This is a genomic window from Chelatococcus albus (genome assembly GCF_030067675.1).
Lineage (GTDB): Bacteria > Pseudomonadota > Alphaproteobacteria > Rhizobiales > Beijerinckiaceae > Chelatococcus_A > Chelatococcus_A albus.
This window is the reverse complement of record NZ_JASJEV010000002.1, coordinates 112,041-222,726: the sequence shown is the minus strand read 5'-3', so window position 1 is coordinate 222,726 and position 110,686 is coordinate 112,041. Positions and strand designations below refer to the sequence as shown.

At 70.3% G+C, this 110,686-nt stretch carries 110 protein-coding genes and 2 pseudogenes (2 of these 112 only partly in view); 64 read left to right on the top strand and 48 right to left on the bottom strand.

The genetic code is table 11. The features are described from left to right. On the top strand, positions 1–236 hold the final stretch of the coding sequence (locus QNA08_RS04660) for a TetR/AcrR family transcriptional regulator (RefSeq protein WP_283739517.1). The gene continues 481 nt to the left of window position 1, outside the view; the window shows 236 of its 717 coding nt (coding positions 482–717); its start codon lies beyond the left edge, outside the window; the stop codon is at positions 234–236. Between the two features lie 280 nt (positions 237–516). On the opposite strand, the gene QNA08_RS04655 is transcribed toward QNA08_RS04660, so the two are convergent. Both QNA08_RS04655 and QNA08_RS04650 read right to left on the bottom strand, forming a co-directional pair. After that, entirely contained in the window at positions 517–834 is a 318-nt protein-coding gene (locus QNA08_RS04655) for a hypothetical protein (protein ID WP_283739516.1), read from the bottom strand. Continuing rightward, positions 824–1,105, bottom strand: coding sequence for a hypothetical protein (locus QNA08_RS04650; RefSeq protein ID WP_283739515.1), 282 nt, complete (start codon positions 1,103–1,105; stop codon positions 824–826). Before QNA08_RS04650 ends, QNA08_RS04655 begins: the two co-directional genes overlap by 11 nt. Before the next feature lie 418 nt (positions 1,106–1,523). On the opposite strand from QNA08_RS04650, the gene nirK reads away from it, so the two are divergent. Next, entirely contained in the window at positions 1,524–2,693 is a 1,170-nt protein-coding gene (gene nirK, locus QNA08_RS04645; RefSeq protein WP_283739514.1) for a copper-containing nitrite reductase, read from the top strand. Positions 2,694–2,743: 50 nt separating this feature from the next. Then, a complete protein-coding gene (locus QNA08_RS04640; RefSeq protein WP_283739513.1) occupies positions 2,744–3,622 on the top strand; it encodes an SUMF1/EgtB/PvdO family nonheme iron enzyme in 879 nt (292 codons plus the stop codon). A gap of 64 nt (positions 3,623–3,686) precedes the next feature. Here the strand turns inward: QNA08_RS04640 and QNA08_RS04635 are convergent, their stop codons facing one another. From QNA08_RS04635 to QNA08_RS04610, 6 genes are all read right to left on the bottom strand, one after another. Then, the gene (locus QNA08_RS04635) at positions 3,687–5,615 is read right to left on the bottom strand and encodes a nitric oxide reductase activation protein NorD (protein ID WP_283739512.1); all 1,929 of its coding nucleotides are present in this window, start codon (positions 5,613–5,615) and stop codon (positions 3,687–3,689) included. Between the two features lie 14 nt (positions 5,616–5,629). Then, entirely contained in the window at positions 5,630–6,442 is an 813-nt protein-coding gene (locus tag QNA08_RS04630; RefSeq protein ID WP_283739511.1) for a CbbQ/NirQ/NorQ/GpvN family protein, read from the bottom strand. A 163-nt stretch (positions 6,443–6,605) separates the two neighbouring features. Continuing rightward, on the bottom strand, positions 6,606–7,952 hold the full coding sequence (locus QNA08_RS04625) for a cbb3-type cytochrome c oxidase subunit I (protein ID WP_283739510.1): 1,347 nt from the start codon (positions 7,950–7,952) through the stop codon (positions 6,606–6,608). Positions 7,953–7,998: 46 nt separating this feature from the next. After that, the gene (locus QNA08_RS04620) at positions 7,999–8,451 is read right to left on the bottom strand and encodes a c-type cytochrome (protein ID WP_283739509.1); all 453 of its coding nucleotides are present in this window, start codon (positions 8,449–8,451) and stop codon (positions 7,999–8,001) included. A gap of 119 nt (positions 8,452–8,570) precedes the next feature. Continuing rightward, positions 8,571–8,846 carry a cytochrome C oxidase subunit IV family protein gene (locus QNA08_RS04615; RefSeq protein WP_283739508.1) on the bottom strand — a complete coding sequence of 92 codons (276 nt, stop codon included), beginning with the start codon at positions 8,844–8,846 and terminating at the stop codon, positions 8,571–8,573. Between the two features lie 4 nt (positions 8,847–8,850). Next, positions 8,851–9,429, bottom strand: coding sequence for a cytochrome c oxidase subunit 3 (locus tag QNA08_RS04610; RefSeq protein WP_283739507.1), 579 nt, complete (start codon positions 9,427–9,429; stop codon positions 8,851–8,853). A gap of 206 nt (positions 9,430–9,635) precedes the next feature. Here QNA08_RS04610 and QNA08_RS04605 point away from each other — a divergent pair, with 206 nt between their 5' ends. After that, positions 9,636–9,791 carry a hypothetical protein gene (locus tag QNA08_RS04605; protein WP_283739506.1) on the top strand — a complete coding sequence of 52 codons (156 nt, stop codon included), beginning with the start codon at positions 9,636–9,638 and terminating at the stop codon, positions 9,789–9,791. Positions 9,792–9,897: 106 nt separating this feature from the next. Here QNA08_RS04605 and QNA08_RS04600 read toward each other — a convergent pair whose 3' ends face one another. The 6 genes from QNA08_RS04600 to QNA08_RS04575 all read right to left on the bottom strand — a co-directional run bounded on the left by QNA08_RS04600 (position 9,898) and on the right by QNA08_RS04575 (position 16,708). Next, complete coding sequence (locus QNA08_RS04600; RefSeq protein ID WP_283739505.1) at positions 9,898–10,590, bottom strand: NnrU family protein; 693 nt, start codon at positions 10,588–10,590, stop codon at positions 9,898–9,900. Positions 10,591–10,809: 219 nt separating this feature from the next. Next, entirely contained in the window at positions 10,810–11,601 is a 792-nt protein-coding gene (locus tag QNA08_RS04595; protein WP_283739504.1) for a hypothetical protein, read from the bottom strand. 212 nt (positions 11,602–11,813) lie between these two features. Further along, the gene (corA, locus tag QNA08_RS04590; RefSeq protein WP_283739703.1) at positions 11,814–12,827 is read right to left on the bottom strand and encodes a magnesium/cobalt transporter CorA; all 1,014 of its coding nucleotides are present in this window, start codon (positions 12,825–12,827) and stop codon (positions 11,814–11,816) included. Positions 12,828–12,847: 20 nt separating this feature from the next. Beyond that, the gene (locus tag QNA08_RS04585) at positions 12,848–14,629 is read right to left on the bottom strand and encodes a Rieske (2Fe-2S) protein (RefSeq protein ID WP_283739503.1); all 1,782 of its coding nucleotides are present in this window, start codon (positions 14,627–14,629) and stop codon (positions 12,848–12,850) included. Positions 14,630–14,707: 78 nt separating this feature from the next. Beyond that, complete coding sequence (locus QNA08_RS04580; RefSeq protein WP_283739502.1) at positions 14,708–15,445, bottom strand: acetoacetate decarboxylase; 738 nt, start codon at positions 15,443–15,445, stop codon at positions 14,708–14,710. An 87-nt stretch (positions 15,446–15,532) separates the two neighbouring features. Next, on the bottom strand, positions 15,533–16,708 hold the full coding sequence (locus QNA08_RS04575; RefSeq protein ID WP_283739501.1) for a patatin-like phospholipase family protein: 1,176 nt from the start codon (positions 16,706–16,708) through the stop codon (positions 15,533–15,535). Between the two features lie 195 nt (positions 16,709–16,903). Between QNA08_RS04575 and QNA08_RS04570 the strand changes: the two genes are divergently transcribed. From QNA08_RS04570 to QNA08_RS04550, 5 genes are all read left to right on the top strand, one after another. Further along, complete coding sequence (locus QNA08_RS04570; protein WP_283739500.1) at positions 16,904–17,674, top strand: IclR family transcriptional regulator domain-containing protein; 771 nt, start codon at positions 16,904–16,906, stop codon at positions 17,672–17,674. 278 nt (positions 17,675–17,952) lie between these two features. Continuing rightward, the gene (locus tag QNA08_RS04565; protein ID WP_283739499.1) at positions 17,953–18,879 is read left to right on the top strand and encodes a branched-chain amino acid ABC transporter permease; all 927 of its coding nucleotides are present in this window, start codon (positions 17,953–17,955) and stop codon (positions 18,877–18,879) included. Beyond that, positions 18,876–19,865, top strand: a complete 990-nt coding sequence (locus tag QNA08_RS04560) for a branched-chain amino acid ABC transporter permease (protein WP_283739498.1) — start codon at positions 18,876–18,878, stop codon at positions 19,863–19,865. Before QNA08_RS04565 ends, QNA08_RS04560 begins: the two co-directional genes overlap by 4 nt. Beyond that, positions 19,858–20,610, top strand: coding sequence for an ABC transporter ATP-binding protein (locus QNA08_RS04555; RefSeq protein ID WP_283739497.1), 753 nt, complete (start codon positions 19,858–19,860; stop codon positions 20,608–20,610). Before QNA08_RS04560 ends, QNA08_RS04555 begins: the two co-directional genes overlap by 8 nt. Then, a complete protein-coding gene (locus tag QNA08_RS04550) occupies positions 20,610–21,308 on the top strand; it encodes an ABC transporter ATP-binding protein (RefSeq protein WP_283739496.1) in 699 nt (232 codons plus the stop codon). The genes QNA08_RS04555 and QNA08_RS04550 overlap by 1 nt, the downstream gene beginning before the upstream one ends. Before the next feature lie 22 nt (positions 21,309–21,330). Here QNA08_RS04550 and QNA08_RS04545 read toward each other — a convergent pair whose 3' ends face one another. Continuing rightward, on the bottom strand, positions 21,331–21,603 hold the full coding sequence (locus tag QNA08_RS04545; RefSeq protein ID WP_283739495.1) for a DUF2798 domain-containing protein: 273 nt from the start codon (positions 21,601–21,603) through the stop codon (positions 21,331–21,333). A 195-nt stretch (positions 21,604–21,798) separates the two neighbouring features. Beyond that, positions 21,799–24,150, bottom strand: a complete 2,352-nt coding sequence (locus tag QNA08_RS04540; RefSeq protein ID WP_283739494.1) for a bifunctional salicylyl-CoA 5-hydroxylase/oxidoreductase — start codon at positions 24,148–24,150, stop codon at positions 21,799–21,801. Positions 24,151–24,352: 202 nt separating this feature from the next. On the opposite strand from QNA08_RS04540, the gene QNA08_RS04535 reads away from it, so the two are divergent. Genes QNA08_RS04535 through QNA08_RS04505 form a run of 7 tightly spaced genes read left to right on the top strand, consistent with a single transcriptional unit; the run spans position 24,353 to position 30,147 of the window. Next, the gene (locus QNA08_RS04535) at positions 24,353–25,111 is read left to right on the top strand and encodes an SDR family NAD(P)-dependent oxidoreductase (protein WP_283739493.1); all 759 of its coding nucleotides are present in this window, start codon (positions 24,353–24,355) and stop codon (positions 25,109–25,111) included. A gap of 2 nt (positions 25,112–25,113) precedes the next feature. Next, on the top strand, positions 25,114–25,623 hold the full coding sequence (locus QNA08_RS04530) for a MarR family winged helix-turn-helix transcriptional regulator (RefSeq protein ID WP_283739492.1): 510 nt from the start codon (positions 25,114–25,116) through the stop codon (positions 25,621–25,623). Positions 25,624–25,636: 13 nt separating this feature from the next. After that, the gene (locus QNA08_RS04525; RefSeq protein WP_283739491.1) at positions 25,637–26,473 is read left to right on the top strand and encodes an enoyl-CoA hydratase family protein; all 837 of its coding nucleotides are present in this window, start codon (positions 25,637–25,639) and stop codon (positions 26,471–26,473) included. Between the two features lie 35 nt (positions 26,474–26,508). Further along, positions 26,509–27,708, top strand: a complete 1,200-nt coding sequence (locus tag QNA08_RS04520) for an acyl-CoA dehydrogenase family protein (protein WP_283739490.1) — start codon at positions 26,509–26,511, stop codon at positions 27,706–27,708. Positions 27,709–27,761: 53 nt separating this feature from the next. After that, positions 27,762–29,414, top strand: a complete 1,653-nt coding sequence (locus QNA08_RS04515; RefSeq protein WP_283739489.1) for a benzoate-CoA ligase family protein — start codon at positions 27,762–27,764, stop codon at positions 29,412–29,414. Positions 29,415–29,425: 11 nt separating this feature from the next. Beyond that, positions 29,426–29,878 carry a RidA family protein gene (locus QNA08_RS04510; protein ID WP_283739488.1) on the top strand — a complete coding sequence of 151 codons (453 nt, stop codon included), beginning with the start codon at positions 29,426–29,428 and terminating at the stop codon, positions 29,876–29,878. Between the two features lie 32 nt (positions 29,879–29,910). After that, a complete protein-coding gene (locus QNA08_RS04505) occupies positions 29,911–30,147 on the top strand; it encodes an Lrp/AsnC ligand binding domain-containing protein (RefSeq protein WP_283739487.1) in 237 nt (78 codons plus the stop codon). A 106-nt stretch (positions 30,148–30,253) separates the two neighbouring features. On the opposite strand, the gene QNA08_RS04500 is transcribed toward QNA08_RS04505, so the two are convergent. The 3 genes from QNA08_RS04500 to QNA08_RS04490 form a co-directional block, all read right to left on the bottom strand. Then, positions 30,254–30,685, bottom strand: a complete 432-nt coding sequence (locus tag QNA08_RS04500; RefSeq protein WP_283739486.1) for a hypothetical protein — start codon at positions 30,683–30,685, stop codon at positions 30,254–30,256. A 185-nt stretch (positions 30,686–30,870) separates the two neighbouring features. Beyond that, positions 30,871–31,542, bottom strand: coding sequence for a GntR family transcriptional regulator (locus QNA08_RS04495; RefSeq protein ID WP_283739485.1), 672 nt, complete (start codon positions 31,540–31,542; stop codon positions 30,871–30,873). A gap of 19 nt (positions 31,543–31,561) precedes the next feature. Beyond that, positions 31,562–32,455 (bottom strand): dihydrodipicolinate synthase family protein, encoded by an 894-nt coding sequence (locus tag QNA08_RS04490; RefSeq protein ID WP_283739484.1) that lies wholly within the window; start codon positions 32,453–32,455, stop codon positions 31,562–31,564. Positions 32,456–32,684: 229 nt separating this feature from the next. Between QNA08_RS04490 and QNA08_RS04485 the strand changes: the two genes are divergently transcribed. From QNA08_RS04485 to QNA08_RS04450, 8 genes are all read left to right on the top strand, one after another. After that, positions 32,685–34,013, top strand: a complete 1,329-nt coding sequence (locus tag QNA08_RS04485; RefSeq protein ID WP_283739483.1) for an ABC transporter substrate-binding protein — start codon at positions 32,685–32,687, stop codon at positions 34,011–34,013. Positions 34,014–34,023: 10 nt separating this feature from the next. Continuing rightward, a complete protein-coding gene (locus tag QNA08_RS04480) occupies positions 34,024–34,968 on the top strand; it encodes a carbohydrate ABC transporter permease (protein ID WP_283739482.1) in 945 nt (314 codons plus the stop codon). Between the two features lie 13 nt (positions 34,969–34,981). Next, positions 34,982–35,806: a carbohydrate ABC transporter permease gene (locus tag QNA08_RS04475; protein ID WP_283739481.1), complete on the top strand. Its 825-nt coding sequence runs from the start codon at positions 34,982–34,984 to the stop codon at positions 35,804–35,806. A 2-nt stretch (positions 35,807–35,808) separates the two neighbouring features. Continuing rightward, positions 35,809–36,870, top strand: a complete 1,062-nt coding sequence (locus tag QNA08_RS04470) for an aldo/keto reductase (protein WP_283739480.1) — start codon at positions 35,809–35,811, stop codon at positions 36,868–36,870. An 11-nt stretch (positions 36,871–36,881) separates the two neighbouring features. Beyond that, positions 36,882–37,739, top strand: a complete 858-nt coding sequence (locus QNA08_RS04465; protein WP_283739479.1) for an amidohydrolase family protein — start codon at positions 36,882–36,884, stop codon at positions 37,737–37,739. Beyond that, positions 37,733–38,182 (top strand): RbsD/FucU family protein, encoded by a 450-nt coding sequence (locus QNA08_RS04460; RefSeq protein WP_283739478.1) that lies wholly within the window; start codon positions 37,733–37,735, stop codon positions 38,180–38,182. Before QNA08_RS04465 ends, QNA08_RS04460 begins: the two co-directional genes overlap by 7 nt. A 124-nt stretch (positions 38,183–38,306) precedes the next feature. Continuing rightward, on the top strand, positions 38,307–39,833 hold the full coding sequence (locus tag QNA08_RS04455) for a UxaA family hydrolase (RefSeq protein WP_283739477.1): 1,527 nt from the start codon (positions 38,307–38,309) through the stop codon (positions 39,831–39,833). Positions 39,834–39,895: 62 nt separating this feature from the next. Further along, entirely contained in the window at positions 39,896–40,564 is a 669-nt protein-coding gene (locus QNA08_RS04450; protein WP_283739476.1) for a class I SAM-dependent methyltransferase, read from the top strand. Here QNA08_RS04450 and QNA08_RS04445 read toward each other — a convergent pair. The 3 genes from QNA08_RS04445 to QNA08_RS04435 are packed head-to-tail and all read right to left on the bottom strand — an operon-like array spanning position 40,527 to position 42,939. Beyond that, a complete protein-coding gene (locus tag QNA08_RS04445; RefSeq protein ID WP_422679857.1) occupies positions 40,527–41,093 on the bottom strand; it encodes an O-acetyl-ADP-ribose deacetylase in 567 nt (188 codons plus the stop codon). The two genes, QNA08_RS04450 and QNA08_RS04445, sit on opposite strands and share 38 nt — an antisense overlap. Then, the gene (locus tag QNA08_RS04440; RefSeq protein ID WP_283739475.1) at positions 41,090–42,157 is read right to left on the bottom strand and encodes a patatin-like phospholipase family protein; all 1,068 of its coding nucleotides are present in this window, start codon (positions 42,155–42,157) and stop codon (positions 41,090–41,092) included. Before QNA08_RS04440 ends, QNA08_RS04445 begins: the two co-directional genes overlap by 4 nt. Beyond that, complete coding sequence (locus QNA08_RS04435; RefSeq protein ID WP_283739474.1) at positions 42,154–42,939, bottom strand: 3-hydroxybutyrate dehydrogenase; 786 nt, start codon at positions 42,937–42,939, stop codon at positions 42,154–42,156. The genes QNA08_RS04440 and QNA08_RS04435 overlap by 4 nt, the downstream gene beginning before the upstream one ends. Before the next feature lie 219 nt (positions 42,940–43,158). On the opposite strand from QNA08_RS04435, the gene QNA08_RS04430 reads away from it, so the two are divergent. From QNA08_RS04430 to QNA08_RS04405, 7 genes and pseudogenes are all read left to right on the top strand, one after another. Next, positions 43,159–43,752, top strand: coding sequence for a Fur family transcriptional regulator (locus QNA08_RS04430; protein ID WP_283739473.1), 594 nt, complete (start codon positions 43,159–43,161; stop codon positions 43,750–43,752). Positions 43,753–43,760: 8 nt separating this feature from the next. Beyond that, positions 43,761–45,032, top strand: coding sequence for a flavodoxin-dependent (E)-4-hydroxy-3-methylbut-2-enyl-diphosphate synthase (gene ispG / locus QNA08_RS04425; protein WP_283739472.1), 1,272 nt, complete (start codon positions 43,761–43,763; stop codon positions 45,030–45,032). 56 nt (positions 45,033–45,088) lie between these two features. Next, positions 45,089–45,427: pseudogene (locus QNA08_RS04420) on the top strand (ArsR/SmtB family transcription factor); the annotation flags it as partial. Positions 45,428–45,474: 47 nt separating this feature from the next. Then, on the top strand, positions 45,475–46,047 hold the full coding sequence (locus QNA08_RS04415; RefSeq protein ID WP_283739471.1) for an arsenate reductase ArsC: 573 nt from the start codon (positions 45,475–45,477) through the stop codon (positions 46,045–46,047). After that, positions 46,044–46,268 (top strand): annotated as a pseudogene (locus tag QNA08_RS18970) (aquaporin); the annotation flags it as partial. The gene QNA08_RS04415 and the pseudogene QNA08_RS18970, both read left to right, overlap by 4 nt. A gap of 68 nt (positions 46,269–46,336) precedes the next feature. Beyond that, positions 46,337–46,729 (top strand): aquaporin, encoded by a 393-nt coding sequence (locus tag QNA08_RS18965; protein WP_340321665.1) that lies wholly within the window; start codon positions 46,337–46,339, stop codon positions 46,727–46,729. A gap of 291 nt (positions 46,730–47,020) precedes the next feature. Beyond that, a complete protein-coding gene (locus QNA08_RS04405) occupies positions 47,021–48,934 on the top strand; it encodes a potassium transporter Kup (RefSeq protein ID WP_283739470.1) in 1,914 nt (637 codons plus the stop codon). 3 nt (positions 48,935–48,937) lie between these two features. Here QNA08_RS04405 and QNA08_RS04400 read toward each other — a convergent pair whose 3' ends face one another. Further along, a complete protein-coding gene (locus tag QNA08_RS04400; RefSeq protein WP_283739469.1) occupies positions 48,938–49,864 on the bottom strand; it encodes a polyprenyl synthetase family protein in 927 nt (308 codons plus the stop codon). A 78-nt stretch (positions 49,865–49,942) separates the two neighbouring features. Between QNA08_RS04400 and mtgA the strand changes: the two genes are divergently transcribed. Next, entirely contained in the window at positions 49,943–50,653 is a 711-nt protein-coding gene (gene mtgA / locus QNA08_RS04395) for a monofunctional biosynthetic peptidoglycan transglycosylase (RefSeq protein WP_283739468.1), read from the top strand. Between the two features lie 153 nt (positions 50,654–50,806). Further along, the gene (gene rpmF, locus QNA08_RS04390; RefSeq protein ID WP_213332377.1) at positions 50,807–50,992 is read left to right on the top strand and encodes a 50S ribosomal protein L32; all 186 of its coding nucleotides are present in this window, start codon (positions 50,807–50,809) and stop codon (positions 50,990–50,992) included. A 171-nt stretch (positions 50,993–51,163) separates the two neighbouring features. Here rpmF and QNA08_RS04385 read toward each other — a convergent pair whose 3' ends face one another. Next, positions 51,164–51,436: a hypothetical protein gene (locus tag QNA08_RS04385; protein WP_283739467.1), complete on the bottom strand. Its 273-nt coding sequence runs from the start codon at positions 51,434–51,436 to the stop codon at positions 51,164–51,166. 211 nt (positions 51,437–51,647) lie between these two features. Here QNA08_RS04385 and QNA08_RS04380 point away from each other — a divergent pair, with 211 nt between their 5' ends. After that, a complete protein-coding gene (locus tag QNA08_RS04380) occupies positions 51,648–53,378 on the top strand; it encodes a GGDEF domain-containing phosphodiesterase (protein WP_283739466.1) in 1,731 nt (576 codons plus the stop codon). A 98-nt stretch (positions 53,379–53,476) separates the two neighbouring features. On the opposite strand, the gene phaR is transcribed toward QNA08_RS04380, so the two are convergent. Beyond that, the gene (gene phaR / locus QNA08_RS04375) at positions 53,477–54,091 is read right to left on the bottom strand and encodes a polyhydroxyalkanoate synthesis repressor PhaR (protein ID WP_283739465.1); all 615 of its coding nucleotides are present in this window, start codon (positions 54,089–54,091) and stop codon (positions 53,477–53,479) included. Positions 54,092–54,382: 291 nt separating this feature from the next. Here phaR and QNA08_RS04370 point away from each other — a divergent pair, with 291 nt between their 5' ends. From QNA08_RS04370 to yddG, 3 genes are all read left to right on the top strand, one after another. Then, entirely contained in the window at positions 54,383–55,561 is a 1,179-nt protein-coding gene (locus QNA08_RS04370) for an acetyl-CoA C-acetyltransferase (protein WP_283739464.1), read from the top strand. A gap of 180 nt (positions 55,562–55,741) precedes the next feature. Continuing rightward, positions 55,742–56,470, top strand: coding sequence for an acetoacetyl-CoA reductase (gene phbB, locus QNA08_RS04365; RefSeq protein WP_283739463.1), 729 nt, complete (start codon positions 55,742–55,744; stop codon positions 56,468–56,470). 360 nt (positions 56,471–56,830) lie between these two features. Beyond that, positions 56,831–57,703 (top strand): aromatic amino acid exporter YddG, encoded by an 873-nt coding sequence (gene yddG, locus QNA08_RS04360; protein ID WP_283739462.1) that lies wholly within the window; start codon positions 56,831–56,833, stop codon positions 57,701–57,703. 4 nt (positions 57,704–57,707) lie between these two features. Here the strand turns inward: yddG and QNA08_RS04355 are convergent, their stop codons facing one another. From QNA08_RS04355 to gloB, 3 genes are read right to left on the bottom strand one after another with little or no spacing between them, the layout of a single operon-like run. Continuing rightward, positions 57,708–58,445, bottom strand: coding sequence for a GNAT family N-acetyltransferase (locus QNA08_RS04355; protein WP_422679856.1), 738 nt, complete (start codon positions 58,443–58,445; stop codon positions 57,708–57,710). Continuing rightward, complete coding sequence (locus QNA08_RS04350; RefSeq protein ID WP_283739460.1) at positions 58,442–58,897, bottom strand: cupin domain-containing protein; 456 nt, start codon at positions 58,895–58,897, stop codon at positions 58,442–58,444. Before QNA08_RS04350 ends, QNA08_RS04355 begins: the two co-directional genes overlap by 4 nt. Positions 58,898–58,939: 42 nt before the next feature. Further along, positions 58,940–59,710 carry a hydroxyacylglutathione hydrolase gene (gene gloB, locus QNA08_RS04345; RefSeq protein ID WP_283739459.1) on the bottom strand — a complete coding sequence of 257 codons (771 nt, stop codon included), beginning with the start codon at positions 59,708–59,710 and terminating at the stop codon, positions 58,940–58,942. Positions 59,711–59,844: 134 nt separating this feature from the next. Here gloB and QNA08_RS04340 point away from each other — a divergent pair, with 134 nt between their 5' ends. From QNA08_RS04340 to QNA08_RS04325, 4 genes are all read left to right on the top strand, one after another. Continuing rightward, entirely contained in the window at positions 59,845–60,621 is a 777-nt protein-coding gene (locus QNA08_RS04340) for a class I SAM-dependent methyltransferase (protein WP_283739458.1), read from the top strand. Positions 60,622–60,894: 273 nt separating this feature from the next. Further along, positions 60,895–61,848: an acetyl-CoA carboxylase carboxyltransferase subunit alpha gene (locus tag QNA08_RS04335; RefSeq protein WP_283739457.1), complete on the top strand. Its 954-nt coding sequence runs from the start codon at positions 60,895–60,897 to the stop codon at positions 61,846–61,848. Between the two features lie 123 nt (positions 61,849–61,971). After that, positions 61,972–63,324: a L,D-transpeptidase family protein gene (locus QNA08_RS04330; protein WP_283739456.1), complete on the top strand. Its 1,353-nt coding sequence runs from the start codon at positions 61,972–61,974 to the stop codon at positions 63,322–63,324. A 221-nt stretch (positions 63,325–63,545) separates the two neighbouring features. Continuing rightward, positions 63,546–64,193, top strand: coding sequence for a lytic transglycosylase domain-containing protein (locus tag QNA08_RS04325; RefSeq protein ID WP_283739455.1), 648 nt, complete (start codon positions 63,546–63,548; stop codon positions 64,191–64,193). Positions 64,194–64,207: 14 nt separating this feature from the next. Here the strand turns inward: QNA08_RS04325 and secA are convergent, their stop codons facing one another. Continuing rightward, positions 64,208–66,991 carry a preprotein translocase subunit SecA gene (gene secA, locus QNA08_RS04320; protein ID WP_283739454.1) on the bottom strand — a complete coding sequence of 928 codons (2,784 nt, stop codon included), beginning with the start codon at positions 66,989–66,991 and terminating at the stop codon, positions 64,208–64,210. Between the two features lie 360 nt (positions 66,992–67,351). Between secA and QNA08_RS04315 the strand changes: the two genes are divergently transcribed. The 3 genes from QNA08_RS04315 to QNA08_RS04305 all read left to right on the top strand — a co-directional run bounded on the left by QNA08_RS04315 (position 67,352) and on the right by QNA08_RS04305 (position 70,072). After that, the gene (locus QNA08_RS04315; protein ID WP_283739453.1) at positions 67,352–68,287 is read left to right on the top strand and encodes a peptidylprolyl isomerase; all 936 of its coding nucleotides are present in this window, start codon (positions 67,352–67,354) and stop codon (positions 68,285–68,287) included. A gap of 124 nt (positions 68,288–68,411) precedes the next feature. After that, positions 68,412–69,659 (top strand): bifunctional glutamate N-acetyltransferase/amino-acid acetyltransferase ArgJ, encoded by a 1,248-nt coding sequence (gene argJ / locus QNA08_RS04310; protein WP_283739452.1) that lies wholly within the window; start codon positions 68,412–68,414, stop codon positions 69,657–69,659. Next, a complete protein-coding gene (locus QNA08_RS04305; protein WP_283739451.1) occupies positions 69,656–70,072 on the top strand; it encodes a (deoxy)nucleoside triphosphate pyrophosphohydrolase in 417 nt (138 codons plus the stop codon). Before argJ ends, QNA08_RS04305 begins: the two co-directional genes overlap by 4 nt. Positions 70,073–70,122: 50 nt before the next feature. Here QNA08_RS04305 and QNA08_RS04300 read toward each other — a convergent pair whose 3' ends face one another. The 3 genes from QNA08_RS04300 to QNA08_RS04290 all read right to left on the bottom strand — a co-directional run bounded on the left by QNA08_RS04300 (position 70,123) and on the right by QNA08_RS04290 (position 73,197). Next, the gene (locus QNA08_RS04300; RefSeq protein WP_283739450.1) at positions 70,123–70,560 is read right to left on the bottom strand and encodes an acyl-CoA thioesterase; all 438 of its coding nucleotides are present in this window, start codon (positions 70,558–70,560) and stop codon (positions 70,123–70,125) included. Between the two features lie 450 nt (positions 70,561–71,010). Next, on the bottom strand, positions 71,011–72,168 hold the full coding sequence (locus QNA08_RS04295; RefSeq protein WP_283739449.1) for an iron-containing alcohol dehydrogenase: 1,158 nt from the start codon (positions 72,166–72,168) through the stop codon (positions 71,011–71,013). A 141-nt stretch (positions 72,169–72,309) separates the two neighbouring features. Continuing rightward, the gene (locus tag QNA08_RS04290; RefSeq protein WP_283739448.1) at positions 72,310–73,197 is read right to left on the bottom strand and encodes a methyltransferase domain-containing protein; all 888 of its coding nucleotides are present in this window, start codon (positions 73,195–73,197) and stop codon (positions 72,310–72,312) included. A gap of 101 nt (positions 73,198–73,298) precedes the next feature. Here QNA08_RS04290 and QNA08_RS04285 point away from each other — a divergent pair, with 101 nt between their 5' ends. Genes QNA08_RS04285 through QNA08_RS04270 form a run of 4 tightly spaced genes read left to right on the top strand, consistent with a single transcriptional unit; the run spans position 73,299 to position 75,813 of the window. Beyond that, on the top strand, positions 73,299–74,099 hold the full coding sequence (locus QNA08_RS04285; protein ID WP_283739447.1) for a ComF family protein: 801 nt from the start codon (positions 73,299–73,301) through the stop codon (positions 74,097–74,099). Positions 74,100–74,151: 52 nt separating this feature from the next. After that, on the top strand, positions 74,152–74,412 hold the full coding sequence (grxC, locus tag QNA08_RS04280; protein WP_283739446.1) for a glutaredoxin 3: 261 nt from the start codon (positions 74,152–74,154) through the stop codon (positions 74,410–74,412). 12 nt (positions 74,413–74,424) lie between these two features. Further along, positions 74,425–75,294 carry a carbon-nitrogen hydrolase family protein gene (locus QNA08_RS04275; protein WP_283739445.1) on the top strand — a complete coding sequence of 290 codons (870 nt, stop codon included), beginning with the start codon at positions 74,425–74,427 and terminating at the stop codon, positions 75,292–75,294. Between the two features lie 54 nt (positions 75,295–75,348). Continuing rightward, complete coding sequence (locus tag QNA08_RS04270; RefSeq protein ID WP_283739444.1) at positions 75,349–75,813, top strand: DUF1178 family protein; 465 nt, start codon at positions 75,349–75,351, stop codon at positions 75,811–75,813. 35 nt (positions 75,814–75,848) lie between these two features. Here QNA08_RS04270 and ubiG read toward each other — a convergent pair whose 3' ends face one another. After that, positions 75,849–76,622: a bifunctional 2-polyprenyl-6-hydroxyphenol methylase/3-demethylubiquinol 3-O-methyltransferase UbiG gene (gene ubiG / locus QNA08_RS04265; RefSeq protein ID WP_283739701.1), complete on the bottom strand. Its 774-nt coding sequence runs from the start codon at positions 76,620–76,622 to the stop codon at positions 75,849–75,851. A gap of 167 nt (positions 76,623–76,789) precedes the next feature. Here ubiG and QNA08_RS04260 point away from each other — a divergent pair, with 167 nt between their 5' ends. The 3 genes from QNA08_RS04260 (at position 76,790) to prfA (ending at position 81,750) form a co-directional block, all read left to right on the top strand. After that, entirely contained in the window at positions 76,790–78,031 is a 1,242-nt protein-coding gene (locus QNA08_RS04260; protein ID WP_283739443.1) for an aspartate kinase, read from the top strand. 202 nt (positions 78,032–78,233) lie between these two features. Beyond that, positions 78,234–80,501 carry a phosphoenolpyruvate--protein phosphotransferase gene (gene ptsP, locus QNA08_RS04255; RefSeq protein ID WP_283739442.1) on the top strand — a complete coding sequence of 756 codons (2,268 nt, stop codon included), beginning with the start codon at positions 78,234–78,236 and terminating at the stop codon, positions 80,499–80,501. 163 nt (positions 80,502–80,664) lie between these two features. Next, positions 80,665–81,750 (top strand): peptide chain release factor 1, encoded by a 1,086-nt coding sequence (gene prfA, locus QNA08_RS04250; protein ID WP_283739700.1) that lies wholly within the window; start codon positions 80,665–80,667, stop codon positions 81,748–81,750. Positions 81,751–81,987: 237 nt separating this feature from the next. On the opposite strand, the gene clpB is transcribed toward prfA, so the two are convergent. From clpB to metX, 5 genes are all read right to left on the bottom strand, one after another. Beyond that, entirely contained in the window at positions 81,988–84,609 is a 2,622-nt protein-coding gene (clpB, locus tag QNA08_RS04245; protein WP_283739441.1) for an ATP-dependent chaperone ClpB, read from the bottom strand. Positions 84,610–84,912: 303 nt separating this feature from the next. After that, positions 84,913–85,797: a DUF4167 domain-containing protein gene (locus QNA08_RS04240; RefSeq protein WP_283739440.1), complete on the bottom strand. Its 885-nt coding sequence runs from the start codon at positions 85,795–85,797 to the stop codon at positions 84,913–84,915. A gap of 473 nt (positions 85,798–86,270) precedes the next feature. Further along, entirely contained in the window at positions 86,271–87,128 is an 858-nt protein-coding gene (gene prmC, locus QNA08_RS04235) for a peptide chain release factor N(5)-glutamine methyltransferase (RefSeq protein WP_283739439.1), read from the bottom strand. 85 nt (positions 87,129–87,213) lie between these two features. Then, entirely contained in the window at positions 87,214–87,864 is a 651-nt protein-coding gene (gene metW, locus QNA08_RS04230) for a methionine biosynthesis protein MetW (protein ID WP_283739438.1), read from the bottom strand. 8 nt (positions 87,865–87,872) lie between these two features. Further along, positions 87,873–89,042, bottom strand: a complete 1,170-nt coding sequence (gene metX, locus QNA08_RS04225) for a homoserine O-acetyltransferase MetX (protein WP_283739437.1) — start codon at positions 89,040–89,042, stop codon at positions 87,873–87,875. A gap of 299 nt (positions 89,043–89,341) precedes the next feature. On the opposite strand from metX, the gene QNA08_RS04220 reads away from it, so the two are divergent. The 3 genes from QNA08_RS04220 to QNA08_RS04210 are packed head-to-tail and all read left to right on the top strand — an operon-like array spanning position 89,342 to position 92,308. After that, positions 89,342–90,220, top strand: a complete 879-nt coding sequence (locus QNA08_RS04220) for a chorismate mutase (RefSeq protein WP_283739436.1) — start codon at positions 89,342–89,344, stop codon at positions 90,218–90,220. A gap of 20 nt (positions 90,221–90,240) precedes the next feature. Next, entirely contained in the window at positions 90,241–91,368 is a 1,128-nt protein-coding gene (hisC, locus tag QNA08_RS04215; protein WP_283739435.1) for a histidinol-phosphate transaminase, read from the top strand. Then, positions 91,361–92,308 (top strand): prephenate/arogenate dehydrogenase family protein, encoded by a 948-nt coding sequence (locus QNA08_RS04210; RefSeq protein ID WP_283739434.1) that lies wholly within the window; start codon positions 91,361–91,363, stop codon positions 92,306–92,308. The genes hisC and QNA08_RS04210 overlap by 8 nt, the downstream gene beginning before the upstream one ends. Positions 92,309–92,335: 27 nt before the next feature. Here QNA08_RS04210 and QNA08_RS04205 read toward each other — a convergent pair whose 3' ends face one another. Further along, entirely contained in the window at positions 92,336–93,433 is a 1,098-nt protein-coding gene (locus tag QNA08_RS04205; protein WP_283739433.1) for a DUF2125 domain-containing protein, read from the bottom strand. Between the two features lie 92 nt (positions 93,434–93,525). Here QNA08_RS04205 and QNA08_RS04200 point away from each other — a divergent pair, with 92 nt between their 5' ends. Beyond that, the gene (locus QNA08_RS04200; protein ID WP_283739432.1) at positions 93,526–94,071 is read left to right on the top strand and encodes a gamma-glutamylcyclotransferase; all 546 of its coding nucleotides are present in this window, start codon (positions 93,526–93,528) and stop codon (positions 94,069–94,071) included. A gap of 212 nt (positions 94,072–94,283) precedes the next feature. Continuing rightward, on the top strand, positions 94,284–94,739 hold the full coding sequence (locus QNA08_RS04195; RefSeq protein WP_283739431.1) for a host attachment family protein: 456 nt from the start codon (positions 94,284–94,286) through the stop codon (positions 94,737–94,739). 65 nt (positions 94,740–94,804) lie between these two features. On the opposite strand, the gene QNA08_RS04190 is transcribed toward QNA08_RS04195, so the two are convergent. The 4 genes from QNA08_RS04190 to QNA08_RS04175 form a co-directional block, all read right to left on the bottom strand. Beyond that, on the bottom strand, positions 94,805–95,965 hold the full coding sequence (locus tag QNA08_RS04190) for a trans-sulfuration enzyme family protein (RefSeq protein ID WP_283739430.1): 1,161 nt from the start codon (positions 95,963–95,965) through the stop codon (positions 94,805–94,807). A 74-nt stretch (positions 95,966–96,039) separates the two neighbouring features. After that, complete coding sequence (locus QNA08_RS04185; protein WP_283739429.1) at positions 96,040–96,402, bottom strand: response regulator; 363 nt, start codon at positions 96,400–96,402, stop codon at positions 96,040–96,042. Between the two features lie 4 nt (positions 96,403–96,406). Then, positions 96,407–96,970: a hypoxanthine phosphoribosyltransferase gene (gene hpt, locus QNA08_RS04180; protein WP_283739428.1), complete on the bottom strand. Its 564-nt coding sequence runs from the start codon at positions 96,968–96,970 to the stop codon at positions 96,407–96,409. Between the two features lie 59 nt (positions 96,971–97,029). Then, on the bottom strand, positions 97,030–97,752 hold the full coding sequence (locus tag QNA08_RS04175) for a zinc-ribbon domain-containing protein (protein ID WP_283739427.1): 723 nt from the start codon (positions 97,750–97,752) through the stop codon (positions 97,030–97,032). A gap of 343 nt (positions 97,753–98,095) precedes the next feature. Between QNA08_RS04175 and ftsE the strand changes: the two genes are divergently transcribed. The 5 genes from ftsE to QNA08_RS04150 all read left to right on the top strand — a co-directional run bounded on the left by ftsE (position 98,096) and on the right by QNA08_RS04150 (position 102,036). Beyond that, positions 98,096–98,719: a cell division ATP-binding protein FtsE gene (gene ftsE, locus QNA08_RS04170; protein WP_283739699.1), complete on the top strand. Its 624-nt coding sequence runs from the start codon at positions 98,096–98,098 to the stop codon at positions 98,717–98,719. A 7-nt stretch (positions 98,720–98,726) separates the two neighbouring features. Beyond that, on the top strand, positions 98,727–99,716 hold the full coding sequence (locus QNA08_RS04165; RefSeq protein ID WP_422679855.1) for a cell division protein FtsX: 990 nt from the start codon (positions 98,727–98,729) through the stop codon (positions 99,714–99,716). Positions 99,717–99,800: 84 nt separating this feature from the next. Further along, positions 99,801–100,544 carry a YdcF family protein gene (locus tag QNA08_RS04160; RefSeq protein ID WP_283739426.1) on the top strand — a complete coding sequence of 248 codons (744 nt, stop codon included), beginning with the start codon at positions 99,801–99,803 and terminating at the stop codon, positions 100,542–100,544. 188 nt (positions 100,545–100,732) lie between these two features. Beyond that, entirely contained in the window at positions 100,733–101,503 is a 771-nt protein-coding gene (locus tag QNA08_RS04155; RefSeq protein WP_283739697.1) for a lysophospholipid acyltransferase family protein, read from the top strand. A gap of 104 nt (positions 101,504–101,607) precedes the next feature. Further along, positions 101,608–102,036 (top strand): hypothetical protein, encoded by a 429-nt coding sequence (locus QNA08_RS04150; protein ID WP_283739425.1) that lies wholly within the window; start codon positions 101,608–101,610, stop codon positions 102,034–102,036. Positions 102,037–102,078: 42 nt separating this feature from the next. On the opposite strand, the gene QNA08_RS04145 is transcribed toward QNA08_RS04150, so the two are convergent. Next, complete coding sequence (locus QNA08_RS04145) at positions 102,079–103,761, bottom strand: acyl-CoA dehydrogenase family protein (protein WP_283739424.1); 1,683 nt, start codon at positions 103,759–103,761, stop codon at positions 102,079–102,081. 151 nt (positions 103,762–103,912) lie between these two features. Between QNA08_RS04145 and QNA08_RS04140 the strand changes: the two genes are divergently transcribed. Next, the gene (locus tag QNA08_RS04140) at positions 103,913–104,614 is read left to right on the top strand and encodes a DUF1868 domain-containing protein (RefSeq protein WP_283739423.1); all 702 of its coding nucleotides are present in this window, start codon (positions 103,913–103,915) and stop codon (positions 104,612–104,614) included. Between the two features lie 7 nt (positions 104,615–104,621). Here the strand turns inward: QNA08_RS04140 and QNA08_RS04135 are convergent, their stop codons facing one another. Beyond that, a complete protein-coding gene (locus tag QNA08_RS04135) occupies positions 104,622–105,500 on the bottom strand; it encodes a DMT family transporter (protein WP_283739422.1) in 879 nt (292 codons plus the stop codon). A 137-nt stretch (positions 105,501–105,637) separates the two neighbouring features. Between QNA08_RS04135 and QNA08_RS04130 the strand changes: the two genes are divergently transcribed. After that, positions 105,638–106,483, top strand: coding sequence for a YihY/virulence factor BrkB family protein (locus QNA08_RS04130; RefSeq protein WP_340321548.1), 846 nt, complete (start codon positions 105,638–105,640; stop codon positions 106,481–106,483). On the opposite strand, the gene ccrA is transcribed toward QNA08_RS04130, so the two are convergent. Beyond that, complete coding sequence (ccrA, locus tag QNA08_RS04125) at positions 106,475–107,749, bottom strand: crotonyl-CoA carboxylase/reductase (RefSeq protein WP_283739421.1); 1,275 nt, start codon at positions 107,747–107,749, stop codon at positions 106,475–106,477. The genes QNA08_RS04130 and ccrA overlap by 9 nt on opposite strands. A 256-nt stretch (positions 107,750–108,005) precedes the next feature. On the opposite strand from ccrA, the gene QNA08_RS04120 reads away from it, so the two are divergent. Continuing rightward, the gene (locus tag QNA08_RS04120) at positions 108,006–110,021 is read left to right on the top strand and encodes a protein meaA (RefSeq protein WP_422679854.1); all 2,016 of its coding nucleotides are present in this window, start codon (positions 108,006–108,008) and stop codon (positions 110,019–110,021) included. 19 nt (positions 110,022–110,040) lie between these two features. Here the strand turns inward: QNA08_RS04120 and QNA08_RS04115 are convergent, their stop codons facing one another. Both QNA08_RS04115 and xerD read right to left on the bottom strand, forming a co-directional pair. Next, positions 110,041–110,499 carry a GNAT family N-acetyltransferase gene (locus QNA08_RS04115; RefSeq protein WP_422679853.1) on the bottom strand — a complete coding sequence of 153 codons (459 nt, stop codon included), beginning with the start codon at positions 110,497–110,499 and terminating at the stop codon, positions 110,041–110,043. 94 nt (positions 110,500–110,593) lie between these two features. After that, positions 110,594–110,686 carry the 3' end of a site-specific tyrosine recombinase XerD gene (xerD, locus tag QNA08_RS04110; protein ID WP_283739694.1) on the bottom strand. The gene runs 864 nt beyond the window's last position, so 93 of the gene's 957 nt are visible here — the last part of the coding sequence; its start codon lies off the right edge, out of view; it ends in the stop codon at positions 110,594–110,596.

The window sequence follows — 110,686 nt, the reverse complement described above, 5'->3', positions numbered from 1 at the left end:
TCTACGATCCGCTGGCACTCGCCTTCGTCGACGCCATGGCCGAGGCGCTGCCCGGCTGCCCGCGCGCCCGCATCCTGTGGGGCTACGAATATGCCCTCGGCTCCCTGCTCATGTATGTGGCGGACAAGCGGGTGGAGCGCCTTTCGGGCGGAGAACTCGCCTCGGCCGACCCAGCGCTCTGCGACGATTTCGTGCGCTTCGTGGGCGCCGGCTTCCGCGCCTTCTGCTCCGCCTAGGGCGGGCGGCGCGAGCCGCCCGCTGCGGACTCAGGTCCCGCGGGCCGTGAGCGGCCGGCCCAGGTCGACAAACGCCTCGTCGGCGGCGCTACCGTCGCGCCCCATGAGGACGGCGAAGGCGGTGGCGCGGTCGAGGCCGACCATCGGATGGCGCCGGGTCCCGGCGCGGGAGGTTATGCCTGTCCCGCTCGGCACGCCGCCGGTCATTTCGCCTGCTGCATTCGCGTCCAGCTCCCGCGTGCGGACAGCCGCCGTGCGGACGCTCCGGCGGCCCGGGCGCTCACGCACGGCCTGCAGCATGGGCGAGGCGGAGGTCGAAGGCGGGCGGCGACTGCGCCGTCATCGCCAGCGCCGCCTGCAGCAGCTCCACATCCGCTTCGGGGCTCGGCCGCCAGCCGCAGGGACAGGCGTGGTCGGACCGATGCGCGTCTGCCACCTCCCTGTAGATCGACCCGACCGCCTCGGCGGCGAGGCTCATCACCGTCATGGGAGGCAATTGGCTTCCGTGCAGCGCGCTGCAGAAGGCCGCCATGATCGCCTGCCGCAGTTCGGCGCGCGCTGCGTCGGTACGCTCGTCCCCGGTCGGTTCAAGCGGCATGGTGTCCGGCCTCCGGCGGATTGGTTCGGCCCGCGGCGTTGCCGGGGGGCGCGAACCCCGCCGACGCGACGGTCAGGAGATCGACGAGGCGCTTCATGCGACCCGGAAGCCGGCCGTAGGCCTCGGCGCCCGCGTGCGCCGCCCCCCTTGTGAAGGCGAGCGCCAACCGCAGTTCCCGACGGCTGGCCTTGGTGCGCACCGCCTCCCGGATGATCAGCTCGTCCGCCTCGCCGACGGCCGCGATCACGTCGCGTTCGCAGATCATGTCCATCACGCCCTCTCGAACCGGTTGCCCTGATCCGCGGACGACCGTTAGCACTCACCCGAACGACAGACAAGTCATTGTTTTTGCTGAATAAATGCAACAATTCAAAACTGCTGCGCTGCCCTTTGCCCCTTGCACGCGCCCCGCAGATTCCCCTTCGGCAGCGCCGGGATGCGTGACCGGCCCCGCTCCGCCTGTCGCATGGGGTGAGGCCCCGCTGCCGGCGCCGGCCCGCAAGTCGGATGAGCCGGACCGGGATACGGGAAGGTCAGCCGCACCATTTGATCAAGATCAAATCTGCTGCCACAGAGGTAAGATTGGGCGTGTTACGGTCGAATATTTTGACGCGCCGCAAAGATCGCACCCTGCGCAAGGTACAGGCTCGCATCCATCGAGCAGAGAGATCGATGTCACGGAGGTTAGAATGTTCAACCGGCGCTCCCTCATGAAGGTCGTCGGGCTGACAGCCGTCGCGGCCGCCGCTCCGGCAGCAGCCGCCCAGGCCACCAGCCCGGCCGCTGCCCCGGCGCAGGCGCTGGACGTCTCGAGGCTCCCGCGCGAGCAGGTCGAGCTGGTCGCGCCGCCCTTCATCCACCCCCACGAGCAGGCCACGAAGGCCGGCCCGAAGGTCGTCGAATTCCGGATGGTGATCGAGGAGAAGGAACTCGTCATCGACAGCCACGGCACCAAGGTCCAGGCCATGACCTTCAACGGCTCGGTGCCGGGCCCGATGATGGTGGTCCACGAGGGGGACTACGTGGAGCTCACCCTCGTCAACCCCGCCACCAACAGCATGGCCCACAACATCGACTTCCACTCGGCCACCGGTGCCCTCGGCGGCGGCGAGCTGACGCTGATCAACCCGGGCGAGCAGGTGGTGCTGCGCTGGAAGGCGGACCGCACCGGCGTTTTCGTCTATCACTGCGCCCCGGGCGGGCCGATGGTCCCCTGGCATGTGGTGTCGGGCATGAGCGGCGCCGTGATGGTCCTGCCGCGCGACGGCCTGAAGGACGAGAAGGGCCAGCCGCTGAAGTACGACAGGGCCTATTACATCGGGGAGAACGACTTCTACGTGCCGCGCGATGCCAAGGGCAAGTTCAAGACCTATGACAGCCCGGGCGATTCCTATGCCGACACCGTCGAGGTGATGCGCAAGCTCACCCCCACGCACGTCGTCTTCAACGGCCGCGAGGGCGCGCTGACGGGCAAGAACGCCATGACGGCGAAGGTCGGCGAGCGCGTGCTCATCGTGCATGCCCAGGCCAACCGGGATACGCGGCCGCATCTCATCGGCGGCCACGGCGACTATGTGTGGGAGGCCGGCAAGTTCGCCAACCCGCCGCAGCGCGACCTCGAGACCTGGTTCATCCGCGGCGGATCGGCGGGGGCTGCCCTGTACACCTTCAAGCAGCCCGGCATCTACGCCTACGTCAACCACAACCTCATCGAGGCCTTCGAGCTCGGCGCCACCGCCCACTTCAAGGTGGACGGCACCTGGAACGACGACCTGATGAAGCAGGTGAGCCCGCCGGGGCCGATCGGCCCGACGAAGACCGGCGCGGTGAGCCCCCTGAAGCCGACCGGCAAGCACTGACCGCACGGGGCCCGCTTCCCGGCGGGCCCTCTCTCTCCGGGGAGCGGATCATGCCTTCCTATGCCGTCACAGTCACAGTCGCGGCCGCAGGAGCGGCCGCGATGCTCTTCACGGCAATCGCAGCCGCCCGCCCGCCAGACATCCCGCCCGCCCCCGACCTGCTCGTCTCCCTGCCGCCGGGCACGTTCCAGTATCGCGTCGCGGGCGACTTCAACCGTGAGGGGCGGCCGGTCAACGCGCCCCTTCGCACGGTGCGCATCGAAGCGGGCCTATCGATCATGAAGACCGAGGTCAGCGCCGCCGACTACGACCGCTGCGTCGCCGCCGGAGCCTGCGCGCCGCGCGCAGACGGCGAGCCGGGCCGGGCCGACCTGCCCGTCGTGGGCGTGAGCTGGCAGGACGCCACCGCCTACGCCGCGTGGTTCTCGGCCCGCACCGGTGAGCGCTGGCGGCTGCCGACCGACGCCGAATGGGCCTATGCGGCCGGCTCCCACTTCAAGGACGACGCCATCGCCCGCGACGACGGCGCCGGCGCCGTGAGCGAGCGCTGGCTCGCCCGCTACGACCAGGAATGGGAGCAGCAGGGCTTCGACCGGCGCGTCCGGCCGCACGGCGCCTTCGGGGCGAACGAGCGCGGCATCATCGATCTCACCGGCAACGTATGGGAGTGGACCAACACCTGCTTCCTGCGCCAGGGCCTCGATGCGACCGGCGAGGCCGCTGGACCGCGCACCGTCAACTGCGGCGTCCGCGTCGTGGCCGGCGAGCATCGCAGCTACGTCACCGACTTCATCCGCGACGTGCGCGCCGGCGGCTGCTCCGTCGGCGTGCCGCCCGCCAATCTCGGCTTCCGCCTCGTGCGCGAGGAGGGCGGCTTCTTGGCCGGCCTCGCCACCCGCCTGCGCCGGATCCTCGGCCGCAACGCCTGAAACGCCACAGCCACGGACGACCGCAGGGCGCTCCCTTGGCGGATACGGCCCGCCTTCCGGCACCCTACCGCACGAGCTGCCGGTAGATTGCCGGAAGGGCGGCCGGCAGGCGGCCGATGGCGCCGACGATCGCATAGCCGCCGCGACCGAAGAGGGTCGGGAAGTAGGACTGCGCGCCCGCGTCCACCGTCACGCCAAACACCGCAAGGCCCATCCGCCGCGCCTCCTGCACGGCCATTCGGCTGTCCTCGATGCCGAAGCGGCCCTCGTAATGGTCGACGTCGTTGGGCTTGCCGTCGGTGAGGAGGAGGAGGAGCTTGCGGCGGTTCGGCCGCCGCGCGAGTTCCCGGGTGGCATGGCGGACGGCTGCGCCGATGCGCGTGTAGTAGCCCGGCTTCAGGGCCCCGATGCGCCGCTCGATCGCGCCGCCCATGGCCTCGCCGAAGTCCTTCACCGTCTCCACCCTGACCCAGGAGCGCCGGCGCGAGGTGAAGGTGAGGATGCTGTGGTCGTCGCCGCAGGCGGCGAGCCCGTGGGCGAGCGTCAGCAGCGCCTCCTTCTCCACGTCAAGGACGCGGCGGTCGTCGATCCAGGCGTCCGTCGACAGGGACACGTCGACGAGCAGCGTGACGGCGAGGTCGTGCCCCTGCGCCCGCGTGGCCTGATGCACCCGGTCCGTGCCGCCGTTGCCGGCAGCGACGTCGCAGCGGGCGCGCACGAGGGCGTCGAGGTCGAGTTCGGCCCCGTCGACCTGCGCGCGCAGCACCTCGTGCCGGGGTCGCAGCGCCTCGAACTGCCGCCGCACCCGCGCGATGCGCCGCCGCGCCGCCGCGTCGGGGGCCCAGTCGGGCCCCTGTGACGCGCCCACCTCCGCCGCCGGGGCGACGAGCACGCGACAGTGGTCGGACAGATAGGCGCGCCGGTTGTAGTCCCACTCCGGATAGGTGAGCTCCGCCGTCAGGCGGCTCGCGTCCACCGCCTCCGGCGGCAGGTCGAGGTCGAACCTCAGGCGGCTCGCAGGCCGGCCCGCGCGGCGGCCCACGGCGAGCTCCTCGAGCTCGTCGGCGGCCTTCTGCGCATCCTCGTCCTCGCCCTCGTCCGACGGCCGATCGACGTTCACCATCTCGGCCATGGCGAGGATCTTCTCGAACCGGTTGAGCGCGAAGGGGGCGCGCCCGTCGCGCCGGTCCGCGTTGCGCTCGCGCACGGCGAAGCGCCGGCGCGTCTCCGCGGCAGACGTTGCGGAGGTGCCGGCGGGCTCGTCCGCCTCGGGCAGCGAGGGGCTCGCCGCGCGCGTCCAGGCGTCGCCCCACAGCGGGCAGGGCAGGATCGGCTGATAGCCCACGGGCGCCCTGCCCGGCAGCGTCCCGCCCTCCGCGACCGCCGCCCAGAGCGCCCCCTCCGGCGGGTCGCCGGCGCCGAGGAGCGCGAGCACGATGCGCTCCACCTGCCGTTCGAGGGCCGGCATCGGCCTGAACGGCCGCGCCGCAGCGGTCGCAGAGCAGAGGAGAACGTAAGTGTCGGCAAGCCCGGGAAAGGCCGCGAGGACCGCCGTTGCCGTTTCGCGCGCGCGGCGCAGGGTCAGGATGTCCCGCCGCAGCGGATCGGCCTCCGCCACCGGGGCGACGGGAACCGTCGCGAACCAGGCGGCGAGCCAGTGGTAGAGCGCACGATTGAGCCCCTCCTCCGGGAAGAGCGCGATTTCCTCCGGCAGGAACAGGGTCTGGGCATCGCGGCCCGCCTGCACGAGCCGCTCATCCCCAACGCCGATGCGCTGGCGCCAGCCGAGCCGATGCCCGAAGCGGCGCGCACCGGCACCGGCGAGCTGCACGGCGGCCTCGCCCCCGAAGGCGCGGAACATCACGGCGAGCGGCCCACGCATCTCGGCGAGCGTCGCGGCATGGTCAGGGTATCGCGGATAGGTGGCGGCACCGCCCACGAGCCGGTGCCAGGCACGGCCGACCGTCTCTTCGAGTTCGAGGAAATCGAGCATCGGCGCCCCGCCGGTCAGACGACGACCGCCCCGGCCACTTCGACGAGCGCAGCCTTCACCTCCGGCTCGTCGGTGAGCGGTTCGATCATGGTTGAGAGCACCGCCTCGCGCACCGGCATGCCGGCGGCGATGAGGCTCGCGCAATAGACGACGAGGCGCGTCGACACGCCCTCCTCGAGGTCCTGCCCCTTGAGGGCGCGCAGCCGGCCGGCGAGCGTGACGAGCGGAGCTACGCGCCCCGCGGGGAGGCCGCTCTCCGCCGCCACCACGGCGATCTCCTGCTCGGGCGGCAGGAAGCCGAACTCGAGGGCCACGAAGCGCTGCCGCGTGCTCGGCTTCAGGGTCTTGAGGAGGCTCTGGTAGCCGGGATTGTAGGAGACGACGAGCATGAAGCCGTCCGGCGCCTCCAGGAGTTCGCCCGTGCGCTCAAGCGGCAGGACGCGGCGATCGTCGGTGAGGGGATGCAGCACCACGGCCACGTCCTTGCGCGCCTCCACGACCTCGTCGAGGTAGCAGATGCCCCCCTCGCGCACGGCGCGCGTCAGCGGCCCGTCGGTCCACACCGTGTCGCCGCCCTTGAGGAGGTAGCGGCCGGTGAGGTCGGCGGCGGTAAGGTCGTCGTGGCAGGAGACAGTGTGGAGCGGCAGGCCGAGACGCGCCGCCATGTGGGCGACGAAGCGGGTCTTGCCGCAGCCCGTCGGCCCCTTGAGGAGGAGCGGCAGCTTGCGCCGCCAGGCGAGCTCGAAGAGCGCGCATTCGTTGCGGGCGGGCGTGTAGAAGGGCACGTCGCGCAGGGGCGTGGCGAGCACGGGCCGGGCGGTCGTCATGAGGCTGGTCTCCGTCGGGGAGGGACGTGCTGCGGGAAGGCCCGCGGTCGCTGGAGCGGGAGGACAAGCGGAAACCGCTCTCGCATCTCGTCCCGCACCAGCCCGTCAGGACCGATCGCAATGCTCCCGGCGCGAGGCGATCGGGAGCATCGCGATCCCGGCATCATTCCGCGGGCTGCAGGGCACCCGTCATGGTCGGCCGCCGCTCGCGGCCGGGCACCAGCACGGCCCAGATGAACATGAGCGCGGAGACGAGCACGACGACGCCGGAGCCGAGGCGGATCCAGTAGAAGAGGGCGAGCTGGTCCTGCACCTCCATGTAGCCCTGCCCGAGCACGCGCTGCAGGTGCACCTGGACGACGCCGGCGAAGGTGAGCGCGAAGGTCATCACCGTCATCGCCGTGCACATGATCCAGAAGCTCGCGATGCTGAGCCACTGGTTGTAGGGCGCGCGGCCGCGCATCTGCGGCATGGCATAGGCGATCATGGCGAGGTTGAGCATCACATAGGCGCCGAAGAAGGCGAGATGCCCGTGCGCGGCGGTGACCTGCGTGCCGTGGGTGTAGTAGTTCACCGAGGAGAGCGTGTGCAGGAAGCCCCACACGCCCGCCCCGAGGAAGGCCATCACCGAACAGCCGACCGACCACAGGAGCGCGGCGCGGTTCGGGTGATGGCGGCCCGCCTTCCAGGTCATCTGCACCGTGAACAGGATCATGGCGAAGAAGGGGGCCACCTCGAGCGTCGAGAACAGCGAGCCGATCCACTGCCAGTATCCGGGCGCGCCGATCCAGTAGTAGTGGTGGCCCGTGCCGAGGATGCCGGAGAACAGCGCCAGGCCGATGATGACGTAGAGCCACTTCTCGACCACCTCGCGGTCGATGCCGTTGAGCTTGATCATCAGGAAGGCGAGCACGGAGGCCATGACGAGCTCCCACACGCCTTCCACCCACAGATGCACGACGTACCACCAGTACATCTTGTCGAGGGCGAGGTTGATCGGGTTGTAGAAGGCGAAGAGGAAGAAGATCGCCACGCCCCACAGCCCGAAGAGCAGGATGTTGGTGACCGTCGTCTTGCGGCCCTTCAGCACCGTCATGGTGATGTTGAACAGGAACATCAGCGCCACGACGACGATCGCGACCTTGATGGCGAAGGGCTGCTCCAGGAACTCGCGCCCCTCGTGATAGTGGAAGAGGTAGCCGACGACCGCGACGGCCGCGGCGACGAAGAACAACCAGAACTGCAGCCTGGCGATGAAGGGGCTGTAGAGCTTTGTCTCCGCTTCCTCGGGCACGAGGTAGTAGGTCGAGCCCATGAAGCCCATGAGCAGCCACACGATCAGCGCGTTCGTGTGGATCATGCGCACGATGTTGAACGGCAGGAGCTCGGACAGCGTGTTCGGCAGCACGTAGATGGTGCCTGCCACCACGCCGAACAGCACCTGGGCCACGAACAGGGCGAGCGCCCCGTAGAAATACGGCAGCGCAACCTTCTGGGTTTCGTATTGCATGACGGCGTCTCGTCTCGATCGATCTCGGGAAGGGGCCGGCGCGGACTCAGCCGGACTTGCTGGGCGGCCAGTTCTGCGTCTTGATGCGGCTCGTCCACTCGAGGAAGTCGGCGAGGTCGTCGAGCTCCTGCTCCGTCAGGTTGAACTGCGGCATCTGCCGCCGGCCCGGCGTGCCGGAGGGCTGCGAGCGCATCCACGCCTTCAGGATCTCGCGGGCTGCGGCCGGATCCTCCTGGCCGCCCCAGCGCTGCCACACGTTGCCGACCTCGGGCGCGAAATAGGCCCCCTCGCCGAGCAGCGTGTGGCAGTTGATGCAGGAGTTCTTCTCCCAGACGTGCTTGCCGCGCGCGACGCCGTCCGTCAGCGTCTGCTTGTCCGTCGATGTATTGACCATGTAGAAGTGGCTGTGGGCCGTCAGACCCAGGAAGATGGCGAAGAAGAATGCCGATCCGCCGTAGAAGACGTTTCTCGCCGCCGACTTGGTGAGGCGCTCAGCCATCGCTATTTTTCCTTTCGAGCTGGCCGAAGGCGATCAGGCGTGGTGACCCACGGTTCGCCACCAAGCTAACGGCGCGGCCGGTGGGGTCTTTGTGCGTGCGCAAGCTTCGCGGCGAAGGCTCACACGGGCCGCAGCGCGGCCGCGAGCGAGGCGAGCCAGGCGACGGCGACGACCGCGACGATCCACGCTCCCAGGAGGCCGCGCCACGGCCCGGCCACGTCTCTGAGCCCCAGGAAGTCGAGGGCGAGCCATCGCCCCTTGGCAGCCGCCGCCAGGAGGAGGAGACCGTTCGTCGCAGGCCCGGCCGGCAGCACGGCGGCGACAGCGATGCTGCACAGGGTGAGGGCGGCGATTGCCGCCCAGGCGAGATCGACGCGGGCGCGCAGGCGGTCCATCCACTCACCGCAGGAGATAGATGAGCGGATAGACGACGAGCCAGACGAGATCGACCATGTGCCAGAAGGCCGTTCCCGTCTCCACCGCCGCGGCCTCGGCACGCCAAGCCGTCACGGCGAGGATGACCATGCCGAGGAGCACGTGCAGCGCGTGAAAGCCCGTGAGGAGATAGTAGAGGGTGAAGAAGGTGCTCGTCTCGAGCCCATTCCCCGCCGCGGTCTCGGCGGCATATTCCACGCCCTTGAGCGCGAGGAACAAAGCCCCGAGCGCGATGGCCCCGGCGAGCCAGAGCCGGGCGCCCCGGCGCCGGCCGGCCCGCGCCGCGATGCTGCCGCGCGCGGCGAACCAGCCGCTCGTCACGAGGGCGAGCGTGTTGAAGCCGGCGAGCCGGGCATCGAGCTGGGCCGCGCCCGCCGCGAACACGGCAGGCTGCACCGCCCGCGCGACCGAAAGGGCGGCGAGCATGAGGCCGAAGGCGGCGAGTTCGCTGCCGATCAGCACCCACATCATGGGATGGCCGGGCAGGCCGTCGAGCACGCCCCAGCCCTCCTCCCGCGACGCGGTGTCGCCGACGTCGGCCATTCTTCGCCGCCCTCCCGTCACCCCGTCCCGACGGGGCCCCTGACAGATAGGCCGGACGGCCCGGCGTTTCGTTGCGCCAGCACAAGGGCGGCGCGTCCCGCCTGCGTTCCTGTTTGAGGCGGCGCAATCTCGCGACCGGCTCGCCGATGTAGGCTGCTTGCGCCGCGAGCCGGCCCCCCGACCGACATCCCGCGGGAGATGGAGCCATGACCGACGCCCAGATGGGCCTCATCGTCGCCACGCCGCTCATCATCGGCTTCGCCGTGGCGCTGCGCCGCATCGGCGCCCTGCGCACGACCGGCGCAGTCACGGCGGTGCTCCTCTCTGCCGCGATCGCGGCCGTCCTCTATCTGACGCAGTAGGCAGCTGGAGCACTTCCCGATTCAATTGAATCGGGAAGTGCGTCTATCTGTTTGAGAACAGAGCATTTTCTTCGCCGAACCGGCGACCTCCTCGGCGGAAAATGCTCTAGCGGAAGGCGGGAAGACCCGCGAGCGGGTCGGGCCCGATGAGCAGGGCGTGGCCCTGCGCCACGAACCAGACGACGAGCACGAGCGCCACAGCCGCCGCCCGGGCGAGGGGCGCGAGCGCCGGGCGGCGCGCACGGCCCGCCAGCAGCGCGGCGAAGGGCACGACCGACGTGCGGCGGCTCAATGCCGCCCATCGCTCGGCGCCGAGCCGCGCCCGCGCCCTGCGGTCGACGAGCAGGAAGCCCACGCAGGACAGGAGTGCCATGGTGCCGAAGAGAATGACGGGCACGAGCCTTCCGTTCGGCGGGATGTGGGCGCAGGCCCAGATCAGGAAGCCCCAGAGCACCGGATGGCGCGTGATCGCCGTGACCGGCCCGGGCTCGCTGCCGCTGCGCAGGCTGACGGACAGCGGGTTCGGCTCGGCAAGGCCCGCAACGAGGAGGAAGGCCGCAAGGGGCATGGCGGCGAAGGGCACCACCCATTGCCACGGGGCCGGATCCCACAGCATGACCGTCTCGGCGCGCCGGGCAGCCACGATCACCCAGGCAAGAAGGCCGAGGGAGAGGAGGGAATAGGCGGCGAGATAGCCGCCCCGCCCCAGGGCGGCGACGAGCCGGCCGCGCACGGCGGGCATCGCCGGCACCAGATGGGCGACGAGAAACGCCGTCAATGCTGAGAGGAAGCCGACCATGCGTCCTTGTCGCCGCCGCTGCGGCGGCGGTCTTTGTCCCGGCGCAATTCCCTACCGCCTGTGGTCGCGGCCGCCAAGAGCACGTACCGGGAGAACGTACCAGGAGGACGCACCAAGGGGACGTCGGAAGGACGCGCCGGAAGACGACGTATCGCCCACTGCGCGGAACGGCGGGGCCGCGCACAAGCGGCCCGCCGGAAGGACGACCGGATCGTGCGATCAGCGCCGCGCGTCGAGAAGCGCGTTGACGCGATCGATCTGCTCCGGCGTCAGGGCTCTGTCGAAGCTTGCGGCGAGCTTCGCCTCGGCATCGCGCAGGGCCGCCTCCCGCTGCAGCGGATCGGTGAGGGCGAGCGCATTCACGCGGGCCCGATCGTAGGTCGCGATCTTGCCCACCGCCGAGTTCGGCGCCGCCCGCTCGCGCGCCCGGGCCGAGGCGTGGGCGGCATTCAGCGGCCCGAGGTCCCGCGCCTTGACGGGATCGACGACGGCGACCGCCTCCCGCAGCGTGCGTTCGCGGGCAAGGCGCGCGTCCCGCTGCTCCGGACCGACGGCTGCGGTCCTGGTGGCCGGGGCGCCGTGCGCCCGGGTCGCAAGCCCGCGTTCGGAGCGGGGCGTCGCCGCGCGCGCCGAGGGCAGATTGCCGGACCAGCGGGCCAGCGTCTCCGCGACACCGTTCGGAATGGCGTCGATCGATCGGGCCGCGCTCGCGCGCCCCGGGCCCGTGCCCCCGGCCTGATGCCCGCGGCCGCGGTGGCCACTGCGAATGTCGGTGCCATCGCGCACCGCCGCTGCACTGTCGGAGCGGCCGCCGTGGCCGCCGCCGTGGCCATTGCCATGTCCGCCGCCGTTGCCGCCACCGTTCCCGCCGCCATTGCCCCCACCGTTGCCGCCATCCTTGGCGAAGGCCGTGCCGGAGGTGTCGAGGCCAAACGTAGTCGGCAGGCTCGGAACGGCCGCGACAAGCCCTGTGCAGGTCGCAACGAACAGCCAATGGCGCAAGCGTGTCATTTGCCCTCCTCCGAGCGGTAGCATTCTCCCCTGCCCAGCAGTGATCCTATCGGGCACCGTCATTGCGGCAGCGGTATGACCGTATACGACCAGAGGAAGCCAACAATCTTCTCGCGTGAGAAGGTATCATAGTAACCCGCACTCAGAATTGTGCATATGACAGACGCGCCGTTACTATGATGATGCGCGTCGCCGCCGGCCGTCAGGGGGCGTCACAGCCAACCGGCACGGCGGAAGCGCCAGTAGAGGATTCCGCAGGCGGCCGCGAGCACGGCGAGAACGATGAAATAGCCGTAGGCCCAGTGCAACTCGGGCATGACCTCGAAGTTCATGCCGTAGATGCCCGCGACCGCCGTCGGCACGGCGAGAATCGCCGCCCAGGAGGCGAGCTTGCGCGCGATCTCCGTCTGTTGCGCCTGGCTCGTCATGAGGCTCGCCTCGAAGGCGAAGGCGAGCATCTCGCGCAAGGCGTCGATCTCCTCCTGCACGCGGCGCACGTGGTCCGTCACGTCGCGAAAGAGCGGGTGCAATTCCCCGTCGATGGCCGGCAGATCCGCATGTTCGAGGCGGCTGCACACTTCGACGAGCGGTCCGACGGCGCTGCGCAGGCGCAGGAGATCGCGGCGAAGCTGGTAGAGCCGCTCGACGTCGCTCTGCTTCAGGGTCGTCGCGAGCACGCCGTCCTCGATCGCCTCCGCCTCGGCCCGCACCGCCTCGATGACCGGCATGTAGTTGTCGACGATGAAATCGAGGATGGCGTAGAGGATGTAGTCCTCCCCATGCGCCAGCATTGCCGGGCAGGCCTCGCAGCGCTCACGCACGGTCGCATAGGTCACCGAGGCGCCGTGGCGCACCGAAACCACGTAGCCCCGGCCCACGAAGAGATGCGTCTCGCCGAAGGCGATGCGCCCCTCGACCATCTGCGCCGTGCGCGCGACGACGAAAAGGGCGTCGCCGTACTGCTCGAGCTTCGGGCGCTGATGAGCCTTCTCCGCATCCTCGATGGCGAGGTCGTGCAGGCCGAACTGCACCTGCACCTGCCGCAGGAGCTCCGCGTCCGGCTCGTGCAGGCCGATCCAGACGACATGCCCCGGCCGGCGCACCCAGTCGCCTGCGTCCTCGATGGCGACGTCGGCCACGCGGCGCCCCCCGACATAGGCGCTCGCACCCACCACACCCGGCCGGCGTGACGGCGCGGCGGCCGGGGATGCGGCAACCCGGGCCATGGGGCGCAACCGCGAGCGGCTCACGTCTCCGCCTCCTCGTGGACCTGGCCGCCGCGCATGAGCCGGCGGGCGATGTCGGCCGTCTGCAGTGCGGCACGCTCGGTGGGCGCATGGGCGGCGAGATAGCGCGCGACGGCGATCAGGATGTGCCGGCCCTCGGGGCCGCCGCCCCATTCGCCGAACTGGCGCACACCCGCTTCCAGCATCTGATAGGCGTGGAAGCCCCCATCCTCGCGCAGGAGCGCTTGCGCGAGCGTGCCGATCAGCGCCTCGGACGGGTAGCCGAGCGTCAGATGGCGCGCGACGAGGCGCCCCGCCGCATCGACCTGCCGCTGCCGGTCGAAGGCATCGAGGAGGGCCGTGCGGATCTCCCCCGCCTCGCGCGGCAGGTCGTCGAGCCCGTCGCCGTCCTCGCCCGGCAGGCGCGCCGGCGGCACGTTGAGATAACGCGCGAGATAGAGCGCCATCGCCCCGTGCAGAACGCCCCGGACAGCCGCGTCGCAGGCCCGCGGCGTGCCGCCGGTGGCGATGCGCGCGAGCGCCCGATGGACGGCATTGGCGTAGGTGAAGACGTGATGGGTCGTCTCCCAATCGGCATGCTCGTTCGCCGTGCCGAAACGGGCGACCCTGAGCGCCGCGGCATAGGCGAGCGCACGGCCGAGATCCTCGGGCGAGGCCCCTGCCCGCGCCGCCGCCCCGATCGCCTCCATGATCGCGGCCGCATCGTCGCCGAGCATGGCATGGGCAAGCGCCGCGTGGCCGGACCACGCGCCCCGCCCGGCGCCGGCCGCCAACAGGCCCGGCAGTTCGGCCGCCGCCGAACGGCACAGCGCCACGAGATCGACCGGCTGGCGCCAGGCCGTCTCCTCCTCCGCGCCGCGCGCCGCCACCATCTGGCCGACCACGGTGGGAAGCACCGCGGCGGCATGCTCCCAGCCGATCAGGTCGAGGCATTCGAAGGCCTTGTTGACGAAGTCGAGCGAATGCCCGCCGTCGGCGAAGACGCGGTCGGTCTCGGCCGTGAAGAGAAGCTCGGCGAGCGCCGCCGCCGGCGCCCCCGCCGCGATCGCTGTGAGCACGGTGCGCTCCGCCGCCTCGCGATGCCGAACCGTCGACCAGCGGCGCAGCCAGCCCCTGAGGACCGCGGGCTCGGGCCGGCTCGCGAGCGGCGCCCGCTCCCGCCGCGGCGCCTCCCCGTCGCAATCGGCGGCGACCCGGCGCGCCCCGTGGAACAGGGCGAGCGCCACCTCCCCATCGGACAGCACGGGCAGGAGGTTGCCGAGGGCGGTGAGGATCGTCAGGCCGATGCCCCAGCCGTCGCGGTTCCTGGCGCCGAAGAGCGCCGCCTGCCGCACGACGTCGCGCGACGCAATGCCGGCGGCGAGCGCCCCGATGACGGCCTTGGCGATGACGAGACCGAGGTTGTGGGCGAGCCCGTCGTCGAGGCGGCGGCGCCAGTGCCCCGCCGGGTCCGCATGGCCGAAGACAGGCTTCACCCAGATCTCGCCGTCGCGCAGTTCCACCGGGCAGATCGGCACGTCGTCCGCCCACGGATCGAAGGTGCAGCCGCTGGCGAGGTCGAAGCGCGCATGGTGCCAGTGGCAGGTGAGGATGCCGTCTTCAACGCTGCCGCGGTCGAGCGGAAAGCCCATGTGCGGGCAGCGGTTGTCGAGGGCGAAGACAGCGCCCTTGTCCCGCATGACGAGGATCGGCGGATGCGGGCCGCGCACGACGAGCCGGCCCTTCGCCTCGAGGTCGGCAAGCGTACCGGCATAGACATAGCCCGACGCGGACCGTTCCATGGGCGGCTCCCTCCAGCGGCGGCGCGGCACCCGGCGCAATCATAGCACCACGCGCTCCTGGCGTCGGCAGCGCCCGCCTCAGGCGAGATAGTCGTGCACCACCCTGCCGAGGCCGAGCGTCAGGTCCGCCCTGATGTGGAGCGCCGAGACCACGTCGAGGACGGGCAGGTCCGCCACGGGCGCGAGCGCGTGGGGGCTCAGCGACAGGGAGGCCGGCCCGGTCCAGGCGCCCTTGAGCACGATGTCCTCGAGGTAATATTCCACGATCTCGCAGATGCGCGGGCTGCCGTCGACGTGCGGGATGATCTTCAGCAGGAAGTTCGGCGCGGCGAGCGAGGCCTTCACGGCCTCGGCGTCGGCGGTCAGGTGCTTGTAGCCCATGGTCCCCGTGGCGACGCGCACAGGGCCGTAGTCGAGCGTGCCGACGAGCGTGTCGATCTCCGCCCTGAGGCTCGGGGCGGCGAGCTTCTTGGGAAAGCCCCACAGTTCGCGCCCGCCGGCGATGGGCGGATGGTCGTTGAGGAACATGCAGTGAGTGTAGCCGCCGGCGCGCCCGTTGAAGGTCACCGGGATCACCTGCCCGCTCTCGGTATAGTCGCCGAAGCCGGTGGAATCGGGCATGCGGATGAACTCGTACTTGACGAGCGGCTCCGCCACTTCGAGCGGCTCGGGCACCACTGCCTTCAGCTTCTGCGGGTCGGTGCGGTAGGTGATGATGAGATATTCCCGGTCGACGAAGCGATACGGCCCCGGCGGATAGGCGGGGCTCGTGAGCGGCATGGCGAAGGCTCTCTTGCGCACGTCCTCTTGCCTCATGGCGGGCGATCTCCTCATGGCGATGGCGTGGTGCGAGATGCGGGGCACGGGAAGAGCGAGCGGGCCTTTCGGACGGCCCGCCTCTCCTCAGTCCCTGGCGTCCCGGGTGAGGTCGAAGGTGGCGACGCCGTCGAGCGTGCGCGGCCGGTCGAGGATCTCGGGATGGCGCAGGGTGCGCACGGCGTCGTGGTAGCCGGCGCGCCAGTGCTCCTCCATGCTGCGCCGCGAGAACTCGTAGTCCTTCGAGTGGCCCTCGTAGTTCTTCGAGCGGTAGATGAGATGGACGACGTTGTAGACCTTGCGGTCGGCCGCCGGACGCAGGATTTCGGCCTCCTCGCTCGCCGCGAGGTCGGGCGGCAGCTTCCCGAGGAGCTCGGCGAGCGCCGCGCGCAGCCTTTGCAGCCGCTTGAACTGGTCCGTGTTCGCCCGCGTGCGGCTCGAGAACTGGATCTCCTTCTGCCGCACCGCCACCTCGCCCAGGTCCCGCGGAAAGTCACCGACCGCGCTCCACAGGTCGACCTGAAAGGCGAGCGTGTCCTGCCGGGTGCCGCTCGCTTGCACCACCCATTGCAGCGGTGTGTTGGAGAGCAGGCCTCCGTCCCAATAGTGCTCGCCGTCGATCTCGACGGCCGGGAAGCCGGGCGGCAGGGCCCCGCTCGCCATGATGTGCTCGGGCGCGATCTCGTGCGTCTCGGTGTCGAAATAGGTGAAGTTGCCGCTGCGCACATTGACCGCCCCGACGGAGAGCCGCGTCTCGTCGCGGTTGATGCGGTCGAAGTCGACGAGCGCCTCCAGCGTGCTGCGCAGGGAGCGGGTGTCGTAGAAGCTCGTCGCCGCCGGCGAGCCGGGCGGCTCGAACCAGGGCCCCGGCAGGCGCGGCGCGAAGAATCCGGGCACGCCCTCGAAGAGGGCGCGGGCCGCGCTCATCTGGTTGAGGAAGCTGCGGGCCGCATCGCCGCGCATCGCGCCGGGATAGAGGTCCACGGGCGGCAGCGGCACCGGCCGCGCCGTGATGCCCTCCCAGAAGCGGCGCAGCTTGTCCACCCGCTCCCGGGGCGCGTTGCCCGCAATCAGCGCCGCGTTGATGGCGCCGATGGAGATGCCGGCGATCCAGTCGGGATGAAGATCGGCCTCCGCCAGGGCCTCGTAGACCCCCGCCTGGTAGGCGCCGAGCGCGCCCCCGCCCTGCAGCAGAAGGGCGATGCAGTCGAAGGGAGGGCGCGGACGGCTGCGATGCGTTTTGGCGAGACGAGGCGGGGCCATCGGCTGCCCTCCTTGCGGGAAACCGGCTGAGTTGCGGTGGCGATCGCCAGCGCCCGCCATGGTAACGACATACGGGCGGCCCGTCACGCCGAGCCCCGGTATGAACAGAGCTTGACGCCGATCGTGCGAATAGCGCACGACTTGCGCTCCTCTGTTCCATGGGTCGGCTTTCCCGACCCCGCGCAAGGGCCCGCGATGACCAAGACGGACGGCGACCGCGATTTCATGGGCGGGCTCGGCAAAGGGCTCGCCGTCATCGAGTGTTTCGACGGCGATCACGAGCGCCTGTCGATCTCGGAGGTCGCGGCGCAGACGGGCCTCTCGCGCGCTGCCGCGCGCCGCTGCCTCATCACGTTGCAGAAGCTTGGCTACGCCGCCTTCGATGGCAAGTTCTTCACGTTGACGCCGCGCGTCCTGCGTCTGGGCTACGCCTATCTGTCCTCCACGGCCCTGCCGCAGCTCATCCAGCCCTTTCTGGAACGGCTGAGCGAGGAGCTGCACGAGTCCTGCTCGGCCTCGATCCTCGACGGCACCGACATCGTCTATATCGCGCGCTCGGCCACGCGGCGCATCATGTCGGTCGGTCTCAGCGTCGGCACGCGCCTGCCGGCCTATTGCACCTCCATGGGCCGCGTGCTCCTCGCGGCCCTGCCGGCGGAGGAGGCCGAGGCGCGGCTGAAGGCGAGCGACCGGCGGCGCCTGACAGCACGCACCAGGACCGGGCTCGAGGAGCTGATGGAGGAGATCGGCAGGGTGCGCGAGCAGGGCTTCTGCATCAACGATCAGGAGCTCGAGCTCGGCCTCGTCTCCATCGCAGTCCCGGTCGTCAACGGCGCCGGCGTCACAGTCGCCGCACTCAATGTCAGCGCCCAGTCGGCACGCCTCTCCGCCGCCGATCTCGAGGCGCGCTTCCTGCCGAAGCTGCGGCAGACGCAGGAGACCTTACGCCCGCTGATCGAGCGATGAGCGGTGCGGATGCCGGGTCGCCTGCGCGAAACGGATGACGGCCCGGCTTCACAAGCATGATGTTTTAAACTTAAAATATACCCCGCCCGCCACCGCGGGCACCATCAACGAGGGGCAGCAAGCCTCCGGAGGGGACGAAATGGCCATGTTGCCGGCACGGCATGTGCCGCCGCGCTTGCGGCGGGCGCACGATCGGTCGACCCTGCACGGCGGACGCAGGCCGCCCGCAACGCCGTGAACGCGGCGGACGAGCCCTGATCCGGCCGAGACCCCGTGCCATGTCGACCACCCTCTTCATCGTCCAGATCCTCAACGGGCTGCAGCTCGGGATCCTGCTCTTCCTCGTCGCCGCGGGGCTCACCCTCGTGTTCGGCGTGATGGACTTCATCAATCTCGCCCACGGCGTGCAGTACATGCTCGGCGCTTATCTTGCCGTGGCCTTCTTCGGCCTCACCGGCAGCTTCGCCGCCGCCGTCCTGCTGGCCCTGCCGACCGCGCTCCTGCTCGGCCTCCTCCTCGAGGTTCTCGTCTTCCGCCATCTCTACGACCGCGACCACCTCGACCAGGTCCTCGCCACCTTCGGCGTCATCCTCTTCATCAACGAGGCGGTGAAGATCATCTGGGGCGCGGCGCCCCTCAACGTGCCGATCCCGGACGTCCTGTCGGGCTCGCTCCGGCTCATGGACGGCCTCTTCTACCCTGTCTACCGGCTCGCGATCATCGCCGCGGGGCTCGGCGTCGCCGGCCTCCTCGCGTGGCTCGTCAACGGCACGCGCGTCGGCATGCTGGTGCGCGCCGGCGCCACCAACGCGCCCATGGTGTCGGCGCTCGGAGTCGACATCCGCCGCCTGTTCATGGTCGTCTTCGGCTTCGGCGCCATGCTCGCGGGCTTCGCCGGCGTCATGGCCGCGCCCATCCTGTCGGTGGAACCGGGCATGGGCGACACCCTGCTCATCCTCGCCTTCGTCGTCATCGTCATCGGCGGCATCGGCTCGATCCGCGGCGCCTTTCTCGCCGCCCTTCTCGTCGGCCTCGTCGACACGCTCGGCCGCTCCTTCGCCACCGACGTCATGAAGCTTCTCGTCTCGCCCTCGGCGGCCACCAACGTCGGCCCGGCACTCGCCTCGATGCTCATCTACATCCTGATGGCGGGCGTCCTGTTCTTCCGGCCTGCGGGCCTCTTTCCGGCAGGAGGCAAGGCATGAGCGCCGATATCGCACAAGCCGTGCGCACGCCCCTCCGGCGGCCGCTCGACCCGCGCGCCCTCGCCGTCCCGCTCGTCGTCTTCGCGGCGCTCGCGCTCCTGCCGGCCGCGGCTGCATTCGGGGCGACGAGCTACGTCCTGTCGCTCGGCGCCCGCGTGATGATCTTTGCCATCGCGGCGATCTCGCTCGACCTCATCCTGGGTTACGGCGCCATGGTGAGCTTCGGCCACGCCGCCTACCTCGGGATCGGCGCCTATGCCGCCGGCATCCTCATGGCCGAGGGCGTCGACGACGCCCTCCTCGGGGCGGGCGCCGCGATCGCGGCGAGCGGCCTTTTCGCCCTCGTGACCGGCTATGTCTCCATCCGCACGAAGGGCGTGGCCTTTATCATGATCACGCTGGCCTTCGGGCAGATGGCCTATTTCGTCGCCAATTCGCTCTCCGAATATGGCGGCTCCGACGGGCTGACCATGGCCTCGCGCTCCACCCTCCTCGGGCTGAAGCTGCTCAAGAACGACCTCACCTTCTACTACGTCGTCCTCGCCTGCCTTGCCGGCTCCTATCTCCTCTGCCGCGCCGTGGTCGCCGCGCGCTTCGGCCGGGCGCTGCGCGCCATCCGGGAGAACCCCGTGCGCATGGCGGCCGTCGGCTACGACGTCGAGCGCATCCGCCTCGTCGCCTATGTGATTGCCGGCATGATCGCTGGCCTCTCCGGCTTCCTCCTCGCCAACCAGACGGAATTCGTGAGCCCCGCCTACATGGCCTGGCAGCGATCGGGCGAGCTCATCGTCATGGTCATCCTCGGCGGCATGGGCTCGCTCGTCGGCGCCATCCTCGGGGCTGTCGCCTTCCTCATGCTGGAGGAGACGCTGTCGCACCTGATGGAGCACTGGAAGGTGGTCTTCGGGCCCCTGCTCGTGCTCGTCGTGCTCTTCGTGCGCGGCGGGCTGACGGGCCTTCTCGCGGGAGGGAAGCGCCATGGCTGAGCCCATCCTCGGTCTCTCCGGCGTCTCCAAGCGCTTCGGCGCGCTCGTCGTGTCCGACGACGTGTCGCTCACCGTGGCGCCGGGCGAGTTGCACGCCCTCATCGGCCCGAACGGCGCCGGCAAGACGACGCTCATCCACCAGATCGCAGGAAGCCTGGCGAGCGACGCCGGGCGCATCGGCTTCTGCGGCCGCGACATCACCGCCCTGCCCATGCACGAGCGCGCACGCCTCGGCCTCGCCCGCTCCTTCCAGATCACCTCCGTCGTGCCCGGCTTCTCGGCGCTGGAAAACGTGGCGCTCGCCGTGCAGGCGCGCTCGGGCTCGAGCTTCCGCTTCTTCGGCAATGCCGCGCGGGAAGCGGCCCTGAACGCCCAGGCGCTGGAGGCGCTCGAGACGGTGGCCCTCGCGGCGCGGGCGGATGTGCCGGCCGGCCTCCTGTCCCACGGTGAGAAGCGGGCGCTCGAACTCGCCATCGCGCTGGCCATGCGGCCGAAGCTCCTTCTCCTCGACGAGCCCATGGCGGGGACGGGGCGCGAGGAGAGCCTGAAGCTCGTCGCGCTGCTCGCCAGCCTGAAGGGCCGCTACGCCATCCTTCTCGTCGAGCACGACATGCACGCCGTCTTCTCGCTGGCCGACCGCATCTCCGTGCTCATCTACGGCCGCATCGTCGCCTCCGGGGCGCCCGATGCGGTCCGGGCCGATCCGACCGTGCGTGCGGCCTATCTCGGCGAGGAGGCGGCCTGATGCTGCGCGTGGATGCACTCACCGCCGGCTATGGCGAGGCACAGGTCCTTTTCGGCCTGACCTTCGACATCGGCGCCGGGGAGGTGGTGACGCTGATCGGCCGCAACGGCATGGGCAAGACGACGACCGTGCGCGCCCTCATGGGCCTCGTCAGGCCCTGGGGCGGGACGGTCACCTTCGGCGGGCAGAGGCTCGACGGCGCACCGCCGTTCCGTATTGCGCAGGCGGGGCTCGGCCTCGTGCCGGAAGGCCGGCAGGTCTTTCCGACGCTGACGGTGGAGGAAAACCTCGTCGCCACCGCGGCGAGCCGCTTCGGCCCCGCCCGCTGGCCGCTCGCGCGCGTCTACGATCTCTTTCCCCGGCTGAAGGAACGCCGGGGCAATCTCGGCTCGCAGCTCTCCGGCGGCGAGCAGCAGATGCTCGCCATCGGCCGGGCCCTGATGACCAATCCGAAGCTCCTCCTCCTCGACGAGGCGACGGAGGGCCTCGCGCCGCTCGTGCGCGAGGAGATCTGGGCCTGCCTCGCCACCTTGAAGCGTGAGGGCGAGGCGATCCTCGTCATCGACAAGAACGTCGACGCCCTCATGCGCCTCGCTGACCGGCACATCGTGCTGGAGAAGGGTGAGATCGTCTGGCAGGGCACGACGGCCGAACTCGCCGCCGCGCCCTCCGTCAAGGACCGCTACCTGCATCTGTGAGGCACGGTCCATCGGCTGCCGCTCATCGCCCCGGCGGATGGACGATCGCCGCCACGATGCGGCGCACGAGGGGCAACACGAGAAGCAGCGTCGGGAAGGCGATGAGCCAGGAGAGGGCCCAGGCGCCCATCCACCGAGAGACGATGCCGTCGACGAGGCCGACACTCTTCGCGGTGGAGATGCCCGACACGATGAACGTCATGAAGATGGAAAGGACGAACGGCATCACGATGCCGTTATAGCGGGCGGGAAGCTTGCGGCGCGGCGGGCGCGCCGCCTCATCCGGGTAAGACATTCGGTATCGTCCGTCTGCGTTGCGAGCCGTGCGCCGGCCGCCCCGGGTCGACCGAAACGGCGGACCCACGGCTCGAGCCTTTCGGCGCGGGTCCAAAGACGCGTTGACTCACGTAAACGCTTACGGCGGCGCATCGCGGCGCGGCAGCTGCCTCTTACGGCAGCCGGCGCGTGCCGGCAAGACGGTTCGCACATGCTACTCCGCGGCGGACTTCAGGAGCGCCTGCGGCCCGCGCTGGTGCGTCTTCGGCCGCGCCTTCAGCTTCAGTTCCGTCAGTTCCTGCCGGTCGCGCACGGTATTGCGGAAGATCTGCTCCTTGCCGGCGAGATACTGCGGCGGGCAGTGGACGTCGGCGACACCATACCAGGCGGCGGCGCGCATGGTGAAGAAGGGATCGACGAGATGCGGCCGCGCCAGGGCCACGAGGTCGGCGCGGCCGGCGGCGATGATCGTGTTCACCTGATCGGCGGTCGTGATATTGCCGACGCACATGGTGGCGAGACCCGCCTCGTTGCGGATCTGGTCGGAGAAGGGCGTCTGGAACATGCGCCCGTAGACGGGCGCCGAATCGTGCACCGTCTGGCCGGTGGAGACATCGATGAGGTCGGCACCCGCCTCGGCGAAGGCGCGCGCGACGGCCACCGATTCCTCGCCCGAGAGGCCGCCCTCCTTCCAGTCGGTCGCCGAGATGCGCACCGACATCGGCTTGTGGTCGGGCCAGGCCGCCCGCATGGCGCGGAACACCTCGAGCGGGAAGCGCAGACGGTTCGCGAGCGGGCCGCCGTACGCGTCGTCGCGGATGTTCGTCAGCGGCGAGATGAAGCTCGCGAGCAGGTAGCCATGGGCGCAGTGCAGCTCGACCATGTCGAAGCCTGCCCGCAGGCCACGCTGCGTCGCGGCGACGAAGTCGTCGCGCACCTTGTCCATGTCGGCGCGCGTCATGGCGCGCGGCACCCGGCTGTGGGGGAAATAGGGCAGGGGCGACGCAGACAGGATCGGCCATCCGCCGTCCTCCAGCGGCTCGTCGATGCCCTCCCACATGAGCTTCGTTCCACCCTTGCGACCCGCATGGCCGAGCTGCAGACAGATCTTCGCGCGGGAATGGGCGTGCACGTAGTCGACGATCCGCCTCCACGCCGCCTCCTGGGCATCGTTGTAGAGCCCGGCGCAGCCGCGCGTGATCAGCCCCTCCTCCGACACGTCCGTCATCTCGGTGAAGATGAGCCCCGCCCCGCCCACGGCGCGGCTGCCGAGATGCACGAGGTGCCAGTCGTTGGGCACGCCGTCCTCGGCCGAGTACTGGCACATGGGCGAGACGACGACCCGGTTGTCCATCACCATGTCGCGCAGCTTGAAGGGCTGGAACATGGGCGGGCGCGGCCGGGCGATGTCAACGGGCAGCCCGAGGCACCGCGCCTGGCCGGCGACCATGCGGTCGACCTTCCCGACGAACTGCGGCGCACGGAGCGCGAGATTGTCGTAGGTGATCGCCTTCGAGCGCGTCATCAGGCCGAAGGCGAACTGCGTCGGCTCCATGTGCCAGAAGCGGTCGAGATGCTCGAACCACACGAGCGACACGTCGGCCGCGTGCTGCGTCTTCTCCACTTCCTCGCGCCGCCCGGTCTCGAAGGCCGCAAGCGCTTGCGCCACGCTCGTCGGATGGGCGCGGAAGGCCTCGAACAGGGCAATGGCGTCCTCCATGGCGAGCTTGGTGCCCGAGCCGATGGAGAAATGGGCAGTGGCCTTGGCGTCACCGAGGAGGACGATGTTGCCCTTCACCCAGCGCTCGCAGCGGATCATCGGGAAATTGCGCCAGATCGAGCGGTTGGTGACGAGGCGGTGGCCTTGCAGCTCCTCGGCGAAGACGCCTTCGAGAAAGCGGGCCGACTCCTCCTCGCCCATGGTGCCGAGACCGGCGCGGTCGAAGGTACCGGGATCGGTCTCCAGCACCCATGTCGAGCGCCCGGGCTCGTACTGGTAGCAGTGGGCGATGAAGATGCCCGCCTCCGTCTCGCGGAAGAAGAAGTTGAAGGCGTCGAGGGGCCGGGTCGAACCCATCCAGGAGAACTTGTTGGGCCTCAGGTCGACCTGCGGCCGGAAATGATCCGCGAAGGTGTCTCGGATGCGGCTGTTGATGCCGTCGGCAGCGACGATGAGATCGGCGCCCCCGAGCGCGGCGACGTCCACGATCTCGCGCCCGAAGACGAGCTCGACGCCGAGGGAGCGTGCCCGCTCGTGCAGGAGCTGCAGGAGCGTGGTGCGCGAGCAGCCGCAGAAGCCGTTGCCGCTGACCCGGTGCACCGTGCCCTTGAAGTGGATCTCGATGTCGTCCCAATAGGCGAAATGGTCGGTGATCGCCGTGTAGCTGTCACGGTCGTAGCGCTCGAAATTGTCGAGCGTCTGGTCGGAGAAGACCACGCCGAAGCCGAAGGTGTCGTCCGGGCGGTTGCGCTCGTAGACGGTGATGGCATGGCCGGGAAAGGCCCGCTTCATCAGGATCGCGAAATAGAGCCCGGCCGGCCCGCCGCCGACGATCACGATGTTCATGAGCGCCCTCCCTGAAATCGGGGCTTGCGTTCTCCCCGCCATGAGATATTTTAAGCTTAAAATATCGACCCGCAAGAGCCGTCAGAAGCTCGAATGGTCGAGGGATCGAGGGAACGTCCGGGCAGGGCGCCGCGCCGCAACGGCCGCGGCGCCCTGCCGCCGACCTTCCGAGCGGCAATCGAACGGGTGGAGCGTGGATTCCATGTCGCTGTCCGGACGTCATGCGCTGGTGACGGGAGGCGGGCGCGGCATCGGTGCGGCCATCGCCGCGGCGCTGACGGCGGCGGGCGCCGAGGTTTCCATCCTTGGTCGCACGGAAGAGACGCTGCGCAACGCCGTCGCGCTCGGCTTCGCCGTCCGCTACGAGGTGGCGGACGTGACGGATGCCGCCATGCTCGCCGAGAGCGTGGCGGCGCTTGCGGATATCGGTGGCCCCGTCGACATCCTGGTCAACAACGCCGGCGGTGCCGAGACCGCCCCCTTCGACAGGTCCGACGCCGCGCTCTTCGCGCGCATGCTCGCGCTCAACCTGACGAGCGCCGTGGAAACGACGCGCCTCGTCCTGCCCGCCATGCGCGAGCGCGGCTTCGGCCGCATCGTCAACATCGCTTCCACCGCCGGCCTCAAGGGCTACGCCTATTGCACGGCCTATGCCGCGGCCAAGCACGCCCTCGTCGGCTTCACGCGCGCGCTCGCCGTCGAGGCGGCGAAGACGGGCGTCACCGTCAACGCGCTCTGCCCCGGCTTCACCGACACCGATCTTGTGCGCACGAGCGTCGCCAAGGTCGCCGCCAGGACCGGCCGCGGCGAGGCGGAGGTGGTGGCGAACTACGTCGCCGGGAATCCGCAGGGGCGCCTCGTGCGCCCGGAGGAGGTGGCGGCCGCCGCCCTGTGGCTCTGCGGGGACAACGCCGCCGCCGTCACCGGCCAGGCCATCGCCGTCGACGGCGGGGAGACTTGACCATGGACGATGCTCCCGCCCTGCCCCTGGACGCCGAGACCATGGCCCACGAGGCCGAGAACGGCCACAAGGCGGAGCTGCGCCTGTGGCTGCGCCTGCTCACGCTCTCGAACCTGATCGAGGCCGAGATCCGCCGGCGCCTGCGCGAGCGTTTCGACGTGACGCTGCCGCGCTTCGATCTCATGGCCCAGCTCGAGCGGGCCGAGGAGGGCATGACCCTCTCCGAGGTGTCGCGCCGCATGATGGTATCGAACGGCAATGTCACCGGCCTCGTCGAGACGCTGGTCGCCTCCGGCCATCTCGAACGTCATCAGTCCCCGAAGGACCGCCGCTCGCAGGTGATCCGCCTGACCGCGCTCGGCCGCCGCGACTTCGCCCGCATGGCTGCCGAGCACCAGGAGTGGATTGCCAGCTTCTTCGCCGATCTCGATGAGGGCGAGATCGAGCGCCTCATGACCCTGCTCGGCCGGGCGAAGGCCTCGGTGCGGCGGGCGAAGGGCGACACCGTCTGACCGGAGCGCGTGAATGACCGTTGCCGCCAATGCCGTGACCCTGCCGCTCGGCGGCTACCGGCCGAAGCATTTCCTCCTGTCGGTCGTGGACAGGGTGGCGACGATCACGCTCAACCGGCCGGAGAGGAAGAACCCCCTGACCTTCGACAGCTACGCCGAGCTCGTCGACCTCTTCCGCGCCGCGGCCAAGGACGACAGCGTGAAGGCCTTCGTCGTCACCGGCGCGGGCGGCAACTTCTCCTCCGGCGGCGACGTGCACGAGATCATCGGTCCCCTCGTCGAGCGCGACATGCCGGGGCTTCTCGCCTTCACACGCATGACGGGCGAGCTGGTCAAGGCCATGCGCGCCTGTCCGCAGCCCATCGTCGCGGCGATCGACGGCGTCTGCGCCGGGGCCGGTGCCATCATGGCCATGGCCTCCGACCTGCGCCTCGGCACGGCGCGCACGAAGATCGCCTTCCTCTTCAATCGCGTCGGCCTTGCCGGCTGCGACATGGGCGCCTGCGCCATGCTGCCGCGCATCGTCGGCCAGGGCCGCGCCGCCGAACTCCTCTACCTCGGCCGCACCCTGCCGGGCGAGGAGGCGCTCGCCTGGGGCTTCCTCAACCGCCTCGTCGAGCCGGACGCAGTGCTTGCGGCGGCGCAGGACCTCGCGCGCGAAATCGCCGGGGGACCGACCTTCGCTCATGCCATGACGAAGCGCATGCTGGAGATGGAATGGGCGATGAGCGTCGAGGCCGCCGTCGAGGCCGAGGCCGTGGCCCAGGCCGTGTGCATGCAGACCAAGGACTTCGCCCGCGCCTATCAGGCCTTCGCGGCGAAACGGCAGCCGGTGTTCGGGGGCGACTGAGATGCGCGGCGCGACACCACGCGGGGAGGCGCCCCATGCCTGATACCTCGTTCCTCGGCTGGCCCTTCTTCGAGGACGCCCATCGCCGCTTCCGCGCCCGCATCTCCGCCTTCGCGGCCGCCGAGGTGCCGGGCCTCGTCGAGCACCACGACGTCGATGCCTCCTGCCAGGCGCTCGTCCGGGCGCTCGGCGAGGCGGGCTTCCTCAAGCACGCCGTCGTGGCCCCTTACGGCGGCGCGCGCGAGCAGCTCGACGTGCGAACCCTCTGCCTCGCGCGTGAGACGCTTGCCTATGCGAGCGGCCTCGCCGACTTCGCCTTCGCCATGCAGGGCCTCGGCACGGGGCCCCTGTCGCTCTTCGGCAGCGAGGAGCAGAAGCGCCGTTGGCTGCCGGGGGTGGCGGCAGGCGAACGCATCGCAGCCTTCGCCCTCTCCGAGCCCGAGGCCGGCTCCGACCCCGCGGCCATGACGACGACCGCGACCCCGGACGGGGCCCATCATGTGCGCCTCGACGGCGTGAAGACCTGGATCTCCAACGGCGGCATCGCCGACCACTATGTCGTCTTCGCGCGCAGCGGCGAGGGGCCGGGGGCGAAGGGCCTGTCGGCGTTCCTGGTCGAGGCGGATGCGCGCGGCCTCGCCATTGCCGAGCGCATCGCGACCATCGCCCCCCATCCGCTCGCGACGCTCCGCTTCGACGCCTGCCGCGTGCCGCTCGCCAACCGTATCGGCGCCGGCGGCGACGGCTTCAGGATCGCCATGGCGACGCTCGACGTCTTCCGCTCCACCGTCGGGGCCGCGGCTCTCGGCCTCGCCCGCCGCGCCTTCGACGAGGCGCTGGCGCGCGCCTCGTCGCGCAAGATGTTCGGCGGCCTGCTCGCGGACCTGCAGATGACCCAGGGAGCGCTCGCCGACATGGCGGCCGACATCGACGCCGCGGCCCTCCTCGTCTACCGCGCCGCCTGGACGAAGGATCAGGGGGCGCCGCGCGTGACGCGCGAGGCGGCGCTCGCCAAGCTCGTCGCCACCGAGAGCGCGCAGAGGGTGATCGACCGTGCCGTCCAGATGCACGGCGGCCTCGGCGTCACCGCCGGCGTCAAGGTGGAGGAGCTCTATCGCGAAATCCGGGCGCTGCGCATCTACGAGGGCGCGAGCGAGGTGCAGAAGGTCGTCATCGCCAAGAGCGCGCTCGCCGACTTCGCCGCGCAGCAGGGCCGGGCCGCCGCGGCTGGCTGAGCGGCCCGCGGCCGGCACCGACCGCCCGAACGAGACAAGGACCGGAGGCAGGGATGGCAGCCTACACCGCTCATGTCGACACCTTCGCCAGGGATCACCTGCCGCCGAGGGACGAGTGGCCGGACTTCCTCTTCACGAGGCCCGAGCTCGTCTATCCGGAGCGGCTCAACTGCGTGAGCGAGCTCCTCGACAAGTGGATCGCCGCCGGCGAGGGCGACCGCCCGGCCGTCGGCTCGCCGACGGAGCGCTGGAGCTATGCCGAGCTCGCCGACAAGGTGAACCGCATCGCCAACGTCCTGGTGCGCGATTTCGGCCTCGTCCCCGGCAACCGGGTGCTGCTGCGCGCCCCGAACAATCCCCTCCTCGTCGCCTGCTACCTCGCGGTGCTCAAGGCCGGCGGCGTCGTGGTCGCCACCATGCCGCTGCTGCGCGCCAAGGAACTCGGCTACATGGTGCGCAAGGCCGAGATCCGCCTCGCCCTGTGCGACCACCGGCTCCTCGACGAGCTCGTGAAGACGAAGGAGGAGATCGGCATCCTGGGAACGATCGTGCCCGTGGGCTCCGGCCGGACGGACGACCTCCTCGCGCTGATGCGCACCGCCTCGCCCCATTTCACCGCCTGCCCGACGGCGGCGGACGACGTCTGCCTCATCGGCTTCACCTCGGGCACGACGGGCGAGCCCAAGGGCACCATGCACTTCCACCGCGACATGCTGGCGATCTGCGACGCCTACGGGCGCAACGTGCTGAGCCCGAACCGGGACGACGTCTTCACCGGCTCGCCGCCGCTCGCCTTCACCTTCGGCCTCGGCGGCCTGGTTCTCTTTCCCATGCGCGTCGGTGCCTCGTCCATCCTTCTCGAGCGGGCGGGCCCGGACGAACTCGTCGATGTCTTCCGCCGCTGCCGGCCGACCGTGTGCTTCACCGCGCCGACCGCCTACCGCGCGCTTCTCGCCCGGCTGCAGCCGGGCGACACCGCGACGCTGCGTATCTGTGTCTCGGCCGGCGAAGCCCTGCCCAAGGCGACCTGGGAGGCCTGGAAGGAGGCAACCGGCCTGCCCCTCCTCGACGGCATCGGCGCGACCGAGATGCTGCACATCTTCATCAGCGCGCCTGTCGAGAAGATCCGCCCCGGCGCGACCGGCCTGCCCGTGCCCGGCTACGAGGCCAAGATCGTCGACGACCTCGGCCGCGACCTGCCGCCCGGCTCCGTCGGCCGGCTCGCCGTGCGCGGCCCGACCGGCTGCCGCTACCTCGCCGACGAGCGCCAGCGCCGCTACGTGCAGAACGGCTGGAACATCACCGGCGACACCTATCTGCAGGACGCCGACGGCTATTTCTGGTACCAGGCGCGCTCGGACGACATGATCGTCTCCGCCGGCTACAACATCGCCGGCCCCGAAGTGGAAGCGGCTCTCCTCACCCACCCGGCCGTGCAGGAATGCGGCGTCGTCGGCGCCCCCGACGAGGAGCGCGGCCAGATCGTCAAGGCCTATGTCGTGCTCAAGCCCGGCCACGCGGCCGATGCGGCGATGGTCAAGGCCCTGCAGGACCACGTGAAGGCGGAGATCGCCCCTTACAAATATCCGCGCGTCGTCGCCTTCGTCGACGCGCTGCCCCGCACCGAGACGGGAAAGCTGCAGCGCTTCGTGCTGCGCCGGATCGCCGCCGAGGGCGACGGCTCGCCGACCGCCCTCGCCTCGTGAGGAGACCATTGATGCTCGAACGCACCGCCAGGGCCGAGGCCGACGCCGCGGCCCGCGCGCCGCGATCCCCGCACGCGACGCTCCTGCCGCCGGGCTGGCCCCAGCCGAGGGGCTACGCCAACGGCATGGCCGCCAAGGGGCGCTTCGTCCTGACCGGCGGCCAGGTGGGCTGGGACCGCGAGGGCCGGTTCCCGGCCGACTTCGTCGCCCAGGTCCGCCAGACGCTCGAGAACATCCGCGCCGTGCTGGCGGCCGGCGGCGCCGGGCCCGAACATCTCGTGCGCCTGACCTGGTACGTCTGCGACATGGACGCCTACCGGGCGAGCCTGCGCGCCATCGGAGAGGTCTATCGCGCCGTGATCGGCCGGCATTTCCCGGCCATGGCGGTGGTCGAGGTGTCGCGCCTCGTCGAGCCCGACGCCCTCGTCGAGATCGAGGCGACAGCCGTCGTGCCGGACGAGTAGAGTGGGCGAAGCGATTCGCCTCGGAGCCCCCGATGCAGACCTTCTTCGTCCAGATCAAGTGCAAGCTCGGCAAGACCTACGACGTGGCGACCGAGCTCGCCGACCGCGAGATCGCCTCCGAGATCTATTCGACCGCCGGCGACTTCGACATCCTGGTGAAGTTCCACGTCGACAGCGACGTGGACATCGGCCACTTCGTTGCCGAGAAGGTGCAGACGATCCCCGAGATCGCCGACACCCGCACCATCATCACCTTCAAGGCCTTCTGACCGGCCCGGCTCCTGACCGGGCGCCGCTCACGTCGCAGCCCGGGCACCGTTGGCAAGCCGGCGCCCGATCCTCGCACGCCGCGGTCCCGGATCGCGGCTGGCGCGATCAGGCGGCGAGAGCGACGCGGGGCGGGCGCGGCGTCCCGAGGCGGCCGCCGATCTCGCCGGCGAGCTGCATGCGCGTGCGCGGGGAACGGCGGTTGCGCATGGCGATGACGGTGGTCAGCTCGTCCATCACCGCCTGCCCCAGACGCTCGAGCCGTGCCGTGCCGATCGAAGCCCGGCCACACAGGTCGAGGAAGCGGTCGAGGACCGCGCGCTGGTCCTCGACGGGCACGTCGAGAAGCGCCATGACGACGATGGCGCCGTGCAGCCGCGTCAGCCGTTCCGCCGTTTCGGTATCCGCCGGCAGCCAGGTGTAGTAGGCGGACCGGAGCACGTCGTAGACGAGAGGCACGGCCCAAACGTAGGGATGGTCGGCGTCTCGCGCGGAGACGTCGCTTCGGGCTGCCCGAACTTCCAGCACCGTGTCGACCATGGCGGGACCCCTTCTGTCCGCAAGCCAGATCAGCTTGGAAGTTTATGGTTAACGCTAGGTTAACTGCCTGATTCGCAGCGTCTTCGCCAGTATCGGCGACACATTGCATTGCGGCCCGCCTGCATGCCGGCGTCGGTGTCCTCTGCGTCGGGCGGACGGGGACAGGGCGGACCGGGCCGCCCTCGCTACCGCAGCCCCATGGCGCGGTTGCGGGCATTCGTGATGTGGGCGGCGAGCGCCTCCGCCGCCTTGGCGGGATCGCGCGTCTCCATGGCGGCGATGATGCCGAGATGCTCGCGCATGACCGACGCGACGAGGCCGCTGATGCGCGTCAGCTCCTGGCGGATGAGCCGGATCTTGATGGAATTGACGCGATAGGCCTTGGCGATGATCACGTTGCCGAGCGCGTCGATGATCGTGTCATGCAGGTTCCAGTCCACGGCCTGGGCATCGGCAATGAGCTCGGGGGTCTCGCCCTCCCTCTCGACGCGGGCGAGGATCTCCTCGTGGGCCGCGCGCAGCTCCGCGATGTCCTCGTCCGACGCCGTCTGCACGAAGAGCATCACCGCCTCCTTCTCGAGGAAGAGGCGGAACTGATAGGCGTCGCGGATCAGGTTGACGTCGATGTGCGCGATCTGCATGCCGCGCTGCGGCACGGTCTTGATGAGGCCCTCGGCCTCGAGCCGCGGCACCAGCTCGCGGATGGCGCCGAGCGGCAGGCCGGTGAGCTCGACAAGCTCGCGCTGCGAGACGAACTGACCCGGCCGCACGTCGTGGGCGAGGAGATGGCGCGTGAAGCTGTCATAGGCTCTCTCGCGCAGCTTGAGAGGCACTCTCTCGTCGCTCTGCCTCTCCACCGCTCGCCCTCCCCTCGCTTCAGGCCGCCTCCGCCGCGAAGATCGTGTCATAGAACGATCCGAGGCGCCGTGCATCCGCCGCGCTCAACGAGATGAGCGGCGGGCGCACCGCCAGCCAGGCGTCATCGCCGGTGCGGTGGGCGACGAGCGCCTTCACCGCCGGAATGACCGGATGTTTCAACAGCTCGTCGACCAGTCGTTCGACGCGCCGGTCGCCGCGCCCCTCCCGCACCATCGGCACGAGCGTCTCGGGGCAGACGTTGGCGAGGCCCGAGATCGCCCCCTGCGCGCCGCGCCTCACCCCCTCCGCCAGGTGGCGCTCGTCGCCGATCATGACGGCGAGGTCGCCGTGCCCGGCCAGGAGACGCTCGGTGTAGGGCCAGTCGCCGGAGGAATCCTTCACGCCGGCGATCACCTCGGGAAAGGCCGTCCGCAGCCGCCCCACGAGCTCAAGCGACAGCGGCACCTGCGTGACGGATGGGATGTTGTAGAGGATGACGCCGCGGGCCGCGCCGCCGAGCGCCTCGAAGAGACGCGCGAACCAAGCGAAGAGGCCTGCATCGCCCACTCCCTTGAAGTAGAAGGGCGGCGGCAGGAGCAGCGCCCGGCAACCGAAGTCGAGCGCCATGAGCGCCTGGCCGGCCGCCTCCGTCACGGCGGACGCCGCAATCCCGCCGACGACGTCGCCCCCCGCGATGCGGGCGGCGGCGAAGGCGGCGAAGACGCGCTCGCGCTCGGCGAGCCCGACCGACGCCCCCTCTCCCGTCGTGCCGAAGGCGGTGACGCTGTCGCAGCCGTGGTCGAGGCACCAGCGGGCGTGCGCCGCAAGCCGTGCGTGATCGATCTCATCTGCCGGGCCGACGGGCAGCGTCAGCGCCGCCGACAGCCCGAAGCGTTCTTCCACCTTGCGCATGCGCCATCCCACAACCGATCTACGACTGACATGTTAGCGCGCGCATAATGGGCTTGCAAGAGCCGGGGCACTGTTGAAGAATGCCCACAAGCGCCGTGCCAAGCGGCCGCTCAGCGCTCTCCGATCCAGCTCGGTCGGAAAAATGCGTCCAACGCTTTAGAGATTGAGCATGTTCCTCGCCGGGTTGGCATCACCTCGGCGGACAATGCTCAGGGGGAGGAAGCTGCACATGTTCGACAGTGGACTGACCCGGCGCTCGTTGCTCACGGGGACGCTCGCCGCCGGCTCGCTAGGCCTCGCCGGCATTCCGCTGGCGCGCGCCGAGCCTCAGTGGAAGAAATTCTCCGGCTCGACGCTTGAGGTGAACCTCATCAAGAGCCCGCGCGGCGACATCCTGCAGAAGTACGAGAAGGAGTTCACCGAGCTCACGGGCATCAAGGTCGCCTCCGAGCAGATCCCCGAGCAGCAGCAGCGCCAGAAGGCCGTCATCGAGCTTACGTCCGGCAAACCGAGCTTCGACGTGGTGCACCTGAGCTACCACGTGCAGAAGCGGCAGTTCGAGAAGGCGAAGTGGCTGGCCGACTTCTCGGCCTTCCTGAAGGACGCCAGCCTGACCGAGGCGACGCTCACCGAAAGCGACTTCTCCTCCGCCGGCCTCCTCTATGCCAGGAACCAGCAGGGCGAGATGCGCTCCCTGCCCTTCTCGGTCGACTACTGGATCGTCTACTGGAACAAGGAGCTCTTCGCGAAGAAGGGCCTGCAGTATCCCGAGACCTTCGACGACATGGTGCGCGCGGCCGAAGCCCTCACCGATCCGAAGGAAGGCATCTATGGCTTCGTGGCCCGCGGGCTGCGCAACGCCAATGTGCCGGTGTGGACGAGCTTCCTCCTCGGCCACGGCGTCGATCCGGTCGATGCCAGCGGCAATCTCCTCACGGACGGGCCGGAGGCCATCGAGGCGGCGAAGCTCTACCAGCGCCTCCTCACCAAGGCCGCCCCTCCGGGGGTCGCCGGCTTCAACTGGTCGGAATGCCAGTCGGCCTTCCTGCAGGGCAAGATCGGCATGTGGCTCGACGGCGTCGGTTTCGCGCCGCCCCTCGAGGACCCGACGAAGTCGCGCGTCGTCGGCAAGGTGGGTTACGGCGTCATGCCGCGCGGTCCCAAGACCCGCGCCTCCGCCACCTTCGGCGACGGCATCGGCGTCACCGAGGCGAGCCAGAAGAAGGAAGCCGGCTATCTCTACTGCCAGTGGGCCATCTCGAAGCTCATGGGCGGGCGGCTCCTGCAGACCGGCTCCGGCGTGCCCTTCCGCCACTCCGTGCTCAACGACGCCGAGATCCGCCAGGGCGTGAAAATGCCGGCGGCCTGGGTCGATGCGGTCGCGGAATCGGCCAAGATCAGCCGCCTCGGCCTGCCGGTGGTCATCCCGGTCACCGAGTTCCGTGACATCATCGGCACGGGCCTCACCGCGACGCTCTCGGGTGGCGACCCAGCCGCCGAGATGAGGAAGGCGACCGAGCAGTTCAAGCCGGTGCTGGAGCGCAGCGAGCGCGCATGAGCCATCGGTGATGAGCGACCTCGTCATGGAGAAGGCGGCCGGCGAGGCGCGACCGGCCGCCGAACAGCCGACCGCCGGCCGCCGCATGGCCGCCTACTGGCCCTTCGTCCTGCCGGCGGTCATCGTCGTCGGGTCGGTGATCGTCTTCCCCTGGGTCTTCACCATCTGGATGAGCCTGCACGAATGGAAGATCGGCGGCGCGTCGAGCTTCGTCGGGCTCGCCAACTACCTGCGCCTGACCACCGATCCGCGCTTCGGCGAGGCGGTCGTGCACACCCTCGTCTACACGGTGCTCGCGGTCATCCTGCCGCTCGTCCTCGGCACGCTCGCCGCCCTCGTCTTCCACGCCCGCTTTCCGGCCCGCGGCTTCCTGCGCGGCCTCTTCGTCATGCCGATGATGGCGACGCCCGTGGCCATCGCATTGGTGTGGACCATGATGTTCCACCCCGAGCTCGGCGTGCTCAACTATCTCCTGTCGCTCGTCGGCATCCCGCCTCAGCTCTGGGTCTTCCACCCGGTGACGGTCATTCCCTCGCTCGTCCTCGTCGAGACGTGGCAGTGGACGCCGCTCGTCATGCTGATCCTGCTCGGCGGGCTCGCGGCCATCCCCACGGAGCCCTACGAGAGCGCCCTCATCGACGGCGCCGGGCGCTGGCAGATGTTCCGCTACATCACCCTGCCGATGCTCGCGCCCTTCCTCATGGTGGCGGCCATCATCCGCACCATCGACGCCTTGAAGAGCTTCGACATCATCTACGCCATCACGCAAGGAGGGCCGGGCACGGCCTCGGAGACCATCAACCTCTATCTCTACAGCGTCGCCTTCGCCTACTACGACGTCGGCTACGGCTCGGCCATCGCCGTCGTGTTCTTCACCCTCGTCGTGGGCCTGTCCGTGCTGCTGCTCTACCTGCGCCAGCGCACGAAATGGACGGAAGCGGGAGCGGCGATATGACGGTGCTGTTCCGATGATGCTTCGCACCCTGCTGCAACGTGCCGGCCTTGCCTTCGCGGTCCTGGTGCTCGTCTCACCGGCCGTGCTCTTCTTCGTCTGGATGCTGTCGCTGTCGCTGAAATACGAGGTCGACAACGCCGCCTATCCGCCGATCCTCATTCCCGAGACCTTTGCCTGGAAGAACTACCTCGACGTTCTCGAATCGAACCGCTTCCCGCAGTTCTTCCTCAACAGCATCGTGGTCACGGGCGCGGCCACCCTCCTCGGCCTCCTCGTGGGCGTGCCGGCCGGCTACGGCATCGCCCGCATGAAGGCGACGAAATCGGCGATCGTCGTGCTCATCGCGCGCATGACGCCGGGCCTGTCCTACCTCATCCCCCTCTTCCTTCTGTTCCAGTGGCTCGGCCTCATGGGCACGCTCTGGCCGCAGATCATCATCCATCTCGTCATCACCGTACCGATCGTGATCTGGATCATGATCGGCTATTTCGAGACCACGCCCTTGGAGCTGGAGGAGGCAGCGGTGATCGACGGCGCCACGCGCTGGCAGGTGTTCCGCCACGTAGCCCTGCCCATCGCCAAGCCGGGGGTGACGGTCGCCTTCATCCTCGCCGTCATCTTCTCCTGGAACAACTTCGTCTTCGGCATCGTTCTCGCCGGGCGCGAGACGCGCACGCTGCCCGTCGCCGTCTACAACATGATCTCCTTCGAGCAGCTGAGCTGGGGGCCGCTCGCCGCGGCCGCCCTCATCGTCACCCTGCCGGTGCTGCTGCTCACCGTCTTCGCCCAGCGCCAGATCGTCGCCGGCCTGACCGCCGGAGCCGTCAAGGGAGGTTGAGCATGTCCCTTGCGAGCCCCGCCTCCGACAGCGCGCGGCTGCCCACCCGCCCGCTGGGGCGCACGGGCCTGCCCGTCACCGTCGTCGGCTTCGGCGCCGCGCCCTTGGGCGACCTCTACACGAAGCTCGACGACGCCACGGCCGTGGCGACCGTCGAGGCTGCAGTGGCGGCGGGCATCACCCTCGTCGACACCTCGCCCCACTACGGCAACGGCCTCGCCGAACATCGCTGCGGCACCGCGCTGCGCCGCTTCGCACGCGACAGTTTCGTCCTGTCGACGAAGGTCGGGCGCTGGATGGACCCGCGCGGCGCGGGCGGCTCGGCCGTGGGCGAGGGCGTCGCGGCGCCAGGCTTCGCCGGCGGGCTGCCGCACAGGTCGGTGATCGACTATTCCTACGACGGCGCGCTGCGCTCCTTCGAGCAGTCGCTCATCCGCCTCGGCACGGACCGCATCGACATCCTGCTCATCCACGACGTCGACGTGTGGACGCATGGGCCGGACGCCATCGAGGCGCGATTCCGCGAAGCGATGGAGGGGGCCTACCGCGCCCTCGATCGCCTGCGCGCGGAAGGCGCGGTGAAGGCGATCGGCATCGGCGTCAACGAGACCGAGATGTGCCTGCGCTTCGCCGGGGCCGGCGACTTCGACGTGATGCTGCTCGCCGGGCGCTATTCGCTGCTCGAGCAGGAGGCGCTCGGCCGCTTCCTGCCGCTGGCGCAGGAGAAGGGCATCGGCATCCTGCTCGGCGGCGTGTTCAACTCCGGCATTCTCGCGACCGGCGCGGTGCCCGGCGCGCGCTACAACTATGCGGAGGCGCCGCCCGCGATCCTCGAGCGGGTGCGGCGCATCGAGGCCGTCTGCCGCGCCCACGGCGTCGCGCTGCCGCAGGCCGCCCTGCACTTTCCCCTGGGCCATCCGGCAGTCGCCTCCGTCGTCCTCGGCGCCGTCACGCCGCAGGAGGTCGCGCGCAACGTCGCGACCCTCGCGATCCCCGTGCCGGCAGGGTTGTGGCGCGACCTGAAGGCCGAGGGGCTGATCGCCCCCGACGTGCCGACGCCCTGAGCGCCGCCGCCGTGACCCCTCCCGTGCTGGTCGACGCGCACCAGCATTTCTGGCGCCTCGCGCGCGGCGACTACGGCTGGCTCACGCCCGATCTCGCGGCGCTCTACCGCGACTTCGGCGCGGACGACCTCGCGCCCCTCCTCGACCGCCACGGCATCGCGCGCACCATCCTCGTACAGGCAGCGCCGACGGTGGCCGAGACCCGCTTTCTTCTGGACGAGGCGGCACGGACGCGCTTCGTCGCCGGCGTCGTCGGCTGGGCCGACTTCGCCGCGCCTGACGCGGCCGACGTGATCGCCGGACTCGCCGCCGATCCGCTTCTCGTCGGTCTGCGCCCGATGGTGCAGGACATCGCCGACGACGACTGGCTCCTGCGGCCGGACCTCGCGCCGGCGCTCGACGCCTGCGTCGCCCACGGCCTCGTTTTCGACGCGCTCGTCCTGCCGCGGCATCTGCCGCGCCTTCTCGTCTTCCTCGCGCGGCATCCGGAACTCACGGTCGTCCTCGACCACGGCGCCAAGCCCACCATCCGCGACGGGCGCCTCGACCCCTGGCGCGCCGACATGGCGGCGGTGGCGGCGCGGCCGAACACCTGGTGCAAGCTCTCCGGCCTCGCCACGGAAGCAGGGCCGGACTGGACGGTCGCGGCCCTGCGCCCCTATGTCGACCATCTCCTCGCCGTCTTCGGGCCCGAACGCCTGCTCTGGGGCAGCGACTGGCCGGTGGTGAACCTCGCCGGCGGCTACGACCGCTGGCGCGAGGCAGCGCTCGCCCTCGTCGCCCCGCTCGGTGCGAGCGAGCGCGCTGCGATCCTCGGTGGCAACGCCGCGCGGGTCTATCTGCACAGCCGTGGACGCCTCACATGCTGAAGGACATCGATCCCGTTCTGACGCCCGACCTCCTGTGGCTCCTTGCCGCCATGGGTCACGGCGACGACCTCGCACTGGTCGACGCCAACTTCCCGGCCGAGGCGATCGCCGCCGCCACGAGTTCGGGCCGCCTCGTGCGCCTGCCCGGCCTCACCGTCGCCCGCGTCGCGCGCGCCGTGCTCTCGCTCATGCCCATCGACGATTTCGTGCGCGATCCGGTGCGCCGCATGGAGGTCGTGGACAACCCCGCCGCCGTGTCGCCGATCCAGGAGGAGGTGCAGGCGGAGATCGACCGCGCCGCCGGGCGGCCGCTCCCCCTCGTCGGCATCGAGCGCTATGCCTTCTATGCCGCTGCGAGACAGGCCTTCGCCGTGGTCCAGGTGGGCGACCGGCGCCCCTACGGCTGTTTTCTCCTGCGCAACGGCGTCATCCTCGCGGCGTGACGCCGCGGCCTGCGGCAAGGGGCTCGCCGTCGCGCCGCCGACCCAATATAAAACGATTGAAAAGAGATGATCGACAAGAGCGCCGGGTCGCGAAGGCGCCGTCCAACGGAGGAACGGAAAGACCATGGATCGCCCCGTCACGCCCCGCTGCATCCGCCTGCACCCGTCCGACAACGTCGTCGTTGCCGTCGACGCCATCGAGCCCGGCGGCGTGGTCGAGGGGGTCACGGCGCGCGTGCGCGTGCCGCGCGGCCACAAGATGGCGACGCGCCCCATCCCCGAGGGCGAGGCGATCCTCAAGTTCGGCCAGATCATCGGCTGCGCCTCGCGGCCGATCGAAGCCGGCGAGTGGGTGCACGAGCACAATGTCGTCATGCACGATTTCGCGCGCGACTACCGCTTCGCCGAGGACGCGCGGGACGAGGAGATCCTGCCCGTCGCCGAACGCGCCACCTTCCGGGGCTTCCGCCGGGCCGACGGGCGGGTCGGCACGCGCAACTACATCGGCATCCTCACCTCGGTGAACTGCTCGGCCTCGGTCGCCCGATTCATGGCCGAGGCGATCAACCGCTCCGGCCTCCTCGCCGGCTATCCCAACATCGACGGCGTCATTCCGCTGGTGCACGGCGGCGGCTGCGCCCTCGACGTCAAGGGCGAGGGCTACGAGATTCTGAAGCGCACCCAATGGGGCTACGCCACCAATCCCAACATGGGCGGCGTCGTCATGGTGGGCCTCGGCTGCGAGGGCTTCCAGATCGCGCGCTGGAAGGAAGCCTACGGCATCGTCGAGAGCGACACCTTCCGCTCCATGACGATCCAGGAGACGGGCGGCACGAGCAGGACGGTGGAGGCTGGCGTCGGTGCGATCCGCGACATGCTGCCCATCGTCAACGACGTGCGGCGCGAGACGGTGCCGGCTTCCGAACTCGTGCTGGCCTTGCAGTGCGGCGGCTCCGACGGCTATTCCGGCATCACCGCCAATCCGGCGCTCGGCGCCGCCGTCGACATCCTCGTCCGCCACGGCGGCACGGCGATCCTCTCCGAAACGCCGGAGATCTATGGCGCCGAACATCTCCTCACGCGCCGCGCGGCGAGCCGCGAGATCGGCGAGAAGCTCGTCTCCATGATCCATTGGTGGGAGGACTACACCGCCCGCAACAAGATGGAGATGAACAACAACCCCTCGCCGGGCAACAAGGCGGGCGGGCTCACCACCATCCTGGAAAAATCCCTCGGCGCCTCCGCCAAGGGCGGCACCACGACGCTGCGCGGCGTCTACCACTACGCCGAGCGGGTCGAGGCCAGGGGCTTCGTCTACATGGACACCCCCGGTTACGACCCCGTTGCGGCCACGGGGCAGGTGGCGGGCGGCGCCAACGTGCTGTGCTTCACGACCGGCCGTGGCTCGGCCTACGGCTGCAAGCCGACGCCCTCGATCAAGCTCGCCACCAACAGCGAGATCTACCGCCGCATGATCGACGACATGGACATCAACTGCGGCGACGTGCTCGACGGTGTCTCCATCGCCGACAAGGGCCGCGAGATCTTCGAGAAGGTGCTCGCGGTCGCCTCCGGCGAGCACACGAAATCGGAAGAACTCGGCTACGGCGACGCCGAATTCGTGCCCTGGGTCGTCGGCGCGACGATGTAGCCGCGCCACGCCGCCCCGCCTTCGGCCTTGCGCCCGGCGCCGCGGCGCGACACAAGGGCCCCATGCCGGGCAACGCCGCTCCCATTCTCGACCGCGCCGCCTTCATCCGCGCCCACACGCGGCTGCTGCCTGTGCCGCACGCACCGGAGATCCGCCTGTACCTCGCCGACGAGGCGACGGAACTGTGGCAGAAGACCGAGGAAGAGCTGGGCGAGCTCGGCCTGCCGCCGCCCTTCTGGGCCTTCGCCTGGGCCGGCGGGCAGGCGCTCGCGCGTTACCTCCTCGACCACCCGGCGTTCGTGGCGGGACGGCGCGTGCTCGATTTCGCCACGGGATCGGGTCTCGTCGGCATCGCTGCGATGAAGGCCGGCGCGGCCGAGGTCGAAGCCTGCGACATCGACGCCTTCGCCACCGCCGCCGTCACCCTCAATGCCGCGGCGAACGGCGTCGCGGTGACGGCACGCCTCGGCGATCTCGTCGGCCGCGACGAGGGATGGAACGCCGTCCTCGCCGGCGATGTCTGCTACGAGCGCGACATGGCGCGCGCTGTCATCGACTGGCTGGACGCCCTCGCCCGCCGCGGCGCGACCGTGCTCGTCGGGGATCCCGGCCGCAGCTACCTCCCGCACGAGCGCCTGACGCCGCTCGCCACCTACGCGGTGCCGGTGACGCGCCAGCTCGAGGACAGCGAGATCAAGAAGACCACGGTGTGGGCCCTGCGTGCGCCTTGAGCGCCGTGACATGCAGGCGCGTGCTCTCGTCCGAGAAGCAACAGAAGACGATGCGTCCGATCGGGTACTCGACGAGCGTTTCCACCACCGTCCCTACGGCGAGCGGCGCCGCGCGCTCGGGCGGGAAGCCGTAGACGCCCGTCGATATAGCCGGGAAGGCGATTGAGGAGAGCCCGTGCGCGGCCGCGAGCGCGAGGCTCTTGCGGTAGCAGGAGGCAAGCAGGCGGTCCTCGTCGGCCTCGCCCCCCTGCCACACCGGGCCCACGGTGTGGATCACGTGCCGCGCCGGCAGGCGGTAGCCCTTGGTGATCTTGGCCTCGCCGGTCTCGCAGCCGCCGAGCATGCGGCATTCGGCGAGGAGCTCGGGCCCGGCGGCACGATGGATGGCGCCATCGACCCCGCCGCCGCCGAGCAGCGTGCGGTTCGCCGCATTGACGATGGCGTCGACGTCGAGGCGCGTGATGTCGCCCTGCGCAACTTCGAGGACCGCCCTGCCGCGCTCCACGACGATCAGCGTCTTCGGTGTCAATCCACGGTCTCCCGCAGGTCGAGCGTCCCCCTCGCGCCGATGGCATCATAGTTCTTCTTCAGCCAGGCGCGAGCGGCCTTGCGGCCGTGGTCACGCAGATTGACGAACAGCGACCATTCGGCCGTCAGGCGCGAGGCCGCGGTCACGTGCTCGGCGATCGAATCCGCGTCGATGCGGTGCATGAGCACCCGCTTGTAGTCGTCCTTGGACAGCTTGCCGCTGTCGATCAGGCGCGTGACGAAGTCGATGGCGCGCAATTCGCGCAGGAGGCTCGAGTTGAAGGTGATCTCGTTCAGCCTGTTCTGGATGTCGCGCGCCGACCGCGGCGTCTCCTTGCGCTCGATCGGGTTGATCTGCACGAGGATCACGTCGTCGCTGGCCGTGCTGTAGAACAGGGGATAGAGGGCCGGATTGCCCATGTAGCCGCCGTCCCAGTAGGGCGTGCCGTCGATCTCCACCGTCTGGAAGACCATGGGCAGGCAGGCCGAGGCCATGACATGGTCGGCCGTCAACTCCCTGCCCTCGAAGACCTTGATCTTGCCCGTGCGCACGTTGGTGGCGGCGATGAACAGGCGCACGTCCTCGCAGGCGCGCACCTTCTCGAAGTCAATGAGATCCTCGAGCACGCCGCGCACGGGATTGAGGTTCAGCGGGTTGAGGTCGTAGGGGCTCGCCACGCGCGACACCACGTCGAACCACAGGAGGCCCGGCCCCTCCTCGCCGTTCCAGAAGCCGAGCACCTTCTCCATCAGCGAGCGCTGCACGTCGGGCAGCGAACCGTCGCGGCTGACGCGCCGCCAGAAGGTTTCGAGCTGCGCCCGCGCCCCGTCGATGCCGCCCTCGAGGAAGCCCTCCGTCATCACCACGGCGTTCATGGCGCCGGCGCTCGTGCCGGAGATCGCCTCGATGGCGAGGCGCCCGTCCTCCAGCACTGCGTCGAGCACGCCCCAGGTGAAGGCACCGTGCGCGCCGCCGCCCTGCAGGGCGAAGGAAACGGTCTTCTCGGCCTTGGGCCCGGCGATGCCCCGCGGCCGGTCGTTCGCCTGGCGCGCCCGCCCCGTCATGCCGCGGTCCAGCCCCCGTCGATCGACAGCACCGTGCCGGTGATCGAGCGCGCCGCGTCGGAGGTGAGGAAGACGGCGAGCGCCGCCACCTCGTCCACGGTGACGAATTCCTTCGTGGGCTGCGCGGCGAGAAGCACGTTCTTCTTGACCTCCTCCTCGCTGATGCCACGCGCCTTGGCCGTGTCGGGAATCTGCTTCTCGACGAGCGGCGTCCACACATAGCCGGGCGCGATGGCATTGACGGTGATGCCGTCGGTCGCCACTTCGAGAGCCACCGTCTTGGTGAGGCCGGCGATGCCGTGCTTGGCCGCCACATAGGCCGACTTGAAAGGCGAGGCGACGAGGGCGTGCGCCGAGGCAGTGTTGATGATGCGGCCCCACTTGCGCCTCTTCATGCCCGGCACGGCGGCGCGCGTGGCGTGGAAGGCGGCCGAGAGGTTGATGGCGATGATAGCGTCCCACTTCTCGACCGGGAATTCCTCGATCGGTGAGACGAACTGGATGCCGGCGTTGTTGACGAGGATGTCGACCGAGCCGAAGTCGCGCTCGGCCTCGGCGATCATGCCGGCGATCTCCGCACCCTTGCTCATGTCGGCGGGCGAATAGTGCGCCTTCACGCCGAACTCGCGCTCGATGCCCGCCCGCTCCTTCTCGATGGCGGCGGCGTCGCCGAAGCCGTTGATGACGACATTGGCGCCCTCCTTGGCGAGCGCCCGCGCAATGGCGAGGCCGATGCCACTGGTCGAGCCGGTGACGACCGCGGTGCGGGACTTCAACGTCATGAGATCGCTCCTCGAAGATGACGTCCTGGCGAAAGGCGCCGGAAGCACTATCTAGGTTGTGCAGCGCAATATCCCAAGACAAGCGTGCGAATGCATGGCTGCAGGCGTGTTCGGGCATGGCTCGACGGACGACTTCACGCCGCGGCGCGGGGTCGTGCCATTCCCGGCGCGAGACGTTACATTGATCGCAAGGCTGCCGGAAGGCCGTGAGAGGACACCGTGAGAGCATCGAGCGAACAACCTGGCCACGCTGATCGCGACCATGCCCACGACGCACACGGGTCCTGCGCACATGCCGCCACGCGCGCCGCCGAGGCACCCGATGCGATCGCGGCCGTCGCCGAGGTTTGCCGCGAGCGCGGCATCCGCCTCACCCCGATCCGCCGCCATGTGCTGGAAGCCCTCTACGCCACGCATCGTCCGCTCGGAGCCTACGACCTTGCCGAACTGCTGGCCGAGAAGGACGAGCGGCGCGTGGCGCCCATTACCGTCTACCGCGCCCTCGAGTTCCTGCTCGGGCACGGCTTCGTGCACAAGCTCGAGACGAAGAACGCCTTCGTCGCCTGCCCGCACGGGCACGCACCGGGCGAGCTCGTCGTGTTCCTCATCTGCGAGAGCTGCGGGGGCGTGGACGAGGCCTGCTCGCCGGAGGTCGGCGGCGCGCTGACGCAGGTGCTCGACAAGGCGCGTTTCGCCCCGCGCACCCAGGTCGTGGAGATCGCCGGCCTGTGCGCCCATTGCCGTCCGCAGGCGGGCCGGGCGGGACGCGGCGACGCATCGCGCTTGACGGATGCCGCCGGGCGGCGCAGCTAACGACGGTCATGACTTTCGCGCCTTCAGACTTCGTGCCAGAGGCCGGGCCGGCCTCCCGTCAACGCACCGTCGGCGTGCGCGTCGGGTCCGTCGTTGTCGGCGGCGGCGCGCCCATCGTCGTCCAGTCGATGACCAACACCGACACGGCCGACGTCGAGGCGACGGTGCGCCAGGTCGCGGCCCTTGCCCGCGCCGGCTCCGAACTCGTGCGCATCACGGTGGACCGCGGCGAGGCCGCCGCCGCCGTGCCGCACATCCGCGACCGGCTCGCACGGCTCGGCGTCACCGTGCCGCTCGTGGGCGACTTCCATTACATCGGCCACCAGCTCCTCGCCGACCATCCGGCCTGCGCCGAGGCGCTGGACAAGTACCGCATCAATCCCGGCAACGTCGGCTTCAAGGAGAAGAAGGACCGGCAGTTCGGCATGATCATCGAGACGGCGATCCGCCACGGCAAGCCGGTCCGCATCGGCGCCAACTGGGGTTCGCTCGACCAGGAGCTGCTGACGCATCTCATGGACGAGAACGCCCGCGCCGCCCAGCCGCTCACCGCCCGCGCCGTGACGCGCGAGGCCATGGTCCGCTCGGCCCTCCTCTCGGCCGAGCGTGCCGAGGACATCGGGCTTTCGCGTGACCGCATCATCCTCTCGGCCAAGGTCTCGGCGGTGCAGGACCTCATCGCCGTCTATCGCGAGCTGGCGCGCCGCTCGGACTATGCGCTCCACCTCGGCCTCACCGAGGCGGGCATGGGCTCGAAGGGCATCGTCGCCTCATCAGCCGCCATCGGCATCCTGCTGCAGGAGGGCATCGGCGACACGATCCGCTTCTCGCTGACGCCCGAACCCGGCGGCGACCGCACGCTCGAGGTGAAGGCGGCGCAGGAACTCCTGCAGACCATGGGCTTTCGCACCTTCGTGCCGCTCGTCGCCGCCTGCCCGGGCTGCGGGCGCACGACCTCGACGGTCTTCCAGGAGCTCGCCCGCGACATCCAGGACTGGATCGCCGCCTCCATGCCGGAATGGAAGACACGCTACCCTGGCGTCGAGACGCTCAATGTCGCCGTCATGGGCTGCATCGTGAACGGCCCCGGCGAATCGAAGCATGCCGACATCGGCATCTCCCTGCCCGGCTCGGGCGAGAGCCCGGCTGCGCCGGTCTTCGTCGACGGCAAGAAGGCCGCGACCCTGCGCGGCCCCTCGATCGCCGCCGACTTCAAGGCGATGGTCGCCGCCTACATCGAGGATCGCTTCGGCTTGGCCGGCCGCAAGGCGGCCGAATAGGCGGGGTCCTGGAGGCTGTCACGCGCCTGTCATGAAGCGTCCATATGTCCGGACATATGGACGCTTCGATCCGCGACGCCGCCCCCATCCTGACAGGGCTCTCCGCACTCGCCCAGGCGACGCGCCTCGATGCTTTCCGCCGCCTCGTGCAGGCCGAGCCCGAGGGCCTGCCCGCCGGCGAGCTGGCGCGCCGCTGCGGCGTGCCGCACAACACGCTCTCGGCCCATCTCGCCGTGCTCGCCCGGGCCGGTCTCGTCACCGCCGCGCGCGACGGTCGCGCCGTCATCTACCGCGCCGATCTCGACGCCCTGGGCCGCCTCGTCTCCCGTCTCGTGGGTGACTGTTGCGACGGCGTGCCCGAGGCCTGCGCACCGCTGCCCGGCGGCTTCCCGCCGCTCCCTGCGGCGTACCGTCGGAAAAGCCGAGCACCGGAGAACCCGCCATGCCCGACCGCCCCTTCAACGTGCTCTTTCTCTGCACCGGCAATTCCGCCCGCTCGATCCTGGCCGAGGCCATCCTCAACCGCGCCGGCGAGGGCCGCTTCAAGGCCCACAGCGCCGGCAGCCGGCCGAAGGGCGCCGTCCATCCCATGACGTTGCAGGTGCTCGCCGAGCTCGGCTACGACACGGTTTTCGCCCGCTCCAAGTCGTGGGAGGAGTTCGCCGGTCCCGCGACCCCGCCGATGGATTTCGTCTTCACCGTCTGCGACGACGCCGCAGGCGAGGCCTGCCCCGTCTGGCCCGGCCACCCGGTGACGGCCCATTGGGGCATCCCCGATCCGGCCGCCGCGGACGGCACGCCGGCGGAGGTGGGCGCGGCCTTCGCCGAGGCCTATCGCATGCTGGAGCGGCGCATCCTCGCCTTCGTCAACCTGCCGCTCGCCGGGATCGAACGGCTCGCCCTGCAACAGCGGCTGCGCGCCATCGGGGCGATGCCCGGCGGCACTGGCGGCACCGGCGGGCCGCGAACGGCTGCCGATACCGAGGGGGGAGAAGCCGGCGGCGAAGCGCCATGAGCCCTTCCCTGTCGCGCCGGGTCCTCGCCGAAGCCCTCGGTACGGCCATGCTGCTTGCTGCCGTCGTGGGCTCCGGCATCGTGGCGGAGAGGCTGGCCGGCGGCAGCGCGGGCCTCGCCCTCCTCGGCAACGCCCTCCCGACGGTCGCCATCCTCGTCGTGCTCGTGACCATCCTCGGGCCGGTCTCCAGCGCGCATCTCAATCCGGCGGTGAGCGGTGTCATGCTCGCGCGCGACGCGCTGTCGGGCCGGGAGGCCGCGGCCCATGCCGCGGCCCAGGTGCCGGCGCCGTGGCCGGCGTCCCCCCCGCCCATGCGATGTTCGACCTGCCGCTCCTGCGGCTTTCCCCGAAGCCGCGCACCAGCCCCGGCCAGTGGCTCTCGGAGGTCGTGGCGACGGCCGTCCTCGTCCTCTCCATCCTCGGTGCGATGCGCTTCCGGCCACCGGCGGTGGCCGCCGTCGTCGGCCTCGTGGTCGGGGCGGCCTGCTGGTTCACCGCCTCGACGTCCTTCGCCAATCCGGCTGTCACGCTCGCCCGCACCCTGACGGCGACCTTCGCGGGTATCCGGCCTTCCGACGCACCCGTCTTCCTCCTGGCCCAGCTCGTCGGCGCGGCTGCCGCCGTGGCGCTCGGAGCCCTGTTCTTTGGCGATTCCGGGGCGCTCCCCGCCGAAAGGCGCTGACCCCGGGGGCGCGAACCCGGCGCCAACGCCCGACCGCACGTGCCGCGAAACATCCACCCTGCCGACGAATTGTCCCTGGGGTGCTTGTCCTCGCGACCGTCTGTGCTAAAGACGCCCGCCGACATTGGCGCCGGACGAGCGCCACGCGAACACGGCCGACGGCCATCGCTGCCACTCTTGCCAGCTGACTGTCGGTGAAGGACCCTCTGTAAGGCCAACGCGACGGGCTCTCGTCATATGGGTACGGACCACCCCACAGTCTCCGCCGCGAAGGCAGCGGACACATCGCAGATGGATATCCCGAAATCAGTGGCCGCAGGCGTGAAGGAGGAGGACGGCGCGGGGCATTCCACCGCCGGATTCTGGACGCTGACCCTCGGCTCGATCGGGGTCGTCTACGGCGATATCGGGACGAGCCCGCTCTACGCCTTCCGCGAAGCCATGGCTCCGGCGGCCGCTGACGGCATCGTGACGACGCAGGAGGTCTACGGCGTCCTGTCGCTCATCCTGTGGGCGCTGTTTCTCATCGTCACGGTCAAATACGTCCTCATCCTCCTGCATGCCGACAACAAGGGCGAGGGTGGCACACTCTCGCTCATGGCACTCGCTCGCAAGTCGGTGGGGCGCGCCGCCCCCTTCATGCTCGGCCTCGGCATCGTCGGCGCGGCGCTGTTCTACGGCGACGCCATCATCACACCCGCCATCTCCGTGCTGTCGGCGGTGGAAGGCATCAAGATCGTCACGCCCGCCTTCGAGCACTCCATTCTGCCCCTGACCGTCGGCATCATCCTGGGCCTCTTCCTCGTGCAGAGCCACGGCACGGCGCGCGTGGCGGCCTTCTTCGGCCCCGTCACGCTCGTCTGGTTCGCCGCCATCGCCGCCATGGGCGTGCCGCTTATCATCGAGCGACCGGAGGTGCTGCGGGCGCTCAACCCCTATTATGCCGTCGAGTTCATCGCCGAGCACGGCATCGGCGGCCTGCTCGCGCTTGGCGCGGTCTTCCTGGCGGTGACGGGTGCGGAGGCGCTCTACGCCGACCTCGGCCACTTCGGGCGCCGGCCGATCCAGTTCGCATGGCTCGCCTTCGTCTTTCCCGCGCTCGCCCTCAACTATTTCGGCCAGGCGGCGCTGGTCCTCAATGATCCCTCGGCGCTGGAGAACCCCTTCTACCTCCTCGCCCCCGGCTGGGCCCTCCTGCCCATGGTCATACTCGCCACCGCCGCCACCGTCATCGCGAGCCAGGCGGTGATCACGGGCGCCTACTCCCTCAGCCGCCAGGCGATCCAGCTCGGCCTCCTGCCCCGCTTCGAGATCCGCCACACCTCCGAGGCCCATTCCGGCCAGATCTACATGCCGCGCATCAACGGCCTGCTCATGGTCGGCGTGCTGATGCTCGTCGTGATGTTCCGCTCGTCGAGCTCGCTCGCCCACGCCTATGGCATCGCCGTCACGGGCACCATGGTCGTGACGGCGATGATGGCCTTCGTCGTCATCTGGAAGGCCTGGCAGTGGTCGCTGTGGGCAGCGGTCGCGATCATGCTGCCCTTCTTCCTCATCGATTCGCTCTTCCTCAGCGCCAACCTCCTCAAGGTTGTCGAGGGTGGCTACGTGCCGCTCATGCTCGGCGGCCTGCTCATTCTCATGATGTGGACCTGGGTGAAGGGGACGGCGATCCTCTTCGAGAAGACGCGCAAGGTCGACGTGCCGCTCGCCGAGCTGGTGCAGATGCTGGAGAAGAGCCCGCCGCACCGCATCAAGGGCACTGCCGTCTTCCTGACGAGCGATCCCGACACGGCCCCCTCGGCCCTCCTGCACAACCTGAAGCACAACAAGGTGCTGCACGAGAAGAACTGCATCCTCACCGTGCGCACGGCGGACATGCCGCGCGTGCCAGAGGAGGAGCGCGTGCGCATCGAGCCCATTGCCGAGGGCTTCACCAAGGTGGAGATGACTTTCGGCTACATGGAGACGCCGAACGTGCCGAAGGGCCTCGCCATCCTGCGCAAGCTCGGCTTCAAGTTCGACATCATGGCGACGTCGTTCTTCCTGTCGCGGCGCTCCATCCGCCCGGCGGCACAGTCCGGCATGCCCCTGTGGCAGGATCGCCTGTTCATCGCGCTCGCCAAGAACGCAAACGACGCGACCGACTTCTTCCAGATCCCGACCGGCCGCGTCGTCGAGGTCGGCACGCAGGTGACTGTCTGAGGCTCAGGACTGCCGCTCGGCGGCGAAGCGGGCGGCGGCGCGCAGCGCGTCGGCTGCCGCCCCGAAGGGGGCAAGGGCGGCGACAGCCTCCCCGGCGAGGCGGTCGCGCTCCGCCCTGGCGGCCTTGAGCCCGAGCGCGTCGACGAGCGTTGCCTTGCCCTTCTCCGCATCCTTGCCGGCGCGCTTGCCCAGCGTCTCGGCGCTCGCCTCGCGGTCGAGGATGTCGTCGGCCACCTGGAAGGCGGCGCCGAGCGCCCGCCCATAGGCCCGCAGCGCCGTGCGCTGCCCCTCGTTCGCCCGCCCGACGATGGCCCCCGCCTCGACCGAGAAGGCGATGAGCGCCCCCGTCTTCATCGCCTGGAGGCGGCGGATGTCGCCCAGGCCGAGAGGTCCGGCCGCGTAGCGGCCCTCGGCGGCGAGGTCGAGCATCTGCCCGCCCACCATGCCGCCGAGCCCGGCGGCGCGGGCGAGGCCGAGCACGAGTTCGGCGCGCACCGTCGCATCCTCGTCCGTCGGCGCGTCGGCCAGGACGTCGAAGGCGAGCGTCAGCAGGGCGTCGCCCGCGAGGATCGCGGTCGCCTCGTCGAAGGCCCGATGCAGGGTCGGCTTGCCGCGCCGCAGGTCATCGTCGTCCATCGACGGCAGGTCATCGTGCACGAGGGAATAGCAGTGCAGGAGTTCGATCGCTGCGCCCGCCCTGAGGGCGCCCGGCCCGGCGCGCCCGAGAAGCCGGGCGGCCTCCACGGCGAGGAAGGGCCTCAGCCGCTTGCCCCCGCCGAGCACCGTATAGCGCATGGCCTCGACGAGCCGCGGCGGACGTGCGATCTCCCCCGCCTGGGGCTCGCCGGCAAGCAGGCTGTCGAGCAGGCGTTCGATCTCTCCGGCCACCACCGTCAGCCGATCCTCGAAACGGGCGTCATGCGCATCCATGGGCTACTCCTCGTCGGCCGGCCGCTTGCCCGAGGCGCCCCGATCGGTCAAGCCTGAAAGGGAACAACTGGCAGGACGATGCCCCTCTTCGCCAACAGCGCGACATCGACGAGGGGCCGCGGTGCGCTGCGCCGCGCCGTCGCTCTCTCCCTGCGCGCAACTGCGCTCCTCGTCCTTGCCGCGGCGGCCCTCCTGATTGTCTACCGCTTCCTGCCGCCCGTCTCGACGCTGATGCTGGGACGCTGGCTCTCCCTGCAGCCGGTCGCGCGCGACTGGGTGCCCCTCTCGGCCGTGTCGCCCCACCTGCCGCGCGCCGTCATCGCCGCCGAGGATGCGCGCTTCTGCCTGCACGGCGGTGTGGACTGGGGCGCCCTCCGCGCCGTCATCGAGGAGGCGGGCGAGCACGGGCCGGCGCGCGGCGCCTCCACCATCGCCATGCAGACGGCGAAGAACGTCTTCCTCTGGCCGGGGCGGTCCTACCTGCGCAAGGCCGCCGAGATCCCCCTCGCGCTCGCCGTGGACACGCTGTGGTCGAAGCGGCGCGTCATGGAGGTCTATCTCAACATCGCCGAATGGGGTGACGGCCTGTTCGGCGCGGAGGCCGCCGCTCGGCGCTATTTCCGCAAGAGCGCCAGGGCCCTGACCGCGCGCGAGGCGGCCCTTCTCGCCGCCGCACTGCCCAATCCGCTGGTGCGCGACCCGGCCCGGCCCTCACGCTACGTGGCAACCTATGCCGCCCGCATCTCCGGGCGCCTGCGCGAGGCCGACGCGACCTGCCTAGATTCGTGACGCGCGGCTCAGGCGAAGTTTTTCGGCGGAGGGCTAGCCATGCCTGCGCATTGCCTGTATAAGCTCGCGTCCCAACGAGACATAAGACGTCCTCGCGAACCCGCCGCATGGCGCTGGTCCGAGAACAGACTAGTCACCGACCGGAGTTGAGCCGTGGCCGTTCCGAAAAGAAAGACGTCGCCGTCGAAGCGTGGCATGCGCCGCTCGGCGGACGCCCTCAAGCAGCCGACCTACATCGAGGACAAGGACTCGGGTGAGCTGCGCCGTCCGCACCATGTCGACCTCAAGACCGGCATGTATCGCGGCCGCCAGGTGCTCAAGCCCCGCGCCGAGGCGTGAGCCCCGGCGCCACGGCGCTTCAGTTTTGCGATCTCATGTGAAAGAGGCCGGCTCTTGCCGGCCTCTTTCGTTTGTCGATCGCCATCTTCCCAAGGGGTCAAACTGATTGGCCGGGCCTCGGTTCCACCGAGGTTGCGACCGGCGAACAGACGGCCTGCCGCCAATCTCCGGTCACAGCGAGCGGTCGCATGACGGCCTCTCGCTCGGCGGGCAAGCCGACACGGCGGCATAGCGCGCGCTGGCAAGCCAGGGCTCGCAGCGCCGGCGCCGGCGCTGGGCGTCGAGGCCGTCTATCGAGGCCACGATCTGGGTGAGGAAGGCCGCGAGCGGCCGGCGCAGGGGCGGCAGCGGCGGCGTCTCGGCGCGGTCCCTCGCGTCGGCCGTCGCCTCCCGGCGCACGAGCGCCCGCCCCGTCGCTCTCCCATCGCTGCCGCTGCGTGCCATGGCCGTGCTCCCCCGCGGGACTCGAACTCCCCGCACGACCGACAGCCGCAATCGCCATGCCGGCATTTACCCGGCGTTAACCCTGTTTTCCGCATCATTTCGGCACAATCGTCCGCAAGCTCGGCATCGCATGCCATGCACCGGGACAACCGGCGCCGCGGGTCGGGGCAGGGCGCAGCGCCTCGTGGACGACCGACAGGGATCTAGCGCGATGACGGACAGGACAGCCGCGGCTCCGACCGGAGCATCCAGGGGGGGACGCGGCTCCCGAACGGGTGACGCTCCGCTCGATCCGCGCGCCATCCTCACCTCCATCGGCGAGGTGGTCTACGACTGGGATCTCGCCTCCGACACGCTCAACTGGAGCCTCAACGCGCGCGACGTCTTCGGCAGCGACTGCGCGCAGCGCATGAAGACCGGTCGGGGCTTCGCCGCCATGATCGAGCCCGGGACCGGAATCGGCCGCCACGAGATCATCCGCGATTCGGGCGACATCGACCGCGGCACGGGAATTCCCTACCGCACGCGCTACGCGCTGCGGCTCGGCGCGCGCACCCTCGTCATGACAGAGGACACGGGGCGCTGGTTCGCCGATGCCGAGGGACGGCCCGCGACCGCCCACGGGGTGCTGCGCGTCGAGCGGCTCGGCGTCGGCCGCACCATCAGCCTCGAGGCCGTCACCTCGGGCGCCGCCCGCAGCCGTGCCGGGCTGATCGCCGAGCTCGGCGTGGAGCTCGCCGAGGCGGCCCGGGCCCGCGCGCCGCTCGCACTCGTCGTCGTCGCCATCGAGGAGCTCGGCCGCCTCAATGAGGAAATCGGCTACGAAGCCGCCGACGGCATCATCGAGCAGGCCTTCGCGCGCATCGCCGCGGTGATGCGCCGGCGCGACCGCCTCATGCGCTATGCCAGCAACCGATTCGCGGCGATCCTCCTCTCCTGCACCGGTGAGCAGATCGGCGCGGCGCTCAACCGCTTCGCCACTGCCGTCGAATCGACGCCGATGCATACCGGACGCGGCGCCGTCGCGGTGAAGCTGCGCATGGGCGCGGCGCTCGGCCCGGAACACGGGCGGGAGGCCGAGACGCTCCTGCGTCACGCCGAGGAGGCCCTCGCCGAGGCCAAGCGCCGCGGCGGCGCGACCTTCGCGGTTTACGACGCGGCGCTCGGTCGCGACCTCGAGCGCCGTCGGCGCGAGGCGACGAGCCTCGACATCGTCGCCGCGCTCAACGAGCGCCGCATCGCCATCGCCCGCCAGCCGGTGGTGGAGGCGCGGACCCGCAAGGTCGCCTTCCAGGAGGTGCTCCTGCGCCTGCACCGGGCCGACGGCACCCTCGCCAACGCCGCCGACGTTGTGCCCGCCGCCGAGCGGCTCGGCCTCGTCCGCCTCGTCGATCACCGGGTGCTGGAGCTCGCGCTCGACCGCCTGGCGGCAGAGCCGCAGGAGCGCCTCGCCATCAACGTGTCGCCGGCGACGCTGAAGAACCCCGAGTGGCTCACCGCCTTCGCCGCCCACCTCGGCGCCCGTGCCGGCATCGCCGATCGCCTGATCGTCGAGATCACCGAGACGGCGGCCGTCGAGAATCCCGAGGCGACGCGCGCCTGCCTCGACGCCATGAAGGCGCTGGGCGTCGCCATCGCCATCGACGACTTCGGCTCCGGCCACACCTCCTTCAAGCTCCTGCGCGCCTTCCCCGTCGACATCCTCAAGATCGACGGCGCCTTCGTACAGAACCTCGTTCACTCCCCGGACGACCGCTTCTTCGTGCGCACGCTCACCGAGCTGGCGCAGCATCTCGGCATCGCGACCGTCGCCGAATGGGTGGAGAACGAGGAGACCGCCCGTCTCCTCACCGAATGGGGGGTCGACTACCTGCAGGGGGCCCACATCGCCCTGCCCACGCTGCACGAAGCGGCGGACGCCCGCGCCAGCCAGGTCGCCTGAACCCGCGCGGGCCTCACCCTGACGATGGGGCACCACGATGCGCGCACGGCCCCGCAAGGGTGCCGTCTCGCGCTCGCTCCTCCTCCGCGCGGACGGGCTCAGCCCTTCGTCAGCTTCTCGAGCCGCGCCTGCATCTCGGCGACCTGACGCTTGAGCTCGTCAAGGTCGCCGCCCTTCTCGGCGCCGGCCTTCGCGTCGGCCTTGCCTTCCTGCGCCTTGCCCTCGGGCTTTCCCTCGCCGCTCGCGCCGCCGCGCGTCGCAGTGAAGGGCGTGAAGAGCTTCAGAGCCTCGCCGAACATGGCCATGTTGGCGCGCACCTGCTCCTCCATCGCCTGGAAGGCGGTCGCCGGCCCGAAGGCCTGCGCCATCTTCTCGCGCAGCTTCTGCTGCTCGCGCGTCAGGTTCTCGATGGAGAACTCGAGATAGCTCGGCACGAGCGCCTGCAGGCTGTCGCCGTAGAAGCGGATGAGCTGGCGCAGGAAGGCGACGGGCAGGAGGTTCTGCCCCTCCTTGCTCTCCTCCTCGAAGATGATCTGCGTCAGCACCGAGCGTGTGATGTCCTCGCCGGTCTTGGCATCGTAGACGACGAAATCCTCGCCGTCGCGCACCATTCCGGCGAGATCCTCCAGCGTCACGTAGGTGCTGGTCCCGGTGTGGTAGAGGCGGCGGTTGGCGTATTTCTTGATGACGGTCGGCTGTTTGTCGGTCGCCATGGCCATCCTGTAGTCCGATCGCGCGCCGGCTCGCTTCATCCTTTCCCGTCCCGTGACGGATGCGGATGCCGCCCCGGCCCTCCCAGTGCGACGATAGGCGCTTCTGCCCCGGGCGGAAACTCATTTGTGCACGCCGGCGCGGATCCCCGGCCGCGACTACGACGAAAGTGGTGCCTCCGAGGTCATGCTTGACGCTGCCGGAGCGCCCCCCGATGATCGCTGCGACGCAAAAATCGGCGGGCCCGTCCGGACCCGTCCGCTCTATCGGAAACGCGACGGAGAGAGAGCATCATGGCTCAGAGCGATATCGTCATCGTCGGCGCGGCGCGCACGGCGGTCGGCGCCTTCAACGGTGCCTTCGCCAACACGCCCGCCCACGAGCTCGGCGCGGCGGCGATCAAGGCCGCGCTGGAGCGCGCCAAGGTCTCGCCCGCCGAGGTGGACGAGGTCATCCTCGGCCAGGTGCTGCAGGCGGCCGAGGGCCAGAACCCGGCCCGCCAGGCGGCGATGAAGGCCGGCATTCCCGTCGACAAGACGGCCTGGAGCCTCAACCAGGTCTGCGGCTCGGGCCTGCGCGCGGTGGCGCTCGGCATGCAGCAGATCGCGAGCGGCGACGCCTCGATCATCGTCGCCGGCGGACAGGAATCGATGTCGCTCGCGCCCCACGCCGCGCACATGCGCGCCGGCACGAAGTTCGGCGACATCAAGTTCGTCGACACAATGATCAAGGATGGCCTGTGGGACGCCTTCCACGGCTATCACATGGGCCAGACGGCCGAGAACGTCGCGCAGAAATGGCAGATCTCGCGCGAGGAGCAGGACAGGTTCGCCGTCGCCTCGCAGAACAAGGCCGAGGCCGCAAGGAAGGCCGGCAAGTTCAAGGAGGAGATCGCGCCCGTCACCGTGCCCTCGCGCAAGGGCGACGTCGTCGTCGACGCCGACGAGTACATCCGCGACGGCGTGACGCTCGACGCGGTCGCCAAGCTGAAGCCCGCCTTCACCAAGGATGGCACGGTCACGGCAGCCAATGCCTCGGGCCTCAACGATGGCGCCGCCGCCCTCGTACTGATGACGGCGGCCGAGGCCGAGAAGCGCGGGCTGAAGCCCCTCGCCCGCATCGCCTCCTGGGCGACGGCCGGCGTCGAGCCCGCCATCATGGGCTGCGGTCCGATTCCCGCCGCCCGCAAGGCGCTCGAGAAGGCGGGCTGGAACGTGAAGGACCTCGACCTCGTCGAGGCCAACGAAGCCTTCGCCGCGCAGGCGCTCGCCGTCAACAAGGACATGGGCTGGGATCCGGACCTCGTGAACGTCAATGGCGGCGCCATCGCCATCGGCCACCCGATCGGCGCCTCGGGCGCGCGCATCCTGGTCACGCTCCTGCACGAGATGCAGCGCCGCAACGCTAGGAAGGGCCTTGCGACGCTGTGCATCGGCGGCGGCATGGGCGTCGCGCTCACCGTCGAGCGCTGAGCCCGGAGCGAGTGTCATCCGCGGCGCAGGACCGACGTTCCCGTGCCGCGACCATCCGCACGACGGGTCCGGGCGGCACGCCGCGTCGCCCGAGCTTCCGGCGGATGAGCCGGGGCGGATCGACAGGTGACCGGCCCTCGGGCCGGAGGAGAGGAACGGCAACGCAAAAGGGGGAAGTTCATGGCTCGGGTTGCAGTCGTCACCGGCGGCACGCGCGGCATCGGCGCCGCCATCGCCAAGACCCTGAAGACGGCAGGCCACACGGTAGCGGCGAACTACGCCGGCAACGACGAGGCGGCGCAGAAGTTCAAGGCGGAAACGGGTATCGCCGTCTACAAATGGGACGTCGGCGACCCGGCCGCCTGCGCCGACGGTCTCGGCAAGGTGGCGAGCGAACTCGGCCCCGTCGACATTCTCGTCAACAACGCCGGCATCACCCGCGACGGCATGTTCCACCGCATGACCTTCGAGCAGTGGCACGCGGTGATTCGCACCAACCTCGATTCCATGTTCGCCATGACCCGACCCGTGATCGAGGGCATGCGCGAGCGCGGCTTCGGCCGGATCGTCAATATCTCCTCCATCAACGGCCAGAAGGGCCAGATGGGGCAGACGAACTATTCCGCCGCCAAGGCCGGCGTCATCGGCTTCACCAAGGCGCTCGCCCAGGAGAACGCCGCCAAGGGCGTCACGGTGAACTGCGTCTGCCCCGGCTACATCGACACCGACATGGTGGCGGCCGTGCCCGAGGACGTGCTGAAGAAGATCATCGCCGGCATCCCCGTCGGCCGCCTGGGCAGGGCCGAGGAGATCGCCGAGGCCGTGACCTATCTCGCCTCCGACAAGGCGGGCTTCATCACGGGCTCCGTGCTCACCATCAATGGCGGCCAGTACATCGCCAACGGCTGACCCGCCCGCCGTCCCGCCGACGGCCGGCATCGATTCCGGCTCCCGGCTGCTGCCGACCGTGATTCCGCACAGCGGTGAGGGGCTCGCGCGGCAAATGCCTCCGGTCGTCCCGGGGCCCGGCGCAAGCCAAGGCGCCCGGGACGACAGGCAAGCGCCCGACCGGCGCCAGCGCGGTTGCGGATGACCGGGAGCGCGGCCTGTCCGTCGTCAGGGCCTGCCGCGTCAGGTGACGGGGTGCCGCAAAGCCGCTAGGGTCACGGCGCCCTGTTCGCATGCCATAGCCGGCCCGCGCCGGCCGTTCGACGGCTTCCGACCCTCCCGCGTCGGGAGCCCCGTGGCATGTCCCGCCTCAGAGTTCCCATGCCTCCTTCCTCTGCCACCGCCATCGGCTTCGGCGCCGTCCTCCTGTGGTCGCTGCTCGCGCTGTTCACCGCCGCCTCCGGCACCGTGCCGCCGTTCCAGCTTGCGGCCATGACCTTCCTCCTCGGCGGTCTGGTCGGGGCCGGCACGTGGCTCCGGCGGCCGCGGGGCCTGCGGGCCCTTTGGCAACCCGCGCAGGTCTGGTTCCTCGGCGTTGGCGGCCTCTTCGGCTACCACGCGCTCTATTTCGCGGCGCTGCGCCTCGCCCCGCCGGCGGAAGCCGGGCTCATCAACTACCTCTGGCCGCTTCTCATCGTCCTGTTCTCGGCCTTCCTGCCCGGCGAGCGGCTGAAGCTCACGCATGTCGCGGGCGCGCTCGCGGGCTTCGCCGGCGTCGTCGTGCTCATCTCGGGCAAGGCGGACCTGTCGCTCGAGGGTGCCTCCGTGCCCGGCTATGCCGCGGCCGCCGCGGCCGCCTTCGTCTGGGCGGGCTATTCCGTCCTGTCGCGCCGCTTCGGCTCGGTGCCGACCGACGCGGTCGCCGGCTTCTGCCTCGCGACCGCCGCGCTCAGCTTCCTCTGCCACCTCGTCTTCGAGACGACGGTCTGGCCGGCGACGCCGGGCCAGTGGCTCGCTGTCGCGAGCCTCGGGGTCGGGCCGGTGGGCATCGCCTTCTATCTCTGGGACGTGGGCGTGAAGAAGGGCGACATCCGCCTGCTCGGCGTCGCCTCCTATGCCGCCCCCGTCCTGTCGACGCTCATCCTGGTCGCAGCCGGCTTCGCCGCGCCCACCTGGCAGCTCGCCGCCGCCTGCGCCCTCATCGTCGTCGGGGCCCTCGTCGCCTCGCTCGATGCCTTGCGCCGGCGGCGCTGACCGGTCAGCGCAGCCAGTAGGCGTAGCGGTAGGCATCCGCGAAACCGAGGCTGCGGTAGAGGGCGATGGCGGGGGCATTGGTCGCCATGACCTGCAGATAGGCCTCGGCCGCGCCCTGTTCCCGCCCCCAGGCCATGAGCGAGGAGACGAGCGCGCGCCCGAGGCCGCGGCCCCTGTGTGCGCTCTCCACCAGGATGTCGAACAGGCCGACCATGCCACGCTCGACGACGGCAAGCCCGTAGGCCCGCGCCTCCCCGGCCTCGATCAGCGTGGCATAGCCCGCCTGCGGACGGATGGCGGCGAGCATCTTCTCCAGCGTCGGCCGCACTGACGGCCCGTAGCGGTTACCGGCGGCAAAGCCCACGAGCCAGGCCTCGCTCGGCCGCGCGTCCACGACGATGCGCCGGTCTCCGCCCTGATCCGTGAGCGGCGCGGTGAGGATCAAGGTCTCGTCGATGCTGCGGAAGCCACGCTCGGCGAGCCATTCGGCGTCATCGGGATGCGCAAGCGGCGTTATGCGCATGATCGCCGGCTGGCCATGCCGGGCGTAGCTCGCCTCGATCTCCTGCGCCATCTCGGCGATCGGTTTCGGATGGGGCAGAAAGGCGCAGGCAGAATTCGCCCGTTTCGTATAGCCCTCGGAAAAGCGCATGACCCAGCCATCGGCCAGCACCGTCTGCAAGGCAGGCCATGCGTTCATGGCGCGCTCCTCGAGTGCGCGGACCCTCGCGACATCCGTCATGCATCATGCCCCGCAGTCGGCCGCCATCCCGGCGGCGCCATCTCGAAACCGGCGAAATCGAAGCCGGGTGCCACCGTGCAGCCGACGAGCGTCCAGGCGCCGAGGCTCCTCGCCGTCTGCCAGACGCCCGCCGGTACCACGAACTGCGGGCGCTCTCCGTGCCTCAGGTCGACACCGAGGCGGTGCGCCTGGGTATCGTGGCCGTCCGGCGAGACGGTGATGGCGAGTGGCGCTCCGGCGTACCAGTGCCACACCTCGACCGCGTCGACGCGGTGCCAGGCGGAGATCTCGCCCGCCCCGAGGAGGTAGTAGATCAGCGTGGAGACCGCGCGGCCGCCGTCGACCGTCCGGCTGTCGCGAAAGGTCTCACGGAAGTGACCGCCCTCCGGATGCGGCACAAGGTCGAGCAGTCGCACGACCTCGGCGGCGGTGAGTTCGGACGCGATGGACATGGCGCGGCTCCGAGCGGCAATGCAGGCGGTCGGGACAGACGCTCAGAAGCGGTTCTTCCACTCGCGCAGGGCGGCGAAGACGGGCACCGGGCCGCTGCCGGCGGCAAGCCCCACCGCCGCGGCGAGCGCCGGCTCGCCCGCGCGCAGGAAGGGGTTCGTCGCCTTCTCGTCGCCGATGAGGGAGGGGATGGTGAGGCGCCCCTCCGCCCGCGCCCGCTCGACGGCCTCGGCGCGGCGCTGCAGCGGCAGGTTGCCGGGATCGGCGGCGAGCGCGAAGCGGGCGTTGGCGAGCGTGTACTCGTGGCCGCAGTAGAGGCGCGTGTCGTCCGGCAGGGCGGCGAGCTTGGCGAGCGAGCCCCACATCTCGGCGGCCGAGCCCTCGAACAGCCGCCCGCAGCCGAGGGCAAAGAGCGTGTCGCCGGCAAAGAGCGCCCTTTCTCCGGCGAACCAATAGGCGATGTGGCCGGCGGTGTGCCCGGGCGTCTCGATCACGCGCGCCTCGAGCCCGCCGACGCGCACGGTGTCGCCCTCGCGCACCGTCTCGTCCACGTCGGGAATCGCCGCCGCCTCCGCCGCCGGCGCCACCACGCGCGCGCCGAAGCGGCGCTTGAGCCCCGGCACCGCGGCGACGTGATCGCCGTGCTTGTGCGTGACGAGGATGTCGGTCAGGCGCCAACCCTTCTCGGCGAGCGCCGCGAGAATCGGCCCCTCCTCGGGCGCGTCGATGGTGGCGCAGGCGCCCGTCGCCGGATCGCGCACGAGCACGCCGATGTTGTCGGAAAGGCAGAGGAAGACGTGGATCTCGGCAACCATGGGGGACCATCGTGGGCGAATGAGGCAGATAGCGGTAGCATGTCCGGCAGGCGGTCGTGAATGCCGCGTGCTCTTGCAGGATCGGGCCCGACCGCCCATTCATCAGGCATGGCGGAGGAGCGCGGCGAGGCAGCATGGCGGTCGATGTCGTCGATCTGAGGAGCTTCTATGCGAGCCCGCTCGGCCACGTGGCGCGCCGCTTCGTCGGCCGGGCGATCGAGGTTCTGTGGTCGGAAGCGCGCGATCTGAGCGTCCTCGGCGTCGGCTACGCCACACCCTACCTGTCGCTGTTCCGCGGCCCGGCCGAGCGCACCGTCGCCTTCATGCCGGCGGCGCAGGGGGTGGTGAACTGGCCGACCCCCGGCCTTTCGGCCTCGGCGCTCGTCGAGCCGACCATGCTGCCGCTCGCCGATCAGTGTTTCGACCGGGTGCTGCTCGTGCATGCGCTCGAGACCAGCGACGCGCCGGAGGAACTGATGTCGGAGGTGTGGCGCATCCTCAACCCGGGCGGGCGCATCATCGTCGTGGCGCCGAACCGCCGCGGCCTGTGGGCGCGCATGGACACGACGCCCTTCGGCCAGGGCCAGCCCTACAGCCGCTCGCAGCTCAACAGCCTGATGCGCCAGACCCTGTTCTCGCCGGAGCACTGGGCCGAGGCGCTCTATGTGCCGCCCCTGCAGCGCCGGCTCTTCCTGCGCTCGGCCGCCGCCTGGGAGCGCGTCGGCGCAGGCCTGTCGTTGCCCTTCGCCGGCGTGCACGTGATCGAGGCGACGAAGCAGCTCTATCGTCCGATCGCCGTGCGCCAGGTGCGCCGGGCTGCGCAGCTGCGGCCCGTGCTCCTGCCCTCGCCTGGCACCACGGTCGTGGCGCCACGGCTCGGCCGCACGCGGTATCCTGCAACTCCCACCTGACACCGTCTGCTTGACTTGGCGGCGGGGGGAGGCCAAGGTCCGCCCGCGCCGGGGCGGGGGAGATCTCCCGCCCGGTCGTGTTCGCGCATCCGGACGGCGCGACGCGGCCTCGAGCACCGGCCGCGGAGGACCGGAGGACACGACCGAGCCAGGGGGCAAGCCCCACGAGCGACGATTTCCGGCCGGCGGCCCGCCGACGGATGGAACCCATCCACCGGGGCCGGCCGCGAGCGACGCGTCCCGCGACCAGCCCAGTCCGCACATCTGGAATTCATGCGAAGCTATCTCGATTTCGAAAAGCCCGTCGCCGAACTCGAAGCCAAGGTCGAGGAGCTGCGGACGCTCGGACAGTCGGGCGATGCCGTCTCCATCGGCGAGGAGATCACCCGCCTCGAGGCCAAGGCGAGCCGCGCTCTGGACGAACTCTACGCGTCCCTCACTCCCTGGCAGAAGACACAGGTGGCGCGCCATCCGCAGCGCCCGCACTTCACCGACTACTGCAAGGCGCTGATCGAGGACTTCACCCCCCTCGCAGGCGATCGCAAGTTCGGCGAGGACGAGGCGATCGTCGGCGGCTTCGGCCGCTTCCGCGGTGAGCCGGTCTGCGTCATGGGCCAGGAGAAGGGCTCCAACACCGAGACGCGCATCCGCCACAACTTCGGCATGGCGAAGCCCGAGGGCTATCGCAAGGCCGTGCGCCTGATGGAGCTCGCCGACCGCTTCGGCCTGCCCGTCCTCTCCTTCGTCGACACGGCCGGCGCCTATCCCGGCATCGGCGCCGAGGAGCGGGGCCAGGCCGAGGCCATCGCCCGCTCGACCGAGGCCTGCCTTGCGCTTGGCACGCCGAGCGTCTCCGTGATCATCGGCGAGGGCGGCTCGGGCGGGGCGATCGCGCTCGCCACCGCCAACAAGGTGCTCATGCTGGAGCACGCCATCTACTCGGTCATCTCGCCCGAAGGCGCTGCCTCCATCCTGTGGCGCGACTCCTCGCGCGCGCAGGATGCCGCGACGAACATGAAGATCACCGCCCAAGACCTCTTACGTTTCGGCGTGATCGATGCCATCATCCGCGAGCCGTCGGGCGGGGCCCATCGCGATCCCGCCGCGGCGGTAGCCGCGACGGGCGACGCCGTTGCGGCGGCTCTGCAGGACCTCGCCGGGAAGTCGCCCGACGAGATCAGGCGTCACCGGGCCGACAAATTCCTGTCGATCGGGAGACGGCTTTAACCGTTGGTTGACCCTACCGAACGGTTGCGCACCGTCGCGGTAAGGATCGCGTAAGGCTAACGCTCGTAAAGCTTTCCCATCGGCCCCACGGCCGATGTGCAACGAGAGGTCGGGGGTCGCGTGATGCTGAAGCGGTTGACGTTGCTCGCGGGGGTCGGGCTCGCGCTCGCCGCCTGCCAGGAAGACGCAAGCCCCTCGCGCAGCGCCAGGCACTATACGCCCGTCCCGCCCCAGACCGTGGCGCTGATGGAATCGAAGGGGATGGCGCGCAACGCCCCCGTTCTGATCCGCTCCTACAAGAAGGAAGCCGAGCTCGAGGTCTGGAAGCAGACGAAGAGCGGCAAATATGCGCTGCTCAAGACGTTCCCCATCTGCCGCTGGTCGGGCCAGCTCGGGCCGAAGGTGCGCGAGGGCGACCGGCAGGCTCCCGAGGGCTTCTACGCCATCACACCGGCGCAGATGAACCCGAATTCGAACTACTACCTCTCCTTCAACATGGGCTACCCGAACGCGTTCGACCGCGCCTACGGCCGCACGGGCAGCTATCTCATGGTGCATGGCGCCTGCTCGTCCGCCGGCTGCTATTCCATGACGGACGATCAGATCGCCGAGCTCTACGCGCTGGTGCGAGACGCCCACGCCGGCGGGCAGAAGGCGGTGCAGATGCAGGCGATGCCCTTCCGCATGACGCCGGAGAACATGGCCAAACATCGCCTGGATCCGAACATCGCCTTCTGGCGCAATCTCAAGGAAGGGTCTGACCACTTCGAGGTGACGAAGGAAGAGCCGAAGGTCGCGGTCTGCGGCAAGCGCTATGTCTTCAATGCCTCGGCGGCGAGCGGCGCGCTCGATCCGGCCGGCGCCTGCCCCCCCCTGACGACCGATCCGGAGGTCGCCCAGGCCGTCACCCAGAAGGAGCGGGAGGACAACGCCCGCATCGCCGAGCTCGTCGAGCGCGGAACTCCGGCCATCAAGCTGGTCTATGCGGACGGCGGCCAGCACCAGTCCTTCCGCGTCAGCTCCCTTGCGCCCGCGAGCGACCGCGATTCCTCCCCGGTCCAGACCTGGCGCTCGCGCATCGCCGACGTGAGCCGCCCGGAAGCGCTCGAGGCCGGTCCGCAGGAGGTCGAGCTCGATGCCGCCGGGAAGCCGAGGGTGGTGGCGCCAAAGGCGGAGCCGACGAGGCCCGAGCCGGCGAAGCCGGCTGTCGCCGTGGCGTCCGTGGCGCCGCTGAAGCCCGCCAACGCCGCGCCCGCCGCTTCCGTCACGAGCGGCGAGGACAGGCCGTTCTTCAAGCGCGTTCTGTCCTTCGGCGGTCTCTTCGGCTCGGAGGAGACGAAGGCGGTGCCGACCATCGAGCTCGCGACGCCCCAGCCGACGACCGCCCCCGTGCCGCCGCGCCGTCAGCCGACGCCGCTTGTCAAGCCGCAGGCGGCAGCCCCCGCCGGCATCACCACGGCCCAGGTCGTGAACTGACCGGGGAGCGCCCGGCGCAAAGGACGCACGGGCGATCCTCAGGCCCGGTCCTGGCTCGCGCGCCGGCGCACGAGCGGTGATGGTCGTGATCGCGGAAGGGGATGGCTGGCGTCGGGCGACATCCCGCAAGAGCTCATGATACCGCTCATGATACCGCCGCGATCGCAGGCGATCGTGGACGAGCGTCGGCCGCCGGCCGGATCGGCCTTCCGGATCGCCCCATGAGCGCACGCGCCCTGTCCCTCGCCTTTCCCGTCGCTGCGGCCTGTTTCGCCGCCGCCGAGTCGATGGCGCAGACCTCATCTTGGGGCGAGGATCGCCTCGGCTTTCGCATCATGGTCCGCGAGGAGGCATTGCGCGCCGGCCTGCCGGCCGAGATCGCCGACGCAGTCACGGAGGTGGAGAGCGCCTACCGGCCGGAGGCCGTCGGTCCGGCCGGCGAGATCGGCCTCATGCAGGTCATGCCGCCGACGGCTCGTCTCCTCGGCTTCACCGGCACTCCCGCCGAGCTCGCCGAGCCGGCGACCAACATCCGCCTCGGCGTCACCTATCTGGTGCAGGCATGGCATCTCGCCGGCCAGGATCTCTGCACCGCGTTGATGAAATACCGCGCCGGCCACGCCGAGACGCGCTTCTCCCCGCGCTCGGTCGACTATTGCCTGCGCGTGCGCGCCGTTCTCCTCGGCCAGGGTTACCCCGTTGCCGGGGATGTGCCTGCCGTGAATCTCGCCGCTGCGGCCGGCCCCGCGACCGGTCGACGCGTCGCCGGCCGACGTGGCACCGGGCGCTACAACTGGGCGCTGGCCGATGCCCGCATGCGCGCCATCGCCGGCAGGATCACCAGCGCCAGCCTGGCGATCACGCAGTGAGATGCCGTGCTGCCTCAGGCCAAGGCGCCGTGGCAGTGCTTGTACTTCTTGCCCGAACCGCAGGGGCAGGGGTCATTGCGGCCGACGCGGCCCCAGGTCGAGGGGTCGTTGGGATCGCGCGCCGGCTGCAGGGCGGCCGCCGGCGTCGGCATGGCCGACAGCGCGGCGAGCGCCATCTCGTCCTCTCCGGTGAGCGGATCGAGGTGGTGGGCGTGCATGGCCGGCAGCTGCGCCTCCGGCGGCGCCTGGAACATGACCTCGATGCGCATGAGCTGCGCCGTGACGTTCTCGCGCAGATGGCCGATCAGCCCGTCGAAGAGCTGGAAGGCCTCCGCCTTGTACTCGTTGAGCGGGTCGCGCTGCGCGTAGCCGCGCCAGCCGATGACCTGGCGCAGGTGGTCGAGAGTCACAAGATGCTCGCGCCACAGGTGGTCGAGCGTCTGGAGAAGCACCTGCTTCTCCACATAGGTCATGATCTCGGGCGTGTTCTTCTCCACGCGCGCCGCATAGGCCTCGTCCGCCGCCCGCTGCAGGCGCTCGCGGATCTCGTCATCGGCGATGCCCTCCTCCTTCGCCCAGTCTTCGACCGGCAGGTCGAGGGCGAGGAGATTGGCGATGCCCTTCTTCAGGCCGTCGACATCCCACTGTTCGGGATAGGCACCGGCAGGAATGTTGGCGGCGACCAGGTCCTCGACAACACCATGGCGCATGTCATCGATCGTCTCGCGCACCGACTCCTGGCCCATGAAGTCCTTGCGCTGCTCGAAGACGACCTTGCGCTGGTCGTTCATCACGTTGTCGTACTTGAGGATGTTCTTGCGGATGTCGTAGTTGCGCGCCTCGACCTTGCCTTGCGCCTTCTCGATCGCCTTGTTGATCCAGGGATGGACGATGGCCTCGTCCTCCTTGAGGCCGAGGCGCTGGAGCATGCCGTCCATGCGGTCGGACCCGAAGATGCGCATCAGGTCGTCCTGCAGGGACAGGTAGAACTTGGAACGGCCGGGGTCGCCCTGGCGACCCGAGCGACCGCGCAACTGGTTGTCGATGCGCCGGCTCTCGTGGCGCTCGGTGCCCAGAACGTAAAGACCGCCGGCGGCGAGCGCCCGGCTCTTGAACTCGCCGATTTCGGCCCGGATCGTCGCCTCGCGCGCCGCACGCTCCTCCTCGCCCTCGAGGTTTGCGAGCTCATGGCGGATGCGCATGTCGGCATTGCCGCCGAGCTGGATGTCGGTGCCGCGGCCGGCCATGTTGGTGGCGATCGTCACGGCCCCCGGCACGCCCGCCTGGGCCACAATGAAGGCCTCCTGCTCGTGGAAACGGGCATTGAGGACGGCGAAATGCTTCGACGGCTTGCCGGAGCGCGCCGCCTCGTAGAGCGGCTCGAGCGCATCCGGCTTCGAGAAGTCGATCTGCTTCATGCCGTGCTGGACAAGGAAATCGGCCAGGACCTCCGACTTCTCGATCGAGGTGGTGCCCACCAGGATCGGCTGGCCTCGGGCCGCGGCCTCCTCGATCTCGCGCACGATCGCCTTGTACTTCTCGGTCGCCGTTCGATAGACCTCGTCGTCCTCGTCGAGGCGCTGCACCGGCAGATTGGTCGGGATTTCGACGACGGTCAGGTTGTAGATGTCGGCGAACTCGTCCGCTTCCGTCGCGGCCGTGCCGGTCATGCCGGCGAGCTTCTCGTAGAGGCGGAAGTAGTTCTGGAAGGTGATCGAGGCGAGCGTCTGGTTCTCGGGCTGGACCTGCACGTGCTCCTTGGCCTCGAGCGCCTGGTGCAGCCCCTCCGAGTAGCGGCGGCCCGGCATCATGCGCCCGGTGAACTCGTCGATGATGACGACCTCGCCGTTACGGACGATGTAGTCCTTGTCGCGCTGGAAAAGCGTGTGGGCGCGCAGCGCCTGGTTGACGTGATGCACGAGCGTGGCGTTGGCCGCGTCGTAGAGCGAGCCTTCCTTGAGCAGGCCAGCCTGTTCGAGCAGCTCCTCGATGCGCTCGTTGCCCTTCTCGGTGAGGGAGACGGCACGCTGCTTCTCGTCGAGGTCGTAGTCGTCCCGGGCGAGTTTCGGGATGAGCGTGTCGATGGCGTTGTAGAGGTCGGAACGGTCGTCGAGCGGGCCGGAGATGATGAGGGGCGTGCGTGCCTCGTCGATGAGGATCGAGTCCACCTCGTCGACGATCGCCATGTGGTGGCCGCGCTGCACCATCTGGGCGAACTCGTACTTCATGTTGTCGCGCAGATAGTCGAAGCCGAACTCGTTGTTCGTGCCGTAGGTGATGTCGCAGGCGTAAGCCGCGCGGCGCTCCTCGTCATCGAGGCCGTGCACGATGACGCCGACGGACATGCCGAGGAAGCGGTAGATCTGGCCCATCCACTCGGCGTCGCGGCGGGCAAGGTAGTCATTCACGGTGACGACGTGCACGCCCTTGCCCGTGAGCGCGTTGAGATAGGTCGGCAGGGTGGCGACGAGGGTCTTGCCCTCGCCCGTGCGCATCTCGGCGATGCCGCTCTCGTGCAGCACCATGCCGCCGATGAGCTGAACGTCGAAGTGACGCTGGCCGAGCGTGCGCTTGGCCGCCTCGCGCACCGTGGCGAAGGCGGGCACCAGGAGGTCGTCGAGCGGCACGCCCTCCGCCACCTGGCGCTTGAACTCCTCGGTGCGGGCCCGCAGCGCCTCGTCCGACAGCGCCGCCACTTCCGCTTCCAGCGCATTGATCGCCGCGACCTTGGGCTTGTAGGTCTTGAGGCGGCGGTCGTTGGCCGAGCCGAAGATTTTTTTCGCGAGAGCGCCGAACATCGAGGGCCTTTCCGGACGGGACTGCGGGCACGGGCAGCGGAAGCCGCCCATGCGCCGTGACACGCTTTAACCGCCCGCGCGCACGCGGTCCAGCGCGCTCGAGCGGGCATCCTGCGCGGGCGATGCGCCGTCGCCGCATCTGCCTGCGGAATTCAGCTTGGCCACATGGGTGCGTAAGGCCGTTCTGTCAACGGCGACGCGGCTCCCCCGGGCACTGCGGAGCGGGGACGCCCTGCCGCCCCTTGCCAAGCGCCGCGGCATCCGCCACTCATGCAGCCCGACAGGGACGGCCGCCGCGATTGCGCGCGCGGTCACGGCCGTTCACCACGGATTTCCGGTCGCGCAGTCGGACAGGACCACATGACCACGCGTCGCCCCTTCACGCTCGCCATCATGGCGGGCACCCTTCTCGCCGCCGGCCTCGCCGGCGCCGCCGTCGCGCAGACGGCGCCGAAGACCGATCCCAAGGCGGAGACCGGCAAGCCGGCCGCTGCGCCCGGCGCCGCTGTCAAGCCCGAAGACCAGGTGCTCGCCCGCGTCGACGGTGCGCCGATCACCCAGAAGGATCTCGACATCGCCGCCGAGGACCTCGGCGAGCGCCTGCCGGCCATGGCCGAGGCGCAGAAGCGCGACTACGTCCTCAGCTATGTCATCGACCTCAGGATCGGCGCGAAGGCTGCGCTCGACGCCAAGGTCGACGCCGAGCCGGACTTCGCCCGTCGCGTCGCCTATTTCCGCGACAAGGTCCTGCTCGACGATTATCTCGCCCGCGAGGTCAAGAAGGCGATGACGCCGGAAGCGGCGCGCAAGCTCTACGACGACACCGTGGCGAACCTGAAGCCGGAGCAGGAGGTGCGCGCGCGCCACATCCTCGTCGAGACCGAAGAGGAGGCGAAGAAGGTGCACGCCCGCCTCAAGGGCGGCGAGGACTTCGCCAAGGTCGCGGGCGAGGTGTCGAAGGACCCCGGCTCCGGCAAGGAAGGCGGCGACCTCGGCTATTTTACGAGGGACCGCATGGTACCCGAGTTCGCCGAGGCGGCCTTCAAGCTCGAGCCCGGCCAGCTTTCCGAGCCGGTGAAGAGCCAGTTCGGCTGGCACGTGATCAGGCTCGAGGACAAGCGCGTGAAACCGCTGCCGACCTTCGAGGAGGTCAAGGACCAGGTCGAGAACTACCTCGCCCGCAAGACCCAGCAGGATCTCATCCTCGCCCTGCGCGCCAAGGCGAAGATCGAACGCCTGGACAAGGCCGAGGACAAGGCGCCCGACGCCAAGCCGGCCGAGCCGAAGAAGCCTTGATCGGCCCGACGCCGGCCCCGCCTGGGGTCGGTGTCCCCCGTCCGCGGGCCAACCGCGGAAACCGCCTTGCCGGGCTCGAGAGAGCCCGCCAGGCACCCGCTCCCCTCTCCCCCGACAACCCGCCATGGCCAAAGCCTCTCCCGTCTCCCCCCTCGCCCCGAAGAGCATCCCCGCCATGCCCGCGGTTGAGGGCGTGCGCTTCGCCACCGCCGAGGCCGGCATCCGCTACCGGGGCCGGACCGACGTGCTCTTTGCCCTCTTCGACGAAGGCACGACGGCGGCTGGCGTCTTCACGCGCTCGAAATGCCCCTCCGCCCCCGTGGACTGGTGCCGCGCCAATCTCGCCGGCGGCCGGGCGCGCGCGCTCGTCGTCAATTCGGGCAATGCCAACGCCTTCACGGGGATGAAGGGCCGCCAGGCGGTCGAACTCACCGCCGCCATCGCCGCCAGGGCCGCCGGCTGCCGGCCGGACGAGGTGTTCCTCGCCTCCACCGGCGTCATCGGGGAGCCGCTCGACGCCACGAAATTCGAGGGCGTGCTGGAGAACTGCGCCGCCCGCGCCGCCGCCGGTCCCTGGATCGAGCCAGCCAGGGCCATCATGACGACCGACACCTTCCCCAAGGTGGCGACGCGCACGGCCGAGATCGCCGGCGTCCCGGTCACGATCAACGGCATCGCCAAGGGCGCCGGCATGATCGCCCCCGACATGGCGACCATGCTGTCCTTCGTCGTCACCGACGCCCCGATCGCCGCGGGTGCGTTGCAGGGCCTCCTGGCAAGGGGGGTCGAGACAACCTTCAACGCCATCACGGTCGACAGCGACACCTCGACCTCGGACACGCTGATGCTCTTTGCCACCGGCAAGGCCGCCGCTCGCGGCGCCCCCGCGGTCGCGGAGGCCGGCGATCCGCGGCTCGGCGGCTTCGCCGAAGCGCTCCACGACCTGCTGCGCGATCTTGCCCAGCAGGTGGCGCGTGACGGCGAGGGCGCAAGCAAGTTCATCGAGGTGCGCGTGGAGGGCGCCGTCGACGACGCCTCCGCCAAGCGCATCGCCCTGTCCATCGCCAATTCGCCCCTGGTCAAGACGGCGGTCGCCGGCGAGGACGCCAACTGGGGTCGCGTCGTCATGGCGGTGGGCAAGGCTGGCGAGCCGGCCGAGCGCGACCGCCTCGCCATCTGGTTCGGCGACATCCGCGTCGCCGTCGACGGCGCCCGCGACGCCGCCTACGACGAGGCGGCGACCTCCGCCTATATGAAAGGCCAGGAGATCGTCATCCGCGTCGCGCTCGGCCTCGGCACGGGCCGCGCCACGGTATGGACCTGCGACCTCACCAAGGAATATGTCGCCATCAACGGCGACTATCGGTCGTGAGCGAGCGCCCTCCCGTCAAGCTCGTCCTCGTCGCCGCCGTCGCGCTTCTCGACGCGGACGGCCGGGTGCTCATCGCGCAACGGCCGGAGGGCAAGCAGCTCGCCGGGCTGTGGGAATTCCCGGGCGGCAAGTTCGAGCCCGGCGAGCGGCCGGAGGAGACGCTCATCCGCGAGCTCCACGAGGAACTCGGCATCACGGTGAAGGAGGCCTGCCTCGCCCCCCTCACCTTCGCCAGCCACGCCTACGAGACCTTCCACCTGCTCATGCCGCTCTATGTCTGCCGGCGCTGGGAGGGCACGGTGACGGCACGCGAGGGCCAGGCGCTGAAGTGGGTGAGGCCGGTGCGGCTGCGCGACTATCCCATGCCGCCCGCCGACGAGCCGCTGATCCCGCATCTCATCGCGCTGATGTAGGCAGACCGGGCTCGGCCCCTCGGCCGCAGCAGACCCTTCCGGTTCGATGCTCAGACTTGCAGTGCCTCGAGGGCGGCGCGCACCGGCTGCGGGATGCCGACGGGCCTCTGCGTGCTCCGGTCGACGTAGACATGCACGAAATGGCCCTGCGCCGCCGGCACCTCCGCCCCTTCGCGGAAGATGCCGATGGCATAGCGCACGGACGAGCGCCCGAGCCGGTCGACACGCAGGCCCGCCTCCAGCACCTCGGGAAAGGCGACGCTCGCGAAGAAGGTGCAGCCGGTCTCCACGACGAGCCCGACGACCGGGCTGTCGGTGATGGCGAGGAGCCCGTTCTCGACGAGGAAGGCGTTCACCGCCGTGTCGAAATAGCTGTAGTAGATGACATTGTTGACGTGCCCGTAGGCGTCGTTGTCCATCCAGCGCGTCGGGATGGTGCGGAACAGGCGGAAGGCGGAGCGGGGCGCAGGAAGCGGGCGTTCGGACATGGCAACCGTTCGTCGCGGTGGCGAGGGGTGACACCTCCTTTACCATGACCCGCGGACGGCGGCTCGCAGGCCGGGGGCGGGAACCGCCGGCGGGTGCTGCCGGCCTGGCGGAACAACTCCCCTTTTGCAATCAGTCGTCATGTGCAAGCAGTCATCATGTGTCTGTGCCCCGAGGGCTTGCCGAGGATTGCCCGAGTGCGCCCAAACGCCTGGCAAGCAAAGGACCTCACGCGCACCGGTGAACCTTGGCGAGAGGAGCGGTGCGGCCCGGACCATCACCGAGCCCCGGGGAGCCTTGTCGAGACGACGCCAGCGAAGGGTGCGACAGGCGGCGATCCAGGCCCGCCGGTCGACGTCAGGCGCCAGCCGGGCCCGGCCGTCCGCCCCAGCAGGACAAGGACTTGCCCCATGGTTCCGGGGCCGGCTCGGAACGGCCCCGCACCCGGCGTTTCACCACGCCGCCTGGTAGATCGCCAGCGCGTCGCCGACCGCGAGCGGACGGGGATTGTTCACGAGCAGGCGGGTCTGCTTCATGGCGTCCTCGGCGAGGCGCGGCAGGTCGTCCTGCGGGATGTGCACGTCGCGCAGGCGCTGCTCCAGGCCGATCTCCGCCGACAGATGCTGCAGAGCCTCGATGAAAGCCTCCGCCCGCCGCGACGGCGGCACGTCTGTCAGGTGCGGGAAGGCATGCGGCGCAAGCTCCGCATAGGACTTGGCGCAGGCCTCGGCGTTGAAGCGCAGGACGTGCGGCAGCACGAGGGCGTTCGAGAGCCCGTGCGCCACGTGGTAGTGGCCGCCGATGGGATAGGCGAGGGCATGCACGGCGGCGACCGGCGAGTTGGCGAAGGCCTGGCCGGCGAACATCGCCCCGAGCAGCATGTTGGCCCGCGCCTCGCTGTGCGTGCCCTCGCGCACGGCCGAGCGAATCGAGCCGCCGAGGAGGCGCAGCGCCTTCTTGGCGAGCATCCGCGACAGAGGATTGTTGTTGGCGCTCGTCGAGGTATAGGCCTCGATGGCATGGACGATAGCGTCCATGCCCGTCGCCGCCGTCACGTGATGCGGCAGGGCATAGGTGAGTTCCGGGTCGAGCAGCGCCACGTCCGGCAGCAGCACGGGCGAGACGACGCCCTTCTTTTCCGCATCGCCAGTGGTGACGATGGAGATGGGCGTCACCTCCGAGCCCGTGCCCGCCGTCGTCGGAATGAGCACGAGCGGCAGGCGCCGACCCGTGACATTGCCGACACCGTAGACGGCGTCCAGCGTCTCCTCGCCCTTGGCAAGGAGGGCGACGAGCTTGGCGACGTCCATGGAGGAGCCGCCGCCGAAGCCGATGACACCCTCCGCCCCGACCTCGCGCGCGAGCGCCGCCCCCTCCAGCACCACCGCCTCCGGCGGATCGGCCTTCACCTTGTCGTAGACCGTGACCCGCACATGGGCGGACTTCAGGGCCGCGAGGGCAGCGTCAAGAAGATGCGAGCCGGCGATGCCGGGGTCGGTGACGAGAACGACGCGCTCGCCCAGTTCACGCCGCGCGATCTCGCCGAGCCGCTTGATCGAACCATCGCCGAAAACGATGGATCGCGCCGTGTTGAAGGTGAAGGCGTGCATGGCGTCCTCCTCGTTCCCCGCTTTTCTTCCAATTTTGATGGGGTACCGCACCTTCGGCAAGGGCATGGGCTGCCCGAACCGCGGCGGGGTGGGCAGGCACGGGCCGCCGGATGGCCGCTGCGCCGTGCGCTGTCCGCCGTCTCAGCCGCGGTTCTTGCCGACCGGTTGCTCGCGCGTGCCGAGCGCTTCCGCAAGCCGCATCCGCGCGGAGCCGGGCTGGAGCGGCTTCTGCTGACTCTCGTGCGGCGCCCAGCCGGAGAGCCAGACGAGCTCGAAGGTCGCGGGCACACGCCCGTCGGGGGCGGCGAAGCGCTCGGCGTAGATCTCCGCCGCGCGCAGGAGGGTGGTGCGCCGCAGCGGCGTGCGCCGCCGCTCTCTCAGCGTGTTGGTGAGCCCCATGGCGCGCAGGTCGCGCATCAGGGCGAAGGGATCGCCGTAGCGGACCGTGACGCTGTCGACGTCGGTGACCGGCAGGGCGAGCCCCGCCCGCTGCAGGAGGTGGCCGAGATCCCGCAGGTCGGCGAAGGGGGCGACCCGCGGGCTCACCCCGCCCTCCACCTCCGCCTCCGCGGCGGCAAAGGCCTGTCGCAGCTCGGTCAGGCTCGCACCGCCGAGGAGGCAGCCCATGAACAGCCCGTCGGGCTTGAGCGCGCGCCGGATCTGCACCAAGCTGCCCGGCAGGTCGTTCACGCTCTGTAGGGCAAGGAGCGACACGACGAGGTCGAAGCGCTCCGGCGCGAAAGGCAGTGCCTCCTCGTCGGCGACGAGGCCGCCGGGTGCGGCGAGCGTCGGCGTCGGCGCGGCCCGCACCACGCGCTCGGCGAAGCCGCCGGTGGCGAGGATCCTCGCCGCGTGCGGCGTCGGCGAGCCGAGGTCGAGCGCCAGTGTGAATCGGCGCAGGACGGCGCCGAGCCGCTCGCCGAGCTCCTCCGCGGCGCGGGCCGCGAGAAAATCCGCAAAGCCCGCGGCCGCTGCCCGCGCGAGGCGGTGGCGCTGAAGCGGACGATCGAAGACGAGCGGTGCGGTCATGGCCGGGGCGTTATGAGCCCGCGCGCGCGTGCCGTCAAAGGCTCTCGCCTCCCCTCCCCGGCGGTCGCTACACTCGCGACACGGCGCGGGGAGGCCGGCGGATGGGGGATGATGGTACCTCTGGAAACGGGCCGCGGGCGAGGCCGTGGTCACGCCCCTGGGCGGCGGCGATCCTGGCCCGCCGCGCGATCGGCGCGGCGATCGGCCTCGTCTACCCGCCGTCCTGCATCGCCTGCGGAGCGGCGACCGCCGAGGCGCACGCGCTCTGCGCTCCCTGCTGGCGGGGCCTCTCGCTCATCGAGCGTCCCTTCTGCGAACGTCTGGGCACGCCGTTTGCGCTCGACATCGGCGGCCCGCTCCTGTCGCCGGCGGCGATCGCCGATCCGCCCGTCTTCGCCCGCGCCCGCGCCGTGGCGCGCCACGAGGGCACCGCGCGGGCCCTCGTCCACCGGCTGAAATACGGCGACCGGCTGGAACTCGCCCAAGCCATGGGACGCATGATGACGCGCGCTGGAGCGGAACTGCTCGCCGATGCGGACCTGATCGTGCCCGTTCCGCTGCACCGCGCCCGCCTGTGGCGGCGGCGCTTCAACCAGGCGGCGCTGCTCGCCGAGGTCGTTTCGCGCGAGAGCGGCGTTCCGTGGGATGCCTTTGCCCTCGTGCGGCGCAAGCGCACGCGCCCCCAGGTCGGCCTCAGCCGGGCCGAGCGGGCGACAAACCTGCAGGGGGCGCTCGCCGTCCCCGAGGCGGCGCGGCCTGCTCTGTCCGGCAGGCGCATCCTCCTCGTCGACGACGTGCTGACGACGGGCGCCACTGCCAATGCCGCCGCCCGGGCGCTCCTGCGGGGCGGGGCGAGCTGCGTCGATGTCCTCGCCTTCGCGCGGGTTGTCGGCGAGGCCTGAGCGTTCCTATATTGCCGGCGAAGCACGATCGCACCGCGATCCGGAGATCTGAATGCCCCCCGTCACCGTCTATTCGAAGTCCTGGTGCAGCTATTCGCAGGCCGCCAAGGCGCTGCTCGGCCGCAAGGGTGTCCCCTTCACCGAGGTCGACATCGAGGTCGAGCCCGAGCGGCGCGAGGAGATGATCACGCGCTCCGGCGGCCGCACCACGGTGCCGCAGATCTTCATCGGCGACCGCCATGTCGGCGGCTGCGACGACCTCTTCGCCCTCGACGGCCGCGGCGAGCTCGACCCGCTGCTCGCCGCCGCCTGACCGGCCCCGACCATGACCGACACCGCCCGCCCCTTCATCGCCGCCTGCGCGCAGATGCGCTCGACGCGCGACCCGGCCGAGAATCGCGATGCTGCCGTGCGGCTGGTGCGCGAGGCCTCCGACGCCGGCGCCCACTACGTGCAGACGCCGGAGATGACGGCGCTCGTCGAGCGCGAGCGGGCAAGGCTCTTCGCCGCCGTCCACGCGCAGGACGACGACCCCCTGATCGCCACCATGCGCGACGTGGCGCGCGAGCGCGGGATCGTCGTGCACATCGGCTCGCTGGCGCTGAAGGAGGGCGACAAGATCGCCAACCGGGCGATCGTCATCGACCGCGCCGGCGACATCGTCGCGACCTACGACAAGGTGCACCTCTTCGACGTCGACCTGCCGAACGGCGAGAGCTGGCGCGAATCGGCGACCTACACGGGCGGCGAGCGCGCCGTGCTCGCCCCGACGCCGTGGGGGCTCCTGGGCCTCAGCATCTGCTACGACGTGCGCTTCGCCTATCTCTATCGCGCGCTTGCGGAGGCAGGCGCCTCCTTTCTCTCCGCTCCGGCCGCCTTCACGCGCCAGACGGGCGAGGCCCACTGGCAGGTGCTGCAGCGCGCCCGCGCCATCGAGACCGGCTCCTTCATGATCTCGGCGGCGCAAGGGGGCCTGCACGCAGACGGCCGCGAGACCTATGGCCATTCGATCATCGTCGATCCCTGGGGGCGGGTGTTGGCGGAAGCCGGCGATGCGCCGGGCGTCATCCTGGCGACGATCGACCCGGCGCTGGTGGCGGACGCACGGCAGCGCATCCCGACCCTCGCCCACACGCGCCGCTTCGTCGTCGACCGTTCCGCCGAGGCGGTCGCGGCGCGCGCTGCGACGGCGTGACACTTGTGTAACGGCTCGCTGTGACCATGTCTCTCGCGTGAGGATGGCCGCGTCATGATCCGTTACACCCTGGTCTGCGACCAGGCGCATGAATTCGAGAGCTGGTTTCCCGACAGCGCAGCCTACGACGCGCAGGTCGGGCGCGGCCTCGTCACCTGTCCCACCTGCGGCTCGCACAAGGTCGGCAAGACCATCATGGCGCCTGCGGTCGTGGCCCGCCGCGAGGCGAAGCCGGCGCAGCGCCCCGCGCCCGCCCAACCCGAAGCGCCGGCGCAGGTCGCCCTTCTCTCCGAGAAGGAGCGGCAGATGCGCGACATGTTGCGCGCGCTCAAGCGCCACGTGGTGGAGCACGCCGAGAATGTCGGCGAGCGCTTCCCCGAGGAAGCGCGCCGCATGCACGCCGGCGACATCGAGGAGCGCGCCATCTACGGCAAGGCTACCGCCGACGAGGCTCGCGCCCTCATCGAGGAGGGTATCGACGTCATGCCCCTGCCGGTGCTGCCGGACGAGCGCAACTGAACGGCGCGCCCGCCCGGCGCTCCCTGGAATCCCGTTCACGCCATCGGCTTCGCCGCCGTCAGCATGTAGTTGACGTCCGTGTCGCGCGAGGCGCTCCATTCGTCGCGGAACGGGCTGTAGACGACACCGGTGCGGTTGACGACGGCAAGCCCGTTCGCCTCGATCGCGTCGGTGAGCTCGTCGGGGGTGACGAACTTATCCCAGTCGTGCGTGCCCTTGGGCAGCCAGCGCAGCAGGTATTCTGCGCCAACGATGGCGAGCGCGTAGGATTTCAGCGTGCGGTTGATGGTCGCCATCACGAGGAGGCCACCGGGCTTCGTTACGGAGCAGAGGGCGTCGACGAAGGCCTGCACGTCGGCCACGTGCTCCACCACCTCCATGGCGAGCACGACGTCGAAGCCCTCGCCGCGGGCGGCGAGGCTCTCGACGGTCTCCTGGCGGTAATCGATGGAAAGCCCGCCGCGCTCGGCGTGCAGGCGCGCGACCGCGACGTTGCCGGCCGCGGGATCGAGCCCGGTGACCCGCGCGCCGAGCCGCGCCATGGGCTCGGACAGGACGCCGCCGCCGCAGCCGACGTCGAGAAGGGTCAGGCCGTCGAGCGGCGCCGCCGACCGCGCGTCGCGGCCGAAGTGCGCGGCCGCGGCATCACGGATATAGGCGAGGCGCACCGGATTGAAGCGGTGCAGGACGCGCATCGGCCCCTTCGGGTCCCACCATGTCCCGGCCATGGCCTCGAAGCGCGCCACCTCCTCCGCATCCACGGAGCTGCGGCCGCCCCGCGTTCCGTCGTCCGCCGCGCTCGCCTGCATGTCGTCCTCCTCGAACCCCGCGCCGCCACCCTCCGTCGCGTTGACAGAGTCGGGCGTCGCCGTCATCTATACGCGCCTTTTGCGCGGCGGGCGCCGCCCGTATCGTCGCGAGGGGCTTCCTGAGCCTCCAGCCCTCGCTCTCCGTCGAGCCCGAGATTGATCCTGCCATGGCCCGTCTGGTGATGAAGTTCGGCGGCACGTCCGTCGCCAATATCGAACGCATCCGCAACGTGGCCCGGCACGTCAAACGCGAGATCGACGCGGGCCACGAGGTGGCCGTCGTCGTCTCGGCCATGTCGGGCAAGACCAACGAGCTCGTCGGCTGGTGCCGCGACGCCTCCGTCCTGCACGACGCCCGCGAGTATGACACGGTGGTCGCTTCGGGGGAGCAGGTCACCTCGGGCCTCCTCGCCATCACGTTGCAGGACATGGGCATTCCGGCCCGCTCCTGGCAGGGCTGGCAGATCCCGATCGAGACCGACGGGGCGCACGGCGCCGCGCGCATCACCGGCATCGACGGCTCGAAGATCATCCAGCATTTCAACGAGCGCGGCGAGGTCGCCGTCGTCTCCGGCTTCCAGGGCATCCACAGACCGACGGGGCGCATCTCGACGCTCGGCCGCGGCGGCTCTGACACGAGCGCAGTGGCGCTCGCCGCGGCCATCCAGGCCGACCGCTGCGACATCTACACGGATGTCGACGGCGTCTACACGACCGATCCGCGCATCGTGCCGCAGGCGCGCCGCCTCGACCGCGTCTCCTTCGAGGAGATGCTGGAGATGGCCTCCCTCGGCGCCAAGGTGCTGCAGGTCCGCTCGGTCGAGCTTGCCATGATCCACAACGTGAAGACCTTCGTGCGCTCGAGCTTCGACGATCCGGCCGATCCGAAGCCCGGCACCCTCATCTGCGACGAGGAAGACATCGTGGAACAGCAGATCATCACCGGCATCGCCTACTCCAAGGACGAAGCTCAGATCACGCTCCGCCGCGTCGCCGACAAGCCGGGCGTGGCCGCCGCCATCTTCGGGCCCCTGGCGGACGCCAGCATCAATGTCGACATGATCATCCAGGTCGTGTCCGACGACACGGTGACGACCGACATCACCTTCACCGTGCCCACCGCCGACTACGAGCGGGCCAAGACGATTCTCGAGGGCGTGCGCGACAGGATCGGCTACGCCTCGCTGCAGGGCGCGACCGATGTCGTGAAGATCTCGGCGATCGGTGTCGGCATGCGCAGCCACGCCGGCGTCGCCGCCCGCGCCTTCCGGGCCCTGGCCGAGAAGGGCATCAACATCCGCGCCATCACCACCTCGGAGATCAAGTTCTCGCTCCTCATCGACGCGGCCTATACGGAACTCGCGGTGCGCACGCTGCACTCGCTCTACGGCCTCGACAAGGCGGCGTGAGGCGGCGGCCGGGCACGGTTCCGCCGCAGGGATCAGCCAGCGGCGGAACGTCGTTGTTTCGACGGCTTGCGGTCGCGGCAAGTCCTTCGCTATACGGGCTTCATGACTGTGTGGCGGGGTCGGCGGAACGGGTTCGCCGGCTCCTCGTCCCAGCCTTCGTCGGTCCGCCCCGCGCGGCGGGCCGCAGCACGGGAACCGGCTGATGCGAGGCGCTCTGGGTGGCCCGCGCGTTCTGTTGCGCCGCCTCCGTGAGGTCATGGCGGAGCCGGTCAGCGCGCAGGAGAGACTCGACAAGATCGTCGTCCTGATCGCCGCCAACATGGTGGCCGAGGTCTGCTCGGTCTACGTGCTGCGCGCCGACGGGACGCTTGAGCTCTATGCCACGGAAGGCCTGAAGCGCGAGGCCGTCCACCTCACCACCATGCGCGCCGGCGAGGGCCTCGTCGGCCTCATCGCCCGCGAGGCCGAACCGCTGGCGCTCTCCGATGCCCAGACGCATCCGGCCTTCTCCTACAAGCCGGAGACGGGCGAGGAGATCTACCACGCCTTCCTCGGCGTCCCCATCCTGCGCGCCGGCAACACGCTCGGCGTGCTCGTCGTGCAGAACAAGGCGCACCGCTCCTACAGCGAGGAGGAGATCGAAGCGCTGCAGACGACGGCGATGGTCATCGCCGAGATGATCGCCTCGGGCGAGCTGCAGGCGCTCGCCCCCCCCGGGGCGGACATAGCCATCCGCCGCGCCCTGCACCAGCGTGGCGTGGCGCTGGCCGACGGGGTGGGGCTCGGCCATGTCGTCCTGCACGAGCCGCGCATCGTGGTGAAGGACCTCATCGCCGAGGACGTCAACCGCGAAATCGGACGCCTCGAACGCGCCATCGAGGCGATGCGGGCGGCGATCGACAAGCTCGTCGAGCGCGGCGACGTGGCCCACCACGGCGAACACCGGGACGTGCTCGAGACCGTGCGCATGTTCGCCAACGACCAGGGCTGGATCCGCCGCATCCGGGAGGCGGTCATGACCGGCCTCACGGCGGAGGCGGCCGTGGAGCGCGTGCAGTCCGACACGCGCGCCAAGCTCCTGCGCCAGACCGACCCCTATCTGCGCGAGCGACTGCACGACCTCGAAGATCTCGCCAACCGCCTCCTGCACACCCTGGCCGGCGCACATTTCGGCGCCGCCCGGGAGGACCTGCCGGACAACGCGATCCTCGTGGCCCGCTCCATGGGGCCGGCCGCCCTCCTCGACTACGACCGCTCGCGCCTGCGCGGCGTCGTGCTGGAGGAAGGCGGGCCGACGAGCCACATCGCCATCGTCGCGCGCGCCCTCGGCATCCCGGCGGTCGGCGAAGTCGAGAACATCACGAGCCTCGTCGAGCCCGGCGACGCCATCATCGTCGACGGCGCCATGGGCGAGGTACAGATCCGCCCGGCGCCCGACGTCGAGGCGGCCTATGCCGAGAAGGCCCGCCTGCGCGCCCGCCGGCAGGCGCAGTACCGCCGGCTGCGCGACGTCCCGAGCGTCACCAAGGACGGCGAGAGGATCGCCCTGCACATCAACGCGGGGCTTCTGGTCGATCTGCCGCATCTCGAGGAGACCGGAGCGGAGGGCATCGGCCTGTTCCGCACCGAATTGCAGTTCATGATCGCCGAGCGCATGCCGACCACCGGCGAGCAGCAGGCGCTCTACGCCCAGGTTCTGGCCGCCGCCAACGGCCACGACGTCACCTTCCGCACCCTCGACATCGGCGGCGACAAGGTGCTGCCCTACATGCAGAAGGTCGAGGAGGAGAACCCCGCGCTCGGCTGGCGCGCGATCCGCATCGGCCTCGACCGGCCGGGCCTCCTGCGCTCGCAGGTCCGCGCGCTCCTCAAGGCGAGCGCCGGGCGCAGGCTCAAGATCATGTTCCCGATGGTGGCGACCGTCGACGAGTTCGAGCGGGCGAAGGCCATCGTCGAGCGCGAGCGGGCGCATCTCGTCAAGCACGGCTACTCCGTGCCGGAGGATCTCGCCCTCGGCGTCATGGTGGAGGTGCCCTCGCTCCTCTTCCAGATCGACGAGATCGCTGCGCGCGCCGACTTCCTGTCCGTCGGCTCGAACGACCTGATGCAGTTCCTCTTCGCCGCCGACCGGGAGAACCGGCAGGTCGCTCACCGCTTCGATCCCCTGAGCGCGCCCGGGCTGCGGGCGCTCAAGACCATCGCCGACCGGGCGAAGGCGGCGGGATGCCCGGCCACCGTCTGCGGCGAGATGGGTGGCAAGCCCCTCGAGGCGCTTGCGCTCATCGGGCTCGGTTTCCGGTCGCTGTCCATGTCGCCGGCCGCTGTCGGGCCGGTGAAGGCCATGCTGCTCAAGGCCGACGTCGGCGCGGTGGCGGCCGAGCTCGAGCGGCTCCTCGCCGACGGCAGCCATCACGGCAGCCTGCGGCAGGCGCTCGCCGCCTTCGCCTCGGCCCACGGCATTCCGGTTTAGAATAGGTCCCGTTCCGGCGGGATCGCCCCCAGGTCCGCACGTCGCCTGCGCGTGCGGACCCATCGAAACCCGCAGCCGATCACCGCGCGAGCGGGGTCGGCGGGGCGGTCCGGCCCGGCCCGACCGCCTTCCTGTCGCATGACCAGGTCGCCGAACCATGACGATGACCGCCCACAACCCGCCTGCCGAGCGCCTCGCCGCCATCATCGACCGGCACGAGATCATCACGGCGCGGCTCGCCGCCGGCCCCGATGCCGACACCTACGTGACCCTGTCGCGCGAGCTCGCCGAGCTCGATCCCCTCGTCGCCGCGATCCGCGAGTTCCGCCACGCCGAGAAGAATCTTGCCGATCTCAATGGCCTCCTCGCCGACCCGGCGACGGATTCGCAGATGCGGGCACTCGCCGAGGAGGAGCTGCCGGTGGCCGAGGAGGAGGTGGCGCGCCTCGGCCAGGCGGTGCGCCTCATGCTCCTGCCCAAGGATGCAGCCGACGAGAAGAGCGCCATCGTCGAGGTGCGCGCCGGCACGGGCGGCGACGAGGCCGCCCTCTTCGCCGGTGACCTCTTCCGCATGTATGCCCGCTACGCCGACCTCAAGGGCTGGAAGGTCGAGATCCTGTCGGCGAGCGAAGGCACGGTCGGCGGCTACAAGGAGATCGTCGCCCAGATCTCGGGCCGGGGGGTCTTCGCGCGGCTGAAGTTCGAATCGGGCGTCCACCGCGTGCAGCGGGTGCCGGACACTGAGGCCTCGGGCCGCATCCACACCTCGGCGGCGACAGTGGCCGTGCTGCCGGAAGCCGAAGACGTCGACGTCGCCATCGACGAGAGCGAGCTGCGGATTGACACCATGCGCGCCGGCGGTGCCGGCGGCCAGCACGTCAACAAGACCGAATCGGCCGTGCGCATCACGCACATCCCCTCCGGCATCGTCGTCGTCGTGCAGGAGGAGCGCTCGCAGCACCGCAACCGGGCGAAGGCGATGGCCGTCCTGCGCTCGCGCCTCTACGACGCCGAGCGCCAGCGCAAGGATGCCGCCCGCGCCGCCGACCGGCGCGCCCAGGTCGGCTCCGGCGACCGCTCCGAGCGCATCCGCACCTACAACTTTCCGCAGGGGCGCGTTACCGACCACCGCATCAACCTGACCCTCTACAAGCTCGAGGAGGTGATGGCGGGCGAGGCACTCGACGAGATCGTCGACGCCCTGATCACGGAGCACCAGGCTGCACTGCTCGCGACCGAGGGCGCCTGAGGCGGTGCTTTCGCGCCAGTCGGCGCCCAAGTCGAGCGTCCAGGTCAGGGGCCGCGCACCGCCCCCCTTCATGTCGCAACCGTGTCAGCGCGAAAACCATCCCCCGTCACCCCGGAAGCCGCGTGAGCGGCTTCCGGGGTGACGGGGGGCGGTTCACGCGGAAGACGCGCTGCGCGCCATCTACCAGCCGCGACGGCGGTCACGCGCCCCTTTTCCCCCTTCGGGGAGCCGGCCGCATCAGTTGAGCGTCGCGCCGACCGGCCGCTTCTCGGCTCCGACCGTGACGTCGCCGATCATGAGGCTCGCCGGCCCGACCGTGACGGGCACGGTCTCGCCGTCCTTGATCTTGCCGGCAAGGATCATCTCGGCGAGCGGATCCTGCACGTTCTTCTGGATGACGCGCTTGAGCGGCCGCGCCCCGTAGGCGGGATCGTAGCCCTTCTCGGCGAGCCACTCGCGCGCCTCCCCGTCGAGGGCGAGCGTGATCTTGCGGTCTTCCAGGAGCCTGGCGAGACGGGCGAGCTGGATGTCGACGATCGCGCCCATCTGCTCCTTCCGGAGACGGTGGAAGAGGATGATCTCGTCCACGCGATTCAGGAACTCGGGGCGGAAATGGGCGCGCACGACGCTCATCACCTCCTCGCGCACGGCATCGGAATCCTCCCCCGCCTTCTGGGCGACGAGATACTCGGCGCCGAGGTTCGAGGTCATGATGACGAGGGTGTTGCGGAAGTCGACGGTGCGGCCCTGCCCGTCCGTCAGGCGCCCGTCGTCGAGCACCTGCAGGAGGACGTTGAACACGTCCGGATGCGCCTTCTCGATCTCGTCGAAGAGCACGACCTGGTAGGGCCTTCGCCGCACCGCCTCCGTGAGCGCCCCACCCTCCTCGTAGCCGACATAGCCGGGCGGTGCGCCGATGAGGCGAGCGACGGAGTGCTTCTCCATGTATTCCGACATGTCGAGGCGCACCATCGCCGTCTCGTCGTCGAAGAGAAAGGCGGCGAGCGCCTTCGTGAGCTCCGTCTTGCCGACGCCGGTGGGCCCGAGGAACATGAAGGAGCCGATCGGCCGGTTCGGGTCCTGCAGGCCGGCACGGGCGCGGCGCACGGCGGTCGACACCGCCTCCACCGCCTCGCGCTGGCCGACCACGCGCTTCGCCAGCGCCTCCTCCATCTTGAGGAGCTTCTCGCGCTCGCCCTCCAGCATCTTGTCGACGGGCACGCCCGTCCAGCGCGACACCACCTGGGCGATGTTGTCGGGCGTCACCGCCTCCTGCACCACGGCGGCACCGTCGCCCTTGGCCTCGATCTCGCCGAGCTCTTTCTCGAGCCCCGGGATGATGCCGTAGGTGAGCTCGCCGGCGCGCTGGTACTCGCCGCGCCGCTGGGCATTGGCGAGTTCGGTGCGCGCCTCGTCGAGCCGGCGCTTGAGCTCGGCAGCGCGGCCGAGCTTGTCCTTCTCGGACTGCCACTTGGCCGTGAGCGCGGCCGAGCGCTCCTCGAGGCCCGCGAGTTCCTTCTCCAGCTTGACGAGACGGTCCTTCGAGGCGGCGTCCGTCTCCTTCTTGAGCGCCTCGGCCTCGATCTTGAGGCGCACGATCTCGCGGTCGAGCGTGTCGAGCTCCTCCGGCTTGGAATCGACCTGCATCCTGAGCCGCGCGGAGGCCTCGTCGACGAGGTCGATCGCCTTGTCGGGCAGGAAGCGGTCGGTGATGTAGCGGTTCGACAGGGTGGCGGCAGCGACGAGGGCAGCATCCTGGATGCGCACGCCGTGGTGCTGCTCGTACTTCTCCTTGAGGCCGCGCAGGATCGAGACGGTGTCTTCCACCGTCGGCTCGGCGACGAAGACCGGCTGGAAGCGGCGGGCGAGCGCCGCATCCTTCTCCACGTGCTTGCGGTACTCGTCGAGCGTGGTGGCGCCGACGCAGTGCAGCTCGCCGCGGGCGAGCGCGGGCTTCAGCAGGTTCGAGGCGTCCATCGCCCCCTCCGCCTTGCCGGCGCCGACCAGGGTGTGCATCTCGTCGATGAACAGGATGATGCCGCCCTCCGCCGCCGTCACCTCCTGCAGCACGGCCTTCAGCCGCTCCTCGAACTCGCCGCGATACTTTGCACCGGCGATGAGCGCGCCCATGTCGAGAGCGAGCAGCCGCTTGTCCTTGAGGCTCTCGGGCACGTCGCCGTCGACGATGCGCTTGGCCAGCCCCTCGACGATGGCCGTCTTGCCGACGCCGGGCTCGCCGATGAGCACGGGGTTGTTCTTGGTGCGGCGCGACAGCACCTGGATCGTGCGGCGGATCTCCTCGTCGCGGCCGATGACCGGGTCGATCTTGCCCTCGCGCACCGCCTGCGTCAGGTCGCGGGCATATTTCTTCAGCGCGTCATAGGCGTTCTCGGCCGATGCGTTGTCGGCCGTGCGCCCCTTGCGCAGGGCCTCGACGGCGGCGTTGAGCGCCTGGGGCGTGACGCCCGCCTTGGCGAGCGCCTTGCCGGCCTCGCTGTCCTTCTCGATGGCGAGCGCGATGAGCAGGCGCTCGACGGTGACGAAGGAGTCACCCGCCTTGTCGGCGGCCTTCTCCGCGGTGTCGAAGACCCGGGCGAGACCCGGCGTGAGATAGAGCTGGCCGGCGCCGCCGCCCGCAACCTTGGGCAGCTTGGCAAGCGCCTGGTTGGTAAGCTGGAGGGCAAGGCGCGACTGGCCGCCGGCGCGCTCGACGAGCCCGGCGGCGAGGCCTTCCGGGTCCTCGAGAAGGACCTTCAGGAGATGTTCGGGAGTGAACTGCTGGTGGCCCTCCCGCAGGGCGAGCGTCTGGGCCGACTGAAGAAAACCCTTGGAGCGGTCGGAATATTTCTCGATGTTCATGCGATCCTCCTCGAGGCCGCGCTGTCCGTCGAAACCATGCCCGGACCGCGCTCCCCACGACAAGCGGACTTCGCCGCAACGCGGCCCCCCTCAGGCGGTCGCGTCGACCGTATGTAGGTGTGGCATGGGCGCAACAACAAGGGGCCGCCGGTTCCACCGCGCATGGCGGCGAAGTGCCTCAGCATGGCCGCGATACGGGGAGGCAGGACGCAGCGAGCGAGGGCACGAGCCCTCTCCGAAATGAAAAAGGAGGGCTCGAGGCCCTCCCTTCGCGAGGATCGACACCAACACGGGCGCGGCCGCTCACTCGCCGGCCGGCACACCCGCGTCGACCGCCGGGCTGTCGCCGTTCTCGGCGGTGGCTGCACGCGTGCGCGTGGTACGGCGACGGCGCGGACGCGGCGTCGCCTCCGCCTCCTCGACCGCGGGCGCGGCGACCGTCGCCGGCACCTCAGCGGGCTCAGGCGCGTTGTCGACCGCGATCGGCGTGCGTACCGGCGTGGTCAGGAAGGCCGGCAGAGCCGCCTGCGCGGCCTCCTCCGAGCCCTCGGCCGCAGCCGTCGGCTGGAAGCCGCCCTGCTGCTGGCGCCGCTCACCGTTGCGGAAGCGCTCGCGGCGCTCGGGGCGCTCGGGCCGGTCCTGGCGATCGTGGAACGGCCTGCGCTCGCCCCGCTCCTGGAAGGCCCGGCCCTGCCGCTCCTGATAGGGCCGATCGCCGAAGTTGCGGTCGCCGCCGCGCGGCTCGCGCTGATAATCCTGGCGCGGCTCCTGCCGTTGCTCCTGGCGCGGGACGAAGCCCTCGTCCTCGCCCTGGGCAAAGCCCTGGCCGCCCCGCACATCCGGCTGCGGCGCGCCGAGCTCGTAGACCGCCGGCTGCGGCTGGCCGTAGCCGTAGGTCGCCGCCTCCTCGCTCTCGCCCTCCTCGCGCTCCTCGTCGAAGGGGCGCTGCCCACCGCCGTAGGTCTGCTGGAACTGGGCCTGGGCCGCGGCGATGATGCGGAAGTAGTGCTCGGCGTGCTGGAAATAGTTCTCGGCGGCGATCGGATCGCCGGACGCCTGGGCATCGCGCGCGAGCTGGCTGTATTTCTCGGCGATGTGCTGGGCCGTCCCGCGGATCTTCACGTCGGGACCGTTCGACTCGTAGCTCCGCGTCAGCGGATTGGGACCCTTGCGGTTGCGTCCCCGCATGCGCCTGTTCTGACCTGGTCTCATCGACTGTCTCTTTGGAGGTCTTGCTTACTCTGCACGTCCACGGTCGCGCTCGATCGGACGCCGCATCCACGGATCGTCCGGACCATCCGGCACGCATGCCGAATCCATCGAGGTTCGCCCGCCATCCTCGCCATGCAACCGCGGATGCCGCTCCCAGGGCCACGAGCGTTGAGGGCCGTGAGCACCCAAGCCCTGTGCTCTCTGGACACTGTTCGGCCGCGTCGGACTTCGTCGCCCCGTCGTCCGACGCTCCAGCCGGACCGCTCACGACCCGGCACACCGAAGACTCACAAAATTCGCGCTAAACCCGGAGGTCATTTCGCGATCACGACGGGGCTTGATGACCCTTCGTCCTTGCGTCGCCGAGCGCGATGTCTAGGCGGACACTAACCGCTTTGCGCCCGTCCGCCAAGCCATTTTTGCACCGGCGGCCGGCGGCTTCCTGCGACTCAATGTGCCTTTTGCCCGACCACCACCCGGGGAACGCCGGAGAGGTCGGCGATCGCGGCCCCTTCGCCGAGCCCCGCCCCGGCCAGAAGCGCCGCAACCGCTAGGTCTTGCCCGAGCCCGACCTCGAGCGCCGCGATGCCGCCCGGGGCCAGGAGGCGGGGCAGATCGGCCGCGATGGCCCGATAGGCGGCAAGGCCATCCGCCCCGCCGTCGAGGGCAAGCCTTGGATCGTGCTCACGCACCTCGGCGTCGAGGTCCGCGATGGCGGCACTCTCGATATAGGGCGGGTTCGAGACGACAACGTCGAAGCCGCCGGCGAGCGGCTCCCCCCAGTCGCCGACGAGGAACAGTGCCCGCGCGCCGACGCCGTTGCGGGCGGCGTTGCCGCGGGCGGTCAACGCCGCCTCCACCGAACGGTCGACGCCGATGCCGACCGCCGCCGGCAGCTCGCTGAGCAGCGCGACGAGGATGCAGCCGGTGCCCGTGCCGAGGTCGAGCAGCCGCAGCCGGGCACCCGTGCGCCGCTGACGGCGCAGGCGCTCGAGTACGGCGGCAACGAGCGTCTCCGTATCGGGCCGCGGCACCAGCGTCGCCGGCGACAACCGGAAGGAAAGGCCCCAGAACTCATGCTCGCCGAGGATGCGCGCCACCGGTTCACGCGCGAGGCGCCGGCGTGCCCGCTCGGCCAGCCGGGCGGCCCCGTCGGCGCCGATCGGCTGCTCGCCCTCGGTGACGAGCGCTGCGGCCGGGAGCCCGAGCGTATCGGCAAGGAGGATGCGGGCATCGAGGCCCGGCGTGTCGATGCCGGCCGCAGCGAAGGCACGGCGGAGCCGCCGCAACGCGTCGTTGCGGGACATGTCCGCTGTCAGGACAAGCGAGTTGTCGTTCATGGCAGGCCGCCAATGCCCTCGCAAACAGCTTCTCTGCCCGTAACGGCCGCGCTCAATTGCGTCGCAGGAGGAAGACCGCCTGCTCACCGAAGAGGTTCCACACCCACCAGGGCACGCTGACGCGCACCGGCTGCCCGCCGGAATCGAACGCCACCGCCCGTTCCATGCGCGCGCCCACCCCGTCGCACAGGGCGACGAAGTCGCGGATGGTGCAGAAGTGGATGTTGGGCGTGTCGTACCAGGAATAGGGCAGGTTCTCGGTCACCGGCATGCGGCCCTTCAACGCCAGTTCCAGGCGGATGCGCCAGTGGCCGAAGTTCGGGAAGGACACGATGGCGCGCCGCCCGATGCGCAGCATGTGCTCCAGCACGACGCGCGGGCGACGCATGGCCTGGATGGTCTGCGACAGAATGACATAGTCGAAGGCATCGTCCGGATAGTCCGCGAGGTCGATGTCGGCGTCCCCCTGGATGACGGAGAGGCCGCGGGCGACGCATTGGCTCACCCCTTCGCGCGACAGTTCGATGCCGCGCCCGTCGACACCGCGCCGCTCGGCCAGGAGCTGCAGGAGCGCGCCGTCGCCGCAGCCGACGTCGAGCACGCGGGCGCCGGGCTCCACCAGATCGGCAACGAAGAGGAGATCGATGCGGGTCGCGGCCGGAGAGCTCAGGGCTCCGGCCAGGCTGCGCGGGTCGGTCGGCATCGGCTCCCTCACAGGCCCCGGGCCCTCGCGGCGGCGTCGATGAACCCGCGCACCGTCGCGGACAGCACCGGCTCGTCGAGGAGAAAGGCGTCATGCCCCTTGTCGCTCTCGATCTCGACGAAGCTCACCGAGGCGCCGGCAGCGTTGAGCGCGTGCACGAGACTGCGGGAATCGGAGGTCGGAAACAGCCAGTCGGAGGTGAAGGAGGCAACGCAGAAGCGCGTGCGCGTGCCGCGGAAGGCGTTGGCAAGCACCCCGCCGTAGTCGGCGGCGAGATCGAAATAGTCCATCGCCCGCGTCACGTAGAGATAGCTGTTGGCGTCGAAACGTTCGACGAAGGCTTCGCCCTGGTAGCGCAGGTAGCTCTCTACCTGGAAGTCGGCGTCGAAGGAAAAGGTCGGCGCGTCGCGGTCCTGCAGGCGACGCCCGAACTTGCGGTGCAGCGCCGCCTCCGACAGGTAGGTGATGTGCGCGCCCATGCGCGCCACCGCGAGCCCCTTTGCGGGCTTCACCCCCGCCTCGAGGTAGCGCCCGCCGTGCCAGTCCGGGTCGGCCATCACCGCCTGCCGGCCAACCTCGTGGAAGGCGATGTTCTGCGCCGAATGGATCGCCGCGGTGGCGATCGGCACAGCGGCGAAGACGCGCTCGGGATAGCTCGCCGCCCATTGCAGCACCTGCATGCCGCCCATCGAGCCGCCGGCGACGCAGAACAGCGTGTCGATGCCAAGATGGTCGAGGAGCATCGCCTGCGCCCGCACCATGTCGCGGATGGTGACGAGGGGAAAGTCGATGCCCCAGGGCCTGCCCGTCTGCGGATTGACCGAGGCGGGCCCCGTGGTGCCGAGGCAGCCGCCGACGACGTTGGAACAGATGATGAAGAAGCGTTCGGTGTCCAGGGGCTTGCCGGGCCCCACCAGCGTCTCCCACCACCCGGGCTTGCCCGTCACCGGATGGGTGTTGGCCACGTGCTGGTCGCCGGTGAGCGCATGGCAGACGAGCAGGGCATTGCTGCGCGCGGCGTTCAACGTGCCGTAGGTCTGGTAGGCGATCTGCCAGGGCGCGAGCCGGGCCCCGGAATCGAGCACCAGCGGCCGGTCCCACCCGAAGCGCACCACGGGGCTCGCCGGGTCGTCGACCTGCGAGGACGGGACGATGGCGGTGGCGGCGCCGGTCGGCATTGGCTCTGCGGCTCCGGAGCGGATGCGTTTTGCGTGACGCTCGTGACGTTCGATATACCGAACCCATTCAGTAGGGACAGGAGCGGCGGCGAGTCAACGGCGTCGGCACGCGGGCGGACCCGGTCGGGCGATGCCGCAGGGCAGCCGGACGGCGCGGCGGCCGCAGGCCCGCAAATCGCATCGCTCCCATGCGCGGGCGCCTTTGCCTTCCGCGTCGCCGCGCTTTACAAGAGCGCCTTCGCCGCCGCCGCGGCCGCTCGGGCCGTTGCGGCGCCATCCACGTTCCGGACCGTCCTGCCATGCCCGAGGCCGCGCCCACGGTGAACCTCGCCGACCTGCGTCGCGAGATCGACCGCATCGACGAGACGATGCACGCGCTCCTCATCGAGCGTGGTGAGATCATCGACCGTCTCATCGCCGTCAAGCGCACGCAGGAATCGGGCTCGGCCTTCCGCCCCGGGCGCGAAGCGGAGATGATGCGCCGGCTCGCCGCGCGCCACCGCGGTATCCTGCCGCTCGACACGGCGGAGAGCATCTGGCGCGTCATCATCGCCACCTTCACCTTTGTCCAGGCGCCCTACCGGGTGCACGCCGACGTGTCCGGCGGCGACGCGCCGATGCGCGATTCCGCGCGCTTCCACTTCGGCTTCACGGTTCCCTACGTGCCGCACGAGAGCGCCGCCGCCGTCATCGCCGCGGTCGCGGCCTCCGCCGGCGACCTCGGCATCTTCCGCCCCGACCAGGGCACGGCGCCGGGCGCCTGGTGGGCGGCTCTTGCCGGCGAGGGCCGTCCGAAGATCATTGCCCGCCTGCCCTTCATCGAGCGACCCGACCACCCGGCCGGCACGCCGGTCTTCGTCGTGTCGAAGCCACTCGCGGAGGCTGCCGTGCGCGAGATCGTGCTCGTCGCCGCCCGCGTCGAGCGATGGCGCGAGGGCACGGCGGCGGCCGTCGCAGCGCTCGACGGCGAGGTCCTGGGCTCGGCCGGGGTCGCCGGTGGCCTGTCGGTCCTCCTCGCCGTGCCCGGCGACCTCCCCCTCGACAGGCTCGGCGCCGCCCTCGCCGAGGCCGGGGTCGGCCGCGTCGACCTCGCCGAGGTCGGCAGCCATGCCGCCCGCTTTGTCCTGCCCGAGGCCGCGGCGGCCGCCGAAGCCTCCTCCACCGCCCTTCCCGCCTGATCCGGATGAGAAAGACCGCCATGAGCGCCGACGTCGCGAGCGTCACCTCGCCCCGCCCCGTTCCCCGTGCCGGCGTCCTCGCCATCGACGCCTACGTGCCGGGCAAGAGCACGGCCGCGGGGGTGAAGAAGGTCTACAAGCTGTCCTCGAACGAGACGCCGCTCGGGCCGAGCCCCAAGGCGGTCGCAGCGGCGCAGCACGCCGCGGCCGAACTCGAGCTCTACCCCGACGGCGCGGCCACGCGCCTGCGCGAGGCCATCGCCGCCAAATTCGGCCTCGACCCGGCGCGCATCGTCTGCAGCGCCGGCTCGGACGAGATCCTCAGCCTCCTCGCCCATGCCTATATCGGTCCTGGCGATGAAGGCCTCTTCTGCGAGCACGGCTTCCTCGTCTACCGCATTGCGACGCTGGCCGCCGGCGGCACGCCGGTCGTCGCCAGGGAAACGAACCTGACGGCGAGCGTGGACGCGCTCCTCGCCGCGGTGACGCCCCGCACCAAGATCGTCTTCCTGGCGAACCCGAACAATCCGACCGGCACCTACCTGCCCTTCGAGGAGGTGAAGCGGCTGCACGCGGCGCTGCCGCCGCACGTGCTCCTCGTCATCGACGCGGCCTATGCCGAATATGTGCGCCGCAATGACTATTCCTCCGGCATCGAGCTCGTGGCGACGAGCGAGAATGTCGTGATGACGCGCACCTTCTCGAAGATCTACGGGCTTGCCGGCGCGCGCCTCGGCTGGGCCTACATGCCGGCCCACGTCGCCGACGCCGTCAACCGCATCCGCGGCCCCTTCAATGTCTCCGGCCCGGCACAGGCGGCCGGCATCGCCGCGCTCGCCGACGAGGCGCATGTCGCCGCCGCCGTCGCCCACAACGAGCGCTGGCTGCCCTGGCTTCAGGCCGAGATCGCCACGCTCGGCCTGGCGGTGACGCCGAGCGTGGGCAACTTCCTCCTCATCCACTTCCCCGAGACGCCCGGCCGCACGGCCAGGGATGCGGACACCTTCCTCACCCGGCGCGGCCTCATCCTGCGGGGCGTCGCCGCCTACGGCTTGCCGCACTGCCTGCGGCTCACCGTGGGCACGGAGGAGGCCAACCGCCTCGTGGTGCAGGCGCTCGCCGATTTCCTGGGCGGCCGCGATGCCTGACCGTCTCGGCCCGAAGCGGCAGGTGCCGCTCGTCGAGCGGCTCGCCCTCGTCGGCATCGGCCTCATCGGCTCCTCCATCGCCCGGGCAGTGCGTCACATCGGGCTCGCCGGCAGCGTCGTGGCGGCCGACGCCTCGCCCGAGGTGCGCCGGCGCGTCGAGGAACTCGGCCTCGCTGACGCGGTGACCGGCGACCTCGAAGAGGCTGCACGCGACGCCGACCTCGTCATCCTCTGCGTGCCCGTCGGCGTCTGCGGCGAGGTGGCGGCGGCCATGGCGCCCGGGCTCAAGGCCGGGGCCATCGTCTCGGACGTGGGCTCCGTCAAGGGCGCGGTGGTGGCCCAGGTCGCGCCGCATCTGCCGGCCGGTGTCCATCTCGTTCCCGCCCATCCGGTGGCGGGCACCGAGCATTCGGGGCCGGACGCCGGGTTTCCCACGTTGTTCCTCAACCGCTGGTGCATCGTGACGCCGCCCAACGGGACCGACGCGGCGGCCGTGGCGACGGTGCGCGCCTTCTGGGAGGCGCTCGGCTCCAACGTCGAGATCATGACGCCGCAGCATCACGACCTCGTGCTCGCCATCACGAGCCATGTGCCGCACCTCATCGCCTACAACATCGTGGGCACGGCGGCGGACCTCGAAAAGGTGACGCAGTCGGAGGTCATCAAGTTCTCGGCCGGCGGCTTCCGCGACTTCACGCGCATCGCGGCCTCCGACCCGACCATGTGGCGCGACGTCTTCCTCAACAACAAGGAGGCCGTGCTCGAGATGCTCGGCCGCTTCAACGAGGATCTCGCCGCCCTGCAGCGCGCCATCCGCTGGGGCGACGGCGAGGCGCTGTTCGACCTCTTCACCCGCACCCGCGCCATCCGCCGCGGCATCATCGACCTCGGCCAGGAGACGGCCGAGCCCGACTTCGGCCGCCCGCGCGCGTCCTCCTGATCCCACCGCGCCGGCGCTCGGCGCCGCTCAGTAGAGCGGCCCCACGCGGCCAACGGGGAATGGCCCCACGGTGATGCGGCCGTTGTCGATGCGGACCGGCGGCAGGCTCGTGAGTTTCGGCCCCGCCTTCACCGCCCCGTCTCCGGCCAGTGGCGCCGGCTGTCGACCCGCGAGCCTTTCAAGCCCGCCGGTGATGAGGCCCGAAAGATCGCCGCGCACCTTGATTCCGAAGCGAGCGAGAAGCCCGTCGAGCCCGGCGACGGCGGCGTCCACCTGGCCGCTCGGGCGATGCTGCTCGTCGAGACCGAGGGTGCCCCTGGCCTCGATCCGCGTGGCGCCCTTGACGAGCGTAACCGAGGAAAGCTCGAGCCGGCCGCCGGCGAGCCGCCAGGCCTCGAGCTCCTCCGCCCGCGGCCTGACGCCGAAGGCCTCGGCCTGCGTCACGACCGCCCTCGCGTCGAGGTCGGCCGCCTCGCTCGAGCCGAGGAAATCGTCGAGCGGCGGCACGACCGCCTGATTCAGCGACACCGCGACATCATAGGCCTTGTCGCCTTCGGGCCGGGCCGGATCGCGGCGCAGATGCGCCTCGAGGCGGCTGGCGAAGCTCACGAGGGCGTCGTTGTCCGCCGCGAGCGTCGCCCGCAGGGCGGGCGCCTCGATGACCAGCGAGGCGCGCTCCAGGCGCCCGCCGGGCAGGATGATGCTGGCGTCGAGGCTGCGCCAGTTGAGCTCCAGGCTCCGCCCGTCACCGACGGCGCGGACCACGAGCGGCCCTTCGGCCTCCGCGATGACGTGGTTCGGCCGATAGACCTGCGCCACGGCGAGGAAGCGCTTCAGGCTCCCTTCGACAGGCCCCTGCGCCGTCGTGCCGGAAAAGGAAGGATTGTCGCAGGTGAGCTCGAAGCGGAAGGGAAAGCCGCCCACCGTGCGCGCCGGGCAGGTCCAGCGCCGGCCGTGCTCGGCCTCGCGCGCCACCCACTGGTCGAGTGCCGCAGTCGTGCGCTCCCGCGCCACGAACCAGAAGGCCGACCATCCCGCCGCGATCAGCACGAGCAGGATGAACGGCAGGAAGAGGCCCCAGCGGCTGTGCCGGCGGGTCCTTGCGGTTGTCTCGATGTCGGCCACGGCGCCGGTCCTCCGTTGCGTCCTCACGTCCTAGCTGGTACCGGCTCGCCCGCACAAGCAGCGGCGAAGCGCACGAGGACGGACCGCGACGCATGACGCGCGATTCGGGCGATCTCTGGGTGTTCGGTTATGGCTCGCTCATGTGGCGGCCGGGCTTTCCCTTCATCGAGCAGCACAGCGCCATCGTGCGGGGGGTGCACCGCTCGCTTTGCGTCTATTCGCACGTGCACCGCGGCACGCCGGAGCGGCCGGGGCTCGTCCTCGGCCTCGACCGGGGCGGCTCCTGCCGCGGCCTCGTCTTCCGTGTGCCCGCGCCCGAGGTGGCGGAGACCATCGCCTATTTGAGGGCCCGCGAGCAGGCGACGTCGGTCTATCTCGAGCGCATGGTCAAGGCTGCCGTGGACGGGGGCCCGCCCGTGCCGGCTCTCGCCTATGTCGTCGACCGCCGCCACCCGCAATACGCCGGCCGCCTGCCGCGGCCCGATCTCCTCCGGCTCGTCGCCCAGGGCATCGGCCGGTCCGGCCCCAACCCGGAATACGTGCGCAACACGCACGAGCATCTCCTCGCCCTGGGGGTGTGCGACCCGGAACTGCACTGGCTCGTCGAGGCGCTGGACAGCGGCCACCCGTCGCACTGAGATCGAGCCATGCGATCCCGTCGCCAGCCGGCGTTGCGCGCCGCCATCGACGGCGGCCCCTCCCGGCGGGGAAACGGCCGATCCTGAGCGTTGATCCAGAGCAAGGGAGCTGCCACGCCAGCATGGCATGACCAACTAACAACAGCCCCGCAGCCTTCCTATCTTCAGGGATCGGGACTGTTCCCCCGTCGTCAGCCAGGAAGGAGACACAGATGACCCGCATCCGGCTCGACTCCGACGCCCTCGTGTTCGTCGGCGATGGCGAGAAGGCGCTGTTCCTGCGCAACAAGGGCGACTGGCTCTATCCCAATCTCGTCGTCGAAAACGTGCTGGAGCAGGACAATCCCGCCTCGCGCGAGCAGGGCAGCGACCAGCCCGGCCGCATGAATCGGGGCAGACCGAGCTCCAACAAGAGCGCCATCGAGGCGACCGACTGGCATCAGATCGCCAAGGACCGCTTCGCCCGTGAGGTTGCCGACGCGCTCTACAAGGCGGCGCACCGGCAGGGTTACCAGCATCTCGTCGTCGTCGCCCCACCCACGACCCTCGGCGAATTGCGCAAGGCGTTCCACAAGGAGGTGAGCGAGCGCGTCGTGGCGGAGGTCGACAAGACGCTGACGTCCCACCCCGTCTACGAGATCGAGAGGATCCTCTCCGCCTTCGCCTGAAGCCACCCCGGCGGCGCGGGCCCGTGCCGCGGCGGGAGCAAGGCACCCCGCCCCGGCCGCCCGAGCTACCGGGCCGCGGCCCGCAGCGCCGCGTCGAGATCAGCGTAGAGGTCGTCCGGATCCTCGATGCCGACCGACAGCCGCAGGAGATCGGGGGGGCAGGGCGAGCCCGGCCCCTCGATCGAGGCACGATGCTCGATGAGGCTCTCGACGCCGCCGAGGGAGGTCGCGCGCTTCCACAGGCCGACGCGGGCCGCGGTCGCGATCGCCGTCTGTTCGCCACCCGCGACCCGGATCGACAGCATGTAGCCGAAGCCGTCGCGCATCTGCCGCGCCGCCACCGCGTGGCCGGGATGGCGCGGCAGGCCGGGATACAGCGCGGCCGCCACAGCCGGATGGCCGTCGAGGCGCCCGGCGAGTGCGAGTGCCGAGGCCGACTGCGCCGCGACCCTGAGCGGCAGCGTGCGCATGCCGCGCAGGAGGAGATAGGCCTCGAAGGGGCCGAGGATGGCCCCCTGCTGGCGGCGGATGGCGGTGATGCGCGCCCAGACGTCGTCCTCGCTCGCGGTGACGAGCGCTCCCGCGACCACGTCCGAATGGCCGTTGAGCACCTTGGTCGCGGCGTGCATGACGATGTCGGCGCCGAGCGACAGCGGCTGCGTGTGGATGGGCGAGGCCGTGGTCGAATCGACCGCGAGCCGCGCCCCCGCCGCATGGGCGATCTCCGCCGCGGCGGCGATGTCGGTGACGGTCCACAGCGGGTTCGACGGTGTCTCGATCCACACGAGCTTGGTTCTGCCCGGCTCGATCGCGCGGCGCAGGGCATCGAGATCGTCCGTCTCGGCGAGGCTGACGCTGAGCCCCCAGCGCGTCGCCTCACCGGTGAGCCAGTTGCGCAGCGCCCAGTACATCACCTTGGACGCGACGACGTGGTCGCCGGGATCGAGCGCCTGGAACACCGCCGTCGCCGCCGCCATGCCGGAGCCGAAGAGGAGCGCCGCAGGGCCGCCCTCGAGCATGGCGAGAACCTCTTCCGCCTCCCGCACGGTGGCGTTGTCGGGGCGGCCATAGACGAAGCCGGAGCGATAGGCGTTGTCCTCGTCGCGGATGTAGGTCGTGGCGACGTGGATCGGCGGCACGATCGCCTTCGTGACCGGATCGATGCACCCCATGGCCTGGGCGGCCAGGGTGCGGCGGGACCAGCGGGGTGGGGCGGCGTCGCTCATGGACCGATCTCCGGTGGCGTCAGCTTCCGATGGCGGCATGGCGCCGGTGGGAGCCGACGGCCCACGGCGTCCGTTCAGGCGAGGACGCGCGCCACGGTGGCGCGCAGGTCGGCGAGGGAGAAGGGCTTCGTCAGCACGTCCGCCACGATGGCGTCGAGCCCCTTGGCGCGCTCGCGCTGGTCGGCGAAGCCGGTCATCAGCAGGATGACGAGGTCGGGATAGTCGCGCTTGGCCGAGAGGGCCAGCGCGATCCCGTCCATGATCGGCATGCGCACATCGGTGAGCATGAGGTCGAAGCGCCCGGCCTCGGCGACGAGGCGATCGAGCCCGTCGCCGCCGTCGCTCGCCGTCACCACTTCGTGGCCGTCGATCTCCAGCCCGCGCTTGAGGAAGCCGCGGACGCCCTCCTCGTCGTCGACGAGCAGAATGCGCGCCATGGCCTCACGCCCCTGCCGCCCGTGCCCCCTCGGCCTCGGTCTCGACCACGCCGACGAAGGGCAGTTCGCGGTAGGAATGGGCGACGTCCATGCCGTAGCCGATGACGAAGAGATCCGGGCATTCGAAACCGACGAAATCGGCCTCGATCTGCACGGCGCGCTTGCCGGGCTTCTCGAGGAGCACGGCGCACATCACGCGCCGCGCCCCGCGCGCCATGAGCAGGTCCTTGGCGAAGGCGAGGGTACGGCCCGACTCGAGAATGTCGTCGACGAGCAGCACGTCGCGGTCGCGCACGTCGCTCTGCACGTCGCGCAGGATCTCGACCTGGCCCGACGACACCGTCGCCTCGCGATAGCTCGACAGATGCACGAACTCGACTTGCGGCTTCATGCCGACCCGGTGCAGGGCGCGGATGAGGTCGGCCGCGAACATGAAGCTGCCCTTCAGCACCGCGACGACGAGCAGGTTGTGCGGCTTCGCCTGCGCGATGGCATCGGCCATCTCGGCATTGCGGCGCGCGATCGCCGTCTCGTCGTACAGAACGCGGATGCGTTGGCCTTGAGTCATGGACGCCTCGTGATGGGAAGGGCGGCGGCAAGAGCCCCGCCGGCCGCTCCCCCTCGCGCTTAAAGGGCAGATGCGGCTTCTGCAAGGCGATCGTCGCCCGCAGCGAAACGCACGAGCACGTCGCGCCCTTCCTCGGGCGGAGCGGCGAGCCGCGTGCGGAAGACGAGCCGCTCGCCGGGCGCGAGCGCAGCGCGCGGCGGCCGGCTCGTCCAGGTGTAGAGGGGCTGCCCCTGGGGCGAGCGCACGACGACGGCGATGTCCGGCACCGCGACGGTGCGGCGCGCCACGTTCTCCACCTCGCCCTCGACGACGAGGACGCCCTCACGCCCCTCCACCACGGTCTCGGAACGGACGTTGCGGAAAGCGAGCCCCCTCAGATTGACCGGCAGGCCCACCCGCGCATAGAGCGCCGCCGTCTCGGGCAGGTGCCGCACGACGGTCTCGCGGCCAATGACGAGCGCGGCGAAGACGGCAAGGAAGCCGGCGAGCGCGAGCGGTGCGCCGGCACGGGCGAGACGGGCGGGCGCTGCCGGCCGGCCGGCGCGCTCCCCGCTTCTCGCATCGCGCCGCCCGCGCGACAGCGCGGCAGCGGTGGATTGCGGGGACGGCGCAGCCCCCGGCCCCGATGCCGCCATTTCCGCGGGGAAGCCTCCCACCGAGCCGTCGGGCTCCACGAACCACTCCCTGCGGCAGGCGGCGCAGCGTACGACGCGGCCGGCCGGCGCGAGGTGTTCGGCATCGATCGTGTAGCTGCTGGCGCAGGATGGGCAGACAATGAGCATGACGAATCAGGCAGGCTCCGCGATGACCCCATCCGATAGAAGCTTTTCCGGGCGAAGTGGATACCGGTTCGCACGCAGGGCATGCAACGATGCGGGATGAGACGTGACGATGGGGCGGCCGGCCGAGGTCGCGGGAGCGGCTTGCGCCGCCGCCCGGGATCGCGCGGAGGGGCCGCCGGTTTGGCGTCCCGGCCCGCTCTGATTTATTGGGCGTGAGCGGAGGGCAGCGGACGAGGGCGCCGCTCCGTCGGGTCGCGGCGAGCAGGGCGACCGAAGGGTGAAGGCCGCTTGGTTCGGGGAGGAAGGTGTGGTCCGCTTCGACAATGTCGGGCTGCGTTACGGGATGGGGCCGGAGGTCCTGCGCGATCTGAGCTTCACGATCGAGCCGCGCTCCTTCCAGTTCCTCACCGGGCCTTCGGGAGCGGGCAAGACCACGCTCCTGCGCCTCATCCTCCTGTCGCTGAAGCCGACGCGGGGGCTCATCAGCATCTTCGGCGAGGACGTCTCGCGCATCGCCGGACCGGCGCTCACCGGCTTGCGCCGGCGGATGGGCGTCGTCTTCCAGGATTTCCGCCTGCTCGACCATCTCACCACCTACGAGAACGTGGCGTTGCCCCTGCGCGTGCAGGGCAAGGAAGAGGCGAGCTACCGCGCCGAGGTAGTGGAGCTCCTGCGCTGGGTGGGCCTCGGTGAACGCATGCACGTGCTGCCGCCCGTCCTCTCCGGCGGCGAGAAGCAGCGCGCCGCCATTGCGCGGGCGCTCATCGTCCGCCCCGAGCTGCTGCTCGCCGACGAGCCGACGGGCAATGTCGATCCGAGCCTGGCTCGGCGCCTGCTGCGCCTCTTCATCGAGCTCAACCGGCTCGGCACATCGGTCGTCATCGCGACTCACGACCTCGCCCTGATGGACCAGGTGGACGCCCGCCGCCTCGTCCTCGGCGAGGGGCGCCTGCACATCTACGAATGAGGCGGCCTTGACCTTCGCCGCAGACAGTCACGCCCCCCGCGAGCCCGAGGCCGCACAGGCGGCTCTCGAGGCCGATGCCGGTCCCCTGCCCGACACGCTGAAGCGCAACGCCCCGCTCGTGCCGGCCGAATCGACCGCCGGCCGGGCGCTCGTGACGGTCATCGCCATCCTGACCTTCCTCGCCGCGCTCGCCGCAGGCGCCGCCGAGCTCGTTGCCGGGGCCTCCAGCGAATGGCGCTCGGCGATCTCGCGTGAGGTGACGATCCAGGTGCGGCCGACACCCCAGCGCGACGTCGAGGCCGACGTGGCGCGCGCCGCCGAGATCGCGCGCGCCGACCCGCGTGTCGCCGAGGTGAAGGTCTATTCCAAGGCGGAGGCCGAGCGTCTGCTCGAGCCCTGGCTCGGCACCGGGCTCGATCTTGTCGAACTGCCGGTGCCGCGCCTCGTCGTCGTGCAGCTCAGGCAGGGCGAGGAGCCCGACACGGCCGCCCTGAAGAGGGCGCTCGCCGAGGCCGTGCCGACCGCGAGCCTCGACGACCACCGCCTGTGGATCGCGCGCCTCGCGGCCATGGCGGGCACAGTCGTCGTCGTGGCGCTCGTCATCGTCGGCCTGGTGCTGACGGCGGCGGCGCTCGCCATCGCCTTCGCCACGCGCGCAGCGGTGGCGGGCAACCGCGAGATCCTGGAGGTGCTGCATTTCGTGGGCGCCGACGACCGGTTCATCGCACGCGAATTCCAAGCGCGGTTCCTCAAGCTCGGGCTCAGGGGCGGTGCCATCGGCGGGGCGGCAGCGCTCCTCTTCATCATCGCGACCGGCGCCGTGTCCGCCTCCTGGCGCGCGAGCCCCGGCGGCGACCAGCTCGAGGCGCTGTTCGGCGCCTTCGAAATCGGCTGGCGCGGCTATGCCGCCGTCGTCGCCATCGCGGCCATCGTCGCCGGCGTGACCGCTGCCGTGTCGCGCATGACCGTGGCGCGGCATCTCAGGCGGCTCACGTGAGCCGGCAGGGGAACCCGTGACCGCACAGCCCTGCCCACCCAATGCCGCAATCGGCCTTATCCTGCCGGTGCAGGAGAGCTGGACATGTTCGCAAGGCGCGATGTGCCGGCCCTCTTCGCATCCATCGATGAGCCGGGGATGGTGAACGGCTCGCAGGCCCCTCGGGCGGAAACGCGGCGCGTCCCGATCGGACGAGCCGTCGGGCGCCTGGCCGTCGCGGCGGCTTGCCTGATCGTGCTCGGCATGGCGGCGGGCTTTCTCGCCTTCGTGCACGGCCTCGACCGCTACGAGAGCCGTCCGACGGTCGTCACCGACGGGATCGTGGCGCTCACGGGCGGATCGCAACGCATCGGCGACGCCGCCGACCTGCTCGCCCGCGGATGGGGCCGGCGCTTGCTCATCACCGGCGTGAACGAGCGCACGACCCGCGAGCAGATCGCCCTCGCCAACCCGGACCTGCGGCGTCTCGTCGACTGCTGTGTCGACCTCGACTACCGGGCGCGCAACACGCTCGGCAACGCCATCGAGACGCGCCGCTGGTCGCTCCTCCACGGCTTCCGTTCACTCACCGTGGTAACCTCCAACTACCACATGCCGCGCACGCTGGTGGAACTCGGCCATGCCCTGCCGACGATCCGGCTCGTGCCCTATGCCGTCGTCACCGAACAGACGAGCACCGAGCGCTGGTGGCGCGATTTCGCCACGGCACGCCTGCTCTTCCTCGAATATGTCAAATACGTCGTCGCCATCCTGCGCACGCGCTTCGAGGGTGACCCGGAGCATTCGCGCTTCGCCGCCTTCGCAACGCGCGCTCATTCGCTGAAATGAGAATCCCGTTGCGGGCCGGACGCATTCCACCGGCGCGCGAAATGCTCTAGTGGATCGGGCCGAGACCGATGGTCGGGCCTCGCGGCCGGCGGACACCCGCAACCCGAACCCATGGCCATCAGCCGATCGGGGCCGTGCCGCAGGGCGCAGTCCCGTCCGACCCCGACGAGACCTGCCCGACCCCGTTCATGCTCGTCCTGCGCTCCGCCCTCTTCAACCTCCTCTTCTACGCCAATCTCATCGTGTGGATGATCGGCGCCCTGCCGAGCCTCCTCATGCCGCGCCGCGCCATCATGCGCATCGCCCGCGCCTGGGCCCGCTCGGCGCTGTGGCTGCTGCGCGTCGTCGCCGGCACGACGGTCGAATACCGCGGCCTGGAGAACCTGCCGCCGGGCGGTTGCCTCGTCGCCTGCAAGCACCAGTCGATGTGGGAGACCTTCGCGCTCCTCACCATGTTCGACGACCCGGCCTTCATCCTGAAGCGCGAGCTGACCTTCATCCCGTTCTTCGGATGGCTTGCCTGGAAGGCCGACATGGTGCCGGTCGACCGCAGCGGCGGCGCGGCCGCGCTCGCGGCCATGCTGGCCAAGGCCAGGAAGGAGGCCCGCCACGGCCGCCAGATCGTCATCTTCCCCGAGGGCACGCGCCGGCCGCCGGGGGCGCCGCCCGCCTACAAGGCGGGCATCGCGCATCTCTACACGAGCCTCGGTGTGCCCTGCCTGCCGGTCGCGCTGAACTCCGGCCTCTACTGGCCGCGCCGCAAGTTCCTGCGCCGCCCCGGCACCATTCGCGTCGAGTTCCTGCCGCCCCTGCCGCCCGGCCTGCGCCGCCAGGAGATGCTGGCCGAAGTCGAGCGGCGCATCGAGGAGAGCTCCGACCGCCTGCTCGCGGAGGGCCGCGCCGAGCTCGGCCTCGCCGACGAGCGCCCGGCCGCGCCCGCCCGCCCGCGCTCCCCCTGACCACCCGCCGGGCAAGCCAGCGCACGCGGCCGGCCGCGCCCCTTGACAGCACACAGCACATGTTCTCATTTTGTTCTCGAACAAAAGAGGAACGCGAGGCTGTCATGGGCACTGTGGTGGTTCTCAACACAGCGGTCGGACAACAGCGGGCTCGGGCCGGGAGACCCGACACGAAGGCGGCGCAGGGCGTGCGCGACGAGCCGCTGGCGATCCCGCAGCCGCAGTGCTCGTCAGTCGTGCTGCACGCCTGGCGCGGCCGCTCCGGCCGGCGCTACGTGGTTTCCGTCTATCCGCTGGCGGAGGCGACGGAGGCGGCCCATGCGGACGCGGTGCTCATCGCCGTGCGCCGCGACGCGGACGGCCGCCGCCACATCCTCGGCCTGCGCGAGAGCGGTGCCCTCTGCTCCGGCGGCTACGACACCTCCTGGTTCGGCCTCATGCGCGGCCTCGGCGCCGAGGAGCTGCACGTCCATCTCCTCGCCACCGCGGCGGAGGAACGCGCCGCCGTGCTCGCCGACCTGCGGCCGGCGTGAGCCGGGCGGCGGGCGGGCGCAGATCCGGCCGATGCCGGGCGCTCAGTCGGCGCCTTCGATGAGCCGGCGCGCGATGACCTGGGCCTGGATCTCGGCCGCACCCTCGAAGATCGACAGGATGCGCGCGTCGCAGAGCACGCGCGACACCGGATATTCGAGCGCGAAGCCGTTGCCGCCGTGGATCTGCAGCGCATTGTCCGCCGCTGCCCAGGCGACGCGAGCGGCGAGCAGCTTCGCCATGCCGGCCTCGAGGTCGCAGCGCTTGCCCTCGTCCTTGGCCCGGCCGGCGAAATAGGTGAGCTGGCGGGCGATCATGATCTCCACCGCCATCATGGCGAGCTTGTCCGCCACGCGCGGGAAGTGGACGAGGCTCTTGCCGAACTGCACGCGCTCCTCGGCGTAGCGCAGGCCGAGCTCGAACGCCGACTGCGCCACCCCCACGGCGCGCGCAGCCGTCTGGATGCGGGCGGATTCGAAGGTCTGCATGAGCTGCTTGAAGCCCTGCCCCTCGACACCGCCGAGGAGGTTTGCCGCCGGCACGGAAAAGCCGTCGAAGGCGAGCTCGTATTCCTTCATGCCGCGATAGCCGAGGACCTCGATCTCGCCGCCCGTGAGACCCGCGACCGGGAAGGGATCCTCGTCCGTGCCACGCGGCTTCTCGGCGAGCAGGATGGAGAGGCCGCGGTGGCCGGGCTCCTCCGGGTTGGTGCGCACCAGCATGGTCATGAGGTCGGCACGCACGGGATGGGTGATCCAGGTCTTGCTGCCGTAGACCCGATAGGTCTCGCCCTCGCGCACGGCCCGCGTCTTCAGCGAGGCGAGGTCGGAGCCGGTGTTCGGTTCCGTGAACACCGCCGTCGGCAGGATCTCGCCGCTCGCGATCTTCGGCAGGAAATGCGCCTTCTGCGCCTCCGTGCCGCCACCGAGGATGAGCTCGGCCGCGATCTCCGAGCGGGTGCCGAGGGAGCCGACGCCGATATAGCCGCGCGACAGCTCCTCGGAAACGACGCACATGGACACCTTCGACAGGCCCATGCCGCCATAGTCCTCGGGAATGGTCAGGCCGAAGACGCCAAGCTCCGCCATATGGGCGATGATGGCGAGCGGAATGTAGGCATTGGCGCGGTGCCACTCGTGCGCATGAGGCACCACCTCCGCCTCGGCGAAGCGGCGCATCTCGCTGCGGATCGCCTCGAGCGTGTCGTCGAGCCCTGTGTCTCCCACGTTTCCGCCGCCCTGGCGCTCGCGCATCAGCGCGACGAGGCGGGCGCGGTGCTCCGGCGTGTTGCCGCGGGCGATCAGCGCCTCGATGGCGGGAACGCGCGCCGCGGCGACGTCGCGGGCGCCGAGCCCGAGCTCGTGCGGGCGCACGAACTCACCCTGGCTCATGGGGATGCCGCCGAAGACCTGTGACAGATATTCGCCAAGGCCGATGCGCAGAATGAGTTCTTCCGTCTCGCCGAACCGGCCCTCGGCGCGCAGCCGCTCGCCCCAGGCGACGAGTTCGCGCAGGGCGGTCACGTAGGTCGCGAGCCAAGCAAGCCCATGCGCGGCATGCTGCTCGCGCTCGACGAGCGCGTTCGACACGCGCCCATCCCGCTTCACCGCGGCCCGGACCTCCTCCGTCGCCCGCCTGACGAGCCCGTCGAGGGCGAGGCCCGCCTCCCGCCCGAGGGCGAGCACGTCGAGCTCGGCAAGGAAGTCGGAGGCGGCGGGCGCGATCATGGGCGATTTCCTCTTCAGCGGCGGTCGTTGGCGGCGGCCTTTGTTGCGTTGCAGCATGACCCAGCCTCGCGAGCGCGACAATCCACCTTTCGAAGAACTGTCTTCATGATGCGCCCCATGAGACCGTCAAGCGGGAGGAGAGGACGCCGTCATGGCCCTTCATGCGCGCAGCCGGCCACCTGCGCCGGTCGGCCCCAAGTTCGACGCCGACGGCTCGTTCCGCCGTTACCCCGGCAACACCGTCATCTGCGCCATCGGGGCGGACAACCCGGCGCTCGCGCCGCTCGTCGCGGCGCAGCGCGCGCTGGCCCGTGCACCCTGGGCGTCTCACTTCGCCTTCCTGCCGCCGTCGAGCTTCCACATGACGGTATTTGAAGGCGTCTGCGAGGCGGTGCGTGCCCCGGGGCATTGGCCGGCCGATCTGGTGGACGCCTCCCTCGCCGAGGTGACCGAACGGTTTCGCGAGCGCCTCACCGGCGTCGAGGCACCGGACGCCATCCGCATGCGCGTCAGCCGCCTCGCCTCGATGGACACCCGCGCCTCCTCGGTGCGGCTCCTCCCTTGGGACGAGAAGGAGGAGAGCCGCCTGCGCAGTTTCCGCGACCGGCTCTCCGAACGCCTGGGGCTGCGCCACGCCGGGCACGACGCCTACGCCTTCCACGTCACGCTCAGCTACCTGGTGCGCTGGCCGGCACCCGAAGCCGAGGCCGCGATTCGCGCCGATCATGCCCGCTTCGGCGCGGCGCTCGCCGAGGCACTGCCCGAGATCGTGCTGCCCGCCCCCGATTTCTGCCTCTTCGAGGATATGGCGCGCTTCGATCCCGTGCTGCCGCTCGGGCCGCAGCGGGCATAACCGCCCCTTACGCGCGGCTCGCGACGGCGACGCCCACCGCGGCGAGCGCCATGCCGAGGATCTGGACTGCCGTGAGGCTCTCGCCGAAGAGGAAAAAGGCCATGACCGCCGAGACCGGTGGCACGAGGTAAAGGAGCGAGGCGACGCCCGCCACGGCGCCGCGGCGGATCAGCATGAGCAGCAGGGAGATGCCGCCGATCGACAGGCCGAAGACGGCCCACAGGAGGCCGATCCAGAAGTCGGCCGATCCGTCGACGCGGCCCTCCTCGAGGAGGGCGGCCACCGGCAGCGTGACGAGGAGCGCGCCAAGGAACTGGACCACCGCATTGGTGCGCAGGTCGACGCCCGCGGCGGTGCGCTTCTGCCAGATCGTGCCGAGGGTGATCGAGACCATGGCGCCGAAACAGACAGCGAGCGCGAGCGGCGGCAGGCCGCCGACCGCGCCGAGCTTCGGCGCGAGCACGAGCACGACGCCGGCAAAGCCCATGCCTATGCCGAGCCAGCGTCGCCCGCTGACCGGCTCGCCGAGCAGCGGGCCGGAGAGCACGGCCGTCATGAGCGGCTGCATGCCGGCGATGAGCGCCGAAATCCCGGCCGGCAGACCGTGGCGCACCGACCAGAACACGCCGCCGAGATAGGCGCCGTGCAGCAGCATCCCGGCCACGAGCCCGTTGCGCCAGCCCCGCGCCGTGCACGGCCAGGGCGCACGCAGGGCGAGCGCCGCGCCGCCGAGAACGAGAATCGTGAGCACGTAGCGCGTGGTGAGGAAGGTCAGCGGTTCCGCGTGCGGCGCGACGAGGCGCGCCACGATGAAGCCGGTCGCCCAGATGACGACGAAGAGCGGCGGCGCGACGCGCTCCAGCGTGGAAGGATGTGAGGGCGGCATCTGCGTAGTCCGGGAGGCGCCGGACATGACCACGGCCGCCCACCTCCGACAACCCGCGCTTTCGTAGCGGACCCTTGCGTCGGGCGCGCACCCGGGGTCATCTCGTCGCAAGGCGACCGCAGCCACCGGAGACCCGCGTGACCGGCACCATGCGTCTCATGCGCCTGACCGACCTGACCTTCCGGCGCTTCCTCGAGCACGACGGCTGGGCCATCGCGAGCCATATCGCGCTGTCCGCGCTGATGTCGCTCTTTCCCTTCCTCATCCTCGTCGCGGCCGTCGCCGGTTCACTCGGCTCCGGCGATCTCGCCGACGAGGTGGCGAGGCTCATCCTCGACACCTGGCCGGACGGTGTGGCGGCACCACTGGCGCGCGAGATCCATACCGTGCTCACGGTCGAGCGGCGCGACCTCCTGACCCTCGGTGCCCTGCTCGCCGTCTATTTCTGCTCGAACGGCGTCGAATCCCTGCGCATCGGCCTCAACCGCGCCTATCAGGTCTATGACTGGCGACCCTGGTGGCTGACCCGGCTCGAATCCGTCGGCTATGTCCTGAACGGGGTCCTGGTCCTCATGGTCTTCGCCGCCCTTGTCGTCCTTGGTCCGCTCCTGTGGCGGGCAGCCGTCGGGTTCATCCCGGCGTTGGCGCCGCTGCAGGCGGTGATCGTCGCGGCGCGCTTCATCATCGCCACGGCGGTCATCGCGGTGGCGCTGGCCATCGCCCATCTGTGGCTCCCGGGCGGCCGGCGCACGCTCGCCGGCGTGCTGCCGGGCATCATCGCCACGCTCGTGCTCTGGCTCGTCGGCGGCGCCGCCTTCGGCCTCTACCTCGACGGCTTCGCCCGCAACTACGTCACAACCTATGCCGGGCTCGCCTCAGGCATGGTCACGCTCGTCTTCCTCTACATGCTCGCCGCGATCTTCCTCTTCGGCGGCGAGCTCAACGCGGCGATCCTCGACCTGAAGGAACAGAACTCAGCGTGAGGAGGCCTCCAGCACGTCGTCGAAGGTGCGCAGGCCCGCGCGCGGTGCGTTGACGAGCACCGCCATGTTGCCGGGCGCGTGCAGGTTCTTCCACATCTTCATGTGGGCAAGCGGAATCTTGTCCCACGGGAACACCTCGCTCATGCACGGGTCGATCCGCCGGTCGACGACGAACTGGTTGGCGGCGGAGGCCTGCTTCAGATGCGCGAAATGCGATCCCTGGATCCGCTTCTGGCGCATCCACACGTAGCGGGCGTCGAAGGTGAGGTTGAAGCCCGTCGTGCCCGCACAGAAGACGACCATGCCGCCGCGCTTCACCACGAGGGTCGAGACGGGGAAGGTCTGCTCGCCCGGATGCTCGAAGACGATGTCGACGTCCTTCTTGCCGGTGATGTCCCAGATCGCCTTGCCGAACTTGCGCGCCTCCGTCTGCCAGGCGGCGTATTCCGGCGAATTGACCTTGGGCAGTTGCCCCCAGCAGGAGAACTCCTTGCGGTTGATGACGCCCTTGGCCCCGAGGCCGAGCACGTAGTCGCGCTTCGTCTCGTCCGAGATGATGCCGATGGCATTGGCGCCGGCAGCCGCGCAGAGCTGCACACCAAAGACGCCGAGGCCCCCCGAGGCGCCCCACACCAGCACGTTGTCCCCCGGCCGGATCGCGTGCGGCGGATGGCCGAAGAGCATGCGGTAGGCCGTTGCCAGGGTGAGCGTGTAGCAGGCGCTCTCCTCCCAGGTGAGGTGCTTCGGCCGCGGCATGAGCTGGCGCGACTGCACCCGGCAGAACTGGCCGAAAGAGCCGTCCGGCGTCTCATAGCCCCAGATGCGCTGCGAGGGCGAGAACATCGGATCGCCGCCGTTGCACTCCTCGTCGTCACCGTCGTCCTGGTTGCAGTGGACGACGACCTCGTCGCCCACCTTCCAGCGCTTCACCTTGGAGCCGACGGCCCAGACGATGCCCGCCGCATCGGAGCCGGCCACGTGGAACGGGTTCTTGTGCACGTCGAGAACCGAAATCGGCTCGCCCAGCGCCGCCCACACGCCGTTGTAGTTGACGCCCGCCGCCATCACGAGGACGAGCACCTCGTCGTCGCCGATCCGCCAGGTCGGCACCACCTCGAGCTGCATCGACGTCTCAGGCGGGCCGTGCCGCTCCTTGCGGATGGCCCAGACGTGCATCTTCTCCGGCACGTGCCCCAGCGGCGGGATCTCGCCGATCGCGTAGAGATCCTTTGGCGCGTCCGCCTTGGTTTGGCGCAAGGCTGTCATGGCTCGTCCCCTCCTCGTGCCGTGGCCGGGCCCGTCCTCGACCCGTGATCACGTCCTGCGGCGCGGGATTATCGAGATCGTTGTTGCGCCGCGCCATTGATAGAATGGATGATATTGCGCCGCAGCGGAAGCGCCTAAGCTCGACAATCGAGGAATTGCCGGCAGCCGGCGTGATCCCGGATCACCGCAAGAGGTAGGATGGTTTCGCCCGGCCGATGCTGCACCGCAACATGAGACAAGCAACGGGGGAACGCCGATGACGCCGGAACCGCGGGCGAGGGAGCGCGACAAGCCCTGGATCTTCCGCACCTATGCGGGCCATTCGACCGCGGCGGAATCGAACAAGCTCTACCGCTCCAACCTCGCCAAGGGCCAGACAGGCCTGTCGGTGGCCTTCGACCTGCCGACGCAGACGGGCTACGACCCCGATCACGAGCTCGCGCGCGGCGAGGTCGGCAAGGTCGGCGTGTCCATCGCCCATATCGGCGACATGCGGGCGCTCTTCGACGGCATCCCGCTCGCGCAGATGAACACCTCGATGACCATCAACGCGACGGCCGCGTGGCTGCTTGCGCTCTACATCGCGGTAGCCGACGAGCAGGGCGCCCCGCGCGAGCAACTGACCGGCACGACGCAGAACGACATCATCAAGGAATATCTGTCGCGCGGCACCTATGTCTTTCCGCCGGCTCCGTCCTTGCGTCTCACCAAGGACGTCATCCTGTTCACGACGCGCCAAGTGCCACGCTGGAACCCGATGAACGTCTGCTCCTACCACCTGCAGGAGGCCGGGGCGACGCCGGTGCAGGAGCTCTCCTTCGCGCTCGCCACCGCCCGCGCCGTGCTCGACACGGTGCTCACGTCCGGCGAGGTGGATGAGGAAACCTTCGCCGAGGTCGTCGGCCGCATCTCCTTCTTCGTCAACGCCGGCATGCGCTTCATCACCGAGCTATGCAAGATGCGCGCCTTCGCCGAGCTGTGGGAGGAGATGACGCGCGATCGCTACGGCATCGCCGACTCCAAGAAGCGCCTCTTCCGCTATGGCGTTCAGGTGAATTCGCTGGGGCTCACCGAGCCGCAGCCGGAGAACAACGTCTACCGCATCCTCATCGAGATGCTGGCCGTGGTGCTCTCCAGGAAGGCCCGGGCGCGCGCCGTGCAGCTGCCGGCCTGGAACGAGGCGCTCGGCCTGCCGCGCTCCTGGGACCAGCAATGGTCGCTGCGCATGCAGCAGATCATGGCTTTCGAAACAGACCTGCTCGACTACGACGACATCTTCGATGGCAGCCGCGTCGTCGAGGCGAAGGTCGAGGAGCTCAAGGCCGCCGCCCGCGCCGAACTCGACCGCATCGAGGCGCTCGGGGGCGCCGTCGCGGCAGTGGAGGCCGGCTATCTCAAGCGTGCCCTCGTCGAATCGAATGCCGCGCGGCTCGCCGCGATCGAGGCGGGCGAGCTCGTCGTCGTCGGCGTCAACCGCTGGACGGAGAGCGAGCCCTCGCCCCTGCTCGCCGGCGAAGGCGCCATCCTGACCGTGCCGGAGACGGTGGAGATCGAGGCCGCCGCCAAGGTGCGCGCCTGGCGCCGCCAGCGCGACACGGCCGCCGTCGAGTCCGCGCTCGCCGACCTCGCGGCCGCCGCCCGCGAGGGCCGCAACATCATGGAGCCCTCCATCCGCTGCGCCAAGGCAGGCGTCACCACCGGCGAGTGGGGCGAGACGCTGCGCGCCATCTTCGGCGAGTATCGGGCGCCGACCGGGGTCTCGGTGGAGACGCGCTCGCCCGAGGCCGACCGCGAGGTCCGTCTCCTCGTCGCCGACCTCGCCGACAGGCTCGGCGCCGCGCCGCGCCTCGTCGTCGGCAAGCCGGGCCTCGACGGCCATTCCAACGGCGCCGAGCAGGTGGCGCTGCGCGCCCGCGATGTCGGCATGGACGTGACCTACGACGGCATCCGCCAGACGCCCGGCGAGATCGTCGCCAAGGCGCGCGCGACGGAGGCCCACGTCATCGGCCTCTCCATCCTCTCCGGCTCGCACGTGCCGCTGGTGCGCGAGGTCATGGCGCGCCTCAGATCGGAGGGGCTCGGCCACATCCCCGTCGTCGTCGGCGGCATCATCCCGCCCGAGGACGAACTCGTCCTGCGCAACATCGGCGTTGCCGCTGTCTACACGCCGAAGGACTACGCCCTTGACGCCGTGATGGCGGGCATCGTCAAGGTGGTCGAGCGCTCGCTCGAGCGGACGCCCGAACCGGCGCGCGGCCGCCGCGAAGCCTGAGCGCGGGCGGCGGCCGCCTTCATGCCACCAGCGCCCGCGTCATGAAGCGGGCGTCGGCGCCGTAGCTCGCGAGCTTCGCCGCGAGCGCCGGCTCCTCGGCGACGGCAAAGCCCTGCCGCTGCCAGAAGGGTACGGAGGCGTTGACCGCCACGAGCGAGAGCGTCGGCAGGCCGAGCCCGGCCGCGATTTCCGCAAGCCGCGCCACGATGCGCCCGCCCGCCCCGCCGCCGCGCGCCTCAGGCAGGATGGCGAGATCATGCAGGTAGAAGGTCGCGGGCGGCACGGGCAAGCCACCGATGAGGCTGTCGAGCGCCGGCGGCGCGCGGTCGCGCCAGGGATGGCTCAGGACATAGCCCGCAAGCGCCCCGCCCGCCTCCTCGAGCACATGGCAGCCGGCGGGGAGGAGGGCGAGCCGCTCGGCGAAGACCTCCGGACGCTCGGGATGAGCGAGATGGACCGCGCGAGCAATGGCGTCCACCTGTCCCAGGTCCCCTTCCCGCATTGCCCGCCACTGCATGTGCATCACTCTCCATCCCGCTCGAGGGCTGCCCCGGCGATATCCGCCCCGCCGCTCACTCGTCCTCGGCGAGCGGATGCAGGTCGCGCACCATGGCCTTCAGGCGCTCGTCGAGCACGTGAGTGTAGATCTGCGTCGTCGCGATATC

Coding starts and splice junctions, on each gene's coding strand:
- clpB (WP_283739441.1), bottom strand. CDS start 84,609: ATGAACATCGAGAAATATTCCGACCGCTCCAAGGGTTTTCTTCAGTCG.
- argJ (WP_283739452.1), top strand. CDS start 68,412: ATGGCCAAAGCCTCTCCCGTCTCCCCCCTCGCCCCGAAGAGCATCCCC.
- QNA08_RS04610 (WP_283739507.1), bottom strand. CDS start 9,429: ATGGCCGACGTCGGCGACACCGCGTCGCGGGAGGAGGGCTGGGGCGTG.
- corA (WP_283739703.1), bottom strand. CDS start 12,827: ATGGCCCGGGTTGCCGCATCCCCGGCCGCCGCGCCGTCACGCCGGCCG.
- QNA08_RS04120 (WP_422679854.1), top strand. CDS start 108,006: ATGACGCCGGAACCGCGGGCGAGGGAGCGCGACAAGCCCTGGATCTTC.
- QNA08_RS04200 (WP_283739432.1), top strand. CDS start 93,526: ATGACGCGCGATTCGGGCGATCTCTGGGTGTTCGGTTATGGCTCGCTC.
- QNA08_RS04300 (WP_283739450.1), bottom strand. CDS start 70,560: ATGTCCGAACGCCCGCTTCCTGCGCCCCGCTCCGCCTTCCGCCTGTTC.
- ccrA (WP_283739421.1), bottom strand. CDS start 107,749: ATGACAGCCTTGCGCCAAACCAAGGCGGACGCGCCAAAGGATCTCTAC.
- QNA08_RS04545 (WP_283739495.1), bottom strand. CDS start 21,603: ATGTCTTACCCGGATGAGGCGGCGCGCCCGCCGCGCCGCAAGCTTCCC.
- hisC (WP_283739435.1), top strand. CDS start 90,241: ATGAGCGCCGACGTCGCGAGCGTCACCTCGCCCCGCCCCGTTCCCCGT.
- QNA08_RS04540 (WP_283739494.1), bottom strand. CDS start 24,150: ATGAACATCGTGATCGTCGGCGGCGGGCCGGCCGGGCTCTATTTCGCG.
- gloB (WP_283739459.1), bottom strand. CDS start 59,710: ATGGTTGCCGAGATCCACGTCTTCCTCTGCCTTTCCGACAACATCGGC.
- QNA08_RS04385 (WP_283739467.1), bottom strand. CDS start 51,436: ATGGCACGCAGCGGCAGCGATGGGAGAGCGACGGGGCGGGCGCTCGTG.
- QNA08_RS04475 (WP_283739481.1), top strand. CDS start 34,982: ATGATGCTTCGCACCCTGCTGCAACGTGCCGGCCTTGCCTTCGCGGTC.
- QNA08_RS04400 (WP_283739469.1), bottom strand. CDS start 49,864: ATGGATGCGCATGACGCCCGTTTCGAGGATCGGCTGACGGTGGTGGCC.
- QNA08_RS04240 (WP_283739440.1), bottom strand. CDS start 85,797: ATGCGGGGACGCAACCGCAAGGGTCCCAATCCGCTGACGCGGAGCTAC.
- QNA08_RS04145 (WP_283739424.1), bottom strand. CDS start 103,761: ATGATCGCGCCCGCCGCCTCCGACTTCCTTGCCGAGCTCGACGTGCTC.
- QNA08_RS04530 (WP_283739492.1), top strand. CDS start 25,114: ATGGACGATGCTCCCGCCCTGCCCCTGGACGCCGAGACCATGGCCCAC.
- QNA08_RS04535 (WP_283739493.1), top strand. CDS start 24,353: ATGTCGCTGTCCGGACGTCATGCGCTGGTGACGGGAGGCGGGCGCGGC.
- QNA08_RS04140 (WP_283739423.1), top strand. CDS start 103,913: ATGGCCCTTCATGCGCGCAGCCGGCCACCTGCGCCGGTCGGCCCCAAG.
- QNA08_RS04655 (WP_283739516.1), bottom strand. CDS start 834: ATGCCGCTTGAACCGACCGGGGACGAGCGTACCGACGCAGCGCGCGCC.
- QNA08_RS04190 (WP_283739430.1), bottom strand. CDS start 95,965: ATGAGCGACGCCGCCCCACCCCGCTGGTCCCGCCGCACCCTGGCCGCC.
- QNA08_RS04620 (WP_283739509.1), bottom strand. CDS start 8,451: ATGGCTGAGCGCCTCACCAAGTCGGCGGCGAGAAACGTCTTCTACGGC.
- QNA08_RS04555 (WP_283739497.1), top strand. CDS start 19,858: ATGGCTGAGCCCATCCTCGGTCTCTCCGGCGTCTCCAAGCGCTTCGGC.
- ftsE (WP_283739699.1), top strand. CDS start 98,096: ATGGGGCCGGAGGTCCTGCGCGATCTGAGCTTCACGATCGAGCCGCGC.
- QNA08_RS04460 (WP_283739478.1), top strand. CDS start 37,733: ATGCTGAAGGACATCGATCCCGTTCTGACGCCCGACCTCCTGTGGCTC.
- QNA08_RS04175 (WP_283739427.1), bottom strand. CDS start 97,752: ATGCTCATTGTCTGCCCATCCTGCGCCAGCAGCTACACGATCGATGCC.
- QNA08_RS04160 (WP_283739426.1), top strand. CDS start 99,801: ATGTTCGCAAGGCGCGATGTGCCGGCCCTCTTCGCATCCATCGATGAG.
- QNA08_RS04330 (WP_283739456.1), top strand. CDS start 61,972: ATGCTGAAGCGGTTGACGTTGCTCGCGGGGGTCGGGCTCGCGCTCGCC.
- QNA08_RS04515 (WP_283739489.1), top strand. CDS start 27,762: ATGGCAGCCTACACCGCTCATGTCGACACCTTCGCCAGGGATCACCTG.
- QNA08_RS04650 (WP_283739515.1), bottom strand. CDS start 1,105: ATGGACATGATCTGCGAACGCGACGTGATCGCGGCCGTCGGCGAGGCG.
- QNA08_RS04220 (WP_283739436.1), top strand. CDS start 89,342: ATGCCCGAGGCCGCGCCCACGGTGAACCTCGCCGACCTGCGTCGCGAG.
- QNA08_RS04350 (WP_283739460.1), bottom strand. CDS start 58,897: ATGTCCATCGCGTCCGAACTCACCGCCGCCGAGGTCGTGCGACTGCTC.
- ubiG (WP_283739701.1), bottom strand. CDS start 76,622: ATGCAGGCGAGCGCGGCGGACGACGGAACGCGGGGCGGCCGCAGCTCC.
- QNA08_RS04270 (WP_283739444.1), top strand. CDS start 75,349: ATGATCCGTTACACCCTGGTCTGCGACCAGGCGCATGAATTCGAGAGC.
- mtgA (WP_283739468.1), top strand. CDS start 49,943: ATGCCCCTCTTCGCCAACAGCGCGACATCGACGAGGGGCCGCGGTGCG.
- ptsP (WP_283739442.1), top strand. CDS start 78,234: ATGCGAGGCGCTCTGGGTGGCCCGCGCGTTCTGTTGCGCCGCCTCCGT.
- QNA08_RS04520 (WP_283739490.1), top strand. CDS start 26,509: ATGCCTGATACCTCGTTCCTCGGCTGGCCCTTCTTCGAGGACGCCCAT.
- phaR (WP_283739465.1), bottom strand. CDS start 54,091: ATGGCGACCGACAAACAGCCGACCGTCATCAAGAAATACGCCAACCGC.
- QNA08_RS04470 (WP_283739480.1), top strand. CDS start 35,809: ATGTCCCTTGCGAGCCCCGCCTCCGACAGCGCGCGGCTGCCCACCCGC.
- QNA08_RS04525 (WP_283739491.1), top strand. CDS start 25,637: ATGACCGTTGCCGCCAATGCCGTGACCCTGCCGCTCGGCGGCTACCGG.
- QNA08_RS04435 (WP_283739474.1), bottom strand. CDS start 42,939: ATGACGTTGAAGTCCCGCACCGCGGTCGTCACCGGCTCGACCAGTGGC.
- QNA08_RS04505 (WP_283739487.1), top strand. CDS start 29,911: ATGCAGACCTTCTTCGTCCAGATCAAGTGCAAGCTCGGCAAGACCTAC.
- QNA08_RS04315 (WP_283739453.1), top strand. CDS start 67,352: ATGACCACGCGTCGCCCCTTCACGCTCGCCATCATGGCGGGCACCCTT.
- QNA08_RS04550 (WP_283739496.1), top strand. CDS start 20,610: ATGCTGCGCGTGGATGCACTCACCGCCGGCTATGGCGAGGCACAGGTC.
- grxC (WP_283739446.1), top strand. CDS start 74,152: ATGCCCCCCGTCACCGTCTATTCGAAGTCCTGGTGCAGCTATTCGCAG.
- QNA08_RS04635 (WP_283739512.1), bottom strand. CDS start 5,615: ATGCTCGATTTCCTCGAACTCGAAGAGACGGTCGGCCGTGCCTGGCAC.
- hpt (WP_283739428.1), bottom strand. CDS start 96,970: ATGACTCAAGGCCAACGCATCCGCGTTCTGTACGACGAGACGGCGATC.
- QNA08_RS04450 (WP_283739476.1), top strand. CDS start 39,896: ATGCCGGGCAACGCCGCTCCCATTCTCGACCGCGCCGCCTTCATCCGC.
- QNA08_RS04595 (WP_283739504.1), bottom strand. CDS start 11,601: ATGACACGCTTGCGCCATTGGCTGTTCGTTGCGACCTGCACAGGGCTT.
- metW (WP_283739438.1), bottom strand. CDS start 87,864: ATGCCGACCGACCCGCGCAGCCTGGCCGGAGCCCTGAGCTCTCCGGCC.
- phbB (WP_283739463.1), top strand. CDS start 55,742: ATGGCTCGGGTTGCAGTCGTCACCGGCGGCACGCGCGGCATCGGCGCC.
- QNA08_RS04600 (WP_283739505.1), bottom strand. CDS start 10,590: ATGGTCGGCTTCCTCTCAGCATTGACGGCGTTTCTCGTCGCCCATCTG.
- QNA08_RS04500 (WP_283739486.1), bottom strand. CDS start 30,685: ATGGTCGACACGGTGCTGGAAGTTCGGGCAGCCCGAAGCGACGTCTCC.
- QNA08_RS04580 (WP_283739502.1), bottom strand. CDS start 15,445: ATGAGGCAAGAGGACGTGCGCAAGAGAGCCTTCGCCATGCCGCTCACG.
- ispG (WP_283739472.1), top strand. CDS start 43,761: ATGACTTTCGCGCCTTCAGACTTCGTGCCAGAGGCCGGGCCGGCCTCC.
- QNA08_RS04290 (WP_283739448.1), bottom strand. CDS start 73,197: ATGACCGCACCGCTCGTCTTCGATCGTCCGCTTCAGCGCCACCGCCTC.
- QNA08_RS04150 (WP_283739425.1), top strand. CDS start 101,608: ATGGGCACTGTGGTGGTTCTCAACACAGCGGTCGGACAACAGCGGGCT.
- yddG (WP_283739462.1), top strand. CDS start 56,831: ATGCCTCCTTCCTCTGCCACCGCCATCGGCTTCGGCGCCGTCCTCCTG.
- QNA08_RS04275 (WP_283739445.1), top strand. CDS start 74,425: ATGACCGACACCGCCCGCCCCTTCATCGCCGCCTGCGCGCAGATGCGC.
- prmC (WP_283739439.1), bottom strand. CDS start 87,128: ATGTCCCGCAACGACGCGTTGCGGCGGCTCCGCCGTGCCTTCGCTGCG.
- QNA08_RS04640 (WP_283739513.1), top strand. CDS start 2,744: ATGCCTTCCTATGCCGTCACAGTCACAGTCGCGGCCGCAGGAGCGGCC.
- QNA08_RS04405 (WP_283739470.1), top strand. CDS start 47,021: ATGGATATCCCGAAATCAGTGGCCGCAGGCGTGAAGGAGGAGGACGGC.
- QNA08_RS04575 (WP_283739501.1), bottom strand. CDS start 16,708: ATGGCCCCGCCTCGTCTCGCCAAAACGCATCGCAGCCGTCCGCGCCCT.
- QNA08_RS04210 (WP_283739434.1), top strand. CDS start 91,361: ATGCCTGACCGTCTCGGCCCGAAGCGGCAGGTGCCGCTCGTCGAGCGG.
- QNA08_RS04510 (WP_283739488.1), top strand. CDS start 29,426: ATGCTCGAACGCACCGCCAGGGCCGAGGCCGACGCCGCGGCCCGCGCG.
- nirK (WP_283739514.1), top strand. CDS start 1,524: ATGTTCAACCGGCGCTCCCTCATGAAGGTCGTCGGGCTGACAGCCGTC.
- QNA08_RS04440 (WP_283739475.1), bottom strand. CDS start 42,157: ATGACGGGGCGGGCGCGCCAGGCGAACGACCGGCCGCGGGGCATCGCC.
- QNA08_RS04570 (WP_283739500.1), top strand. CDS start 16,904: ATGACCAAGACGGACGGCGACCGCGATTTCATGGGCGGGCTCGGCAAA.
- QNA08_RS04335 (WP_283739457.1), top strand. CDS start 60,895: ATGCGAAGCTATCTCGATTTCGAAAAGCCCGTCGCCGAACTCGAAGCC.
- QNA08_RS04195 (WP_283739431.1), top strand. CDS start 94,284: ATGACCCGCATCCGGCTCGACTCCGACGCCCTCGTGTTCGTCGGCGAT.
- QNA08_RS04380 (WP_283739466.1), top strand. CDS start 51,648: ATGACGGACAGGACAGCCGCGGCTCCGACCGGAGCATCCAGGGGGGGA.
- QNA08_RS04340 (WP_283739458.1), top strand. CDS start 59,845: ATGGCGGTCGATGTCGTCGATCTGAGGAGCTTCTATGCGAGCCCGCTC.
- QNA08_RS04485 (WP_283739483.1), top strand. CDS start 32,685: ATGTTCGACAGTGGACTGACCCGGCGCTCGTTGCTCACGGGGACGCTC.
- metX (WP_283739437.1), bottom strand. CDS start 89,042: ATGCCGACCGGCGCCGCCACCGCCATCGTCCCGTCCTCGCAGGTCGAC.
- secA (WP_283739454.1), bottom strand. CDS start 66,991: ATGTTCGGCGCTCTCGCGAAAAAAATCTTCGGCTCGGCCAACGACCGC.
- QNA08_RS04560 (WP_283739498.1), top strand. CDS start 18,876: ATGAGCGCCGATATCGCACAAGCCGTGCGCACGCCCCTCCGGCGGCCG.
- QNA08_RS04370 (WP_283739464.1), top strand. CDS start 54,383: ATGGCTCAGAGCGATATCGTCATCGTCGGCGCGGCGCGCACGGCGGTC.
- QNA08_RS04325 (WP_283739455.1), top strand. CDS start 63,546: ATGAGCGCACGCGCCCTGTCCCTCGCCTTTCCCGTCGCTGCGGCCTGT.
- QNA08_RS04480 (WP_283739482.1), top strand. CDS start 34,024: ATGAGCGACCTCGTCATGGAGAAGGCGGCCGGCGAGGCGCGACCGGCC.
- QNA08_RS04355 (WP_422679856.1), bottom strand. CDS start 58,445: ATGACGGATGTCGCGAGGGTCCGCGCACTCGAGGAGCGCGCCATGAAC.
- QNA08_RS04185 (WP_283739429.1), bottom strand. CDS start 96,402: ATGGCGCGCATTCTGCTCGTCGACGACGAGGAGGGCGTCCGCGGCTTC.
- QNA08_RS04135 (WP_283739422.1), bottom strand. CDS start 105,500: ATGCCGCCCTCACATCCTTCCACGCTGGAGCGCGTCGCGCCGCCGCTC.
- QNA08_RS04285 (WP_283739447.1), top strand. CDS start 73,299: ATGGGGGATGATGGTACCTCTGGAAACGGGCCGCGGGCGAGGCCGTGG.
- QNA08_RS04605 (WP_283739506.1), top strand. CDS start 9,636: ATGACCGACGCCCAGATGGGCCTCATCGTCGCCACGCCGCTCATCATC.
- QNA08_RS04630 (WP_283739511.1), bottom strand. CDS start 6,442: ATGACGACCGCCCGGCCCGTGCTCGCCACGCCCCTGCGCGACGTGCCC.
- QNA08_RS04585 (WP_283739503.1), bottom strand. CDS start 14,629: ATGGAACGGTCCGCGTCGGGCTATGTCTATGCCGGTACGCTTGCCGAC.
- QNA08_RS04415 (WP_283739471.1), top strand. CDS start 45,475: ATGCCCGACCGCCCCTTCAACGTGCTCTTTCTCTGCACCGGCAATTCC.
- QNA08_RS04625 (WP_283739510.1), bottom strand. CDS start 7,952: ATGCAATACGAAACCCAGAAGGTTGCGCTGCCGTATTTCTACGGGGCG.
- QNA08_RS04615 (WP_283739508.1), bottom strand. CDS start 8,846: ATGGACCGCCTGCGCGCCCGCGTCGATCTCGCCTGGGCGGCAATCGCC.
- QNA08_RS04155 (WP_283739697.1), top strand. CDS start 100,733: ATGCTCGTCCTGCGCTCCGCCCTCTTCAACCTCCTCTTCTACGCCAAT.
- QNA08_RS04295 (WP_283739449.1), bottom strand. CDS start 72,168: ATGCACGCCTTCACCTTCAACACGGCGCGATCCATCGTTTTCGGCGAT.
- QNA08_RS04490 (WP_283739484.1), bottom strand. CDS start 32,455: ATGCGCAAGGTGGAAGAACGCTTCGGGCTGTCGGCGGCGCTGACGCTG.
- QNA08_RS04455 (WP_283739477.1), top strand. CDS start 38,307: ATGGATCGCCCCGTCACGCCCCGCTGCATCCGCCTGCACCCGTCCGAC.
- QNA08_RS04260 (WP_283739443.1), top strand. CDS start 76,790: ATGGCCCGTCTGGTGATGAAGTTCGGCGGCACGTCCGTCGCCAATATC.
- prfA (WP_283739700.1), top strand. CDS start 80,665: ATGACCGCCCACAACCCGCCTGCCGAGCGCCTCGCCGCCATCATCGAC.
- QNA08_RS04565 (WP_283739499.1), top strand. CDS start 17,953: ATGTCGACCACCCTCTTCATCGTCCAGATCCTCAACGGGCTGCAGCTC.